Genomic DNA, 114,218 nt, shown 5'->3' on the forward strand with positions numbered 1-114,218 from the left:
CGTCCAGCGCAGCAGCCACCAGGCACGGGCCGCGGCCCAGCCCTGCCCGCCGTCGTACACGACCACCGGTGTCCCGGCCGAGACGCCCGCGCGGCGCATCGCGGCGCCGAAGACCTCGAGGTCGGGCAGCGGGTGGCGGCCGCGTTCGCCGGGTGCGGAGGCGAGCTCGGCGTCCAGGTCGACGTAGACGGCACCAGGGATGTGCCCGTCCGCGTAATCGGCCCGGCCGTCGAAGGGCGGCTCGCCGGCCGCCTTGGCCACGCTGAGCTGCCAGCGGACGTCGAGCAGCACGGGCGGGCGCTGTCCCGCGAGGTCGCCGGCGAGTTCGGAAGCGGAGATGATGGCGTTCATGGCCACCATCCTTGCGCACGGGGTGGCCGCTTCGTCCGTGTCCGGCTACTCTGCTCGGCCGGACAGGCCCGATCACGAGGCGTACGGGTTCGGGCACATGCTGTACAGCCGATCGACGTCCGTCGGCAATCGCACGGAAACGGACGGGAAACCGCACACCGGGCATCCTCCTCGCGTGCGGCGCGCCCGGAGCGCACGGCAGCACAGGGGGTGCGAGCATCGGCACGGGGATCCGAAGAGCGGAAGCGACGCGGCCACCACGAGGGGTCGAGGAGAGAGTGACGATGACCGAGGCACGGGGGTCGGCCGGCCCGAACGGCGAGACGCACGCTCGGCACGCGCCCGGCACGCCCTGCTGGGTGAGTCTGATGGTGCACGGTCTGGCCGCGACCCAGGAGTTCTACGGTTCGCTGTTCGGCTGGGACTTCGAGCCGGGCCCCCAGCAGCTCGGCCCGTATGTGCGGGCCCTGCTCGACGGATACGACGTGGCGGGCATCGGTCAGCTGCCGCCCGACCGCCATCTGCCCATCGCCTGGACGCCCTACCTCGCCTCGGACGACGTGGACCTGACCGCCGAGACGGTACGGCTGTGCGGCGGCACGATCGGGGTGGGGCCCCTGGACGCCGCCGAGGCGGGCCGCCTCGCCATCGGCTCGGACCCTTCCGGCGCGGTCTTCGGCATCTGGCAGACGGCGCAGCTGCGCGGCACGGCCATCACGGGCGTGCCCGGCACCCCCGCCTGGAACGAGCTCGTGACCTTCGAGTCGGCGAGCGTCGCCAAGTTCTACGAGACGGTCTTCGGTTACGAGGAGGAGCCGATGGTCTCCGCCGACTTCGACTACGTGACCCTGCACATCGAGGGCCGTCCGGTCGCCGGCATCCACGGCGTCGGCAGCGCCCTGCCCCGCGACCGGGGCCCGCACTGGATGACGTACTTCGAGGTCGCCGACACGGACGACGCGGTGACCCGCCTGGTCGACCTGGGCGGCCACGTCCTGAAGTCCCCACGCGACAGCGCGCACGGCCGGGTGGCCACGGTGTCGGATCCCGAAGGGGCCCGGTTCTCCCTGATCCAGAGCCCGCACTGAGACGGCTGGGCCGGCCGGGCCGCGGAAAGGTCTCTGCTACCTAGACCTGCGACACCGGCAGTACGTCCGGGGACAGCGCCGCCGCCCGGGCCGACGCCGCCGTCATGCGGCGGCGGTGATGGCGGCGGCACAGGACCTCGTAGCCGATGGCGTCCGCCTGGTTGACGTCGCCGACGACCACCTGGGCGCCCTCGACGACCATCGCGCCGCCTATCGTGCGTGCGTTGTGCGTGGCGCGGGCACCGCACCAGCACAGGGCCTCGACCTGCAACACCTCTACCCGGTCGGCGAGTTCGACCAGGCGCTGGGAGCCCGGGAAGAGCTTGGAGCGGAAGTCGGTCGTGATGCCGAAGGCGTAGACGTCCAGGCCCAGGTCGTCGACCACGCGCGCGAGTTGGTCGATCTGCTCCGGCGCCAGGAACTGCGCCTCGTCGGCGATGACGTAGTCCGCGCGGCCGCCCTGCGAGAGGTGGTCGACGAGGTAGACGTAGAGGTCCTGGCCGTCCTCGACCTCCACCGCGTCCGTCACCAGGCCGAGGCGGGAGGAGAGCTTCCCCTCGCCCGCGCGGTCGTCGCGCGTGAAGATCATGCCCGCCAGTCCGCGTGCCGAGCGGTTGTGCTCGATCTGGAGAGCCAGCGTGGACTTCCCGCAGTCCATCGTTCCGGAGAAGAACACCAGCTCGGGCATGGGGAGTTGAGCACCTTTCGGCAAGGAGTGGCTACGGGCGGGGCGTCAGGTACGGGCGGGCTTCAGGAGCGTACTTCGAGCAGGGGGACCAGCTGTTCGGCAGGGGTCATCGAACCGTGGTTGCCGACCATCGCCGACTCCTTCGGCTCCCGCTCGGAGGCGATGATCAGGACGTCGTCGCGCGCGGCCGCGATCACGTCGCCGAGGCGCGCGTACACCCGGTCGTCGATGTGCGGGCCGAACCAGCCCGCCGCGATCGCCTCGTCCCGCGAGGCCACCCAGAACTGCTCGCCGAGGACCTCGCGCCAGCAGATCAGTACGTCGCTCTCGGCGCCCGGCACCGCGTACACGTGGCGGGCACGGCCCTCGCCGCCGAGCAGAGCGACCCCGGCGCGCAGCTCCCAGTCCTCGTCGAAGTCGATGCGGTGCTGCTCGTCGAAGGGGACGTCGATCATGCCGTGGTCGGCGGTGACGTACAGCGCGGTGCGCGGCGGGAGTTGCTCGGCGAGGCGCTGGACGAGCCGGTCGACGTACATGAGCTGGCCGCGCCAGGTGTCGGAGGCGACGCCGAAGCGGTGGCCGGCACCGTCGAGCTCGGCGTAGTACGTGTAGACCAAGGAGCGGTCGCCGGCGGCCAGTTGCTCGGCCGCGAGGTCCATGCGGTCCTCGCCGGACAGCCGCCCGTAAAACGTTCCGCCACTGAGCGCGACCTTGGTCAGCGGGGTGTTCTCGAAGGTCGGCGACGACACCTGGGCGGCGTGCACACCCGCGTCATGGGCCAGTTGGAAGACGGTGGGATACGGCTGCCATGCGCGCGGCGAGGTCCACGGCTGCCAGCGCAGCTGGTTCATCAGCTCGCCGGTCTCCGGGTTGCGCGCGGTGTAGCCGGGCAGGCCGTGCGCGCCCGGCGGCAGGCCGGTGCCGACGGAGGCGAGGGAGGTCGCGGTCGTCGCCGGGTAGCCGGTGGTCAGCGGGCGGCCGGTGCCACCGCGCGAGCTGCTCATCAGGGCGTGCAGGAAGGGCGCCTCGTCCGGGTGCTCCTTCAGCTGTTCCCAGCCCAGGCCGTCGATCAGGAACACGCAGTTCCGGTCGGCGGGGGTCAGCTCGGTGATCGCCGCCGTCGTGCCGGGCACGCCCATGCCGGCGGCCAGGGTCGGCAGGAGGTCGGCGAGGGAGCCGCGGCCGTACTCGGGCAGCGGTGCGGAGTCGACGGCGAGGGGTTCGGGGTGGGCGTCCCAGGGGGCGGCGTGGACCATTATCGGGTGGTGTCCGCGGTCGCCTCGGAGAGCGACTGGGCGAAGGCGAGGGCCTGGCGCACCGTCTCCGGTCCGTCGCCGGCCTCGCTGACGCGCAGGCTGAGGTCGTCCGCCGTGGAGTTGCCCGTGTACCCGTGGTCGGCCTCGCAGTTGGGGTCGCCGCAGGCGGCGGGCTCGAGGTCGATGCGGGAGACGGCGCCCCAGCCGATGGTGAGGACGACCTCGCGGGGCAGCGTGCCCACCGTGTACTGCTCCGGGTTGGCGACCACGCGGCTGACCACGACCGACGAGATCCGGCCGAGCTTCACGGACTCCGTCGAGGTCGTGGCGTACGGCGTCGGGGAGGTGCTGTCGGCCGCCTGCTCGTCGGTGTGGCTGACGATGAAGCGGTTGCCGGTGAGGACGAGCACCGTGACGTGCCGCCGCACCTCGTTCTGGTCGAACGTCGTCTCCTGGTGGACCAGGTACGACCGGATGGAGTCGCCGCCCACGGCGGCCTCCACCGCCTCGGCCACGAGGGCCGGGTAGTAGCCGCTGCGCTCGATCGCCGCTCGCAGCCCCTGGGTCGTCGTACTGGTCTTGGCCATGACGTCCATCCTACGGTGGCCCGCTGACTGCGAGGCACCGCTCATGGCTGTCTCGGTACACGTCTCAGTAGACGGGAAGTGTGCGCGGGCCGAGGTCGTCGCGGGCGGGCGGGGGCGCGAGGCGCACGGAGGCGCCGAGAACGCTCAGACCGCGCGGTGCGACGACGACCGGCTCCAGGGTCACCGCCACGACCTCCGGGTGGTCGTCGACCAGGCGTGAGACGCGCAGCAGCAGCTCTTCCAGCGCAGGGGTGTCGACGGGTGTGGAGCCGCGCCAGCCGAACAGGAGCGGTGCCGTCCGGATCGACCGGATCAGGGAGGTCGCCTCCCGGTCGGTGACCGGGATCAGGCGGTGCGCCATGTCGCCGAGCAGCTGGGAGGCGGCTCCGGCGAGCCCGAAGGAGAGCACCGCGCCGGCGGCCGGATCGATCACGGCCCGTACGACGGTGTCGACGCCCCGCGGTGCCATCCCCTGCACGACCGGCCGCAGCTCCTCCGGCTTTCCGAACAGCTCGGTCAACTCGGCGTACGCCCGCCGCAGTTGCTCCTCGTCCGCGAGATCCAGTCGTACGCCGCCCAGGTCGGCGCGGTGGCGCAGGTGCGGGGCGGTGGCCTTGAGGGCGACGGGGTAGTCGAGGGTCTCGGCGGCCCGGACGGCGTCGTCGGGGGTGAACGCGGGGACCGCTCTGCGTACGGCGATGCCGTACCGCCCGAGCAGTTCGCAGGTCTCCTCGGTGCCGAGCGTGAGGCCCTGTCCGCGCGCGAGCATGCCGTCGATGAGCTGCGCGGCGCCCTTCTCGTCGATGTCCTCGTACTCGGGCACCTTGCCGGGGTCGGCGCTGTCGCGCCGCCACTGGGCGTACTTGACGGCTTCGGCGAGGGCGCGGACGGCGCGCTCGGCGGCGGGGTAGGCGGGAATGAGGCGGGACTCGGACGGGACGCTCTCGGCGCGGCCCGGCTGTGCCGCCGGTGTCGTGGGGGGCAGCATCTGCGAGGGGCGGAGCCGGGTGCCGGCGGGTGGGCCCGAACCGGCCTGGGGTGCGGTGCTCGCCGCGGCCGACAGTGCTTCCGCGAGCCCGCCGAGCTCCACGTGCACCACCAGGACGGGCTTGCCGGGGACGGCCTCCGCGGCCGACCTCAGGGCCTCCGCCAGCTCCGCGTCGCCGGGCGACACCTCACCGATCGCCGGGATCGCGGTGACGACCACCGCGTCGCACGAGTCGTCCCCGAGCGCCCGCAGCAGCGCGGCGTGGAAGTCCTCGGCCGAGGCCCCGGTCGTCAGGTCCAGCGGCCTGAGCGGCCTGAGCCCCTCGGAGAGACAGGCGTCGTACGTCAGCAGCCCCAGCGACTCGGAGTTCCCCAGGATCGCCACCCGGGGTCCCGTCGGCAGCGGCTGGCGGGCGAGCAGCAACCCCGCGTCGACCAGCTCGGTGATCGTGTCGACGCGGATCACCCCGGCCTGCCTGAGCAGCGCGGACACTGTCGCGTGCGGCAGCTGCGTCGCTCTTACGGCATGCCCCTGCGGGGCGGAGCCGGCGCCCTGGACCACGACCAGCGGCTTCGCGGCGGCCGTGCGTCGCGCGAGGCGGGTGAACTTGCGCGGGTTGCCGATGGACTCGAGGTACATGAGGACGACGTCGGTGTCCGGGTCGTCGTACCAGTACTGGATGAGGTCGTTGCCGGACACGTCCGCGCGGTTGCCGGACGACACGAAGGTGGAGACGCCCGTGACCCCGGTGACGCCGCCGCCGCGCCGGTGCAGCCGGGACAGCAGCGCGATGCCGATGGCACCGGACTGGGCGAACAGACCGATCCGCCCGGGGCGCGGCATCTCGGGGGCGAGGGAGGCGTTCAGCCGTACACCGGGGGATGTGTTGACGATCCCGAAGGCGTTCGGCCCGATGATCCGCATGCCGTACGTGCGCGCGTGCCGGACGAGTTCGCGCTGGCGCTCGCGCCCGTCGGGGCCGCTCTCGGCGTACCCCGCGGAGACGACGACGATGCCCTGCACGCCGTGCTCGCCGCACTCGGTGACGGCCTCGGGGACGTGCTCGGCCGGCACGGCGACGACCGCGAGGTCGACGGGGCCGTCGATGTCCCGCACCGAGCGGTACGCGGGAACCGAGTCGAGCTCCTTGACGTCCTCGGGGAGGGCCTTGTTCACGGCGTACAGCCGCCCGGTGAAGCCGGCGTCCCGGATGTTGTCGAGGATGCTGCGGCCCACTCCCCCGGGTGTCCGGCCGGTACCGACGACGGCGACCGAGCCGGGCACCAGCAGCCGCTGCACGGACCGCGCCTCGGCCCGTTGCTCGCGCGCGTACTGCACGGCGAGCGAGCGGTCGGTGGGTTCGAGGTCGAACTCCAGGCGTACGACGCCGTCCTCGAAGCTGCGCTTCTGGGTGTACCCGGCGTCCATGAACACCTTGATCATCTTGGTGTTGGCGGGCAGCACCTCGGCGGCGAAGCGGCGGATGCCGCGCTCCCGGGCGACCGCGCCGATGTGTTCGAGGAGGGCGGAGGCGACGCCGCGTCCCTGGTGGGCGTCCTGGACGAGGAAGGCGACCTCGGCCTCGTCGGCGGGCGACGACGCGGGCATGCCATCGGCGCCGATGCGGTCATAGCGTACGGTGGCGATGAACTCGCCGCCGATGGTGGCCGCGAGTCCCACCCGGTCCACAAAGTCGTGGTGCGTGAAGCGGTGGACGTCCTTTGCGGACAGACGCGGGTAGGGCGCGAAGAAGCGGTAGTACTTCGACTCGTCCGACACCTGCTCGTAGAAGCTGACCAGGCGCTCGGCGTCATCAACGGTGATGGGCCGGATGCGTGCAGTGCCGCCGTCGCGCAGCACCACGTCGGCCTCCCAGTGGGCGGGGTACTCGTGCCGGTCCGGCGAGGTCTGCATGGGCCCCAGAGTACGGCTCGCGTCCGACAACGGCGCGAGGCAGTCTGTGGAGAACGCACAGCAGTCCGTGGAGAACGCAAGAGGACGGGAGTCGGGCCGAGGCCGCGGTCCGACCACTCACTCCGGACGGTACGAAGGACCGCTCCGGGCATGCTTCACGTGTGGGAAACTGGTCTAGACAACCCTGAGACAGTGAAGGGCAGCATCACATGGCTGAGCGCCGCGTCAACGTCGGCTGGGCCGAGGGCCTCCACGCCCGCCCCGCTTCCATCTTCGTCCGGGCCGCCACGGCCGCAGGTATCCCGGTGACGATCGCCAAGGCCGACGGCAACCCCGTCAACGCGGCCTCCATGCTGGCGGTCCTGGGCCTGGGCGCCCAGGGCGGCGAGGAGATCGTCCTCGCCTCCGACGCCGAGGGTGCGGACGTCGCCCTCGACCGTCTGGCGAAGCTGGTCTCCGAAGGCCTTGAGGAGCTCCCCGAGACCGTCTGATCAAGGCATCACAGAAGGGCTCGTCCGAATTATCGGGCGAGCCCTTCGCATTTCCCGTGGCGGGACTGCAGAATTCTCGGTCGCGGGCAGCAGAAATAATCCCCCGCGAATTGTCTTCTCTTTGTATACGGCGCCCGTGTTAATGCCGCAGGCTCGACATGTTTACGGGATGTTGCGAGTTCCTCACACCGTTCGCGCGGTCCGGGCCGCCGAAGCGCAGCCGGTGCACCGCACTCGAGCGCTCGGTGTGCAGCGTCGTCACCGCCCGCGCGCGCTCACTGTCGCCGCGGGCCACGGCGTCGACGATCGCGCCGTGCTCCGCCCAGGACTCCACGGGGTTGGCGGGCGCCTCCACGGCGTACATCCAGGCGATCTTGTGCCGCAGCTGGGTCAGCATCGAGGTCAGGGCGGGGCTGCCGGAGGCCTGGGCGAGCGTCTCGTGGAACCAGCCCCCCAGGGAGCGCAGATCCTCGCTGTTGCCCCTCCTGGCCCGCTCCTGGCCCAGTCTGACCAGACCGCGCAGGACCTTCAGGTGGGCCTCGGTGCGCCGCTGGGCGGCCCGGGAGGCGCCCAGCGGCTCCAGCAGCATGCGCATCTCCAGCAGGTCGGCGGCCTCCTGCTCGGTCGGTTCCGCCACGCACGCGCCCGCGTGCCGCCGGGTCACCACGAAGCCCTCGGCCTCCAGGGTGCGCAGGGCCTCGCGCACGGGGACGCGCGAGACGCCGTAGCGGCGCGCGAGCAGTTCCTCGGTGAGCCGGCTGCCGCGCTCGTAGACACCGGCGACGATGTCGTCCCGGATCGCCGTGCACACCGAGTGCGCCGGAATACGCATGACCGACCTCCGACTTAATCCCCGTGAAACGTCGATGATTGACGTGTGTTCCGTGACTCTATTGCACGGAGCCGGAATTTCCGACGGCGGGCCGGAATCCATGGATATTTTTTGGACAGCAAGGCGACAGAAACGACGAAACCCCGGCTCGGGGAGCCGGGGTTTCAGGAGATCTTGCGGCCCGTCGTCAGACGTTCACGCCGTGCGAGCGCAGGTAGGCGACGGGGTCGATGTCCGAGCCGTACTCGGGGGTCGTACGGGCCTCGAAGTGCAGGTGCGGTCCGGTGACGTTGCCGGTCGCGCCGGAGAGGCCGATCTGCTGGCCCGGGGTGACCTGCTGGCCGACCGAGACACCGATGGACGACAGGTGGCCGTACTGGGTGTACGTGCCGTCGTTCATCTTGATCACGATCTGGTTGCCGTAGGACCCGCCCCAGCCGGTCTCGACGACGGTGCCGGAGCCCACCGCGTGGACGGTGGTGCCGCTCGCGGCGTGGAAGTCGATGCCCGTGTGGCTGCCGGAGGACCACAGGGAGCCGCCGGTCTTGTAGCCCGTCGAGACGTACGAGTTGGATATCGGCGCGACGAACGTGTTGAGGCGCTTGCGTTCGGCCTCGCGGGCGGCACGCTCCTTGGCCTCGCGCTCCTGCTTGGCCTTCGCGGCGGCCTTCTCGCGCGCGGCCTCCGCGGCCGCCTTCTTGAGCGCGGCCTCCTCGGCGGCCTGCTTCTGGGCATCGGCCTGGGCGTCGATCTTGTCGGCGAGCGTGTCGCCGATGGTGATGACGGGAGTGAGGCCGGTCTGCTCGACAGAGGTCTCGGCGGCGAGTGCGGGGGCGGCCAGGGCACCGACGACGCCGGTGGTGGCGAGGGCCGCGACGCCGGCGGCGCGCTTGGTGGTGCGGTGCGTCCGGCTGGGACGACGGTGCTTCCCGGTGGCGCGGGTGAACGCCATGTAGTGGCTTGTCCTTTCCTTCCTTCTCGCCTACCGGGTTAGCTGACGGGTTCGGAGCAGGAAGGTCTCCTACGGACCCCCTCGCTGCGCGCGCGGGCGTCCGATTCACCCCAGGGACTGCGATGGGTCCCCGGCTCCCCTGGCTCGCGCCGTACGGGGACTCGGCGATGGCTGTCCGGTGCCGCGGGTGCGGCGCGGTGCCTGACGGACAGCCCGGACGACGCTAAGCGGGGCCGCTTTCAATTCCCAAACGGATCAGGGTCTTTGTAGCGCATCCCACAGGGCAAACAGGAAGCTCTCCTTCAATTCTCTTTCAATTCGGACATAAGAGGGCCCTGGTGACTCATCAGTCACCAGGGCCCCCACGCGCGCGTGCAGCTGACTAGTGCTCTACTCGGCTGCCACGACGGTGACTTGGCCGATGCCGAGGGCCTCGACGGGCTCCTTGATCTGCGCCGCGTCACCGACGAGGACGGTCACCAGGCGGTCCACCGGGAAGGCGCTCACGGCGGCCGCGGTGGCCTCCACGGTGCCGGTCGCGGCGAGCTGCTGGTACAGCGTCGCCTGGTAGTCGTCGGGCAGGTGCTGCTCGACCTGGTCGGCCAGCGTGCTCGCGACGGCCGCCGCGGTCTCGTACTTCAGCGGCGCCACCCCGACGAGGTTCTGTACGGCGACGTCGCGCTCGGCGTCGGTGAGACCGCCCTCGGCGAGCGTGCGCAGCACCGTCCACAGGTCCTGAAGTGCCGGGCCGGTGTTGGGGGTGTCGACGGAGCCGCTGATGGCGAGCATCGAGGCGCCCGAGCCGTCCGGCGCGGACCTGAGGACCTGGCCGAACGCGCGCACACCGTAGGTGTAGCCCTTCTCCTCGCGCAGGACGCGGTCCAGGCGGGAGGTGAGGGTGCCGCCCAGGCAGTACGTGCCGAGGACCTGCGCAGGCCACACGCGGTCGTGCCGGTCGGGGCCGACGCGGCCGATGAGCAGCTGCGTCTGTACGGCGCCGGGACGGTCCACGATGATGACGCGCCCGTTGTCGTCGGCGGTCACCGGCGGGACGGGACGGGGTTCGGCCTTGGAGCCCGTCCACTCGCCGAGGGTCTCGCCGAGCAGCGCGTCCAGGTCGATGCCGGTGAGGTCGCCGACGACGACCGCGGTGGCCGTGGCGGGCCGGACGTGCCGGTCGTAGAAGGCCCGTACGGCCGCGGAGTCGATCTTCTCGACGGTCTCCTCGGTGCCCTGGCGCGGGCGGGACATGCGCGAGGTCGTCGGGAACAGCTCCTTGGAGAGCTCCTTGGCGGCGCGACGGGAGGGGTTGGCCAGCTCGTGCGGGATCTCGTCGAGGCGGTTGCGGACGAGCCGCTCGACCTCGCTGTCGGCGAACGCGGGCGCCCTGAGGGCGTCGGCGAGCAGTCCGAGCGCCTTGCCGAGGCGGGAGGCCGGCACTTCGAGGCTGATCCGGACGCCGGGGTGGTCGGCGTGCGAGTCGAGGGTGGCGCCGCAGCGCTCCAGCTCGGCGGCGAACTCCTCGGCGGAGTGCTTGTCGGTGCCTTCGGAGAAGGCGCGCGCCATGATCGTGGCGACGCCGTCGAAGCCGGCCGGTTCGGCGTCCAGGGGCGCGTCCAGGAGCACCTCCACGGCGACGACCTGCTGGCCGGGGCGGTGGCAGCGCAGCACGGTCAGGCCGTTGTCGAGCGCGCCGCGCTCGGGTGCCGGGAAGGCCCACGGCTTGGCCTCGCCCGCCTGGGGCTGCGGGTGGAACTGCATCGTGGCGAGCTCGGTCACTTGGCCGCCTCCTCGTTGTTGTCGCCGGCTTCGACCGTGGCCTCGGCCTCGGGGTCTTCGGGCGGGTCCGCGTCCTCGGCGATCTCTCCCGAGACCGGCTCGTAGACCAGCACCGCACGGTTGTCGGGCCGCAGGCGGGCCTTGGCAACCTCCTGGACCTCCTCCGGCGTCACCTCCAGGACGCGCTGTACGGCGGTCAGGGCGAGCTGCGGGTCGCCGAACAGGACGGCGAACCGGCACAGTTCGTCGGCGCGGCCCGCGACCGTGCCGAGCCGGTCCAGCCACTCGCGCTCCAACTGGGCCTGGGCGCGCTCCATTTCCTCGGCCGTGGGGCCCTCCTCGGCGAACCGGGCGAGCTCCTCGTCGATGGCGGTCTCGATGACCGGCACCTCGACGTCACCGGAGGTCTTCACGTCCAGCCAGCCCAGAGAGGGCGCTCCGGCCAGCCGCAGCAGGCCGAACCCGGCCGCGACGGCCGTACGGTCGCGCCGTACGAGCCGGTTGTAGAGGCGCGAGGACTCGCCGCCGCCGAGGACGGTGAGTGCGAGGTCGGCCGCGTCGCACGCGCGCGTGCCGTCGTGCGGAAGCCGGTAGGCCGCCATCAACGCGCGCGCGGGAACCTCCTCCTCGACGACCTCGCGCAGCTGCTCACCGATGACGTCCGGGAGGGAGCCGTCGCGGGGCGCGGGCTTCCCGTCGTGCGCGGCGATGGAGCCGAAGTACTTCTCGATCCAGGCGAGCGTCTGCTCCGGATCGATGTCGCCGACGACCGACAGGACGGCGTTGCCCGGCGCGTAGTACGTGCGGAAGAACGCGCGCGCGTCCTCCAGAGTCGCCGCGTCCAGGTCGGCCATCGAGCCGATCGGGGTGTGGTGGTAGGGGTGGCCCTCCGGGTAGGCGAGGGCGGTGAGCTTCTCGAACGCCGTGCCGTACGGCACGTTGTCGTAGCGCTGCCGGCGCTCGTTCTTCACGACGTCCCGCTGGTTCTCCATGGACTCGTCGTCGAGGGCGGCGAGCAGGGAGCCCATGCGGTCGGCCTCCAGCCAGAGGGCGAGCTCCAGCTGGTGCGTGGGCATGGTCTCGAAGTAGTTGGTGCGCTCGAAGCTGGTGGTGCCGTTGAGCGAACCGCCCGCGCCCTGGACCAGTTCGAAGTGCCCGTTGCCCTTGACCTGTCCCGAGCCCTGGAACATCAGGTGCTCGAAAAGGTGAGCCAGACCGGTGCGTCCCTTGACTTCGTGGCGCGAACCGACGTCGTACCAGAGGCACACCGCCGCGACCGGGGTCAGGTGGTCCTCGGAGAGCACCACGCGCAGGCCGTTGGCCAGGCGGTGCTCGGTCGCTGTCAGGCCTCCGGAGCCTGCCTGGTCTGTGGCCGTGTGACCCATGGGCATGTACGTCCCTTCGATCGCGGATGCGGTGGTTGAAACCGCGGTTTTCCTGCCGGTCCTGCCACTGTATGCAAGCGTGCGCGGCCTCGGCGAAGTTCCCGCAGGACGTACGCCCACAGCGGATCGCGTAGCCTTCGGCCACGCCGGGAACCGAGGCCGACACCAGGTCCTCGTCCGCGTTGTCAGTGCCGCGGTCCACAATGGTCGCGTCAGAACCCGTTCACGCTTCAGCAAGGAGCCGGCAGCGATGGCCCGCCGCAGCACGAAGACCCCGCCGCCCGACGACTCGTTCGAGGAGCGGATCCTCGACATCGACGTCGTCGACGAGATGCAGGGCTCCTTCCTCGAGTACGCGTACTCGGTCATCTACTCCCGAGCCCTGCCCGACGCCCGCGACGGCCTCAAGCCGGTGCACCGCCGCATCGTCTACCAGATGAACGAGATGGGGCTGCGCCCCGACCGCGGGTACGTGAAGTGCGCGCGCGTGGTCGGCGAGGTCATGGGTAAGTTGCACCCGCACGGCGACGCGTCGATCTACGACGCCCTGGTGCGCATGGCCCAGCCGTTCTCCATGCGCGTACCGCTCGTCGACGGGCACGGCAACTTCGGCTCGCTGGGCAACGACGACCCGCCGGCCGCCATGCGGTACACCGAGTGCCGCCAGGCCCAGGCGACGAGCCTGATGACGGAGTCGATCGACGAGGACACGGTCGACTTCGCGCCCAACTACGACGGCCAGGAGCAGGAGCCGGTGGCGCTGCCCGCCGCGTTCCCGAACCTGCTGGTGAACGGCTCCTCGGGCATCGCGGTCGGCATGGCGACGAACATGCCCCCGCACAACCTCTCCGAGGTCATCGCGGCCGCCCGCCACCTGATCCGCTACCCGAACGCGGATCTGGACACCCTGATGAAGCACGTCCCGGGCCCCGACCTGCCCACCGGCGGCCGGATCGTCGGCCTCTCCGGCATCAGGGACGCGTACGAGACGGGCCGCGGCACGTTCAAGATCCGGGCCACGGTCGAGGTCGAGACCGTCACCGCCCGCCGCAAGGGCCTGGTCATCACCGAACTGCCCTTCACGGTCGGCCCGGAGAAGGTGATCGCCAAGATCAAGGACCTGGTCGGCTCCAAGAAGATCCAGGGCATCGCCGACGTCAAGGACCTCACCGACCGCGCGCACGGCCTGCGCCTGGTCATCGAGATCAAGAACGGCTTCGTGCCCGAGGCCGTTCTGGAGCAGCTCTACAAGCTGACGCCGATGGAGGAGTCCTTCGGCATCAACAACGTGGCGCTGGTCGACGGCCAGCCGCTCACGCTCGGCCTCAAGGAGCTCCTCGAGGTCTACCTCGACCACCGCTTCGAGGTCGTGCGCCGCCGCAGCGAGTTCCGCCGCACCAAGCGCCGCGACCGGCTGCACCTGGTGGAGGGCCTGCTGACCGCGCTCGTCGACATCGACGAGGTCATCCGCCTGATCCGCTCCAGCGAGAACAGCGCGCAGGCTAAGGAGCGCCTGATGGAGCGCTTCTCCCTGTCGGAGATCCAGACCCAGTACATCCTCGACACGCCGCTGCGCCGTCTCACCAAGTACGACCGCATCGAGCTGGAGTCGGAGAAGGACAGGCTCAACGCGGAGATCGCGGAGCTGACCCGGATCCTCGAGTCGGACGCGGAGCTGCGCAAGCTGGTCTCCTCCGAACTGGCCGCGGTGGCAAAGAAGTTCGGCACCGAGCGGCGTACGGTCCTGCTGGAGGCGTCGGGCGCTCCCGCGGCCGCCGTACCGCTGCAGGTCGCGGACGACCCGTGCCGGGTCCTGCTGTCCTCCACGGGTCTGCTGGCCCGTACGGCCAACGGCGAGCCCTTCCCGGAGGACGCCCGCGCCAAGCGTGTGAAGCACGACGTGATCGTCTCGGCGGTCCCGGCGACGGCGCGCGGCGAGATCGGCGCGGTCACCTCGTCCGGCCGGCTGCTGCGGATCAACGTCGTCGACCTCCCGCAGCTGCCGGACACGGCATCGGCGCCGAACCTCTCGGGCGGTGCCCCCCTCTCGGAGTTCCTCTCCCTGGAGGACGACGAGACGGCGGTCTGCCTGATCACCCTCGACGAGTCCTCCCCCGGCCTCGCCCTCGGCACCGAACAGGGCGTCGTCAAGCGTGTGGTGCCCGACTACCCGTCCAACAAGGAGGAGCTGGAGGTCATCACGCTCAAGGAGGGCGACCGGATCGTCGGCGCGGTGGAGCTGCGCACCGGTGAGGAGGACCTCGTCTTCATCACGGACGACGCCCAACTGCTGCGCTACCAGGCCTCGCAGGTCCGTCCCCAGGGCCGTCCGGCGGGCGGCATGGCGGGCATCAAGCTCACCGAGGGCGCGAAGGTGATCTCCTTCACGGCGGTGGACCCGGCGGCCGAAGCGGTCGTGTTCACGGTCGCGGGCTCGCGCGGCACGCTCGACGACTCGGTCCAGACGACGGCCAAGCTGACCCCGTTCGACCAGTACCCGCGCAAGGGTCGCGCCACCGGCGGTGTGCGCTGCCAGCGGTTCCTGAAGGGCGAGGACTGCCTGTCCCTGGCCTGGGCGGGCGCCGTCCCGGCCAAGGCGGCGCAGAAGAACGGCACCCCGGCCGACCTCCCCGAGATCGACCCCCGCCGCGACGGCTCGGGCGTGTCCCTGGCGAAGACGGTGTCGGTGGTGGCCGGACCTGTCTAGGCGGGCTCCACGGGATCCTCGTCCGGATCCTGTACGTAGCGCAGGACGCCCCACATGCCGTGCTCGTCGACGGTGTGCGGGGCGTCGCTCTTGCACGCCTCCAGTTCCTTGCCGAGCGCGGGCGCATCGATGCCGGAGCCGATGAGGACAAGCTGGGTCAGGCGCGCGTCGCCGCCTGCCCAGGGCTCCGGATAGAACCGCAGGAAGCGCCCCACGGCATGCACGGCGTAGCGGTTGCGGACGTCGTGCGCCCCGAAGTCGACGTACCCCTTGATCCGGTACAGCCCCTCGGGTCGGCTGTCGAGGAACTCCATCAACCGGCGCGGATCCATGGGCGTTTCGGTGGCGAAGGAGAGGCTGTCGTACGCGGCGTGGAGGTGGCCGTCGTGGTCGTGCGCGCTGTCACTGTCGTGATCGTGGTCGTGCAGGTCGTCGAAGGACAGCTGCCCGATGCGCTCCTCGCTCGGCCTGCAGTCGAAGAGGAACTCGGGGTCGATACGGCCGTAGGAGGCGGGCACGACGGCGGCACGGTCGACGAGGGACCGCACCAGCCCGAGGACCCGCTCGCCGTCGCCGGCCCGGTCGAGCTTGTTGACGACGACCAGGTCGGCGAGGGCGAGATGCCGGTCGACCTCGGGATGCTTCGCGCGGGTGTCGTCGAACTCGGCGGCGTCGACCACCTCGACGAGGCCGCCGTACACGATCCCCGGATGTTCGCTGGCGAGCAGCATGCGGACGAGTTCCTGGGGTTCGGCCAGCCCGCTCGCCTCGATGACGATGACGTCGATGCCGGCGGCGGGCCGGGCGAGCCGTTCGAGATACAGATCGAGCTCGCTCGCGTCGACGGCACAGCACAGACAGCCGTTCCCGAGCGACACGGTGGAGTCGCCGAGCGCACCCGCGACGGCCATGGCATCGATCTCGATGGCACCGAAGTCATTGACGATGGCCCCGATACGGCTGCCTCCGCTGCGGTGGAGGAGGTGGTTGAGGAGGGTGGTCTTGCCGGAACCGAGAAAACCGGCGAGGACGACGACCGGGATCTGCCGAAGGCTGGGGCTCGGCTGGCTCAACGTGCGACCTCTCTGACACCGACGCGTGCACCGGATCGCGAGCCCGGCGCACGTACGAGGATTGAATGCCGAACCAGGATACGAGCCGGAAGAATCACTGCGAAGTGAACGATTGTTAGCTGCACTTGCGGGGCAGACGTTGGGCAAGGCGCCGGAGTGTGCGACCCTCGCATCCCTCCGTGCGCCTCCTCTCCGCCTCCCTGCCGATCAGAGCCGCTCGGCACCCTGGGAGACGGCAAGCGCCGCCCACCGCTCGCCGGTCCCCATCAGTCGACCCGCACCCCGACGACCGGCGGACGGACGCCTGATTCGGGGGTTGACATGGCCACACAGAAGCGCGGAGCACGTGGATGGGGGGCGATCGCCGCGGCAGGCTTGGGCCTGGCGTCGGGAGCGCTGGGAGCCTTGGCCGCGCAGCGACAGGTCATCGACTCGCTACGCGCACGTGTGGAGCATCTGGAGCAGTCTGCACAGGCCCAACGCGACGTCAACATCGCTCAGCAGCAGCGCCTGCACTGGGAACTACTGAGCAAGGCCATGGACGACCCCGAACTCGCCGAGGTGCTCGACACCTACGAGGAGCCGGTCTCCGCCAAGAAGCAGCGTCAGTTCCTCTTCGCCAACGCCCTTTACACCAACGCTCTCTGCTACTACCGCATCGGCAACATCAGCCGTGCTGAATTCTTCGGATTTGTCCGCGGCGCCCTGCAGAATCCAATCTTCAGGGAGTACTGGTACGCGACTCGACCTCATCGGGCCACACTGATCGACACATCCGAGGAAGCGGAACTTGGACAAATGGTTGACGATCTCCTGCAGCAACTCGAGGAGACGGACAGCGACGAGTGGTGGGTGGTCGGCGAACCCCCCGCCGACTAGGCCTGCCGGACGCACCATCGGGCGGCAAGTTCCGTCCCTCGATGCGCCATTCCGGATGCATCACACAGTCGGGCGATAACGAACTGGCAAATTCGCGCGTTTCCCCTGGTGCCAACAGGGTTGACTGCTCCGCGATCGCGTCAAGGGTCGACCCCCATTGAACCGTCGCTCCATGCCGCTCGGTCGTCGAGGCAACGGCCCCACAGGGTCGCATCGCACCGCGCAGCGCGCAGGCGCCCAGGCCTTGAGACCAAGGGGAATTTCAACAGTGAGTCAGATCATCCGTCGGCTAGGCGCTCCTCCGAAAGCTCGGGGAAGCGTGACCGGACAGAATTGCCCGGACATCTTCGAGTTGGCCGACGGCAACTTCGCCGTCATCGGAACCGATGCCACGAACGGACTGGATGCCCGACTTCCAGCCGGTACGCCCCTGACCAAGGACGACCGCATCGTCGTGGTCACGCGCGAAACCCTGATTCACGCTAAAACCGACATTCCCCTTGGCGTCGGAAGCTCTCGCATGTCCACGGCACGGCTCCGCGCCGGACTTGCACAGGCTGACGACGCCAGGCCAGCGCCCACACCTGTAAACAGGAGAGGCCAGGACCAGGTGGAACAGGTCGAAATCGTACGACGCCTCGGCACGCCGCCCCGGCAACGCCAGTCATCACCGAGCATGAGTGCAGGAACCTGCCCGGACATCTTCGAACTCAGTAACGGCGACTTCGCCGTCATCGGCGCAGAGGCCACCGAAGCGCTCGACGGGGAACTGCCCGCCGACGCTTCCCGCGCAGACTACGAGCGCATCGTCGTCATCAGCCGGGAAACCTTGATCGAGGCGAAGAAGGACATCCCCGACGCCTGATCACGTCCCCCGTCACGCCATCCTGGGCTCGGCACGAGACAGTGCCGAGCCCTTTTGCACGCCAGGCCCAGGACAGAGTCCTCAGAGTGCCCGGACCCCTGCACACTTCAGGCCATCGCCGGCACCGCCACCGGCGCCCCCGGCCCCACATACCGCGCCACCGGCCTGATGATCTTCGAATCCTCCGCCTGCTCCAGGATGTTCGCGCTCCAGCCCACCACCCGCGCCGCCGCGAACGTCGGGGTGAACATCTCTCGGGGCAGACCGCACAGTTCCATGACCACGCCGGCGTAGAACTCGACGTTCGTGTGCAGTTCGCGGCCGGGCTTCAGCTCCGTGAGGATCGACTCGACGTGGCGCTCGACCTCCACGGCGAACTCGACGCGCGGGCCGCCGAAGCTCTGCGCCAGCTCGCGGAGCATCCGTGAACGCGGGTCCTCCGTGCGGTAGATGGGATGACCGAAGCCCATGATGCGGTCGCCGGCGAGGACGCGTTCGCGGATCCAGGGGTCGATGCGGTCGCGCGTACCGATGGCGTCCAGCGTGTCCAGCGCGCGGCTGGGCGCACCGCCGTGCAGCGGACCCGAGAGCGCCCCCACGGCCCCGACGAGGCAGGCGGCCACGTCGGCTCCCGTCGACGTGATGACCCGCGCCGTGAATGTTGATGCATTGAAGCCGTGATCAATGGTTGAGATCAAGTACTGCTCGATCGCCCGGGCCCGCTTCGGGTCCGGCTCCGAACCCGTCAGCATGTAGAGGTAGTTGGCCGCGCAGGAGAGGTCGTCCCGGGGTTCCACCGGCTCGAGGCCCCGGCCCAGCCGGTGCAGTGCCGTGAGGAGTGTCGGTACGGCCGCGGCCGCCACGAGGGTGTCCCGGCGCCGGTCGGCCGCGCCGATGTCGTACACCGGCCGGAAGCCCTTCGCCGCGCCGAGCAGCGACAGTGCGGTGCGCATGCCCGCCAGCGGGCCGGACCGCCTGCTGGCCGCCGCGACGGCGGGCAGCGCCGCACGTACCTCGTCGGGCAGCCGCCGGAGGGCCGCCGTCTCGGCGACGAAGGCCGCCCGCTGCCCCGCGTCCGGCAGCTCGCCGTGGACCAGGAGGTACCAGACGTCCTCGAAGCTGCGGGTCTGCGCGAGTTCGACGGCCGAGTACTGACGGTAGTGGTAGAAGCCCTCGAGCCCTCGGACGTCCCCGATCTCGGTGTCGGTGACGACGACACCGGCGAGCCCCCGCGGTACGTCGAGGGTGACGGCTGCTGACCTGTTGATGGACATGATTCCTCCCTGGACTTGATTCGAATGTCCATGATTGACTCTGGCTCTGTCAATATTGATTAGATCAATGCATTCAATCCATACGTCTTACTGCCGATACGGTGATCCCATGCGCGATCAAGACGCCTCCGCCGACCACGCCGACCGGAGGCTGACCACCAAGGAAGCCGCCGAACTGCTGGGCGTGAAGCCCGAGACCGTGTACGCGTACGTGAGCCGCGGCCAGCTCGGCAGCCGACGTGTGCCCGGCGGCCGGGGCAGCACCTTCGACGCCAAGGAGGTGGAGGCACTCGCCCGGCGCAACAGGCGTGAGAGCAGCGGGAGTTCGACCTCGGGCGGCGAGTTGTCCGTGCGCACCCGCATCACCCTCATCGAGAAGGACCGCTACTACTTCCGGGGCGTCGACGCCACCGAACTGGCCACCCGGCACTCCTACGAAGAGGTCGCGGAGTGGCTGTGGACGGGCCGGCTGCGCCCCGGCATCGCCTTCACCGCACCGAAGGCCTCCGTCGCCGTGGCCCGCCGCGCGGTGGACGCACTGCCCGAACACACCGGCCCCACCGACCGGTTGCGCGTCGCGGCGATCGCGGCCGCGGTCGCGGACCCGCTGCGCTTCGACCTGTCCGAGGAAGCCGTGCTCGGTACCGCGCGCACCCTCATCCCCACCCTGGTCGTCGCCCTGCCGCAGAGGGGCCACCGCCGCAGCGACGAGGGCCCGCTGGCTCTCCGCCTGTGGACGCGGCTGAGCAGCCGGGACCCCGACGAGGCGTCGCTGCGTGCACTGGACACCGCGCTCGCGCTCCTCGTCGATCACGACCTGGCCGCCTCGACCCTCGCGGTGCGCGTCGCCGCGTCGGCCCGGGCGCACGCCTACGCGGCCGTCTCCGCCGGGCTCGGCGTGCTCGAGGGCCCGCTGCACGGAGCGGCCAGCGGGCTCGCCCACCGGCTGCTGCTCGACGTGCTGGACGAGGGCGACGCGGCCCCCGTGATCGCGGACGAACTGCGGGCCGGTCGTCGCATCCCGGGACTCGGCCACCGGCTCTACCCGGGCGAGGACCCACGCGCGCGTGTCCTGTTCGGCCTCCTGGAGGAGATCCCCCGCGCCGCGCCCGCCCTCGCCGCGGCCCGCGACATCGTCGCCACCACCGCCCGCCACACGCCGCTGCACGCGAACGTCGACCTTGCCCTGGCCGTGTTCACCGCGTCCGCCGGCATGCCCGCCACGGCAGGCGAGACGATCTTCGCCGTGGCCCGTACGGCGGGCTGGATCGCCCATGCGCTCGAGGAGTACGGGGAACGCCCGCTGCGCATGCGGCCGAGCGGACACTACGTCGGGCCCAAGCCGCCCCAGCCACTGCCGGAGTAGGACACCAGGGCGACCGGAAGTCGCGTCGAGCCAAGTCAGGTTAGGCTCACCTCTGTGAGTACGTGCTCAACTGTCTCCCAGGAGCTCGACGAGCCCCTTGCGGGAACCGCGGCCACCGCGCGGACCTGGCTGCTGCTGGAGCAGCCCGGCCCCTGGGGCGCCAGGGCGCTGACGTCGAGCCACCTGGATCCGGCACTCGGCCGCGCCCTGGAGGCGGCCGCCAAGGGCACGGGCGTACGCATCGCGCTCATCCGCCGCCCCGGACGGCACGCCGACTCCGGGGCGCCCACCGTGCGCCAGGTGTACGCGGCCCACACCATGCCCGGCAGGTCGTGGCTGCGCGCCGCCACGACCTGCGACCCCCGGCAACTGCTCGGCCTCGACTTCGCCGCGCTCGGCAGGGGCGAGCACCAGACCTTCGACTCGGCGCTCGGAGGACGAGCGCACACGGGAGATCCGCTCGCGCTCGTCTGCACCAACGGCAAGCGCGACCGCTGCTGCGCGCTGCTCGGCCGGCCGCTCGCGGCCGAGCTCGCCGCCTCCGGGGCGAAGGGCGTCTGGGAGGTCACCCATCTGGGTGGTCATCGCTTCTCGCCCACGCTGCTCGTCCTGCCGTTCGGATACGCGTATGGCCGCGCCGAGACCCACGCGGTCAAGGAGGTCCTGCACCGTGTCCAGGAGGGGCGGATCGTCGTGGAGGGCTGCCGCGGGAGCTCCGCCTGGGAGCGGCCCGGCCAGGCGGCCGAGCTGGCCGTGCGCGCCGCCACGCGCGAATACTCGGCGGAAGCCCTGAGTGTCGTACGGACGGACGGCGCGGCACCGCGCTGGGAGGTGACCGTCGCCCACGCGGACGGACGCCGATGGCGCGTCACGGTGGCACAGGCCACGGCGCTGCCGCCCCGTCCGGAGAGCTGCGGGACGTCGGTCCTGGGTTCCCCGGCGCGCATGGACGTGGTGGCGGTGCACGAGTCGAGGACGACCGCACTCGCGAGTTGACCCGGTCGATCAATGCACCGACCTGCGCACTCAGCATTGATCAAGAGATCCATGCCACACCCCCTACGGCAGTTCCGGCACGCCCACGTACCGTCGTGGGTATGAGCCCCACTCCCCCCGCACGCCGCCTGCGCCTCGGTCTGCCGAAGCGGGTGTTCTCGCAGGTGCTGCTGATGCAGGTGGTGATCGCCGCGGGAGTCGCGGTGCTCGCGACCGGGCTGTTCCTGGCACCGCTGAGCAAACAGCTCGACAACGAGGCGATGCGCCGGGCCCTGGCCATCGCGCAGACCACTGCGGAGCAGCCGCAGATCGCGAAGGACGTCCAGAACACCGCCCCGACCGTCGACGGACCGGTCCAGAAGGAGGCGGAGCGGATCCGCAAGGCCACGCATGCCGAGTACATCGTGGTGCTGGACTGGCGGGGCGTGCGCTGGTCGCACACGGACCCCTCGGAGATCGGCCGGAACGTCTCGACCGACCCCACGGAGGCCCTCGCCGGCAATCAGGTCATGGAGATCGACAGCGGCACCCTGGGCCGCTCGGCCCGCGGCAAGGTGCCGCTGCGCGACACCGAGGGCCAGATCATCGGGGCGGTCTCGGTCGGGATCAAGTACGACAGCGTCCGTGCCGAGCTGATCGGCGCGATCCCGGAACTGCTCGCGTACGCCGGCGGCGCGCTGGCCGTCGGTGCGCTGGCCGCCTGGGTCATCTCCCGGCGGGTCCAGCGACAGACCCGTGACCTGGCCTTCTCGGACATCTCGGCGCTGCTCGCAGAGCGCGAGGCAATGCTGCACGGCATCCGGGAGGGCGTCGTCGCCCTGGACCGCGCCGGCCGCATCCGCCTGCTGAACGACGAGGCGCACCGTCTGCTGGGCATCGACGACGAGGCCGTCGGCCGGTCCCCCGACGAGGCGCTCGGCGAGGGCCGTACGGCCGACATACTGGCCGGCCGCGTGACGGGCACCGATCTGCTCACGGTCCGCGGCCAGCGCGTCCTGGTCGCCAACCGCATGCCCACCGACGACGGCGGCGCCGTCGCCACGCTGCGCGACCGCACCGAGCTGGAGCAGCTCGGCCGGGAGCTCGACTCGACCCGCGGCCTGATCGACGCCCTGCGCGCCCAGGACCACGAGCACGCCAACCGTATGCACACCCTCCTGGGACTGCTCGAACTGGAGATGTACGACGACGCCGTGGACTTCGTCGGGGAGGTGGTCGGCGACCATCGGGCCACCGCGGAACAGGTCACCGAGAAGATCCAGGACCCGCTCCTCGCCGCGCTGCTGGTCGGCAAGGCGACGGTCGCGGCCGAGCGCGCCGTCGCCCTGTGGGTCTCGGACCGGACGCGGCTCCCGGACCGGTTGATCGACCCCAGGGGGCTCGTCACGGTCGTCGGGAACCTGGTGGACAACGCCCTCGACGCGGTCGCGGGCACGCCGCACGCGCGCGTGGAGGTCGAGTTGCACGCCGAAGGACGTACCGCTGTCCTCAGGGTGCGCGACACGGGGCCCGGAATCCCCCCGGAGCAGCGCGAGTTGGTCTTCACCGAGGGGTGGTCCACGAAGGAGCCGCCGGCGCACGGGAAGCGTGGCATCGGGCTCTCCCTGGTGCGCAGGCTCGCCGAACGGCAGGGCGGCAGCGCAACCGTGGGCGAAGCCGAGGGCGGCGGCGCGCAGTTCACCGTCGTCCTGCCCGAGGCACTGACCGAGTCGGCGCCGGAACCGGCCCTGACCGCAACCGGGGACACCCCCGTCAAGGAGGAGTCGCGATGATCGAGGTCCTGGTCGTGGACGACGACACCAGGGTCGCGCAGGTCAACGCCGCCTACGTGGAGAAGGTGCCGGGTTTCCACGTCGCGGGCGAGGCGCACAGCGCCGCCGAGGCGCTGCGTCAGGTGGAGACGCTGGCCCGCCTGGACCTCGTCCTGATGGACCACTATCTGCCCGACGAGACGGGCCTGGCGGTCGTTCAGGAGATGCGCCGCCGCGGCCACCAGACCGACGTGATCATGGTGACGGCGGCGCGTGACGTGTCGACGGTGCAGGCCGCGATGCGGCACGGCGCGCTGCAGTACCTGGTCAAGCCATTCGCGTTCGCGGGTCTGCGCAGCAAGCTGGAGGCGTATGCGGAGCTGCGCCGCAAGCTCGACGGCGGCGGCGAGGCGGAGCAGGCCGAGGTGGACCGCATCTTCGGTGCCCTGTCCGCCTCTTCGGAGCCGGGGCTGCCGAAGGGACACTCGCCCACCACCGCGGAGCTCGTACGCCAGTCCCTGATGAGTGCCGAAGGCCCGCTGTCGGCCCAGGAGATCGCCGACCGGACGGGGGTGAGCCGACAGACCGCCCAGCGCTATCTGAAACTCCTGGAGCGCACTGGCCGGGCCCGTCTCACCCTCAAATACGGCGACGCGGGCCGCCCTGAACACCGCTACGTGTGGGCGACCCGCGCCTGAGGGCACGGCCGGTGGGGGCGGGGGAAGGCCGTACCCCCTCATGGATACGGATTCAGCCCGCGGCCTTCTCCACGAACTCGGTGGTGAACGTCTTGCTCAGATCCACCTTGGCGTTCTTGATGTTGGGGTTGAACGCCTTGAGCACCTTCTCGACGGTCTCGGGGCCTTCCTTGGGCATGACGCCGTCCTTGGTGAACATCGGCAGTGTGCTCTCGATGGCCGCGGCGTAGAGGACCTTGTTGCCCTGGGAGTAGTCGGCAGGCATCTTGTCGGCGATCTCGGTGGAGCTGTGGGTGGACATCCAGTTGAGCGTCTTGACGAATGCATTGGCCAACTTCTGGACGGTGTCCTTGTGACTGTTGACCCAGTCCGTCTGCATGTACAGGCTTGACGACGGGTAAGGGCCGCCGAGCGCCTCCTGGGAACCCTCCGGAGTCCGCATGTCGAGCAGGACCTTGCCCGCCTTCTTGTCCAGGATCGTGGCGACGGTCGGGTCGGTCGTCATGCCGCCGTCGATGGCGCCCTTCTGGAGCGCCGAGATGAACGTCGGTCCCGCGCCGACGGCGACCGGCGTGAACTCGCTGACGTTCACCCCGTTCTTGACGGCGAGGTACTTGGTGAGGAAGTCGGTCGACGAACCGAGACCGGTGATGCCGAGCTTCTTGCCCTTGAAATCCTTGGGTGACGTGATGTCGCCCGCCGCCTTGGTGGAGACGATCTCCACCTCTCCGGGCGCCTGCGAGAACTGCACGACGGACTCCACGGCCTTGCCCTTGGTCTGCAGGTCGAGCGTGTGGTCGTAGAAGCCGACGGCTCCCTGGACCTGACCGGAGACCAGCGCGGTCTCGGCCTGGACGCCGGCGGGCTCGCTCAGCAGCTCCACGTCGAGGCCCTCGGCGTCGAAGTAACCGAGCCGCTGGGCGAGCATTGCGGGCAGGTAGATGACCTTGTCCAGGCCACCGACCATGATCTTGACCTTCGTACCCTTGCCGTCCCCCTTGCTGGTGGAGGCGGTGCTGGCCGCGTCATTGGCGCAGGCGGTGAGGGAGGAGAGGGCGAGCAGGCCGGCGGCGGCCAGGGTGGTGTATCTGGCGGACTTGCGCATGGCGGTTCACGTCCTTGTGAGAAGGCGGTGCGGGGAGATGAGCGGTGGATCGGCGGGGTTCAGCTGTCGGAACCGGCCGGTTTCCACCGGAAGATGCGGCGCTCGGCGAAGGTGAGCAGCCCCTCGGCGGTGAGTGCCACGACGGCGAGGATGACCATCGCCGCGTACACACCGGCCGTGTTGAAGGTGCCCTGCGACTGCGCGATGAGCAGGCCGACGCCCTTGGTGGCCCCGATGTACTCGCCGACGATGGCGCCGATGAGGGCGAAGCCGAAGCTGACGTGGAGGCTGGTGAAGATCCACGACGTTGCGGAGGGGATGACCACCTGAAGCGTCACCCTGCGGTCGCTCGCACCGAGGATCCGGGCGTTGGCGACGAGGTTGCGGTCGACCTCGCGGGCGCCTTGGAAGGCGTTGAAGAAGACCGGGAAGAAGACCAGGACGACCGCCGACGCCACCTTGGAGGCGGGGCCGAGTCCGAACCAGATCATGAAGATCGGAGCAAGGACGATCCTGGGTATCGAGTTGAGCACCTTGATGTATGGACCAAGGACATCGGCGAGAAAGGTGATCCGGCCAAGGGTGATGCCGAACACGACACCGGCGATCACACCGAAGACCCAGCCGAGCAGCGCCTCGTACAGCGTGTACCAGATCTGCTCGCCCAGGGAGCCGATGGCGGTCCCGTGTGTCACCCAGGTGTAGATCTGGTCCCAGATCTTCGAGGGCATCGAGAAGTTGAACGGATCGATGACCTTGGCCCGGGAGAGCGCCTCCCACATGCCGAGGACGGCGACCAGAAGCAGCACGCGGGCGGCCGAAACAACGATCTTGCGTCTACGGGCGGCACGCGCGCGTGAGTGGGCGCGGTCCGGCGCCTTGGCGGTGTCGACGACCGGCGTACTGAGGACCTCATGCGACATTGGCGGCACCCCTCTCACGGGTGATCCGGACCTCTTCGCCGAGGGACTCCCAGATCTCGCGGTAGATCTCGATGAACCGCGGCTCCAGGCGCACCGATTCGACCTTGCGCGGCCGCGGCAGGTCGATGTCGAAGACCTGCTTGACGGTGGCGGGCCCGGCCGTCATGACGACGACCTTGTCGGCCAGCGCGATCGACTCCTCCAGGTCGTGCGTGACGAACACGACGGAGGCGCCGGTACCTGCCCACAGCTCCAGCAGCTCGTCCGACATCAGCGCCCTGGTCTGCACGTCGAGCGCGGAGAACGGCTCGTCCATCAGCAGGATCTCGGGGTCGTTGACGAAGGTCGCGGCGAGCGCGACGCGCTTGCGCTGGCCGCCGGAGAGCTGGTGCGGATAGCGGTCCTCGAAGGCGGCGAGCCCGACGCGAGCCAGCCATTCACGCGCCTTCTGCTTCGCCTCAGCCTTGGGCACGCCCCGAAAGCGCGGGCCGGCCATGACATTGGACAGAACCGTGCGCCAAGGGAAGGTGGCGTCCTGCTGGAAGACGAAACCGACCTTGTCGCCGACGCCGCGGACCGGCTCCCCGGCGACCAGTACCTCGCCCTCGGTGGGCTCCTCCAACCCGCTGACCAGCGTCAACGTGGTCGACTTGCCGCAGCCGGTCGGCCCGACGACGGCCACGAACTCCCCGCGCCCGACCGTGAGGTCCAGCTCCCTGACGGCCGTGTGCAGACCCCCCGACGGGGTCTTGAAGATCTTGCTCGCGCCCCGCAGCTGGATGGCGGGGCTGGTGTCTGCGCTCATGGCCCGGGACGGTAGAAGTGGCGCGGGCCACAGCATCAGCCTTCTGGGCGCATGCCGTTCTTTTGCTTGCAACAGCCTTTTGTGCTCGTTTTGCTCGCGCTACAACAGCGGAGCCGAAACACGGGCTTAACGCCCGCCAGGCCTTGACAGGAAGAGGCCCGATGATTGACGTCCTGGTCGTGGACGACGACTTCCGCGTCGCCGAGATCAACGCCAAGTACGTGGGAAAGGTTCCCGGCTTCCGGGTCGCCGCCCGCGCGCACAGCGCCGCCCAGGCGCTGGCCAGTGTGCAGCGCGGGACCATCGACCTGGTCCTGCTCGACCACTACCTGCCCGACCAGACGGGCCTCGAACTCGTCCACCGCATGCGGGAACAGGGCCACGGCACCGACGTCATCATGATCACGGCGGCAAGCGACGTGGCGACCGTGCAGGCCGCGATGCGCCTCGGCGCGCTGCACTATCTGGTCAAGCCGTTCACCTTCGCCGCCCTGCGCACCCGCCTCGACTCCTACGCCGCCCTGCGGCGCACCGTCGACCGGGTCGGCGGCCGCGGCAACGCCGGCCAGGAGCAGGTCGACCGGATCTTCGGAGCGCTGCGGACCACCCCGGCGCCGTCGTCACCGGGCCTGCCCAGTGGTCACTCGGAACCGACGAGCGACCTCATCTGCCACGTACTGCACCACGCCGACCACCCCCTCTCGGCCCACGAGGTCGCCGCCGAGACGGGCCTGAGCCGCTCCACCGCCCAGCGCTACCTCCGCCACCTCGAACAGGCCGGCCGCCTCCGCCTCTCCCTGAAGTACGGCGACACGGGGCGTCCGGAGCACCTGTACGCGTGGGTGGCGCCGTAGCGACAAGGGACGCCTGCAGAGAGTCGTATCCGCCCGAGGGTGCGCCGACAAAACGGTTCTCCGGTGTCGTACGACGGTGAAGGCGCCGCCTCCTAGGCGGCCCCCGCGCCCGTGAGTGCCCGCACCTCGGTCTCCGCGTGCTTGGCCTCGTCCGGGATCTCCGCGGAGGTGACCGTGCCGAGCCAGCCGGCGAGGAAGCCCAGCGGGATCGACACGAGGCCGGGGTTCTGCAGCGGGAAGTACTGGAAGTCGACTCCCGGGAACAGCGATTCGGGGCTGCCCGAGACCACCGGTGACAGCACGACGAGTGCCAGTGCGGGGACCAGTCCGCCGTATACGGCCCACACGGCACCGCGGGTCGTGAAGCCACGCCAGAACAGCGAGTACATCAGCACCGGGAGGTTCGCGGACGCAGCGACGGCGAAGGCGAGGCCCACCAGGAAGGCGACGTTGAGGTCACGGGCCAGCAGCCCCAGGGCGATCGCGACCACGCCGATGCCGACCGAGGCGATGCGCGCCACGGCCACCTCGCTGCGCGGCTTGGCGCTTCGGCGCCTCAAGGACGCGTACAGGTCATGGGCCACGGACGCCGAGGAGGCGAGCGTGATCCCGGCGACCACCGCGAGGATCGTGGCGAAGGCGACGGCGGCGACGACCGCGAAGAGAACCGTTCCTCCTGTCGAGTTCGCACCGCCGCCCAGGTCGAGCGCCAGGAGCGGAACCGCCGTGTTCCCGGCCGCGTTCGACCCCCGTACCGCGTCGGGTCCCACGATTGCTGCCGCGCCGAAGCCGAGGAGGATCGTCATCAGGTAGTAGCCGCCGATGAGCCCGATGGACCAAAGCACCGAGCGGCGTGCAGCCCGGGCGGTGGGCACGGTGTAGAAGCGGGAGAGGATGTGCGGCAGCCCTGCCGTGCCGAGCACCAGGGCGAGCCCGAGACTGATGAAGTCGAAGCGGGCGGTCCAGTCTCCGCCGTACTTCAGCCCGGGCGCCAGGAACGCATCGCCGTGACCACTGCGCTCGGCCGCCGTCAGCAGCAGTCGGTCGAGGTCACCGTGGAACCGCAGCAGGACGAGCACGGTCAGCGCGACCGTACCGCCGAGCAGCAGAACCGCCTTGACGATCTGGATCCAGGTGGTGGCTCGCATCCCTCCCAACGACACATAGACGACCATCAGCGCGCCGACGCCGATCACGGTCCAGGCCCGCGCCGCCTGGCTCGTCCCCCCGAGCAGCAGCGCGACCAGGCTGCCCGCACCCACCATCTGCGCCACCAGATACAGAACGGACACGGTGACCGAGGAAGTTCCCGCCGCGATCCGGACGGGCCGCTCGCTCATCCGGGCCGCGACCACGTCGGCGAGCGTGAACCGCCCGCAGTTGCGCACCAGTTCGGCGACCAGAAACAGCACCAGCAGCCAGGCGACGAGGAAGCCGACGACGTACAGCAGTCCGTCGTATCCGTACAGCGCGATGAGTCCCGTGACGCCCAGGAAGGAGGCGGCTGACATGTAGTCGCCCGCGATGGCAAAACCATTCTCCATCGGTGAGAAGAGACGCCCGCCCGCGTAGAACTCCTCCGCCGAACCGCGCCGGTTGCGGCTCACCCACGTCGTGATCGCCAGCGTGACGGCGACGAAGGCACTGAACAGGAACAGCGCCAGCGTCTGGTGATCTCTGGTCACAACGCACCGCCTCGGACGCCTCGCGTCAGTTCCTGGGTGTCCCACCGCAGTTCGAGTGCCGCCCGGTCCCTGCGCAGCCGCGCATGCCGGGCGTAGGCCCAGGCGAACAGGAAGGTGGTGAGGAACTGCCCGAGCCCCGCGAGCATCGCCACGTTGAGCGCACCCGCGACGGGCCGCGCCATCAATTCGGGCGCGGTCGTGGCGGTCACGAGGTACCCCACATACCAGACGAGGAAGACGGCGACGCCCGGCACCACGAACCTCAGATACCGACTGCGCACTTCCTGGAACGCCGCACTGCGCTGCACCTCGAGGTAGACGTCGGCCGCGGCGGCCGTCTCCTCTTCGCTCTCCCGGTGCGCCGGCACGACCCCGGGCACAGGCGCGCCGACACTGTTCAACTCACCCCAGCCGGAGGCGAGTTCGTCGTACCACGGATCGTCGTACCTCACCCCCTCGAGCGCCTCGGCGCGGGTCTGGTCCTGACCCCCGCGGTGCTCGGCCGAATTCTCGGCGCCATCCCCGTCATCGCGGGCACGGCCGTTGCTTGACTGCATGCCCAAGGATGGACAGAACGGGAAGATCCCGACTCTGCTTCTTCGCGCTCTTCACCCCATCAGGTGATTCAGCCCGCCGGCGGCCGCACCAGCCCCTTCGCATACGCGTAACGCACCGCCTGGGCACGGTCCTTGAGCCCGGTCTTGGCGAAGAGGTTGTTGATGTGGGTCTTCACGGTCGCGGTGGAGACGTGCAGTCTGCGGCCGATCTCCTGATTGCTGAGGCCATCGGCGATCAGCAGCAGCACCTCGGTCTCCCGCGCGGTGAGCCCGTCCGGCGGCTCGACCGCGACCGTCGGCTGCGGCTCCGGCTCGGACAGCCGCTCCAGCAGCCGCCGTTGGATGCTCGGCGACAGCCCCGCGTCTCCGGACAGCACGCTTTCCACAGCCCGTACGATCTCGTCCCCTCCCGCGTCCTTGGTGAGATAGCCCCGCGCTCCCGCGCGCAGCGCCGGGAACAGGGACTCGTCGTCCGCGAACGTCGTGAGCACCACGACCTGCGTCCCGGGGTGCTCCGCGCGAATGCGCCGGGTCGCCTCCACACCGTCGCAGCGAGGCATGCGCAGATCCATCAGCACGATGTCCGGGGCCAGTTCGGCGACAAGCTTCACCGCCTCCTCCCCGTCCCCCGCGGCGCCGACGACCTCGATCCCGGGCAGCAGGCCCAGCAGCATCACGATGCCCTCCCGGACGACGGTCTGGTCGTCCGCGACCACCACCCGGGCCGGCTGCTTCTCCGCTCCTTCGGTCATACGGGCACCCTCAACGTCACCACGAACCCCTCCTCGTCCGGTCCGGCCTCCAGCGAGCCGCCCAGCAGCTCTGCACGCTCGCGCATGCCCAGCAGACCGTACCCGGCTCCCGCACCGGTGAGTTCTCCCGGCGAACCGCCCGAGTCCCGTACGACCAGGGCGACTTGGTGCTCGCCGAAATCCAGCCCCACCTGCACTTTGGCCCCGGGGGCGTGCTTGCGGACGTTCGTCAGGGCCTCCTGGGCGACCCTGCGCACGGCCTGTGACGCCTCGGCCGGCAGCGGTCTGCGTTCACCCGTGACGGTGACCTCGGCACCGGCGGACGCATCCACCAGCTGGGCGAGGAAGTCCTCCAGCGGCGTCAGGTCACCCCGCAGCGCCGAGAGCGCCTGCCGGGTCTCGTCGAGGCCGTCGCGGGCCATGCCCCGTGCCGCCACCACCCGCTCCAGGATCTGGTCCCGGTCGGCACCCCGTTCGATCAGCAGCCGAGCCGCCTCCAGGTGCACGAGCTGCGCCGAGAGGCTGTGCGCCAGCACGTCGTGGATCTCCCGCGCGATGCGGGCCCGCTCCGCCAGCGCCGCCGACTCCGCCTCGGCCGCCCGTGCGGCGCGCTCCTGGGCGAGCAGCCGCTGGGCGTTGCCACGTGCCTCGGCGTCCAGCCGCAGGACGTAGCCGGCGAGGGCGAGCCCCCCTGTGGTGGCCGCCGTGGTCAGCCACACGTCGTTGTTGACCGCGGCGTACGACGCCAGAGCGACGGAGGCCACCGGCAGGGCGACCGCCATGGGCAACCGCTCCAGCGCGCTGACCGCGCAGCCGCACCACAGGACGAGGGCGGGCTCCTGGAACCCCACGGCCTGGGCCCCGACGGCGAGCCCCAGCAGCAGAAGCATGATGCCCAGGGACGGCCACAACCTGTGCTGGAACGTGGTTCGGAAGAACGCCCACGCGAGTACGGCGGCCACGAGCACACCGACGCCACCCGCGACCAGGATCCAGCCGTGGACGTCGGTGGCGTGGTAGGCACCCCACAGCAGGAAGCCGAGGACCAGAATCCTCACGACCCAGGCGAGCATCCGCCGAGGCCGTGAGATCCCTTCGCGGGCGAGCGCCTCTCGGGAGGGCCAGCTCGTCCAGGCGCTCTCCGTCACACACGTTCCTTCCAGGCGGGCCGTGCCATGCCGTCACCGTACGCCGGGCCGTGCGCGGACGCGGGGGCCTGCGACTGTGCCCGCCAGACAAGGATCCCGGAGCGGACCAGGAGAGTGGCCGCGAGGGCGACGAGCAGGGCGGAGCTGTTCTGGTGAACACCGAGTGCCGCGCCGAGCGCGAAGAGACCGACGCGCAGGGCAATGCCGCCGATCCAGACGGTCACGCTCGCCTTGGTGCTCTTGCTCCACACGGTGCCGTCCGGTTCCGCCCATATTCGGGTGGTCCAGGCCCAGCCGGCTCCCATGGCGAGGCCGATGAGCAGTTCGGCGCCGAGCAGGACGATCGACTCCGTGCGGTGATGGGTGTCGACGATGCCGGGCTCGCGCAGCGCCACGACGCCCAGAATCACCGGGACGAGCCACCAGCGCCGGTCGCTGCCGATCCGCTGTGCGCGGAACTGTCGCACGATCACCAGGACGACTACGGCGGCGATCACCAGCGCGTTGACGAGCCCGGACATCAGAGCCTCCGTGAGCGAAGAAGGGGATGTCGACAGCGAGCGCTGCCAACGCCTTCGACGCTACGGAAATTCGCAGGTCAGGAGATCGGAGCAAGGATGGATCGTGGGTGGATCTCCGAGCGGGCGGAAATCCACCCACGGGTGGAGACCACTGAAGGATGAACCGACGGCCGCCGAGGGCGAGTACGCCCCACGGGGGCCACCCGCACCCGACAACGAAGGCCGCACGGTGCGGGTGGGAATCGACACCCCCAGGCGAAGGCGAAGCCGAGGCGGTCAACGCGGCCCAAGCCGAGCGCAGCGGCTACGCGTCGATGCGTGACCGGTCCAGCGTCGCCGCCGAGCTGGAGATGAACTCCTTGCGCGGGGCCACGTCGTTGCCCATGAGCAGATCGAAGACCGTCTCGGCCGCGTCCAGGTCGGAGAGGTTGATCCGGCGCAGGGTGCGGTGGCGCGGGTCCATCGTCGTCTCGGCCAGCTGGTCGGCGTCCATCTCACCGAGACCCTTGTAGCGCTGGATGGAGTCCTTGTACCGGATGCCCTTGCTCTGGAACTCCAGCAGCTTGTCGCGCAGTTCACGGTCCGAGTACGTGTAGACGTACTTGTCCTGGCCCTTCTTCGGCTGGACGATCTCGATGCGGTGCAGCGGCGGCACCGCGGCGAACACCCGCCCCGCCTCGACCATGGGCCGCATGTACCGGTGGAACAGCGTCAGCAGCAGGGTCCGGATGTGCGAACCGTCGACATCGGCATCGGTCATCATGATGATCTTGCCGTAGCGGGCCGCGTCGATGTCGAACGTCCGGCCCGAGCCCGCTCCTATGACCTGGATGATCGCGCCGCACTCGGCGTTCTTCAGCATGTCGGTCACGGACGACTTCTGGACGTTGAGGATCTTGCCGCGGATCGGCAGCAGCGCCTGGAACTCGGAGTTCCGGGCGAGCTTGGCGGTGCCGAGCGCGGAGTCCCCCTCGACGATGAACAGTTCGCTACGGTCCACGTCGTCGCTGCGGCAGTCGGCGAGCTTCGCGGGCAGCGACGAGGACTCCAGAGCCGTCTTGCGGCGCTGCGCGTCCTTGTGCTGGCGGGCCGCGATGCGCGTACGGGCGGCGGCGACGGCCTTCTCCATGACCACGCGGGCCTGCGCGGCCGCGTCCCGCTTCGTGGACGTCAGGAACGCCTTGAGTTCCCGGGCGATCACGGTGTTCACGATGCGGCGGGCCGCGGAGGTGCCGAGGACCTCCTTGGTCTGGCCCTCGAACTGCGGCTCGGCGAGGCGCACCGTGACGACCGCGGTGAGGCCCTCCAGGGCGTCGTCCTTGACGACGTCGTCCTCGGCGACGCGCAGCAGCTTCTTGGCCCGCAGCACCTCGTTGAGCGTGCTGGTCACGGCCGTCTCGAAGCCCGCGACGTGCGTGCCGCCCTTGGGGGTGGCGATGATGTTCACGAACGACTTCAGGGTCGTGTCGTATCCCGTGCCCCATCGCATCGCGACATCGACGTCGAGCTCACGGGTGACCTGGGTGGGAGTCATCTGGCCGTGCTCGTCCAGAACCGGGACGGTCTCCTTGAACGTGCCCTGGCCGGAGAGGCGGAGGACGTCGCAGACCGGCTTGTCGCTCGCCAGGTACTCGCAGAACTCGCTGATGCCGCCGTCGAAGCGGAAGGACTCCTCGCCCTTGGTGCCGCCGTCGCCCAGGCCGAACTCGTCGCGGACGACGATGGTCAGACCGGGTACCAGGAACGCCGTCTGGCGGGCGCGCTGGTGCAGGTTCTCCAGGGAGAGCTTGGCGTCCTTGAGGAAGATCTGGCGGTCGGCCCAGTAACGCACGCGCGTGCCGCTGCGCGTCCTGGGGATCTTCTTGGCCTTGCGCAGACCGCTCGTGGCCTCGAACTTGGCATCCGGGCCGGTCGCTGCGAAGGCGCCCGGCACACCGCGCCGGAAGCTGATGGCGTGCGTGTGGCCGCCGCGGTCCACCTCGACGTCCAGACGGGCCGAAAGGGCGTTCACCACGGAGGCGCCGACGCCGTGCAGACCGCCGGAGGCGGCGTACGAGCCACCGCCGAACTTGCCGCCGGCATGCAGCTTGGTCATGACGACCTCGACGCCGGACAGGCCCGTCTTGGGCTCGACGTCGACCGGGATGCCCCGGCCGTTGTCCCGGACCTCCACCGAGCCGTCGTCGTGGAGGATCACCTCGATGTGGTCGCAGTAGCCTCCGAGGGCCTCGTCGACAGAGTTGTCGATGATCTCCCACAGGCAGTGCATCAGACCGCGGCTGTCGGTCGACCCGATGTACATGCCCGGGCGCTTGCGCACGGCCTCGAGCCCCTCGAGGACGAGCAGGTGCCGCGCGGTGTAGTTGGAACCGTCCCGCTCTGCTCCTGCCAGCAGCGCTGTGGACGACACGGACGTTTCGGCGGTCACGCGGTTCGCTCCTCGCTGAATTTCAGGTAGTGCCCTGGTGGGTAAGGGCACGGCTTCGGTCGCCGTCAAGAGGGTACCGAGGCCTGGTAGAGCCGTTGTAACGCCACCCTCGTCTGTAGTTCAGACTAGTCCAGGGTCGCATGCATGTTCGATCCCTCGATGGAGTGAAGTACATATCACGTTCCCTTCGAGGCATGAACCATTTAGGCTCCGGGCACGTCCTCATGAACAACCGGCAACCCAGCCGGGAGGACAAGATGTTGACAGACTGCGCGAAACCGTAAGACACACAGACACGCAATACGGCACATTCGCCGCCAACCGGCAGCAGACAGCCGGCCTCGAAAGATTTTTTCGAGGGAAAGCCCCGGGCGGGAACGTTTTGGGGCTGGTTGGATGTTGACCCTGGTACGACAGCTCGTCGAGCTAGAGAAGAGGCGACGTGACTACTGTTCTGACCCCCGCGAGCCCCCTGACGGCCGCCGATCGCTGCGACCGCTGCGGAGCGCAGGCCTACGTGCGCGTTGTCCTGCTCAGCGGCGGCGAACTGCTCTTCTGCGCCCACCATGGCCGCAAGTTCGAGCCGGAACTCAAGAAGATCGCCGCTGAGATACAGGACGAGACGGAGCGGCTGACGTCCGTTCCGGCATCCGCCTCCGAAGAAGAGCGCTGACACCTCGCATCCACGACGAGCCAGCTCCGGCACAGGCCGGTGACGGGCGGCGCGGCCCCTGCTTCAGGGACCGCGCCGCCCGCGCTCGTACCGGTGATGCCTCTCAGGCGCCGTCGGCGGCGTTCTCGGCGCCCGCTCGCGCCGCCCGCCCCACCATTCGTGCGATCTTGGACACCCGCGTGTAGACGCCGGGACTTCCCGCACGACCGCAGCCGCTCCCCCAGGACACGAGCCCTATCAGCTTCCCCTGGGCGACGAGGGGCCCGCCGCTGTCCCCCTGGCAGGCGTCGTGGCCGCCTTTCGTCTCCCCGGCGCAGACCATGCTCTCGGCGACGTATGTGCCGTCGGCGCTGCCTGGATACGCCTCCTCGCACTGGGCGTCCGGCAGCACGTGCACGCGTGCCGCCCGCAGACTGCGCGTGTAGTCACCGCCGCCCGTGACATCACCCCAGCCGTAGACCATGGCGCTGGTGCCCGGTGCGTACAGAGAATCGCCGGCGCTCGCCATGGGGATCACCGAGCTGCGGGGCAGCGGCTCGGCGAGGGTGAGCACGGCGAAGTCTCCGTCGTTGCTGCCGCTGTCGTAGCGCGGGTTCACCCACACATTGCGTACCTGGATCTCTCGGCCCCCGTCCGAGAGCAGATCCGTACGGCCCGCGATGACCTTCAGGTCTTGTACGCGGTTGGGCGGAGTCCCCAGGACGTCCTCGCCCATGCAGTGGGCCGCGGTGAGCACCGTCTTGGGACCGACGACCGCACCGCCGCAGAACTGCCCGGCGCGCGTACCCCCGAACCGGTCACGGATGGACAGCGCCACCGCCCACGGACTGTCGGACACATCGACGGGGAAGCCGCCCACGACGACACTGTCGGCGGCCACGGCAGCGGTGGACACCATGGGTATGGCGGTCGCCGCGGCCGCAAGAACCAGCGGCCGGGTCAGCGCCCGGAGAATGGAACGACGCATGCAGGCTCCTCACTCTGGGGTGGTCCTGGGACACCCAGAGTGATCCAGCCCGACACACCACGCACCTGCGCGACAGCACAAGAAGGCCCGGTCCCCTCAAGGGGGACCGGGCCTTGTGTGTCGTACGACCGCGACCTAGTCGAGGTAGTCGCGCAGCACCTGCGAACGCGACGGGTGGCGCAGCTTCGACATGGTCTTGGACTCGATCTGGCGGATGCGCTCGCGCGTGACGCCGTACACCTTGCCGATCTCGTCGAGGGTCTTCGGCTGACCGTCGGTGAGACCGAAGCGCATCGAGACCACGCCGGCCTCGCGCTCGGACAGGGTGTCCAGCACGGAGTGCAGCTGCTCCTGCAGGAGGGTGAAGCTGACCGCGTCGGCCGGGACGACGGCCTCGGAGTCCTCGATGAGGTCACCGAACTCGCTGTCGCCGTCCTCGCCCAGCGGGGTGTGCAGGGAGATGGGCTCGCGACCGTACTTCTGGACCTCGATGACCTTCTCGGGGGTCATGTCGAGTTCCTTGGCCAGCTCCTCCGGGGTGGGCTCGCGGCCCAGGTCCTGGAGCATCTGGCGCTGCACGCGCGCGAGCTTGTTGATGACCTCGACCATGTGCACCGGGATACGGATGGTGCGGGCCTGGTCGGCCATGGCGCGGGTGATCGCCTGACGGATCCACCAGGTGGCGTACGTGGAGAACTTGTAGCCCTTGGTGTAGTCGAACTTCTCGACCGCGCGGATCAGACCGAGGTTGCCCTCCTGGATGAGGTCCAGGAAGAGCATGCCGCGGCCGGTGTAGCGCTTGGCCAGGGAGACCACCAGACGGAGGTTGGCCTCCAGAAGGTGGTTCTTGGCGCGGCGGCCGTCCTCGGCGATGATCTCCAGCTCGCGCTTGAGCTTGGGCGCCAGCTTGTCGGCGTTCGACAGCTTGTCCTCGGCGAACAGGCCTGCCTCGATGCGCTTGGCGAGCTCGACCTCCTGCTCGGCGTTGAGCAGGGGGACCTTGCCGATCTGCTTGAGGTAGTCCTTGACCGGGTCGGCGGTGGCGCCCGCTGCGGCGACCTGCTGGGCCGGCGCGTCGTCCTCGTCCTCGTCGGAAAGCACGAAGCCCGCGCTCTCGGCACCCTCGGGCTCGTCGGCGCCCTTGGGGGTGTCCTCGAGCACCTCTTCCTCGGGGACCTCGGCGTCGTCCTTCTTGGCACTGGTCTTCTTGGCCGCCGTCTTCTTGGCGACCGTCTTCTTGGCAGGGGCCGCCGTCTTCTTGGCGACCGTCTTCTTGGCGGCAGCGGCCTGGCTGGCGGTGGCGTCGTCCTCGGCCGGCGTGTCGGCGGCGGGCGCCGCCGGGGTGGCGGTGGCGGTGGCCTTCTTGGCGGTCACCGTCTTCGCCGCGACCGTCTTGGTGGCGGTGCGCTTGGCCGGACTCTTCGCTGCGACGCTCTTTCGGGTGCGCTTGGGCTCCGCGGCACTGACCATCAGCGTCACACCCTCTTCCTCGAGGATCTGGTTGAGGCTGCGCAGTACGTTCTTCCACTGAGTGGCCGGAATCTGGTCAGCTTCGAAGGCCCGACGCACATCGTCGCCGGCGATCTGCCCCTCAGCCTTTCCCCGCTCAATGAGAGCCATGACAGAGACGGACTCGGCGATCTCCGGCGGGAGCGTACGGGATGTGCTGGCCGACACGAACAACCTCTCGGAACGTTGGAAAACGGCTTCCGGCCCCGTCCATTACGGACAGGAGCCGACCGCCGGCTTGGGGATTGGGCCGACGGCGCGGGCGGGGGCCGGGAAGATGCACAGCGCCGTGACCGGCGTCCGTATTCCCTCCTCGGCTGTCACCTCTTAGGTCATCGCGCTGTCTCCCCGAGCGTTACGCCCAATCTGCGTGGCCCGAGTCACACCCCGTAAGCGCTCAAAAACGGTCAGACAAGGGCAGACAAGGTCACCTATGGCTCCTACCCGGGCTGTGCCCGGAGACACACACCCCCGTCGCGCCGTCGGACCCCGCAGGATCTCCGGGATCCTGCGGGGTCCGACGGGAGACGGTTGGTGGCCGAGCGATGCCACAGGAGGGGGGAGACATCTCGCGGCCGTGCCGCCCGCGGTGCGTGGTCAGTGTTCGCGCGGTGCGGGCACCACGCGCTCCACCTCGGGGTGGACGGTAAGCAGTTGGCGCATCGCTGTCTCGGCCGCCGTGCCGTCGCCGGTGGCGAGGGCGTCGACGATCCTGCCGTGGTGCGCCAGCGAGGTCTCGTTCGGACGGTCACAGCCGGTCACCGGGCCGCCGGAGACCTGGAGGGCCGCCGAGACGATCCCGGAGAGGTGCTCCAGCATGCGGTTGCCCGCGACCTGGATGAGCAGGGAGTGGAACTCGGCGTCGGCGCGGGAGAACGTGATGGCGTCGCCCTGCCCCATGGCGTGGCCCATGATCTCGACCATGTCGGCCAGCCGCTGCTGCACGTCCTCGCGCCCGTGCCCCGCGGCGAGGCGGGCGGCGAGCGGTTCGATGGTCCAGCGCAGCTCGCTCAGCTCGCGGCGCTGGTCGTCGCGCTGCGGTCCGAAGGCCCGCCATTCGATGATGTCGGGGTCGAGGAGGTTCCAGTCGCTTACGGGGCGCACGCGCGTGCCGACGTTCGGGCGGGCGCTGACCAGGCCCTTGGCCTCCAGAACGCGGAGCGACTCGCGGACGACGGTGCGGGAGACCTCGAAACGCTGGCCGATCTCCTCGGGTACCAGCGGACGGTCGGCGCCCAGATCGCCGGAGACGATCATCTGGCCGAGCTGCTGGACGAGTTGGCCGTGCAGCCCGCGGCCGCGGCTGCCCGCGGCGCGGCGGCCCACGCGGCCCAGCTCGGGGTCGGCGCTCTCCCAGGAAGGGGCTCCGACGCGGTCGACGGCAGAGGTCTCGGCGTAGGGGTAGCGGTCGAGTTCGCCCGGGCCGGCCAGGCCGGAGTCTGCGGAGCGGGCGGCGGTCATCATGGTGTGCGCAAGGGTACTCACGGATCCTTTGTCGGCGCCGTCCTCAACTCCCTTGAGGTCTTTGGTGAAAAGCACACGAAAGGGTGATCGCTCACCCCGTCGCAATTGACGCCTTATCGGAAAGAAATGGGCTTCCCCCCGGGGAGTTGTGCGCAGGGTGGGGCGGACGGGCACGGACGGTCGTCATCGGACCCTGCTGCGCAGGGTCGTGAGCAGATATGCGCAGAGCAGAGCGGTCAGCGACAACGTCAGGGCGCCACCCACAGGTTGGGCGATCACCCGTGCCACGCCGGACAGATACCGCTCTCCCCCGAAGGGCCACTGCAGCAGGAACACCTGGCGCAGCCGCAGCGGAAAGCCTGCCGCCGCCCGCACGGACGCACCCTCCAAGGCCTTTTGTACGAGGGGTACGACGAGGACCGGCACGGCGAGCACGGCGGCGAGTCCTGCCGTGGTGGACCGGAAGACGCCCGCGGCCAGCACCCCGGCCCAGGCGCACCCGACGACGAGCCCGATCCAACTCGCGCTCGTCGAAATCCAGTCCGCGGGAACTTGGGCGAGCTCCCGTCCGTAGACGAGGTAGAGCACTTCGGCGTCGCAGCCGACCGTGAGGAAGGCCAGCATCAGCGCGGTGGCGGCGGCGACGAGGAGTTTCGCGACAAGCAGCCCCAGCCGGCGGGGGACTGTGCCGCGGTCCGCCGCCAGCGCGGGGTGGCGGAACTCGTCGCCGAAGGCCAGGGCCCCGAGCAGCCCCGCACCGAGGGCGGCGGGCGGCAGCGGCAGCTCCCGCGGCCAGGCGGCCAGCAGGCGCGCCTGAGGGGTGTGTCCGACCCGGGCCAGAAGTACGGCGGTGAGCGCGGACACGACGAGCACGACGGCCCCTGTGACGAATCCCGTGCTGATCCCGGCGGCTCGGCGAATTTCGTAGCGCAGTGGGCGGAGCGGACTGGGAGCGGGGCGGACGGAGATGGGGGGTGGAAGGACGGACAGTGCGTCAGGGGTGCGGGTTTCGGCGGAGCGGGAGGTCTTCGCCGGGGGATCTGCCGCGGCGGTTGTTTCCCCGTCGGTGCGGGGCACCTCGGCCGGGGCGGAGGAATGCAGTTCGGCGTCCTCGCTCCGGGGCGTCTCGGCCGGAGCCGAGGGCTGCGGTGCGGTTTCGGGCTCCGGGTCGGCATCCGCGCTGCTCGGTTGGGCCGGTGCCTGCGGTGCGGCGGCGGTTTCCGGCTCTTCGACGGTGGTCGGCCCGGCTCCCGGTCCCATGTCCCCGGTCTCGTCGGCGAGTTGATGGACGAGAATGCCGTGGCGGAACGCGGCCTCGCCGACGTCGGCGCAGGTACTGCCGTACACGGAGAGGCGGTTGCCGCCCTCGCGCACGACCTCGACGGAGCGCTGCGCGGTGCGGGCCTCCTTGGTGAGCAGGGCGGCCAGGCGGGTGGCGTGCGGGCTACGGACTGCGACGCGGGGGCGCAGCCGGGTGCGGGCGAATTCGCCGGCCTTCTGGTCGGCGACGAGTCTGCCCTGCTCCAGCGTGACGACCCGGTCGGCGTTGCGTGCCGCCTCCTTGGGGTCGGAGGTGGTGAGCAGGACCGTGCCACCCTGTGAAGCGTGTGCGCGGAGCATGCCGTGCAGCCACTGGGCCTCGCGGGTGGAGAGCCCGCCGGCGGGATCGTCGAGCACGAGGGTGTGCGGATCGGACAGCAGGGCGCCGGCCAGGCCGAGGCGGCGGTCCATGCCGCGCGAGAGGGTGCCGAGGCGCTCGTCGCGCAGGCTGACGAGGCCGACCACCTCGAGGACCTCGTCGGCCCGGCGGACCGGGACGCCCGCGGCCGCGCATAGCATGCGCAGATGGCCGCGGACCGTGCGGGCCGGGTGTCCCGGTACGTCACCCAGGAGCACGCCCACTTCGCGCGAGGGATGGGGGATGCGGTTCAGCGGGCGGCCTCTGAAGTAGGCGATGCCACGGCCCTGTTGGAGTTCGAGCATGAGTCTGAGCGCGGTCGTCTTGCCCGCCCCCGGCAGGCCTAGCAGCGCGGTGACATGGCCTGCCCGCGCCTCGAAGGAGAGGTCGTCGACGGCGAGCGGAAGCTCCTTGCAGGGATTGCTGGTCAGTCCGAAGGCCTCGATCACCCGCAGCAAGATAGCGCGTCATGTCCGTTTTGGTGGTATAGCGCGGCCCGCTCCCCGGTCGGCAACCGGTCCGACGGGGACTCCGACCGCGGTTCGCTGCCGAGCCCGGTTCCGCATCGCGGTCCGGGTGTCCGCGTCACACTTCGGGGCGCAGCATCGGGGGGTTGAGGAGCGTTGCACCGCCGGCCCGGAACAGCTGGGCCGGGCGGCCGCCCTGGCGTGTGGTGGTCCCGCCGGTGGGGACGAGGAAGCCGGGTGTGCCCGTCACCTTGCGGTGGAAGTTGCGCGGGTCGAGGGCCACGCCCCACACCGCCTCGTAGACCCGCCGCAGCTCGCCGACGGTGAACTCGGTGGGGCAGAAAGCGGTGGCGAGAGACGAGTATTCGATCTTGGAGCGGGCTCGTTCGACGCCGTCGGAAAGGATCTGGGCGTGGTCGAAGGCCAGCGGCGCCACCGGTTCGCCGTCCCGGCCGTAACCACCCTGCTGCAGCAGTTCGTCGACCGGCGCCCAGCGCGCGTTGCTGGCGTCGCCACCCGCCCGGGGTGCGGGCAGATCGGGGGCGAGTGCCAGGTGGGCGACGCTGACCACGCGCATCCGGGGGTCCCGCTTGGGGTCGCCGTAGGTCGCGAGCTGCTCCAGGTGGGCACCGTTGTCCTGGACGGGGACCGCCGGGTCGTGGGCCCGCAGTCCGGTCTCCTCGGCCAGCTCCCGCGCTGCGGCCTGCGCCAGATCCTCGTCGGCCCGTACGAAGCCACCCGGGAGCGCCCAGCGCCCTTGAAACGGTGGCTCGCCCCTGCGGACCGCCAGCGCGCACAGGGCATGGCGGCGCACGGTCAGCACGACCAGGTCCACGGTGACGGCGAAGGGCGGAAAGGCTGACGGGTCGTAGGGCATGCGGCGATCATAGTCGTCTGCTTGACGATAAACACTCCCTTCGTCGGCCGCTTCGACGGCTGATCCACTTCGGTCCGGTATGGGCGTCATCTTCCGGTCCCGGCCGTGGTGCAGCGGTGCGTCATCCGAGGTCACACTCCCAATTGCAGTCCGTCGGCCGCCTCCTCGACCATCGCGAGGCCGAGTCGGCCGACCCGTACGGAGAAGGGCGCGCCCGCGACCCGTAGTCCGGTCAGGACGATCTCGCCCAGAGGCGCGCTGCGCACGGGGCGCAGCGTGACCGTCCCGGCGGGGGCGTCGGGGCGGATGCCCGCGAGGGTGGCCGGCAGCAGCACGCCTGCGGCTGCCGCGGTGGCCGCGGGGCGGCAGGCCGCCGGGTGCGGAACGGGAACGCTCCCGTCGGTGCGCTGCTCCCCCGCGTACATCTCGGGCAGGCGGTGGCCGAAGGCCTCGGCGGCCGCCAGCAGGCCCCGCAGCAGCGAGCTCGCCTCCTTCTCGTAGCCGGCGGCGGCCAGGCCCGCGACGGCGACTGCCGTCTCGTGGACCCGTACGGCACCGCTCCGATGGCCGAACGCGTTGTATCCGGTTTCTTTCGCACCCAGCCCGCGCAGCCCCCAGCCCGAGTCCATGGCCGGGCTGCCCAACAGCCGGGCGAGCTGTTCGGTCTGCACCTTGTCGAGCAGACCGGGGGCCAGTTCGCCGCCGCGCAGCAGGCCGGTGTCGAGGAGATGGGCGGCTGCCGCGCCCAGGTACGGCACCGGGCTTCCGTCCGGGGCGCGGGCGGCTGCCGGGCGTCCCCCGCCCAGGTCGTCGATCCAGAAGTCCTCCCGGAACGCCGTCCGCAACGCCTGCGCCCACTGCCGCAGTTCGGCGCCGCCCGGCCGTCCGCAGGCATCGAGCAGATCGGCGCCGAGCAGCGCCGCGCGGTGGGCGTGTGCCTGCGTCTCGCAGCGGACCGGGCCGCCGGGGTGCGGGTCGCGCACGTAGGTGCCCTCGCCCACGGTGGTCCGCAGCCAGGTCAGACAGCGCTCGGCGGCCGGCAGCAGTTCCTCCGTCTCGTGTTCGGGCAGCCCCCAGCGGTGGGCCTCCGCAAGGAGTGCGGGGAAGAGCAGCGTGGCTTGGGTGCCGCTACAGCCCGGCGGCAGATGCGCGCCCGCGTCCCGTCGCGGCCCGGGGATCATGCCGAACTGTGCCCCTGTGCCAGGGAGTTGGGTCCGGGCCAGGGCATGGAGCGTGCCCGCAGCGAGACGGGTACCGAGGGGCAGCGTCATCCGCGCCGCGGCAAGCGCCTCGGCCGGGGCCAGGCCGCAGCGCCAGGGTGCCCCCGCCGCGAGATGTGTGTCGGACGGGTGGGCGGGGTCGCGCAGCAGGAGGGCCTGCAGGTCCTCGACGCTCGTCCGAAGCAGCGCGTGGACTCTGGGGTCGTCGCCGGAAGCGCTCGCGGCGGCGAGAGGGCTCGTCGCCGCGCGGCCCACGGCCCGGACCGGCCCCGCTCCGTCCGGCCGCACCCGCAGCTCCACACTCCTGCTGCCGCCCGGCGGCAGCTCGAACTCCCAGCGCAGCAGACCGGCGGAGGCCAGCGCGTCGGCGGGCGGCGGATCTGCGGTGACCGCCGAGTTCCCGGTGGCGCAGGACCAGCGCAGGCCCGAGTCATGGACGCTGGCGGGCAGTTCGGGCCCCGCGGTGCCGGAGGCGATCGCACCCAGGTCCGCCAGGTCCGTCCCGAGAGCGACCTCGACCGGCACACGCAAGTGGCGCGGGGCCGCACTGTGCAGGGTGATCCGCTCGGTGCCGTCCGCGTGACGGATGCGCTCGACGACGACGTCCGGATCCGGGCCGGAGTGCGGGGAGGCACGCAGCGCACCGACGAAGCGGGCTCGGTCGGCGGAGGCCATTCGGGCCTGGACCGCCAGCGGTTCGCGTCCGGCCACACGGACCTGGCAACGGGAGAGCAGGCGTCGGCCGGCACGGTAGAAGCCCTCCAGGCCCTGGCCGGTCAACTGGCCCTGCTCCGTGGAAATGACGAGCCCCGGGAGGGCGACGCAGATCAGGGCCGTGTGGGTGGACGGCAGTTCGACGGAGCGGCGAAGTTGCGGAAGTGGGGCGGACGGCTGAGCGCCTCGGGGCGGATGGGCGACTCCCACGGGTGCTCCTGAGGGTGCTCCGGGGCGCGGGAAGTCGGGGGAGCGGCGCGCCTGGCCTGGGTCGACGGTCGGGGGCGGGGTGGGGCCTTGGCCCGTGTCGGGGGTCGGGCGTGGGGTACGGCCCTCGCCTGTGGGGAGCGATGGTGAGCGCTGTCGGCTCTTCGACGGGCCGAAGTACTGGGCCTGGCTCGCCGCCCGGGGCGGGAGTGGGCCGGAGTCGGTGGGCGAGGTTGGGTGTTGGTCCCTGCCCGGTGAAGGCGGAGCAGGGCGGGCCTGGTCGGCGGGGGCGGCAGGGGTGTGGAACTGGTGGCCGGGTGTGGCAGGGAAGCGCCCCGCGTCCGTCGGCCGGAGTGCGGGTCGACCCAGGTCGGTTGGGCGAACGGTGGTTGCGTACTGGTCGGCGGGGCTGTCGGGGAGTCGGTCCTGAACTGCCGCCCCGGCAGCGGGCCGTGGCCGGCCCGTCGACGAGGGCGAGCGCCGGTCCTGGCCGTTGGGCGGCGAGTTGAGCAAGGTGTCGCTCGCGAATCGTGTCTCGGGCCGGCCGGTACGGTCCGGGAGCGTCGGCAGGTCGGCACCCGCCCCGCGGGACGGCGTGGACCGGCCGACGCCGGAACGGTCGTCGGCGGCGGAAGGCGGAGTCGACTGATGCATGCGGTGGCTTCTTCTGCGCTCTGTGCACCTCGGGCATCTGCAGCGCCGAGTGGGGGATCCGGACGGCCGGGGGCTGTGCAGCGGCACGGCCCATCCGGCCGTTCCGCCACTCAGGTGAACGGAGCGGGGCTCCTCCGGGTCACGCCCACGGCCGGCCAACGCGACCGGACGGCGATGGCGACGGGGATCGCTCCCGGCGGCTTTCCGTTGCAGTCCGCGCCTGGTACGGCAGCTGCCGTCGACGTCGACATCACAACGCTCCCCGGCTGTTGCTCATATGTCCGGCCTACACATGTGTCTGGCCGTACTCATGCGTCCCGCTCACTGTCATCGCCTCCGGGACGCGCGCTTCCGGGACAGTCACGATGGCGCGCGGCTTCCTTCCCCGACGTACGCGCGCGCGTGCCGTTCGTCCGACCGCCGCCGGGACGGGTGCCGCCCGACGTCGACGTACGGGGACGAGGGACGGTTCCGCCGGTCCCCCGGCCGGTCGCCTTCGCCGAGCGGGCACGGCTGCCGGCCGAGCCGCCGGGGCGCGAGCGGCGTCGCGGTCGGGAGACGTCCTCCGACACCGGCGGCGTCGCCTCGGTGGGTCCCAGCACCGCTTGCCCTCCGGGGTCCTCTGCGCCGCCGAGCCCCGGGGCTGGTGCCGGTCCGCGGTCCTGGCGCTCCGCGCGCAGGCAGCGGCGGATCGACTCCGGGTCCAGGCCCTCGTTGCAGGCCTGGTGCAGCAGACGGGCGAAGAGATAGCCGGGGTCCGCGCCGAGTGCCATGGCGAGGGCTTCCCGGGCCTCGAGTTCATCGCCGGTGGACCAGGCGACCCAGCCGGCGAGAGTCAGGGGCGCCGCCGCGTGTTCGCCGTAGGACCCGACGCAGCGCCGGGCCAGGGCGCGCCAGAGGCGCAGGGCGGAGGCGGCCTCGTCGCCCTCCATCCATTCGGCCGCGCGGTCGCGGGTCGAGCGGTCCTGGAGGCCGAGAATCAGCGTCGCGGCCTCGTCGTGCCCGAGCAGTTCGTCGTCGCGGAGATCCGCCGTGAGCGTGCCGGAGACGGGCGGGGCCTCGGCCAGGCGGTCCATGATCCGCTCGGCCAACTCCAGTGTCTCCTCGGCCACCTCCGCGCGGCTCGACTCGTCGAGGATCCTGGGGACCAACGCCATGCTCGCGGTGTCCAGGGCGAGTTCCTGGTCCAGGGCGGCCGCGGTCTCCCAGGGCAGCAGCCTTGTCCGCAACTCGCGCAGCGTGCCCCGTACTTGAAGACCGGCGTAGGTGGCAGCGGCGGCCAGCACCGAGGTGCCGGGCAGGCCCATGGGGACGCCTTCGGGCGGGCAGCAGGCATCGTTCACGCAGCAGTACGACCAGAAGCGGCCCTCCGAGATGCACAGCGCCTCGATCACCGGCACGTCGAGGTGACCGCACTCGATCCGCAGTTTCTGGGCCAGCGGGCGCAACCGCTCCATGACCTGACGGCCCGACTCACCCCTCCCCGGTTCCTGGCAGAGGTAGGCCACCATCTGCTCCGGCCGGGCCCCTCTGCGCTCGCTGCCCGTCACCAGACCGTGAGCCAACTGCTGGGCCACGGACGTCCAGTCGTCCGCGCTCGCCGGAATGCCGAGCCGGGCACGGCCGCCGAACCGGCCGCGGCCGTCCCTGTCGTGCAGGGCGACCAGGACGATGCTGTCCTCGGGGCGGTACCCGAGCAGATAGGGCAGCGCGTCGGCCAGTTCGGCCGGAGTGCGCAGGGTGACCTGGTGCTCGGCGCCGTGGCCCTCGTACGCGGTGCAGTCGGGAGCGCCGATTCCGTCGTAGGGTCCGCGACCGTCGCGTCCGGCGGCCTTGCCGTTTTCGGGGGATCCAGTGGTTTCGCCGTGGTTCGTCATGCCCCGACGATCTCGCGGATCCCGAAGCTCCGCTTTGCCCTGTGGATAAGTCCGACCAGGGACACGCCAACTCGCCACTCGGCCACGACTGCTGTGGCCGCAGGCGCCCGTGTCCGAGCGAAAACGCCTGGGCGGCACCCAATCCTCCGGTGCCGCCCAGGCGTTTCGCATGGCTCACTCCGTACGCAACGCCCGCGCAGTCCCCGTACGTGCCGCCCAGCCCGCCGGGAGCAGGGCGCCCGCCGCCGCGATGGCCAGTCCGCCCAGGGCGAGCAGCGCCAGCGTGCCCGCACCGTAGACGTCCAGCTCGGCGGCCGGGATGTTGGCGCCGACAGACCGGCCCATCGCGGGCACCACGAAGTGGTGCAGTGCCACGCCGAGCGGTACGCCCATGACGCCGGCCACCAGCCCGGTGGCGGTAACCGAAGTGAGCACCATGGCGACCGTCTGCCGGGGGGTCATCCCGAGGGCCTTGAACACCCCCAGGTCGTGGACCCGTTCGCGGGTGTCGAGCACCACCGTGTTGAGGACGCACAGGCAGGCCACGACCACCAGCATCGTCGTCAGCATCGCGATCAGGGACTGCATCACCATGATGACGGTCGACTCGTTGCCCTCGTCGGCGCTCATGGCCACCCCACCGATGCTCTTCAGCTCGGCGTTCAGCCCGTCCAGATAGTGGGCCTTGTCCGTGCCCTTGGCGAGTTCGACGGTGAAGTCGTCCGGCTTCATGTCGGGCACCAACTTCGCCGCCGACGCCGCGTCGGTGCGCACCGCCATGCCCTGGTCACCGAGGTCGAAGATCTCGCCGACCAGCTTCAGCCGGACGCTGCGCCCCTGGTCCGTCAGCGTCACGGTGTCACCGACCTTGGCCCCGGTGGCCTGCAGGAAGCGGGACGGCGCCACCGCCTCGCCGGTCGCGGAGAACCAGCGCCCCGACACCATGTGCTGACCACCGCCGGAGGCGTCGCCGTCGTACACCACCAGGGGAGTGCCGCCCTTGACGCCCGCGACGCTCACGTATGTCTTCCCGGTGCCGAAGTACGACGCCGTGCCGGACTGCGCACGGATCGCCGCCGCCACCTCGTCCGGGTCCGCCGGCTTCGCCGGCTGCGGGGTGCCCGTCGGCGCCGCGCCCGGAGCTCCGCTTCGCTCCGACGCGGGCCGCCCCATGGTGCTGACCCTGACGTCGCCGAGCGAGTCCAGGTCGCCGTGCGTCTGGATGGCGACCAGCGAACTGCCCAGCCCCACCGCGAAGGTGACGGCAAGCGCGCCGAACCCCACGGCGGCCGCGGTGGTCGCCGCACGCGCCGGACGCGCGAACGGTCCCGCCAGGCCCAGGCTGACGGGCCGCGGCACCGGCAGCCGGCCCAGCAGCCGCCGTACGTACCGTCCTCGTCCCTCGTGCAGTGTGCGGCCGACGGCGATCGCCTCCGCGGTGCGCAGCCGGGCCGCGCGCATCGCCGGGCCCAGCGCGGCGGCCGCCACCAGGGCCAGCGCCGCCGCAGGCACCACCACGTCGATCCACAACGGGATGAGGATGCGTCCCGTGCCGTACGCGGTCTCGACCTCGTTCAGCATCGGCACCGCCAGCAGGTTGCCGACGAGCACGCCCAGCAGTGCACCCACCGAGGCCGGGATCAGGGCCTGTCCGACGTACGCCCGGCCCACCTGCGGCGGGGTGAAGCCGAGTGCCTTCAGGATGCCGATACGGCGGGTGGCCGCGGCGACCGCGCCGCTGACCACGACGGAGATGATGAGCACCGACATGGCCAGCCCGACGAGGGCGAACGCGGACACGAACGGGATGAACGCCGCGGTGTTGTTGTCCGCGATCTGCTTCACGTCCAGCCACGACTGCGCACCTAGCAGTGCACCCCCGGGCAGCCCCGCGGAGACGGCCTTCTTGCCGGCCGCAACCGCCGCCCGGCTGCCGGCGTCGTCGAAGCGGTACAGCATCTGGTAGTCCGCGCCGGATCCAGCGAGTTGGCGCAGTTCTGCGGGCAGCACCCAGGCGTCGGCGCTCTGGCCGACCGACTCGGCGATCCCCGTCACGGTCAGCTCGGCGGTGCCGCCCGCACCGGTGACCTGCAGTTTGCTGCCCAGCGTGACGTCAGGGACGAGTGTGCCGGTCTCCAGTACGACCTCGCCGGATTTCGTAGCCCACCTGCCCTTCACGAGGTCCACGTCGTCCACCGGCTGCGCCGCCTTGGCGCGGCCGACCACCGTCATCGGCGGCGGGGAGCCCGCGGGCCCTCCCGTCCCGTTGAGCCGCAGCGAGGCCACGGGGAACGGCCCGGCCGCCGCCACCACGCCCTCGGCGTCCGCGGTGGCCGCCAGCCGGCTCGGCGACACCTTCGCCCCGTCGAACTCCGCGGTGAGATGCGCCCCTTGCTGTTTGGCGAACGCGTGGTCGAACGGCGCCTGCGAGGCCACGAGCAGTCCGGCGCCGAGCACCGAGGCCGCCACCGCGAGCAGCGTCGTCAGCACCATCACCGCGGTCTGCACCCGGCGCCGGCCCACGCCCGCGCGCACCACCCGGCCGAGCGCACCGCCCTTGCCGGCCAGGCCGGTTCGGCGGTCCCGCCCTCCACCGCCCGGCGGGTACGCGGCCGTATCCGGCTCCGCCACTCGGATGCCCGCCCGTCCTGACGGACCGAGGGCGCTCATCGGGCCACCTTCGGCACGCGCGCGTGCGCCGTGTCCCGGGCCACCCGTCCGTCGACCAGCTCGATCGTGCGGGTCGCGCACGCCTCCGCCAACGACAGGTCGTGGGTGACGAGCACGATCGTCTGCCCGTCCTCGTTGAGGTCGCGCAACAGCGCCTGTACGTCCGCCCCCGACGCCGAGTCGAGCGCCCCGGTGGGCTCGTCGGCCAGCAGCAGCGCCGGACTGTTCATCAGCGCCCTGGCCACCGCGACCCGCTGCCGCTCGCCCCCGGACAACCGGCCGGGGTACGCGTGCGCGTGCCGGGCGATTCCGAGACGGCCGAGCAGCTCGTCGGCCCGGGCGGCGGCCCGCGCGCGGGGCATGCCGGCCAGCTGAGCCGGCAGCAAGACGTTGTCGGCGACGGTCAGGTCGTCCAGCAGGTTGAAGAACTGGAAGATCATGCCGATCCAGGCCCTGCGGTACTTGGCGGACCCGGCCTCGTTCAGCTCGTCCACCCGCACCCCGGCGACTCTCACGCCGCCCTCGGTCGGCCGGTCGAGTCCGGCGACCAGGTTCAGCAGCGTCGACTTGCCACTGCCGGACGGGCCCAGCACGGCGACCGCCTCGCCGGCCCGGACGTCCAGCGTCAACCCGGACAGCGCGGGCGGCCCCTCGTCGTACGCCTTGCTCACGTCGCGCAGCTCGATGAGCGGCTCGGTCAGGTCCCTCACGGCTCTCCTCCAGGTCGCTGGTCGCGTTCGTACCGGCGAAGCTAGGAGTGCCGGGTCCGGCCTGGCGTCGGCCGCGATGCCGAAGATCCCTACCGTGTACGGCGGATGCCCGACGGCCTCAACCCTGCGATGTAATCGAGAGGTTGAGACGGACCCCCGCTGAGACTGATCCCCGATGTCAGTCCCGCTTGCCACAATGAAGCGGTGAACGGATCGAGGCGGATCGTTCGATGGCCGGCCCCCGCAAGGAGGCTGTGTGCGGGCTACGTCCAGTCGTACCGCACACGCGGACGCTCGTTGCTGCGCGCCACCGGCGTGCCGCCGCGGCGCTCACGCTGGACCTGGATCGCCGATCTGCTGATCGCCGTGGTGCTCGCAGTGGGTACGGTCTCCGCCGACCTGGACCGGTCGTTCTACGAGGACCAGCCGCAGGTACCGCGAGTCTCGACCCCCTCGATCCCCTCGGCCCCCCGCCTCCCGGACCCGCCGCTGGCCCCGGGCACCCTGCCCTCGCCGCCGGTGGAGCAGCGCCTTCCCCCCGCCGAGCCGTGGGAGCTGACGCTCGCCGTGCTCTCCGCGGCCCCGCTGGCGCTGCGGCGGCGGTATCCGCTGGCCGTGCTCTGGACGGTGCTGGCCGCAACCTGGCTGTTCCACCTGGGCGTCATCACCGACGACTCGACCGTGTTCACCTTCGCGAGCGGGCTGATCGCGGCGTACAGCGCGGCGATGTACAGCCCGTACCGGGCGGCGGCGCTGGTGAGCGTGGCGTTGGGCGGCGTGGCGTTCGGCGCCCTGTCCCTGGTGCCGGAGATAAGCCGCGGCTTCATCCCGCTGCTGGTGCTGCTGCCCGTCGCGCTCGCCGCCAACGCGGTGCACGCCTGGCAGCAGCGGGGCCGCGCCCAGCAGGAGGCCACCCGGCGGGCGGTCGAGCGGGAACGCTCGCGCATCGCGCGCGAGTTGCACGATGTCGTCACCCACAACGTCAGCATGATGACGATCCAGGCCGGTGCCGCGCGCAAGACTCTCGACACCTCACCCGAGCAGGCGCGCGAGGCGCTCCGGGCCGTCGAGGCGGGCGGCCGGGCCGCGCTGGCGGAGCTGCGGCATGTCATGGGCCTGCTGACGATGGCCTCGGACGGACCATGGTCGGCCACGACCGCGGACCTGGCGCCGCAGCCGGGCCTCGGCCAGCTGGCGACTCTGACCGGACTGGTCCGTGACACGGGCGTGCCCGTCGAGCTGACCGTCACCGGCATTCCGGGCCCGCTCCCTGCGGGCGTGGACCTCGCGGCGTACCGGGTGGTGCAGGAAGGGCTCACCAACGCCGTCAAGCACGCCGCGGGCGCGGCAGTCACCGTGACCGTGGAACATGCACCGGGCGAGCTGCGGGTGGCGGTCGAGGACACCGGCGGGAAGCGCCTCTCTCGCTTCGGAGGCAGTGGCCGCGGCCTCATCGGACTGCGCGAACGGCTCGCCGTCTACGGCGGTACGCTGTCGGCCGGCAGCCGCCCGCAGGGGGGCTTCGCGGTCCAGGCGATCATCCCGGTGGAGGTCGAGTGAGCACCGAGGCAGGGCGCGCCGACGACGGCGCCGGGCCGCCCCAGGTGGTGATCGCCGACGACCAGGCACTCGTCCGCACCGGCTTCCGGATGATCCTGGCCGCGGACGGCATCGAGGTCGTCGCCGAGGCGGCCGACGGCGAGGAGGCCGTGGCGGCCGTCCGCCGCACGCTCCCCGATGTCGTCCTGATGGACATCCGCATGCCGGGCACGGACGGTCTGGAGGCCACCCGCCGCATCCTCGGCCCGGACGCACCGCCGACCCGGCCGCGCATCATCATCCTCACGACGTACGACCTCGATCAGTACGTCTACGGGGCGCTCGCCATGGGCGCCAGCGGCTTCCTGCTCAAGGACGTCACCCCGGAGCACCTGTCCGCCGCCGTACGCCTGGTCCGCTCCGGCGACGCGCTGCTCGCGCCGTCCATCACCCGCCGCCTCGTGGAGCGCTTCGCCACGCACACGGAGCACACGACCACGCTGCACCGCGACCTGTCCACGCTCACACGAAGAGAGCTGGAGGTCCTCGAGTCGCTGGCCCGCGGCCTGAGCAACGCGGAGCTGGCCGCCCGGCTCCACCTGAGCGAGGCGACGGTGAAGACGCACGTGACCCACATCCTCACCAAGCTCCAACTCCGAGACCGCGCCCAGGCCGTCATCGCCGCCTACGAGACGGGCCTGATCACCCCCGGCTCCGCGAGCTCGCCGTCGACGGGCTGACGGCCCGACGTCTTGTGGGGCGCCCTGCGGCCGAGCCCCGGCGGAACCTCAGCCGGCGGCAGCGAGGACCAGCGGAAGCACCTCTTCGCAGCCCGCCCGGCGCAGCAGGCGCGCGGCGACGGCGAGGGTCCAGCCGGAGTCGGTGCAGTCGTCCACGAGCAGCACGGGCCCCGGAGAGCTCGCCAGGGCACCGGCCAGCTCCTCGGAGACGGCGAAGGCGCCGGACAGCGACCTGAGGCGTTGCGCGGAGTTGCTACGACGGGCCGCGTGCGCGCCGCCCGGCCCGGTGTACGTCAGCGTGCCCAGGAAGGGCAGACGGCCGACGGTCGCGATGCCCTCGGCGAGGGAGCCGACCAGCTGCGGACGGGCCAGGGACGGTACGGCCACGACCCCCACGGGCCGGGCGACGGCGTCCGGGCCGTCCGTCGCCCAACCGCCCGGCGAGCGCGCCCAGTCGGCGAGGACCGCCACCGCGGCACGCAGGACGTCGTCGGGGACCGGACCGTCGGGCGCGCTCTCCGCCAGCAGCGGGCGCAGCCGGTTGCCCCAGCCGATGTCCGAGAGCCGCCCCAGAGCACGCCCGGTGGAGCACTGTTCCTTGGCGGGGATACGGCCCTTCAGCTCGATGCCCAGCGCGGGCATCCCCGTCGGCCACATCCGCCGGGGCTCGATCTCCACGCCCGGGCGGTCCAGTTCCTTCGCCGCCCCCGTCAGCGTCTCCTCCGAGACCGACGAGTCGACCCAGGCTCCCGCGCAGTTGTCGCACCGGCCGCAGGGGGCCGCCCCTTCGTCGTCCAGCTGCAGGCGCAGGAACTCCATCCGGCACCGGGACGTGCTCACGTAGTCCCGCATGGCCTGCTGCTCGGCCGCCCGCTGCCGCGCCACCCAGGCGTACCGCTCGGAGTCGTAGACCCACTGCTCGCCGGTGGAGATCCAGCCGCCCTTCACGCGCTTGACCGCACCGTCCACGTCGAGCACCTTCAGCATGGTCTCCAGCCGGGTGCGCCGCAGGTCGACCAGAGCCTCCAGGGCCGGCACGGACAGCGGCCGTCCCGCATCGGCGAGCGCGGCGAGGGTCTGGCGGACCTGTGCCTCGGGCGGAAAGGCCGTATCGGCGAAGTAGCGCCAGATCGCCTCGTCCTCCTTGCCCGGCAGCAACAGCACATCGGCATGCTCGACACCACGCCCCGCGCGCCCCACCTGCTGGTAGTAGGCGATCGGCGAGGACGGCGAACCGAGATGGACCACGAAGCCCAGGTCCGGCTTGTCGAAGCCCATGCCCAGCGCCGACGTGGCGACCAGCGCCTTGACCCGGTTCTCCTGCAGGTCGACCTCGGCCTGCAGCCGGTCGGCGTTCTCGGTCCTGCCCGTGTACGAGGCCACCTTGAAGCCCCGCTGCCGAAGGAAGGCGGTGGCCTCCTCGGCGGCGGCGACAGTGAGGGCGTAGACGATCCCGGAGCCCGGCAGCTCGTCCAGGTGCTCGGCGAGCCAGGCCAGCCGGTGCGCGGCGTCCGGCAGCCGGACCACGCCCAGCCGCAGGCTCTCCCTGTCCAGCGGACCACGCAGCACCACGGCCTCGCTGCCACCGGTGCCCAGCTGCTCGGCCACATCCGCGGTGACCCGGGCATTGGCCGTCGCCGTCGTGGCCAGCACCGGAACGCCGGGGGCGAGCTCGGCGAGCATCGCCCGCAGCCGGCGGTAGTCGGGCCGGAAGTCGTGCCCCCAGTCGGAGATGCAGTGCGCCTCGTCGACCACCAGCAGACCGGTGGTGGCCGCGAGCTTGGGCAGCATCTGGTCGCGGAAATCGACGGAGTTGAGGCGCTCCGGGCTGACGAGGAGCACATCCGTCTCGCCTCGCTCGACCTCCTCGTGGATGGCGTCCCACTCCTCCGGGTTCGCAGAGTTGATGGTGCGCGCACGGATACCGGCCCGCGCCGCCGCCTCGACCTGGTTGCGCATCAGCGCCAGCAGCGGCGAGACGATCACCGTCGGACCGGAGCCGCGCCGCCGCAGCAGAGCGGTCGCGACGAAGTACACCGCCGACTTGCCCCACCCGGTGCGCTGCACCACCAGCGCACGCCGCCGCTCCTCCACCAGAGCGGCCACCGCCCGCCACTGATCTCCCCGCAGCCGCGCCGAGCCCGGTGGGGCGCCGACGAGCTCGGCGAGGATCGCATCGGCTTCGGTCCGGAGCTCCATCTCGTCCATACCCCCATGCAACCCGACGCCACTGACAATCGGCCACTTCACCCTGTGCGACAGAGAGCTCACGCGTCCGTCGGGCGTGGTCAGCGGCGCCACGCGCACCCTGCTCGGCGCACGCCTCTGGACCACCTGTGGACCAACGGTGTACGAACACGAGGTGAATGGTCGCCTCACGCGTCGCGGCACTACGCACTGGGTAGGGATATAAACCGCAGACCATTAGATTCCGGTCAGTGGCCCCAATTGCTCGTTGCCGCATCCAAGTTCGACCGCAAGAATTGAACTCCGCTCCCCGCACGGCTCGCCCGTGGTCCGGTAGGGCTCTGCTGCGGTGCGCGCTCCCCCGAATCCGTCCCCGCCCGCAGTGTGGGCGCGTAGCCGAAGGGAGGACCGTGACCTTCGGATTCGCTCCGTCCTCGGCGGCATCCACGTCGACGTCTGCCGACCTGTCCGCCGCATCCGCCAACCCTCTCACCCGCATGCTCGAACCAGCGGAGTGGGCCGCGGCGGGAATCCCCCTGCTGCGCAACCCCCGCGAAGTCGTCAGCGGACTCCACTCCCGGCACAGCCCGAGGTCGGCAACCGCGATCGTCGCCGTGCTCGATCCGGACGAACGGCTGCTGGCGAGCGCCTCGTTCACCCGCCGCCAGGCACCGGCCGACGGCTGGATGTTCCGCAACGCGCTGCTCTCCCAGCTGCGCCGGGTCATCCCGCACGACCTGCGGCGCCGTACGCCGGTGCGCACCGCCGTGCTGCTCTACTGCCGTGACGGCGACGCGCGTTGGACCGAGGAGGACGGCGCGTGGATGTGGGGCCTGCGTGACGCCTGCACGCTGCACGGACTGCGCTGCGGGGCGTACATCACGCTGACCCGCGACGGCTGGCAGGTCCTCGGCGAGGGCCGGGGCGGCCGCCGCCCCAACGCCGACTCCCCGCCCGAGCCCTTCGGCATGTCCGAGGCACCGCCTCCGCTGCCACGCACCGGCGGTGCCGCCTCGGAGGTCCTGCGCCGCGCGGCGGCCCGCTGAGAGCACCTCAGCCGCGTCGGCCGGCACGCTCCCCTCGTACGCCTTCACGGCACACGCGAGGAGGATGCGCGCCAACGACGGTCAGGAGAGCGGCACTTCACCCGCCGTGCCGCGCGCTCCACGACTGCCCGCCCGAGAACGATCGGCCCGCCGTGCACGCGCCCGCGCACACGGCAGCCCATCGGGCCCACCCGCGGGAACTCCACGGCGACCTCGTGTCACACCATGGCGGCAGGCGAAAGCGCACACGCGCCGGGCAGGCCCGGAAGTCATCCGCGCACGCCGAAGCGCCCGCCGTACGAATGTCGCCGCTGTGGTGCCTTTGTCGCTCCGGCGTCCTCCGGGACGTACCGGAACGGACTCAGACGCCCGCGCCCAGCACCGAGTTGATCTGCTGCGGGTCGCCGCAGACGATCAGCAGGGCACCGGCCCGGGTCAGAGCCAGCGGCAGGGCGGTGGCGGCGGCCGCGTCGGGACCGCCGTTGACGGCGACCACGACCACGGGACGCGCGACGGCGCGACCGGCGACAGAGGCGTCCGTGTAGAAGACGTCGTCGCCCGCGTCGTGCTGCGCCCAGTAGGCGGTTTCACCGAAGGACAGCTCGTGGGCGGCCCACGGGTGCTGTTCGCCGGTGGTGATCACCAGGATGTCGCCGGGGGCACGGCCGGAGTCCAGCAGCAGGTCCACGGCTTCCTCGGCGGCGTCGAGCGCACCTTCCGCCGAAGCCGGGATCAGCTGGATCTGCGGGGTCGAAGCCGCGACCGGGGCAGCCGGGCCCGCGGGTCCGGGCTTGGCCGCGACCGTGTCGCGCGACGTACGTTGCACCGGCGGTGTGGGCCGGTGCGGACCAGGACGACCGGGACGCGGCGGAGCCGCGGGGCGGGGACCGGGTACGGGGCGAGGGGTCGGCGCGGTGCGGCCACTGGCCGGAGTGGCGCGGGGACCCTGGGCACTCTCGTGAATCTGAGGCTCCTCGGGAATGAGAGGCATGAGCTGATGTTTATCAAACGTTGGTGCGGCTCGCGTCGGCGGGTGGCACATGAGTGCGAGCGGAATCGTCAGAAGTCGAAGCCGAGCTGACCCTCGATCTCCGGAACGCTTCCGTCCGCCCAGCTGCGGACCTTCTTGAGATGCCGCCACTGGGGCAGCGCATCAAGATACGCCCACGACAACCGGTGGTACGGGGTGGGTCCCCGGACCTCCAGTGCGGCCTTGTGCACGGGCGACGGATACCCGGCATTGTCCGCAAAACCGAAGTCTGCATGGTCGATGCCCAGTTCGGCCATCATTTTGTCGCGCTGAACCTTGGCGATCACCGAAGCCGCCGCCACCGCGACGCACGACCGGTCGCCCTTGATGACCGTACGGACCTTCCAGGGTGTGCCGAGATAGTTGTGCTTCCCGTCGAGGATCACCGCGTCGGGCCGGACCGGCAGGGTCTCCAGGGCGCGCACCGCAGCCAGGCGCAGGGCCGCCGTCATGCCCAGGTCGTCGATCTCCTCCGGGGAGGCATGACCCAGGGCATACGAGGTCACCCACTGCTGCAGCACCTCGGCGAGAACCGTGCGCCGCTTGACGGTGAGCAGCTTGGAGTCGGTGAGGCCATCGGGAGGCCGACGCAGCCCGGTGACCGCGGCGCAGACGGTGACGGGGCCGGCCCAGGCGCCGCGCCCCACCTCGTCGACACCGGCAATGATCTTCGCTCCGGTCGTGGCGCGGAGGGAGCGCTCGACGGTGTGAGTCGGTGGTTCGTACGGCATGGCGCCTTTAGCGTACGCCTCGCCGATCACCCGGCGACACCCCGGCTTCCCAAAGTGCCGCCCGGGCCGCCGCACCCCGCGCTCAGCCCCCGCTCGACCGCAGCAGCGGAACCATCAACTGGTCGATCATCTCCTCGAGATCACGGTCCCCCCATTCACTTCCGCACATCTTGGAGCGGTACATCATCATGGCCGGAATGGCGTCGAACACGTAGCTGTTCGCGGCGTCGGGACGCACCTCGTTCCGCTCTATCCCTCGGGCGATGACCTCCCGGAGCAGCTTGACGGTGGGCTCCACGATCCCGTCGAAGATCACACTGTGGAAGCGCTCCGCCTGGGTCGGGTCGCATTCGTGAATCACAGCGCGGACGGCGAAACCGGGACGCGAGAACATCGCCTCGCGCGCCTGCCGGCACAGCTGAAGGAGGTCCTCGCGGACGCCGCCCAGATCGGGCGCCTTCTCGAAGCGCGGCAGTCCGGCCTGGAGTGCGTCGGCGACGAGATCTTCCTTGGACGGCCAGCGGCGGTAGACCGCAGCCTTGCCGGTCTGGGCGCCGGCGGCGACGCCCTCCATGGTGAGGCCGTTCCAGCCGACCGTACTGAGCTGCTCCAGGGCGGCATCGAGGATCGCGCGTTCGAGCACGGCGCCGCGCCGACGGAGGGAGGCCGCCTGAGCGGGGGCGGCCGTCCAGCGCGAGGTAACCATCTGAGTGTCTCCAGCGAGCAAAGGGAGCGGGGTTTTCCGGGGAGGGGACAAGTCGCGCGACAGCAACGGGGGATTCGCCGCACAACACCAATCTAAGTGAACGCTTGCGTTCACTATCCGGGACTCACTACGGTTGACGCGACAGTGAACGCGAGCGTTCACTAAGGCTCTTGTGGGGGACCCATAGTGACAACCTCTCAGTTGATCAAGGACCAGAAACCAGGTGCGGCTCGCCGGGACGGACATCCCGGTATCGCGCTCGCAGTCATCGCAGCCTGCCAACTCATGGTGGTACTCGACGCGACGATTGTGAACATCGCGCTCCCGCACATTCAAGACGCTCTGAAGTTCAGCACCACCGACCTCACCTGGGTCGTCAGCGCCTACACGCTCACCTTCGGCGGCCTGCTGCTTCTGGGCGGCCGGGCCGGTGACATCCTCGGCCGCCGCCGGGTCTTCATGACCGGCATTCTGCTGTTCACCGTGGCCTCGCTGCTCGGCGGACTCGCCCAGGAGCCATGGCAGTTGCTGGCGGCACGCGTCCTGCAGGGCATGGGTGGCGCGATCGCGTCGCCGACGGCGCTGGCGCTGATCACCACGACGTTCCCCGAAGGCCCCGAGCGCAACCGGGCGTTCGGCGTCTTCGCCGCGGTCTCCGCGGGTGGCGGCGCGATCGGGTTGCTCGCGGGCGGCATGCTCACCGAGTGGCTCGACTGGCGCTGGGTGTTCTTCGTCAACGTGCCGATCGGCCTCGTGATCATCCTGCTCGCCCCGATCTACATCAGCGAATCCGATCGGCACACCGGCCGCTTCGACATCGCAGGCGCCGTGACCTCGACGGCCGGCATGGCGGCCCTGGTCTACGGCTTCATCCGCGCGGCGGACGAGGGCTGGCGGGACAGCCTGACCATCGGGTCCTTCGGCGCCGCCGTCGTCCTGCTGGTGGCCTTCGCCCTGATCGAGTCCCGGGCCAAGGAGCCGATCACACCCCTGCGGATGTTCGCCGACCGCAACCGCTCGGGCACGTACGTGATCATGCTGAGCCTGGCCGCGGCCATGTTCGGGATGTTCTTCTACATCGTGCTCTTCGTGCAGAACGTACTGGGATACACCCCGATCCAGGCCGGCCTCGCCTTCCTGCCGGTGACGGTCGTGATCGCGCTCGGTGCGGGTCTGTCCCAGCGGTTCCTGCCGGTGCTCGGACCCAAGCCGTTCATGCTCACCGGCTCGGCCCTCGCGGTGATCGGACTGGCCTGGCAGACCCTCATCAGCTCCGACAGCTCGTACGCCGGCGGGGTGCTCGGTCCGATGCTGGTGTTCGGCTTCGGCATGGGCCTGAACTTCGTGACGCTGACGGTGACCGCGGTCTCCGGCGTCGCCCAGCACGAGGCGGGTGCAGCCTCCGGACTGCTCAACGCCACGCAGCAGGTGGGCGGTTCGCTCGGTCTGTCCATCCTCACGACCGTGTTCGGCTCGGCCAGCAAGGACGAGGCGGAGAAGCAACTGCCGAAGTTCCTCGCAAACGGTTCGGCCGAGCAGAAGGCAGAGTTCGCCAAGACGCACCAGCTGCCCGGCAGTTGGGGGCACGAGGTGCTCACTCAGGGCATCTCGACGGGCTTCGTCGCGGCCGCGGCCATGGCCGTTCTCGCCCTCGGCACGGCCTGGTTCGTCATCCGGGTCCGCAAGAGCGACCTGGAGGCGCTCGCCGGAACGGCGGGACCGGCGGTCGGCTGACCCGACCCCGCCCGCGCAAGGCTGCGGATGACCGGACCGGGTCCAGGGGACCGACGGCGAGGGCGCCGGTCCGGTCATCCGCACACTCCCGGCACTGCATGAAGACACGAACCGCATGGCCACCCACCCCCAGGACTCTGGCCCACCACTTGTGTGTGTCGACGCGCACGCAGCACGCCCGACACCACACACAACGGACGGGTGGTCACGCAGAGTTCCCGACGAACACAGAGAGTTTCCGATGATTGCGCTTCGGGCCCTCCGCGGGGTCGCAAGCCGCTCAGCCAGGCGTCACCCGGCTGTTGGGCGCCCACTCCGGCAGGGCCTCCGTCTGCTCCGCCCACTCGGTCGGCGGCATCCCCGCCTTCCCGGACGCGATCACTCCGCCCACGATGGCGCAGGTGGTGTCCACGTCACCGCCGACCTGCGCGGTCGTCCAGAACGCCTGCTCGTAGTCGCCGAGGGCCCGTGCGGCCGACCAGAGCGCGAAGGGCACGGTGTCATGGGCCGTCGTACGCCGTCCGCAGCCCAGCACGGCCGCAACGGTGCCGGCGTCGGCGTAGTCCAGCATGTCCCGGGCGCGCCGTAGGCCCGCGCCGACGGCGCTCTTGGGGACGAGTGCGACGACGCCGTCGAGGAGCGCCTCGGGGCTCGGCGGGCCGCCCGGGGCACCGGCCAGCGCGGCGGCCGCTGCGACGGCCATGGCGCCCACGACGGCCTCCCGGTGCTGGTGCGTGGGGTAGGCGGAGATCTCCGCCTGATGGGTCGCCTGCTCCGGGTCGTCCGCGTACCAGGCGCCCAGCGGGGCGATCCGCATCGCCGCGCCGTTGCCCCACGACCCCTGTCCGTTGAACAGCGCGGCGGCGAGCTCGCGCCAGTCGCCGCCCTCCCGGACCAGGCGCAGGAGGCGGTTGACCGCGGGGCCGTACCCCCGGTCGAAGTCATGGTGATGGGCGAAGGAGTGCGCGAGGGCGTCCTGGTCGATGCGGTCGTGGGCGGCCAGGACGGCGACCACGGAGCAGGCCATCTCCGTGTCGTCCGTCCACTGCCATGGTCCGGGCGGCAGCTCGCGGCGCTTCAGCAGCGGGTAGTTCGCCGGCACGAAGTACTGCGAGCCCAGCGCGTCACCCACCGCCAGTCCGCGCAGGCTGGCCAGGGCGCGCTCCAGGCGCCCGTCGGAAGAGGAGTCAGGGGTCATTGCTCTGCCACTCTATCGGGTGATCCCGTACGGTTCCGGATCTCGCCAGCGCTCGAAGGGCCGGTCGAGCGCGTACCTGCCGTCGTCCCCGAGAACGAGCATCCGCATCTCCGCGTTCCCCGGATTCGACAGGGACTCGAATTCCGCGACCGTCCAGTGGAACCAGCGCATGCAGAACAGCCGCATGGCCAGGCCATGGGTCACCAGCAGCACGTTCGGCGGATGGTCGGGGGCCTCGAAGCTGCGGAAGAGGCTCTCCAGGAAGCCGCCGACGCGGTCGTACACGTCGGCACCGGACTCGCCCTGGGCGAAGCGGTAGAAGAAGTGGCCGTACGCGTCCCGGTAGGCCTTCTGCAGGCGCACGTCGTCGCGGTCCTGCCAGTTCCCCCAGTCCTGCTCGCGCAGGCGCGGCTCCTCGCGCACCCGTATGAGCTCGGGGTCGAGGTGGAAGGCCTGCAGCGTCTCGTGCGTGCGGCGGTACGGGGACACGTACACGCTGACGCGTTCGCGGCCGAAGACCTCGCGGAGACGTTTGCCGGTCTCCTCGGCCTGCTCCCGGCCGCGCTCGGTCAGCGCGAGCGCGTGGTCGGGTTCACGCTCGTAGACGGTGTCATCAACATTGCCCGTTGACTCCCCGTGCCGGACAAGGACGATGCGCCGTGGTCGTGCCATGCCAAGACCCTAGATCGGGTGACGGCTGATCGAGCACTCGTATGCGCTCCATACGGCGTAGGTCACACACTTCCTGCACCACAGGCCACACCAGGGCGCACGGTCAACGCGTCCGGATTTCAAACCGTCCAGGTCGATTCCAGCTCGACGATGTCGCCCGTGAGGGCCGCGACGTCCGCCTCCGTCTGGGCCCGCAGAGCGAGTCGCTCCACGCGCTCCGTGCGGTACTTGCCGTGCTCGGCGGCCGACCGCCACATCGACAGCACCATGAACTCGTGCCCGGGCGCCTCGCCGAACAGCCCGCGGATCATGCCCGGCGAGCCCGCCATGGCGGGGTTCCAGACCTTCTCCTGCATGAGGGTGAAGTGCTCGGCCCGATCCTCGTGGACGCGGCAGAGGGCGACCCGCAGCAGGTCGGCGTCCGTGAAGCGCGGTTCGAAGCCGGTCTTCACGTCGAAGCGGTAGTCGAAGAGCTTGACCTGGGCGTCCTTGAACGTGCCGGACTGGGCCGCCGCCAGCCGATCGTGCGAGCGGGCCATGAAGGAGTCGTAGAAGGCACGGCTCTCCCAGAACGCGAAGATGTGTGCCACTCCTGGCCGTCCCCGGCTCCAGCCACCGCCTTGTCCCCGAAACCCCGGCTCCCCCAGAAGCCCCGCCCACTTTCGCTGCCCCCGCTCGAAGCCGCGGCGGTCCACCACGGTGCAGCGAATCCACTTGACCAGCACCGCGCCATGGTAAGGCCACGGAGCGTGGCGCCGGTCACTCTCCGCCGGACAGCTCCGCCGCACATGTACGCGCGCGCGTGGCAGGATGGACAACCGGCCTTGTCCGCCCGGCAGTTAGGGCCGCGCAAGAGGTACACGGGGAACGGGGAAGGGGAACTCTGGTGAACGGCCTCAACAAGGGGATCCGCAAGGTCGAAGTCGCACTGAAGTGGGACCCGAGTCCGGCGGGGCAGCCGCCCACCGATCTGGACATCGTGGCCGCCACCTACGTGGCGGGCGATCCGTACGGCGTTCCCGCCTTTGTGGTGCACTTCGACAGCCGCTCCCCCGACGGCACCATCTACCTCAACCGGGACAGCAAGGACGGCAAGGGGTTCGGCTGGGACGAGGTCATGACGCTGGAGCTCGACCGGCTCGGCGACCGGTACGCGCGCGTGGTGGTCGGCGTCGTCATCCAGCAGCGCTCGGCGCAACGGACGTTCGTCGGCGTCATCAACCCGGGGCTGCGCATCCGCGAGGGGTACACCGTCCTGGCCGAGGACGACTTCGGCGACGTCCTCGGGGCAACGGCGGCAACCGTGGGCGAGTTCGTGCGCGACGGGTCCGGCGGCTGGAACTTCCACCCCGGCATCCACGGCTTCGAGGACGACCCGGCGACGTTCACCAGGACCATGGGCCGGGCGCACCAGCCCTGAGGGGCGGCCCTACGGCGAGGAGGGGCGCCGACGCGTGGTCGGCGCCCCTCCTCAGGGACGGTTTGTCAGGCGGGGCGAGCCCCTGCCCGGGTCAGCTGCAGCCGCTGGTCGAGCCGCAACCCTCGCAGATGTAGCAGGAACCGGCCCGCTGCATCTTCGTACCGCAGGAGAAGCACAGCGGGGCGTCGGCCTGGATGCCCAGCTGCATCTCCACCAGCTCGGCGCTGGTGTGGGCCTGCTTCGGGGCGGGCTTGGCCGCCTCGACCTCGGCACGCGGCGTGGCGACCGCCTTCAACTCCTGGGCGCGCGGCGCCGACTGGGCCAGACCCTCGACGTCGACCTCGTCGTCGGACGGCTCGTACGAACCGGTCTCCAGGTGGCGCTGGCGCTCGTCGGCGGAGTGGATGCCGAGCGCGGAACGCGTCTCGAAGGGCAGGAAGTCGAGAGCCAGGCGGCGGAAGATGTAGTCGACGATCGACTGCGCCATCCGCACGTCCGGGTCGTCCGTCATGCCGGCCGGCTCGAAGCGCATGTTGGTGAACTTCGAGACGTACGTCTCCAGCGGCACGCCGTACTGGAGGCCGACGGAGACCGCGATCGAGAAGGCGTCCATCATGCCCGCGAGGGTGGAGCCCTGCTTGGACATCTTCAGGAAGACCTCGCCGAGACCGTCGTCCGGGTAGGAGTTGGCGGTCATGTAGCCCTCGGCACCGCCGACCGTGAAAGACGTCGTGATGCCGGGACGGCCCTTCGGGAGGCGCTTGCGGACCGGGCGGTACTCGATGACCTTCTCGACCGTCTCGCGGATGGTCGCCTCGGCCTTCTCCGTGACCTCGACCTTCTCCTTCTCCTTGGTCTTGGCGGAGAGCGGCTGGCCGACCTTGCAGTTGTCGCGGTAGATGGCGAGCGCCTTGACGCCCATCTTCCAGGCCTCGAAGTAGATCTCCTCGACCTCCTCGACGGTCGCCGACTCCGGCATGTTGACCGTCTTGGAGAGCGCACCGGAGATCCACGGCTGGATCGCGGCCATCATGCGGACGTGGCCCATCGCGGAGATGGAGCGCTCGCCCATGGCGCAGTCGAAGACCTCGTAGTGCTCGTGCTTGAGGCCCGGCGCGTTGACCACATTGCCGTGCTCGGCGATGTGGGCGACGATCGCCTCGATCTGCTCCTCCTGGTAGCCCAGGCGGCGCAAGGCCTGCGGCACGGTGCCGTTGACGATCTGCATCGAGCCGCCGCCGACGAGCTTCTTGAACTTGACCAGCGCGAGGTCGGGCTCGAGACCGGTGGTGTCGCAGGACATCGCCAGACCGATGGTGCCGGTCGGGGCGATGACGGACGCCTGGGAGTTACGGAAACCGTTCTTCTCACCGAGACGCAGCACGTCCTGCCAGGCCTCCGTGGCGGCGGCCCAGATCGGCGTGTCCAGGTCGTCCATGCGGACGGCCTTGGTGTTCTCGTCGGCGTGCTGCTTCATCACCCGCAGGTGCGGCTGCGAGTTGCGGGCGTAGCCGTCGTACGGGCCGACGACCGCGGCGAGTTCGGCGGAGCGCTTGTACGAGGTACCGGTCATCAGGGAGGTGATGGCACCGGCGAGGGCGCGGCCGCCGTCCGAGTCGTACGCGTGGCCCGTCGCCATCAGCAGGGCGCCGAGGTTGGCGTAGCCGATGCCGAGCTGGCGGAACGCGCGCGTGTTCTCGCCGATCTTCTGGGTCGGGAAGTCCGCGAAGCAGATGGAGATGTCCATCGCGGTGATGACGAGCTCGACGACCTTCGCGAAGCGCTCGACGTCGAAGGACTGGGTGCCCTTGCCGTCGTCCTTCAGGAACTTCATCAGGTTCAGCGAGGCGAGGTTGCAGGACGTGTTGTCCAGGTGCATGTACTCGCTGCAGGGGTTCGAGCCGTTGATACGGCCGGACTCCGGGCAGGTGTGCCAGTGGTTGATGGTGTCGTCGTACTGGATTCCCGGGTCGGCGCAGGCCCAGGCGGCCTCGGCCATCTTGCGGAACAGGGCCTTGGCGTCGACCTCTTCGATGACCTCGCCGGTCATGCGGGACGTCAGGCCGAACTTGCCGCCCGTCTCCACGGCCTTCATGAACGTGTCGTTCACACGGACCGAGTTGTTGGCGTTCTGGTACTGGACGGACGTGATGTCGTCGCCGCCCAGGTCCATGTCGAAGCCCGCGTCGCGCAGGGCGCGGATCTTCTCCTCTTCCTTCACCTTGGTCTCGATGAAGTCCTCGATGTCAGGGTGGTTGACGTCGAGGATGACCATCTTGGCGGCTCGGCGGGTGGCGCCACCGGACTTGATCGTTCCTGCGGAGGCGTCGGCGCCGCGCATGAACGAGACCGGACCGGAGGCGTTGCCGCCGGAGGACAGCAGCTCCTTGGAGGAGCGGATACGGGAGAGGTTCAGGCCGGCGCCCGAGCCGCCCTTGAAGATCATGCCCTCTTCCTTGTACCAGTCGAGGATCGACTCCATGGAGTCGTCGACGGCCAGGATGAAGCAGGCGGAGACCTGCTGGGGCTGCGGCGTACCGACGTTGAACCAGACGGGGCTGTTGAAGCTGAAGATCTGGTGCAGGAGGGCGTACGCCAGCTCGTGCTCGAAGATCTCGGCGTCGGCGGGCGAGGCGAAGTACTTGTAGTCCTCGCCGGCCTTCCGATACGTCTTCACGATCCGGTCGATCAGCTGCTTGAGGCCGGTCTCGCGCTGCGGGGTGCCGACGGCACCACGGAAGTACTTGCTGGTGACGATGTTGACCGCGTTCACCGACCAGAAGTCGGGGAACTCGACGCCACGCTGCTCGAAGTTGACCGAGCCGTCGCGCCAGTTGGTCATGACGACGTCACGACGCTCCCACTGGACCTCGTCGTACGGGTGCACGCCGGGGGTGGTGTGGATGCGCTCGATACGCAGTCCCTTGGTGGCCTTGGCACCCTTGGCCCGGGAACCTCGTGCCGGACCGCTCGCCGTCTCTGTCATGCCGCCTCCCTGTACGGGCTAAAACGCCCTGAAGTGCCCCGATGTTCCCGTGGCACAGTGATGTGTCGTGTGTTGCGGGCATCTCTCGCTGCCGCCCGCAACAGGTCTTCGGTCGCCGCCTCGCGGCCGGATCCGGGGTCTCCGCCCGGCTCCGGCCCGCCGGTCAGTCGGCGGCGTGGGCGGGCTCGGGAACCTGAGCAGTCCCCCCGGACCCGCGGTCGTCCTCCTGGCTCCCCGCGACAGCGTCCTCGCGATCGTCGTCGTCCGCGGCGGCGCGTCGCTCCCCCTCCCTGAGTTCCGCGATCGCGGCCTCGAAGTCCTCGAGCGAGTCGAACGCCCGGTAGACGGAGGCGAATCGCAGATACGCGACGAGGTCGAGCTCCTGCAACGGGCCGAGTATGGCCAGCCCCACGTCGTGGGTGGTCAGCTCGGCGCTTCCGGTGGCCCGCACCGCCTCCTCGACCCGCTGGCCGAGCTGGGCGAGTGCGTCCTCGGTGACAGGCCGCCCCTGGCATGCCTTGCGCACGCCATTGATGACCTTGGTACGGCTGAAAGGCTCGGTGACTCCGGACCGCTTGACCACCATGAGCGAACACGTCTCCACGGTCGTGAAACGACGGGAGCAGTCCGGACACTGGCGGCGCCTGCGGATCGACGTGCCGTCATCGGTCGTACGACTGTCGACGACACGGCTGTCGGGGTGCCTGCAGAAGGGGCAGTGCATGAACTCCCAACCCTCCTCACAGCAGACTCAATAGCCTCGCTGGGCCTCATGGGCCCCTCGAAGCAGCCCCAAGCATAGGCGATCGCCAGGAGCCTGAAGACCCGGGGGACCACAACTTCTGGGCTGCTGTTGAAATCCAACCACTAGATGTGGGGATTGGCCCATACATACACGCCGCCCGCGCGTGTCGCGCGCGTATTGGCATGTGCCACGTGTCCGCGCGGCAGCACGAATGCCCAGGTGCACAGCCGTACCGTTGCGGCACATGCGGAGATACCGTGGGCGCCACAGGGAGAGGACGTGGGGCTCCCGAAGAGATGGGAGCCGGTTCCCGGTTGACGGGATGCCGGATGGCAGACTGAGGCAGTAAACCCACGAGGTCACCACCCCGGCGGTGAAGAGTACAACAATGAGCGCTTTTGCCCGCCAGGGACCGCGTTAGCCATACACCCAGACACATGATCAAGTCAGGCGATCCGCGTTTTTTCACTCGAACGTGTGTTTGGCGCAACCTTTCGAAAGCAACTACCGTTGTCCAGCAGGGAGACCATCGAGAGGGGCCGACGTGACCACCACCGCAGACAGTGCCACCATCACTGCCCAGGACCGCTCCCAGGGCCGACTCGAGCCGGTGCATGCGATGAACGAAGCCGTGAATCCCGAGGGGCACAAGCGCTCCCTACCGGGCCGACCTCCAGGCATCCGGGCGGACAGCTCCGGACTCACCGACCGGCAGCGCCGGGTCATCGAGGTCATCCGGGACTCCGTGCAGCGGCGCGGCTACCCGCCGTCGATGCGCGAGATCGGCCAAGCGGTCGGCCTCTCCAGCACCTCCTCCGTCGCACACCAGCTGATGGCACTGGAGCGCAAGGGCTTCCTGCGCCGTGACCCGCACCGCCCGCGCGCGTACGAGGTGCGCGGCTCCGACCAGGGCGCCTCCGTGCAGCCCACGGACACCGCCGGCAAGCCCGCCGCGTCGTACGTCCCGCTGGTCGGCCGTATCGCCGCCGGTGGTCCGATCCTCGCCGAGGAGTCGGTCGAGGACGTCTTCCCTCTCCCCCGCCAACTGGTCGGTGACGGCGAGCTGTTCGTGCTGAAGGTCGTCGGTGACTCGATGATCGAGGCCGCGATCTGCGACGGCGACTGGGTCACGGTCCGCCGTCAGCCCGTCGCCGAGAACGGCGACATCGTCGCCGCGATGCTAGACGGCGAGGCCACCGTCAAGCGCTTCAAGCGCGAGGACGGCCATGTCTGGCTCCTCCCGCACAACTCGGCGTACGAGCCGATCCCCGGCGACGACGCGACCATCCTCGGCAAGGTGGTGGCGGTGCTGCGGCGCGTGTGACGGCTGCTGCGGGCGGTTCCTCGTGGGTACCGCCCCCTGACCGGGCCCCGGGACCCCTGCGCCGGTTCCGGGGCCCTGTGTTGTCCGGGCGCCGGTGGCGAGCGTTTTGAGGTCGGGGGCCGGCCTGACGCGGTGCCGCGTGAGGCCGGCCCCCGATCACTCGGCTTCCGCCTCCGCCTTCTTCGCCGCCGCGTCGATCGCGGCAAGCGACTTCCGGACCTGATTACGGTCCGTCGTGTACCAGAAGTCGGGCAGTGACGCCTTGAGATAACTTCCGTACCGGGCCGTGGCCAGCCGTTGATCGAGTACGGCGACCACACCTCGGTCCCCCGACGCACGTACGAGGCGACCGGCGCCCTGGGCCATGAGGAGCGCGGCGTGGGTGGCGGCGACCGCCATGAAGCCGTTGCCTCCCGCGTCCTCCACCGCCTTCTGACGGGCGCTCATCAGGGGGTCGTCGGGGCGCGGGAACGGGATCTTGTCCATGACGACCAGCTGACAGCTGGGGCCGGGGACGTCGACGCCCTGCCACAGCGACAGCGTGCCGAAGAGACACGTCCTCGGATCGGCCGCGAAGTTCTTGATCAGCTCGCCGAGCGTCTCCTCGCCCTGGAGGAGGATCGGGAACTCCGGGACACGGGAGCGCAGTTCCTCCGCGGCGAGCTGCGCGGCCCGCATGGAGGAGAACAGGCCGAGAGTGCGTCCGCCGGCCGCCTGGATCAGCTCCGTGAGCTCGTCCAGCATGTCCGCTCGGTCGCCGTCACGCGCGGGGCGCGACAGGTGCTTGGCGACGTAGAGGATGCCCTGCTTCGGGTAGTCGAAGGGCGAGCCGACGTCGACGCCCTTCCACTGCGGGAGGTCCTCGCCCTCGGTGCCCTCGGGGGCGAGTCCGAGGGAGGCGCCGACGCCGTTGAAGTCGCCGCCCAGCTTCAGCGTCGCCGAGGTCAGGACGACGGAGCGGTCCGCGAAGAGCTTCTCCCTCAGGAGGCCCGACACCGACATGGGGGCGACGCGCAGAGAGGCTCCGAAACGGTCGTGGCGCTCGTACCAGACGACATCCCATTCCGAGCCGTTCGTGATCCGCTCCGCCACGTCGTGCACCGACTCCACGGACGCCAGCGCCTGCTTGCGGACCGCGTCCTCGTCCTGGACGGACTTGTCGCGGGTCGCGCCGATCGCGGAGATCACCGTACGGCAGGCGTCGCGCAGCGCCATGAGCGCGTAGCCGAGGTCCTCCGGGATCTCCTCCAGGCGGCCCGGCAGGGCCAGCTCCATCAACCGCTCGAAGCCCTCGGCGGCGGTCTGGAGCTGGTCGGCGGCCTTCTCGTTCGCCAGCTTCGCGGCACGCCGCACCGCGCGGTTGACCTGGCCCGGCGTGAGTTCTCCGGTGGCAACCCCTGTGACCCGGGAGACCAGTTCGTGCGCCTCGTCGACGATCAGCACCTCGTGCTGCGGGAGGACCGGGGCTCCCTCGATGGCGTCGATCGCGAGCAGTGCGTGGTTGGTGACCACGACCTCGGAGAGCTTGGCGCGCTCGCGGGCCAGCTCGGCGAAACACTCGGCGCCGTACGCGCACTTCGACGCGCCCAGGCACTCACGGGACGAGACCGACACCTGCGCCCAGGCCCGGTCGGAAACGCCGGGGGTGAGGTCGTCGCGGTCACCCGACTCGGTCTCGTCCGCCCAGTCGCGCATCCGCAGCAGGTCCTGGCCCAGCTTGCTGGTGGGTGCGGCTGCCTCGAACTGGTCGAAGAGCCCCTCCTCCTCGTCCTGCGGGACCCCCTCGTGGAGGCGGTGCAGACACAGGTAGTTCGACCTGCCCTTGAGCATCGCGAACTCCGGGCGGCGGCGCAGCAAAGGGTGGAGCGCATCGACCGTGCGCGGCAGGTCCCGCTCCACGAGCTGACGCTGCAGGGCCAGGGTGGCGGTGGCCACGACGACTCTCTCCCCGTGCGCGAGCGCGGGCACGAGGTAGCCCAGCGACTTTCCGGTGCCGGTGCCGGCCTGGACGAGCAGATGGGAACCGTCGTCGATCGCCTCCGCGACGGATTCGGCCATGGTCACCTGGCCGGGGCGCTCCGTACCGCCGACGGCAGTGACGGCAGCATGCAGGAGTTCGGGGAGTGAGGGCTTCGTCATAGCGCGACCACCCTACGGCCCGGCACTGACAAACGGGTGATCAAAGCAGGTGAGGGGTGAGATCAAGACCGGGCGCTGCTCGGTCTTGACGGGTTCGGATCAGTTGGGATCGGTTGCGGCGGGGCTGAGCTGGTTCGGGCGGCGGACAAGAAGTCCGAAGCGGTTCGGCCGAGAGCTCCGAAACCGGTTTGGCGGAAGGCTCCAAAACCCGATTCGGCGGAGGTGGAAATTCCATTGGCGGTGATGGGGAACCGGATCGGCGCGAGCGGTGTACCAAAAGTGACGACGTTACGACAGGGCGTCACAGCAGATCGCGCAGGGATCGGTCTCGGACCATGAGGGCGGCCCGCTTGGCGGGCAGGTCGACCTCGGCGGAGAACCGGAAGCCGGCGCTCAGGAAGGCGGCTACGGAGGGGGTGTTGCGAAGGTCGGGTTCCGCGACGACGCGTGCGCAGGCAGGCCGTTTGTCGAGCGCGCGGTCAGCCACGGCTCTGAGGAGCGTGCTGCCGAGCCCACGCCCACGGTCGGCGACACCGCCGATGAGGAGGTGGATTCCGGTGTCATGAGGTCGAGCCGGATAGTGGCGGGCCAGTGGGTCGAGGTCCGCCCGGTAGATCTCCCAGTAGCTCATCGGCGTGCCCTCCAGCACCCCGAGGCACGGAACGCTGCGTCCGTCGCCGGTGAGCTGAGTCCGTAGGTGCTCCTCGGTCACGGTCTGGGGCCCGGCCAGTTCCCAGAACTCCGCGACTGCCGGGTCGTTCATCCAGCGGCTGATCAGCGGTAGGTCCCGCTCGATGTACACGGGGACGAGGTGGAGCACACCGACGGGGGTGACGACCGGTCCCCAGTCGCCGACGTGGTCGAGGAGGTCGTCGTCCGACACCTTGACGGAGAAGGGTGGGGTCGCGTCCTCCCGCCGGCTCCCGTCACCGCCGATGTCGGCCTCCTCGGCGAGGAGTGCGATCAGCTCGTCCGGCAGGCGCAGATCCAGTGTGTCCTCGCTGTCCGTGCCCGCTCCGGTACTGCTCTCGGCAGTACGGAGGCCCGGGTCCGCGCCGTTGTCGGTGCTGGGGGCGGTGGCGGCTGCGTGTGTGCCGGCGTCGGCGGGAGTCACGGCGACGCTCCTCTCTCATAAGGCGGGGTGGGGCATGTTCCTCGGGGATGAAGGGGGTTGGCGATGGTCGGCGATGGTGGTGGGAAAGGGCGTGTCAGGAATGGAGGGGGTTGGCGATGGTGACGTAGACGGACTGTGTGTCGACCGGGCCGACGAGTTCGTCGAGGCCGTGGAGTCGGGTGAGCAGGTTGGCCTTGCAGCGCAGGACGGGTGAGTCGAGCAAGTGGGCGGGCAGTGAGGTGCGCAGCTTGGCGGGGCCGGAGGCGACATCGCCGAGGAAGCGTCGGAAGGCGGCGAGCAGGAGCCGTTCGTCGACCAGGCGCTGGGAGCCGAACGCACCGATGAGGCCGAGCACGTTGTTGATCGCGAGGTAGTAGGCGAACCGCTCGTCGGTGACCTCGTCGGAGACGAAGGTGTCGCTGTGCCGGCCGATACCGGGCAGCCGGGCGTCGAGTTCCGCGCGCCGGGACTCGCGGAAGTAGTAGCCCTGGTTGTCTCGGTAGCGGCCGCCCGAGGGCCAGCCGTCGGCGTCCAGCAGGAGCAGTGTGTTCTGCTGGTGGGCCTCCAGGGCGACCCCGGCCTCGGCGTCCAGCCAGAGCACGGGACGGACGACGTGCTCGAGGTAGCGCAGGAACCACTCGGCGGCGACGGCGCCACGGGGGCGGCCGGTCCGGTCGGCGAGTCGCGTGACGATCTCGGCCAGCCGGGACCGCACGGCGAAGGTCCCTTGCTCCGGGCCGCGAGCCGAATCCGCAGAGGCGCCGGCTCGATCCGCAGAGGCCTCGGCTCGGGCCTGCGGGCGGGGCGAGACGAGTCCGGCGATGCAGGTGACGTCGTCCAACGGGCCGAACGGGTTGTGCCGGATCATCACGTCGAGTCCGGGCACGGGGTTGCCGTCGGGCGCATCGACGGCAAGCCATGCCGGGTCGCGGACGATGTCGAACGTCGGGTGCGCGGCCTGCCACTGCTTGGACAGGCCGCTGCGTAGCAGGCGGTGGACTTCGACGCCTCGGTGCAGTTCCTTACGGAGGTTCTCCCGACGGGAGTTGGTGATCCGCAGGCCGAGCGACAGCTTGAGCATGGCGGGGGCGCCGGACCGATGGACGGTGCGGACGGAGGAGGTGGGGTGCCAGGGGGAGCCGAGTGTGCCGAGGTCGCGGAGCAGCCCGGCGTCGAACAGGTCCGCGATCTCGGAACGCTGCCGGAGGTCACGCAGCTGCCAGGGGTGCAGCGGCAGGGCTGCGTAGCCGTCGGGCAGCGACAGCTCGGCTTCGGCGAGCCGTGCCGTGAGGTGGGCTGCGGGGACGGGGCGGCCTCGCTCGGTCCAGGCCGAGTCGGTGGCGAGTACTGAAGGGGCGACAGCCAGCCAGGGAAGTGGGAAGGAGCCGCGCAACTCCGGTGAATACAGGCGCGCTTCGGCCTCGGAGAGACTTTCGCGGCTCTTCGGGGTGGGGTGCAGCGGGTGCCCAAGCAGGAGTGACTGTTCGGCCGCGAGAAAGAGGTCGGATCCGTCGGCAGGGCGTTCCCGGCGCTCGCGGATGAAAGTGACGGTGCGGAGGAGGGAGTCGGCGACGCGGGCGACCAGGTCGGGGCCCGCGGTACGGGCGGTCGCGGGTGGGTTGGCGGTGTCGGTGCCCGTCCCGGTCCCGGTGCCGCCTGGCGTCTCCCGGGCGAGCAGTGCGGCGACCGTGACGGCGTCGGCCGGTGGGCAGGGTTCGGGGGCGTCGGCAAGGTACGGGAGGCCGAAGCGGTGCCATCCGCTCGGGGACCAGTAGCGCACCGGGGCGAGCAGGGCCGTACCGCTGGCGGGCAAGGGGATGCGCAGCATGCCGTCGTCGGGCGCCGGAAGGTTGGCCTCGCGTGCCCAGCAGCGCAGCACGTTCTCGACGGCTGCGATCTCGGCCGCGGTGTGCGGGTCCGGGTGCTCCAGGAGATCAGCGGTGTCGCGGTGTGGGCGCTGGGCAACGAGGGGGTTGCTCTGCTCCGGGGTGCGCTTGGGGTCCAGGGCCGTCTGGTCGGGGGCGAGCTTTTGGTCCTGGGTGCTCGGCACCGGGGCGCGAGTCTGAACCTGGGGCGTCTGATCCGGAGCGAGCTTTTGGTCCTGGGCGCTCGGCACCGGGGCGCGAGTCTGAACCTGGGGCGCCTGGTCCTGGGGCGTCTGATCCGGGGCTACGTTCCGGTCCTGGGGCGTCTGATCCGAGGCAGTCTGATCCGAGGCAGCCTTTTGGCCCTGGACAGTCTCCACCGGGGCGCACTTATGTTCCTGGGTTGTCTGCTCCGGGGGCCTCGTCTGGTCCTGGGCCGTCGATTGCAGGGCCCTCGTCTGCTCCTGAGCCCTGACCTGCCCCGATGCTTGAGCCCTTGCCTGCCCCTGAGCCCCTGGCTCCCCCAATGCTTGGGCACTCGCCTGACCCGATACCTGGGCCCTCGCCGACTCGGGTGCTTTCCCTTGCTCCGGAACCCTGTGCGCCTCCCGGTTCCCACCCTGCCCCGGAACCCAGTCTCCCTCTTGGGCCCCACCCTGCCCCGAGCCCAGTCCTCCCTCCGAACCCACCGCCTGGCCAGCCTCCGCTCCCGCTCCCGTGACGCCTCCCCCGCCCGAACCCCGCTCGCGCTCCCGCTCCGTATCCCGTTCCGAAGGCCGTCCCTGCTGACGCGGCACCGACGCGGTTGCCGGTTCGGGTGGCGTGAGGCCTGAGGCAGACGCCTCGGTCGAGACTTGCTCGGGAACCTGGGCGCCGACGTCGAATGCGGGGGTGGTGTTCAAGGTGTTCCTCGTGGGTGGTTCTGGCTCGGGGCGATGACGGACCTGGGTCCTACTGCGCTGTGCGCGCCGACAACAACTGCCCTGCTAGCCCGCCCGCTCGGCGCAGTCGCCCCGGCGTCTGTGTCGGGGATCGGGACCGTGAGGTCTGCCTGTGTAGTCGTGCGACGCTGCCTCCACCGCGTCGGCCAGTCGGTCGAGTACCGCGGACGCCTGCTCGTCGCTGATCGTCAGTGGTGGGAGGAGCCGTACGACACTGCTGTGGCGGCCGCCCAGTTCGACGATCAGGCCACGTCGCAGGCACTCCCGTTGGACGGCGGCGGCGAGTTCGGGGGCGGCCGGGCGGGGGCTGCTCGCCTCGGGATCCCTCATCGCTGCCGGGCTCAACCCACCGCTGAGACGCCGAAACCCCACCGAGGCATCGGGGCCACCGCCAACACCCGCAGGGTCCAGGCCGGCGAGCCCCCGAACCAGCGCGCCCGACTCTCGCCCCCGCGCGGACTCTCGAAGCAACGCGCCTGGACCTCGAACCAACGCGTCTGACCCGCGATCCAGCGCATCCGGCACATCCAGCCCCCGATGCAATGCATCAAGATCCCGATCCAGCGCATCAGGGCCCCAATACGTCTCACCAGTCCCCCGACCCGGCCCCGCCGAATCCCCCACCCCACCACCGAACCCCAGACCATCCCCCTCCACATCCACCAGCTCCACCCCGATCATCAACCCCCGCCCCCGCACATCCCCGATGCACGGCAACCCCCGCGCCAGAGCGCGGAGTTGGTCGAGCATGCGGGAGCCCAGGGCTGCGGCTCGTTCGGCGAGGCCGTTTTCGCGGACGTAGGCGAGGGTTGCCGTGCCCGCGGCCATGGCGAGTTGGTTGCCGCGGAACGTGCCTGCGTGGGCGCCGGGCTCCCAGACGTCGAGGTCGTCGCGGTAGACCACCACGGCGAGGGGAAGGCTGCCGCCGATGGCCTTGGAGAGCACCATCACGTCGGGGGTGATCCCGCTGTGCTCCACCGCCCAGAAGGCGCCCGTGCGGCCGACCCCCGTCTGGACCTCGTCGGCGATCAGCGGAATGGAGCGATCGGCGGTGATCTGCCGCATGCGGCGCATCCACGCGTCCGGCGCAGGGATCACCCCGCCCTCGCCCTCGACCGGTTCAAGGATCATCCCGGCGGGATGCGGCACCCCCGACTTGGGGTCGTCGAGGACGGACTCGCTCCAGCGCGCGGCGAGTTCGGCGCCGCGCGGGCCGCCGACGCCGAAGGGGCAGCGGTAGTCCTGCGGAAAGGGGAGGCGGGCGACCCGTACGTCGGAGGCGTCTCCGGATGCTTCGAGCGCTCCGGCGGTCATGCCGTGGTAAGCGCCGGTGAAGGCCAGGATTGAGCTGCGGCCGGTCGCCGCCCGAGCCAGCTTGAGCGCGGCCTCCACCGCATCGGTTCCGGCCGGCCCGCAGAACTGCACGCGTGCGCGGTCGGCGAGACCGGGCGGCAGGGTCTGGAACAGCTCGGTGATGAAGGCGTCCTTGACGGGTGTCGCCAGGTCGAGGACGTGCAGCGGTGCGCCCGAGTCCAGGACCTTGCGGATCGCGTCCAGGACGACGGGGTGGTTGTGGCCCAGGGCGAGCGTTCCGGCACCGGAGAGACAGTCGAGATACCGGCGGCCGTCGGCGCCCTCGATGGTCAGGCCGCGCGCCCGTACCGGCACGATCGGCAGGGCGCGCGCGTAGGTGCGCGCCGCCGACTCGCGCGCCGCCTGGCGCCGCAGGATCCCCTCGTGCGCCGCCCGCGCCGTGACCGACGCCTCACCGACAGCGCTCCGTCCGGCAGTTCCCTCGGACGTGCTCCCCCCGCGTGCAGACTCGACCACGGCTCCCTGTCCTCCCGCCGGGGGCCGCACACGGACAGCAGGCCCCCCATCGCTACCAACCACCCATCGCTCACCGGGTTACGGGTTGTCTCAAGATCCTTGCTGTAGCCGAACCGTTGCTGTTCCGTCGGGCGTCCCCCACAGCGAGCGCATAGTGTGTGATGCCGTTCCAAGGCACCGCAGCACCGATTTCAAGGCAGCGCAGCGCCCAGTTCGTTGAGTTCACCTCAGGGGGAGTCAGACCATGCGATCCACAAGGCCGTCGTTCAGCGTCCGCCGGGAAAGGGGGGCGCGCCGCAGAACCTCCCCCGTACTTGCCGCCGTTGCCCTCGCCTCCGCACTGGCGCTCACCGCCACCGCCTGCAACTCGGGCGACACCAAGGCGGACGGCCAGGCCTCCGCCGCCGCGACCGACACCGGGAGCGGCGGCGACGGCAAGATCAAGATCCCGGACGACATCAGGGACAAGCTCAAAGAGCACGGGATCGACATCGACAAGTGGAAGAACGGGGCCTGGAAGAACTGGGACAAGGACGACTGGCTGCGCGAGGCCGACGACTTCATCAACCCGATCATCAAGGGCCTGTGGAACCCGGACCGGATGCGGGACGCCGACGACCCGGACAAGGGCGTCGACGAGAACGACCTCTCGGGTGACCAGGGCGTGACCGACCCGACGCCGGCGGCGGTGGACGCGAAGGCCGTGGCGCCTACGTATCACGCCAACGCGGCGACGGCCGGCAAGGTGTTCTTCGACTCCCCCGAGGGCACGATGGTCTGTTCGGCGACGGTCGTGGAGGACCCGGCCCATCCGGGCAAGTCCAACCTGGTCTGGACGGCGGGCCACTGCGTGCACGCGGGCAAGGACGGCGGCTGGTACCGCAACATCGCGTTCGTGCCGTCGTACAACGACTCGGGCAAGACCGCCGCCCAGTTGCAGAACGCCACCAGGGAGGAGGCCGCTCCGTACGGCGTCTGGTGGGGTGACTGGGCGCAGACCTCGCAGCAGTGGATCGAGCAGGGCGGCGAGACGGGCGGCAACGGTGCCTCGTACGACTACGCCGTCATCCATGTGACGCCGGAGAAGGGCGGCAACGGCAAGTCGCTGGAGGAGACGGTCGGTTCGGCGCTGCCTGTGAACTTCAACGCCCCGGCCGTGCCGAAGGTTCCCAGCATCACCGCGACCGGGTACCCGGCGGCCGCGCCGTTCGACGGCCAGAAGCTCTACCAGTGCACGGACAAGCCGGGACGGCTGTCGATCAACGCCTCGGACCCGACGATGTACCGCATCGGCTGCACCATGACCGGCGGTTCGTCGGGCGGCGGCTGGGTCGCGACGGGCTCGGACGGCAAGCCGGCGCTGGTGTCCAACACCTCGATCGGCCCGGTGAGTTCGGGCTGGCTGGCCGGACCGCGACTGGGTGACGTGGCCAAGGGTGTGTACGACTCGGTGAGCAAGAAGTTCGCCGGCCAGTGACCGGCACGTAGACACAGGCGGGGACGGGGCGCCTCACAGAAACCTTCACCGTCCCGTCCCCGTTCACCCTCAACTCCACGGGCATAGTGGGGTGTCGCTTCCGGGCGCGTTCCGCACGGAAGCCACTCAACGCTGACAAGAACACGACATGCAACGCTTCAACGGGGGTCAACGCACCATGCGTTCCATACGTACGCCCGCAGCATCCCGGCGCGGGCGGCGCACCGCACTCGTCGCCACCGGCCTGGTCGCGGCCCTGGCGCTCACCGCCACCGCCTGCAACTCGGACGACACCAAGGCGAGTGCCGAGCCCGACACCACCACCTCCCAGGCCGCCGACACAGGCGACGGCAAGGTCAAGATCCCGGCCGACATCGCGAGCAAGCTCAAGGACCACGGCATCGATGTCGACAAGTGGGCGAGCGGCGGCTGGAAGGACTGGGACAAGGACAAGTGGCTCAGTGAGGCCAAGGACTTCGTCAACCCGGTGATCAAGGGCCTCTGGAAGCCGGAGCGGATGAAGTCCGCGAAGGAGGCCAACAAGACGGTCTCGACGAAGGACGCGGCCGCCGACCAGGGCGTCAGCGACCCGGATCCGGCCCCCGTCGAGGCGACGGCGGAGAAGACGCCGTACCACGACCACGCGGCCCCGGTCGGCAAGGTCTTCTTCGACTCCCCCGAGGGCTCGATGGTCTGCTCGGGCACGGTCATCAAGGACGTGAACCACCCGGGCAAGTCGAACCTGGTGTGGACGGCCGGACACTGCGTGCACGCCGGCCAGAACGGCGGCTGGTACCGCAACATCGCCTTCGTCCCGGCCTACAACGACCTCGGCAAGTCGGAGTCCCAGCTGAGCAGCGCGAGCCGCTCGCAGATCGCCCCGTACGGCCAGTGGTGGGCCAACTGGGCCTCGACCTCCAGCCAGTGGATCCAGGGCGGCTCGGAGACGGGCGGCGCGGGTGCCGCGTACGACTACGCCATCCTGCACGTGAAGCCGGAGCAGGGCTCCAAGTCCCTCGAGGAGACGGTCGGTGCGGCGCTCGACGTCGACTTCTCCGCCCCGTCCGCGACCGAGGTCGCCAAGATGGGCGCCTGGGGGTACCCGGCGGCTGCGCCGTACAACGGTCTGAAGATGTTCAAGTGCATCGACCGGCCCGGTCGGCTCTCGCTGAGCACCTCGCTGCCGACGATGTACCGCATCGGCTGCACCATGACCGGCGGTTCGTCCGGCGGCGGCTGGTTCCGCGTGGTCAACGGCAAGACCGAGCTGGTGTCGAACACCTCGATCGGCCCGTCCGACAACACCTGGCTCGCGGGCCCGCAGCTCGGCAGGAACGCCGAGGCGCTCTACGAGAACATGAGCAAGACGTACGGCGGTCAGTGATCCGTACCGATGCCGAAGGCCCGCTCCCTGCGACAGGGGGCGGGCCTTCGGCTTGTTCTACGACCGCTCGGTCCGGCTCAGGCGGCCGGCGCCGGAACGTACGGCGCGAGGTCCGCCGCCAGTTCCTCGTGCACCCGCACCTTGAGCAGGGTGCCCTCCGGGGTGTGCTCCTCGGAGATCACCTCGCCCTCGTCGTGAGCGCGGGCGACGAGCTTGCCGTGCGTGTACGGCACGAGCGCCTCGATCTCGACGGACGGCCTGGGCAGCTCGTTGTCGATGAGCGCGAGCAGTTCCGTGATGCCCTGGCCCGTGCGTGCCGAGACGGCGATGGAGCGCTTCTCGATCCGCATGAGCCGCTGCAGCGTCAGCGGGTCGGCCGCGTCCGCCTTGTTGATCACGACGATCTCGGGCACACCGGTGGCGCCGACGTCCCGGACCACCTCGCGCACGGCTGCCAGCTGCTCCTCCGGGTTCGGGTGCGAGCCGTCCACCACGTGCAGGATCAGGTCGGACTCGCCGACCTCCTCCATGGTGGAGCGGAACGCCTCGACCAGGTGGTGCGGCAGGTGCCGTACAAAACCGACCGTGTCGGCCAGCGTGTACAGGCGGCCGCTCGGGGTCTCCGCCCGGCGGACGGTCGGGTCCAGGGTCGCGAACAGGGCGTTCTCGACCAGGACACCGGCGCCGGTCAGGCGGTTGAGCAGGGAGGACTTGCCCGCGTTGGTGTAGCCCGCGATGGCGACGGACGGCACCTTGTTGCGCTTGCGCTCCTGGCGCTTGATCTCGCGGCCGGTCTTCATCTCCGCGATCTCCCGGCGCATCTTCGCCATCTTCTCGCGGATCCGACGCCGGTCCGTCTCGATCTTGGTCTCACCGGGACCACGGGTGGCGAGGCCGCCGCCCTTGCCGCCGCCCATCTGCCGGGACAGCGACTGACCCCAGCCACGCAGGCGCGGCAGCATGTACTGCATCTGCGCGAGTGCGACCTGCGCCTTGCCCTCCCGGGACTTGGCGTGCTGGGCGAAGATGTCGAGGATCAGGGCCGTACGGTCGATGACCTTGACCTTGACGACGTCTTCGAGGTGGATGAGCTGGCCCGGGCTGAGCTCACCGTCGCAGATCACGGTGTCGGCGCCGGTCTCCAGGACGATGTCCCGCAGTTCGTTCGCCTTGCCGGAGCCGATGTAGGTGGCCGCGTCGGGCTTGTCGCGGCGCTGGATCACGCCGTCGAGCACGACCGCGCCCGCGGTCTCCGCGAGGGCGGCGAGCTCCGCAAGGGAGTTCTCCGAGTCCTGCACGGTCCCCGAGGTCCAGACGCCGACGAGCACGACCCGCTCCAGGCGGAGCTGGCGGTACTCGACCTCGGTGACGTCCTCGAGCTCGGTGGAGAGGCCCGCCACACGGCGCAGGGCCGCGCGCTCGGAGCGGTCGAACTGGTCGCCGTCCCGCTCTCCGTCGATCTCGTGGCTCCAGGCGACGTCCTCTTCCATCAGGGCATCGGCCCGAAGACCTTCGGGGTAGGTGTGCGCGAAGCGCTGCGTGTCCTGGGAAGGGGATGAAGAGGAGGTCATTGGGTCCTTACGTCGTTGGGGATGCCGATTCGGCGCTCGTCACTCCGTTCAACGCACGAGCACCCCGGGAGATTCCCGTGTCCCGTGCCGCGCCGACCTCACGATGGTCGCACGGTACGGCCCGTCTCGTCACCGTCTTATTTACCGGCCTTCGCGGTCTTCGCAGCCTTGCCGGTCCTGGCGGCCTTGGTGTTCTTCGAAGGCTTGGCGTTCTTCCCGTGCTTCGCGTCCGGTGCCGTCGGCTTCCAGTCCGGGTGGCCGGGCATGGGCGGGGTCTTCTCGCCGTAGAGCCAGGCCTTGAAGAAGCCGCTCAGGTCGCGTCCGGAGATCTCGGAGGCGAGTCGTTCGAAGTCGGCGGTCGTGGCCGTGCCGTCGCGGTGGACGGTCACCCAGGCCCTCTCCAGGCGCTCGAAGGCGGGGCCGCCGATCTCCTGGCGCAGGGCGTAGAGCCCGAGCGCGGCACCGTCGTAGACGTTCGGCCGGAAGATGCTGATCTTCTGGCCGGGCGCGGGCGCCTTGGGCCTGGCCGGCGGTCCCCCGGCCGCACGCCAGCCGTCGGAGGCGCCGTACGCGGCCTTCATGCGCTTCTCCATGGGCTTGTTCGCCTTCTCCTCCGCGTACAGGGCCTCGTACCACGTGGCGTGCCCTTCGTTGAGCCACAGGTCGGACCAGGTGCGCGGGCTGACGCTGTCACCGAACCACTGGTGGGACAGCTCGTGGACCATGATCGACTCGACGTACCACTTGGGGTAGGCGGGTTCGGTGAACAGCCCTTTCTCGAAGAGGGAGAGCGTCTGCGTCTCGAGTTCGAAGCCGGTGGACGCCTCGGCCATGAGCACGCCGTACGTCTCGAAGGGGTACGGGCCGACCTTGCTCTCCATCCACGCGATCTGGTCGGGGGTCTTGGCGAGCCACGGTTCGAGCTCTTTGCGGTCCTTGGTGGGCACGACGTCGCGTACGTCCAGGCCGTGCGGCCCGTCGCGGTGCATCACGCTGGAGCGGCCGATGGACACCTGGGCGAGCTCGGTGGCCATGGGGTGCCGGGTGCGGTACGTCCAGGTGGTCGTTTTGCCGGCCCGTTCCTTGTCGGTCGGCACACCGTTGGCGACCACGGTGTAGCCGTTGGGGGCGGTGATCCGGATGGTGAACATCGCCTTGTCGGAGGGGTGGTCGTTGCACGGGAACACCAGGTGCGCGGCGTCGGCCTGGTTGGCCATGGCGAGGCCGTCGTCGGTGCGCACCCAGCCGCCGTCCTCTCCCTCGGCGGACTCGGGGTCGCTGGTGTGCCTCACGGTGATCCGCGTCCAACTGCCCGCCGTCAGCGGCTTGTCGGGCGTGACGACGAGATCCTCACCCGCGTCGGCGAACTTGGCCGGCTCTCCGTCGACGTCGACCGACTCGACCTTGCCGTGCGCGAAGTCGAGGTTGAGGTGGTCCAGGGCCGAGGTCGTCAAGGCGCGCATGGTGGTGACGGCCTGGAGCGGCTTGCTGTTGGTGCCGGGATAGGTGAACGAGAGGTCGTACGACTGCACGTCGTATCCGGGGTTGCCGAGATTCGGGAAGAGGCGGTCACCGACGCCCGCCGGGGCGACCGGGGCGCTTGCGGCGAGCAGGCAGACGGAGACGGCCGAGGCGAGGAGCGCGGTCGCTTTGAGACGGCGGGGGCGGTGAGAGCCGGTGCGTGTGGCCCGGGAGCGGGAGGTCTGCAGCATGGATCACGGCTATCAGCGCGCGCACGCAGCACAGCGACGACTCGCTTTCGGCCCACCCGAACGGGTCGTTGGGGTGGGGCCGGCGGGCTCCGTACGACTTCGGGCGCGCCCCGCGGCCCCCACTGCACCCCGTTCACGCCCCTGGCGTCTGCGCCCTGCTCACGTCGTACACACCCGGCACGTTCCGCATCGCCCGCATCAGGGCGGGCAGGTGGGCCGCGTCCGGGAGTTGGAGGGTGTAGGTGTGGCGGACGCGCTGCTGGGTCGGGGGTTCGACCGTCGCGGACACGATCTCGGCGCCTTCGAGGGCCATGGCCTCCGTCAGGTCCGCCAGCAGGTGAGGGCGGACGAACGATTCGGCGAGCAGCGTGACCCGGCACTCGGTGGTGTCGCCCCAGCGCACATCGACCTCCGCGCGCCCCCCGCTCTTCATGCGCTCCACGGCAGCGCACTCGACGCGGTGGACGGTGACCACACCGCCGCGGACGGCGAATCCGGTCACCTCGTCGGGCGGTACGGGGGTACAGCAGCCCGCGAGCCGTACGGTCGCCCCCGGCTGGTCGACGATGACGTCATTTGCCGGGCGGCTGGTCAACATTTCGGCGCCGGGCCGGAGCGGCGCCGAAATCTGGCCCTCGGTCGTCGGCGAACCCTCCTGGACCTCTGCCCCCTCCCGCTCTCCGGCCTGCGCCTCGTCCTGCGTCGGGTGGGCCGCGAGCCAGCGCTGGATGGCGATGCGGGCGGCGGGCGTGTGCGCGTGCTCCAGCCACTCCCTGGACGGCTCGGAGGCGGGGTCCTGGCCCATGAGGAGCTGGACGGTGTCGCCGTCCCTCAGGACCGTACTCAGCGTCGCCAGGCGACCGTTGACGCGGGCGCCGATGCACGCGTGCGCGTCCTCGCCGTACTGGGCGTACGCGGCGTCGACGCATGTGGCGCCCTCGGGCAGACCGAGCGTGCCGCCGTCGGGGCGGAAGACGGTGATCTCGCGGTCCTGGGCGAGATCCTCGCGGAGCGTGGACCAGAAGGTGTCCGGGTCGGGCGCGGCCTCCTGCCAGTCGAGGAGGCGGGAGAGCCAGCCGGGTCGGGTGGGGTCGACGCGCTCGCCGTCGGCCGCCGACTGCTCCTCCGAAGGAGGAGCGTAGGGATTGCCGAGCGCGATGACCCCGGCCTCGGCGACCTTGTGCATCTGGTGCGTACGGATGAGGACTTCGCCGACCTGGCCGTCCGCACGTGCGACCGCGGTGTGCAGCGACTGGTACAGGTTGAACTTGGGGACGGCGATGAAGTCCTTGAACTCCGAGACGACGGGCGTCATACAGGTGTGCAGTTCGCCGAGGACGCCGTAACAGTCCGCGTCCTCGTTCACCAGCACCAGCAGACGGCCGAAGTCTGAGCCGCGCAGCTGGCCGCGCTTGCGGGCGACGCGGTGGACGGAGACGAAGTGCCGTGGCCGGATGACGACTTCGGCCGGGATGTCGGCGTCGCGCAGGACCGTCCGCACCTCGTCGGCGATGTCGGCGAGGGGGTCGTCCGGGCGCGAGGCGTTGTCGACGATCAACTCCCGCGTGTGTTCGTACTCTTCGGGGTGGAGGATCGCGAAGACGAGGTCCTCCAGTTCGGTCTTGAGTGCCTGGACACCGAGCCGTTCGGCCAGCGGGATGAGGACGTCGCGGGTGACCTTGGCGATGCGTGCCTGTTTCTCGGGGCGCATGACGCCGAGGGTGCGCATGTTGTGGAGCCGGTCGGCGAGTTTGATCGACATCACGCGCACGTCCCGGCCGCTGGCGACGAGCATCTTGCGGAAGGTCTCGGGCTCGGCGGCGGCGCCGTAGTCGACCTTCTCCAGCTTCGTCACGCCGTCGACGAGATAGCTGACCTCCGCCCCGAACTCCTCGCCGACCTGATCGAGCGTCACGTCCGTGTCCTCGACCGTGTCGTGGAGCAGAGAGGCCGTCAATGTCGTGGTCTCGGCGCCGAGTTCGGCGAGGATCAAGGTCACGGCGAGCGGATGTGTGATGTACGGCTCACCGCTCTTGCGCATCTGACCGCGGTGCGAGGACTCGGCCAGCACGTAGGCACGGCGGAGGGTTTCGAGGTCGGCACTGGGGTAATGGGCCCGGTGCGCGTCGACGACATGGCTGATGGCACTGGGCAGCCGGTCACGGGTGGCGGGGCCGAGCAGGGCGGCACGGCCCAGGCGGCGCAGGTCGATCCGCGCCCGCCAGCGCGCGGCCGGGCCTGTTACCGGACCTGGGGTCGCGGGGTTAGTGGCCTCCGCACTCATGGGCACCTCCGGCTGCGTGGACCGGCGGACGGGGTGCCCCAGGGCGGACACGGCACAGGGGGATGGCAACGGTCCCCCGTCCGGGCCGGTGCTTGATGCTACCGAGCCCATCACGTGCGGCTGACCGCCTCTCGGCGAGCGTGAAACGGATCACCCATTCGAGCGAAGGTTTGTAGGTTTACGGTTTCACGCCACCCGACACGCCGTCACCCGTGGTTTCGAACCCGGCGTGGGCGTCCCGGAGTTCCCCTTGCGCACCATCCGTCACACGCGCCTCGGATCCCAAGCCGCCTCGGTGTTCAACGAACGAATGTTTCCAGCCACTCGTTTTCGATCTCGCCTTCGGCGACGATCACCGCGGGACCCGTCATCTCGATCTCGCCGTCGGGCCGTTCGGTGATCACCAGGGTTCCGCCGGGCACATCGACGGTGTACGTCGCCGGGGTTCCGGTCACGGCGGGGTCGGCACCGTCACGGCGGGCGGCGGCCACGGCGACGGCGCATGCGCCCGTGCCGCACGAGCGGGTCTCGCCGGAGCCGCGCTCGTGCACGCGCAGGGCGACGTGGCGGGGGCCACGGTCGACGACGAACTCCACGTTGACCCCGTCCGGGTAGGCGGAGGCCGGGCTGAAGGGCGGCGGGGAGTACAGGCTGCCGGCGTGCGCGAGGTCCTCCACGAAGGCCACCGCGTGCGGGTTGCCCATGTTCACGTTCCGCGCGGCCCAGCTGCGCTCGCCGACGCTCACCGTGACGTCCCCTTCGGGGAGCCGCGCCTTGCCCATGCCGACGGTGACATCGCCGCTCTTGGCGAGGTGAACGGTCTTCACGCCCCCGCGCGTGGCCACGGCGAGGTCGCCCTCGGTGATGTGCCCGGCGTGCTGGAGGTAGCGCGCGAAGACGCGTACGCCGTTGCCGCACATCTCCGCGATCGAGCCGTCGCCGTTGCGGTAGTCCATGAACCACTCCGCCTCGGCCGCCATGCCCTTCGCCTCGGGATGCGCGGCGGAGCGCACCACGTGCAGCAGACCGTCACCACCGATGCCCGCGCGACGGTCGCACAGGGCGGCGACGGCGGCCGGGGGCAGGTCGATGGCGTTCTCGGGGTCCGGGACGATCACGAAGTCGTTTTCCGTGCCGTGGCCCTTGAGGAAGGCGATCCGCGTGCTCATGCCTCGATCGTAAGGGGTGGGTACGACACCGAGCCGGGCGGAGGACGTGCGGCTGCGCACACGCGCGTGCACGTCGAGGAGTCCGCATCGGCTCCACGCGCGTGTGGACGTCAGCGCAACCGGGCCACGCGCCAGACGGCAAGTACGACCACCGCGGCCACCAGCACGACGTAGGCCACGACGACCCGCCAGTCCGCTCTGCGTCCGGAGCCCCGCTGCGGCAGGCCCGGCCAGGTGTAGCCGACCCTGCGGGCGGCCATCATGCCCCAGCCGGCCGCGCAGGAGCAGATCAGCAGCCCCAGCATGGCGATCACGGCCCCGCTGTCGCCGAAGTCGAAGGCGAGCGGGAAGGCGAACATCAGGGAGCCGACCGCGGCCAGGGCGACGATGGGGGCGAGCTGCCAGATGCGCAGCCGGCGCTGCGGGCGCAGCTCCACCTCGACCTCGGGCCCGCCCGCGAACATCTCCTCGGGCTCGGGACCGTCGGCGGTCACGCCGCCCTGCGTGTCGTCGGGCCCGTCGGGGCTCAGACGATCCCCGTCCTGCTCCGGTTCACCACTGTCCACGGTGACGGGCTCGGTGCCTTGTGCGGTGTCGCGAGGGCCGGCCTCCATCGCCACGCGCCCTCCCAACTAGGACTCCACTGGTCGATCGAAGCTCGATGATGGCACGGCGCCGGAGGCCCGGATGGCGGCCGGAGCGTCCCGATGCCATGACGTGATCAGGCTGTAACCGGTCGTTCGACCAACGCCAGTGCGAGGTGCGGAAGTTCTGTGAGATCCGCCGCAGCCCCACTGAGCCAGTGCACCCGCGGGTCCCGCCGGAACCAGGAATCCTGGCGGCGCGCGAAGCGCTTGGTGGCGCGTACGGTCTCGGCCCGCGCCTCGTCGAGCGTGCACTCCCCCGCGAGCGCCGCGAGCACCTGCTGGTACCCCAGCGCGCGGGATGCCGTACGCCCCTCACGCAGGCCCTGCGCCTCCAGTGCGCTCACCTCGTCCACGAGCCCCGCGTCCCACATCCGGTCCACGCGGCGTGCGATGCGCTCGTCGAGCTCGGGGCGCGCCACGTCGACGCCGATCTGGACGGTGTCGTAGACCGAGTCGTGGCCGGGGAGGTTGGCGGTGAAGGGCTTGCCGGTGATCTCGATCACTTCGAGGGCCCGGACGATACGGCGGCCGTTGCTGGGCAGGATCGCGAGCGCGGCCTCGGGGTCGGCGGCGGCCAGGCGCGCGTGCAGCGCACCGGAGCCGCGCAGGGTGAGCTCCTCCTCCAGCCGGGCCCTGACCTCGGGGTCGGTGCCGGGGAACTCCAGGTTGTCGACGGCTCCGCGGACGTACAGCCCCGAACCGCCGACCAGGATCGGCCAGCGGCCTTCGGCGAGGAGCGCGTCGATCCTGTCGCGCGCCAGCTTCTGGTACTCGGCGACGGATGCGGTGACGGTCACGTCCCAGATGTCCAGGAGGTGGTGCGGGACGCCGCCGCGCTCCTCGGGCGTCAGCTTGGCGGTGCCGATGTCCATCCCCCGGTAGAGCTGCATGGAGTCGGCGTTGACGACCTCGCCTCCGAGCTGCCGGGCGAGAAAGACGCCCAGATCGGACTTTCCTGCCGCGGTCGGTCCGACGACGGCGATGACTCGGGGGGCGGGGGGTGCGCTGCTCACCGCACCAGTCTCGCAAACCCCGGAGGCTCTCCTCGAACGAGTTACGTGACGAAGCGGGGGCGGGGTCGTTGCCCGTTGCGAGGTTCTCGCCGCCGGTTTTCGGGAGGCGGCGACCCGGTGCACGCAAACGGACGCACCGGACGACGCGGGAGTTCGCCCGCACGAGTAACGTATGGAGTGGATATGGGCGTTTTCGCACGACTTCTCCGGAGGTCGAAGGCTACGGAGGAGGCGTCAACCGCCGAGCCGCAGGCCGGTACACAGACGGCCGAATCCGAGGCGGATGAGGCGGCAGAGGCGAAGGGGTCGGCCGGGACCGAGGCCGATGACCGGGCCGAGACCGATTCGGCGGCCACGACGGAGGCCGTCGAGGGCGCCTCCGGCGAGGACGTCGAGATCCCCAAGCAGCAGTCCGCCGAGGAAGCGGCCGACACCGAGGCCGGCGAGGGCGCCCGCACGTGACCGCCCCGCGCGAGCGGGCCGAAAGGGCGCGCCCGCGCGCAACGGAAGGTGGACCATGGGTCTCCTGGACAATCTGAAGCACAAGCTCTCCCCGGCCAAGGACAAGGTCTCGGGCCTCGCGCAGCAGCACGGGGGCAAGATCACGCATGGTCTCGACAAGGCCGCGAAGGTCGTGGACGAGAAGACCAAGGGCAAGTACAGCAACAGGATCCAGACGGGGACCGGCAAGGCCAGGGACGCCATGGACCGACTCGCGCACAAGGGCGACACGGACGCGGGCGGCGGAAGGACGGTGCCGCGGGACACTCCGACGCCGCCGGCTTCCTGAACGCGACGGCACATCGACGGACGGCCGCGGGGCCAGAGGGCTCCCGGCCGTCCGTCGTTTCGCAGGCCCCGCCGGGTCTACGACGCCGGGTCCCCGGTCGGCGCTACGACCATGTCGCGATCACGTACCCCACGCCGTACGGCGCGTCCTCGTACAGCAGCGCGCCGGCTAGGTCCGCGCCCTCGGCCGCGCCCGCGAGGACCTGCCAGGGGGCTCGGCCCGATGCCTTCAGCTCGTACGCCAGCTCGGTGTCCAGCGCCTTGAGGGCCGCCACGTCCGCCGACCCCAGCGCACGCGCGACCTCCGCGTCGAAGGGTGCCGCGCGCTCGTCGAGGTAACCGGGAGCCTTGAGCGTGCGGCAGGCGCTGGCGTCGCCCATCACCAGCAGCGCCACCCGCTCGGCCCGGGCGGCGATTTCCCTTCCGACTTGGATACACCGCTCGGCCTCCAGCGGTTCCCCCACACCGAGTCCCTCGATCGGGGCGTCGGACCATCCGGTGCGCGCCAACAGCCACGCGGCCACGGCGAGGGACGGCGGAAGCTCACGCCCGGACGTCTCGCCCGTCGCTCCGCCCAGCCGTACGTCGACATCCACGCCGAAACCGCGGAAGGAACCCGGCGTGCCCTCCGGGTGCGTGCCGCGGCCGCTCTGCTCGGCGGGTCCGAGGACCACGAGCCGGTCGGGCCGGGCCGCGGCGAGCACACCCAGCGCGTCCGTGCAGGCGGCACGCGCGGTGTCCAGCTCGGGCGCGGCACCCGCGGCGACCTCGGGCACGAGGAGCGGCGGGCAGGGGCAGACGGCGGCGGCGACAAGCATGATCGGCAGCCTACTGCCGCGGTTCGGGCACGGGATCGGTGCTCCACGCGAGTTCGGCCAGCCGGTACAGCACACGAAGCGTGGACATCACGCCTTCGATGTTCGCGTAGTACGCGTCCCCGTCCCCGATCCGGTAGACCTGGCGGCGCTGCTGGCGCAGACCCATGCGCGGACGGTGGGTGCAGGCGATCTCGTACAGGCGGGCGCGGGCCTGCTCCGGAGTGCCGTCGAAGTGCGCCGCCTCGTCGACCTTGTACTGGTCTCCGTAACCGAACTGCACGACAACCACCCAACGCGCCATGTCCCGCCCCCGCCGTCCGATCGACGTGAGGAGTATGACGTGATCTCAGTGCGCGGCGCAGCCGCCCGTCGCGACCGGCAGCGGCTCCGGGACGCCGATCTTCGGCAGACCGAGCAGCACGCCCGCCGGCTTCGCCGCCTCGGCCGCGTTGCGCTTCTCCCAGGCGTCGCCCGCGCGCGTGCGGCGCACGTCGAGGACGGCACCCTCGGCGAGAAGGTGGTGCGGGGCGGCGTACGTGATCTCGACCGTGACGACGTCGCCGGGGCGCACCTCCTGCTCCGGCTTGGTGAAGTGGACCAGGCGGTTGTCGGGAGCGCGGCCCGAGAGGCGGTGGGTGGCACCGTCCTTGCGGCCCTCGCCCTCGGCGACCATGAGCTCCAGGGTGCGGCCGACCTGCTTCTTGTTCTCCTCCCAGGAGATCTCCTCCTGGAGGGCGACGAGACGCTCGTAGCGCGCCTGGACGACCTCCTTGGGGATCTGGTCCTCCATGGTGGCGGCCGGGGTGCCGGGCCGCTTGGAGTACTGGAAGGTGAACGCCTGGGCGAACCGGGCCTCGCGGACGACGTGCAGCGTCTGCTCGAAGTCCTCTTCGGTCTCGCCGGGGAAGCCCACGATGATGTCGGTGGTGATCGCCGCGTGCGGGATGGCGGCCCGCACCTTCTCGATGATCCCCAGATAGCGCTCCTGCCGGTAGGAGCGGCGCATCGCCTTCAGGACCGTGTCCGAGCCGGACTGCAGGGGCATGTGCAGCTGCGGCATCACGTTGGGGGTCTCGGCCATCGCCGCGATCACGTCGTCCGTGAAGTCGCGCGGGTGCGGGGAGGTGAAGCGGACGCGCTCCAGGCCCTCGATCGTGCCGCAGGCCCGCAGCAGCTTGCTGAAGGCCTCGCGGTCGCCGATGTCGGAGCCGTACGCGTTGACGTTCTGCCCGAGCAGCGTGATCTCGGAGACGCCCTCGCCGACCAGGGCCTCGATCTCGGCCAGGATGTCGCCGGTGCGGCGGTCCTTCTCCTTGCCGCGCAGGGCCGGGACGATGCAGAAGGTGCAGGTGTTGTTGCAGCCGACCGAGATCGACACCCACGCCGCGTACGCGCTCTCGCGCCGCGTCGGCAGGGTGGAGGGGAATGCCTCCAGGGACTCGGCGATCTCGACCTGGGCCTCTTCCTGCACGCGCGCGCGTTCCAACAGGACCGGCAGCTTGCCGATGTTGTGCGTGCCGAAGACGACGTCCACCCAGGGCGCCTTCTTCACGATGGTGTCCTGGTCCTTCTGCGCGAGACACCCACCGACCGCGATCTGCATGCCGGGGCGCTTCGTCTTCATCGGGGCGAGGCGGCCCAGGTTGCCGTACAGCCGGTTGTCGGCGTTCTCCCGGACGGCGCAGGTGTTGAAGACGACGACGTCCGCGTCCCCGTCCGACCCCTCGGGCGCGCGCACGTACCCGGCCTCTTCGAGCAGCCCGGACAATCGCTCGGAATCGTGGACGTTCATCTGGCACCCGTAGGTGCGAACTTCGTAGGTCTTCACGCCCACTGCCTGGCTCCGGTCGATGCTGCTCATGTGACAAGAGTAGGCGGTGCCGAAAGTGCCCCCGGTCGCCCTGTGGACAACCTGGGACTCACGCGCTGTCCGGCACCCATCCCTGGCGACGCAGCACCGCCGACACGTCCGGCGCCTCGTAGTGCTCGCCCTTGAGGACCTTGCCGTCGGCTCGGCGGGCGACCCGGCCGTCCGGGCCCAGCTTGGTCATGTTGGAGCGGTGGATCTCGGCGATCACGGCGTCCAGGTCTATGCCGTGGACGAGGGCCGTGCCGTATGCCACGTAGACGACGTCGGCCAGTTCGTGCGCGAGCCTGTCGAGGGGGCCGGTCACGGAGACCTCGGCGACCTCCGCGGCCTCCTCGGCGAGCAGCTCGCCCCGGTGGGCGGCCATGCGGGGAGAGACCTCGGTGGGCGTACTGCGGGCGTCGAGCCCCATGGCGAGGTGGAATTCGCGGACCAGGTCGGCGGGCGAAGAGCTCATGCGGCGACTCTAGCGATCACCACTGACAGTGCCGTCCGGTCCGGTCGTGATCCTCTTGTGATCCCTGCCCTGGTCAGCACCGCGCACCGGCTGGCAGGATCCCTGACATGTCCAAGGTGTTCCCCCGGATCAGCAGGCGCCGGGCTCTGCAGGGCGCGGCCGCCGGCTTCGTCGCCCTCGGGCTGTTGCTGTGGTGGCTGCTGCCCCTGGGCGAGAACCCGCCGAGCGGGACGATCACCTTCAGCACGGGCACGCCGGCCGGGGTGTACCAGCAGTACGGCAAGCTCCTGCGCAGCGCGCTCGACAAGGACATGCCGGACCTCAAGGTGAAGCTGCGAACCAGCGACGGCTCCCAGGAGAACGTCAGGCGCGTGGCGACCGGCGGGGCCGACTTCACGATCGCCGCGGCCGATGCGGTGGAGACGTACGAACTCGGGCCCAACAACCCCGGCGCCGGCCAACTGCGCGGGATCGCCCGGCTGTACGACGACTACGTGCAGCTCGTCGTCCCGCGCGACTCGGACATCGAGTCCGTCGCGGACCTCAAGGGCAAGCGGGTCGCCATAGGACGGCCGAGTTCGGGTGTGCGGCTGATCGCCGAACGGGTGCTCAAAGCGGCGGGCATCGACCCGAAGAAGGAGATCACGCCGTTCGCCGACGGCATCGACACCGGGCCGGACCAGCTGAAACGAGGGAAGATCGACGCCTTCTTCTGGTCGGGCGGACTGCCCACTCAGGGTCTGCAGAAACTCGCCGACAGCTTCACCTTCCGGTTCGTGCCGATCTCCGCTGGGCTCGTCGCCAAGCTGCACGACCAGGGCGGCGCCACCCGCTACTACCGCGCCACCAACATGCCGGAGTCGGCATACCCCAGCATTCAGAACGGCGTCGCCGTACCCACGCTGGCGGTGTCCAACCTGCTGATGACGCGTACGGACATGGACCCCCGGCTCACCGAGTGGATCACTCGCACCGTGATCAGGAGCCGTGACGGCATCGGCACGCAGGTCCACTCCGCACAGCTCGTCGACCTGCGCACGGCGATCTACACCGACCCGCTGGCGCTGCACGAGGGCGCCGGGCGCTACTACCGGTCCGTCAAGCCGTAGGGCAGTTCCGCGGCACCGACACCGTGACCGTCAGCCCGTGCGGCTCGTGGTGGCCGTACGAGATCGATCCGCCGCCCGCCGCGAGCAGGGTGCGGGAGATGGACAGACCGAGGCCGGAGCCCTTGATGTTCTGATGGCGGCCGCTGCGCCAGAAGCGGTCGCCGACGCGGGCGAGCTCCTCGTCGGTCAGACCGGGGCCGTTGTCGCTGACCACGACCGTCGAGATGTCGCCGTCGGCCGCGACCGTCACCTCCACGCACTCGTCCTTCGGCGTGAACTTGACCGCGTTGTCGATCACCGCGTCCAGGGCGCTGGAGAGGGTGACCGGGTCGGCCCAGGCGGTGGTCGGCGGGCAGTCGCCCACCAGCCGTACACCCTTGGCCTCCGCGGTCGGTGTCCAGGCGGCGACGCGCTCGGCGGTCAGCGCGCCGATGTCGGTGATCCGCAGGTCGGCCTCGGTGTGCTCGGCCAGGGCCAGGTCGAGCAGGTCGTCGAGGACCTCCGCGAGGCGCTTGCCCTCGGTGCGGACCGATGCGATCTCCTCATTGTCCTCCGGCAGTTCGAGCGCGAGCAGTTCAATGCGCAGCAGCAGCGCCGAGAGCGGGTTGCGCAGCTGGTGCGAGGCGTCGGCGACGAAGGCGCGCTGCTGCTCCAGGACGTCCTCGACGTTGTCCGCCATCTCGTTGAACGAGTGGGCCAGGCGCCTGAGTTCCGGGGGACCGCCGGCCGCCGCGACCCGGGACTTCAGCCGGCCGCTCGCGATCGCGTGGGTCGTGGCGTCCAGGACGCGTACGGGCTTGAGCACCCAGCCGGTCAGCCGGAGCGCCGCACCGACGGCCAGCAGCATCGCGGCGATCTCGCCCACGCCGATGACCAGCCAGCCGTGCAGGATCCGTGAACGCAGCGCCCCGGTGGGCGAGTCGGTGACGACGACCGCGACGACGTCGCCGTCCCGGATGACCGGTGAGGCCACGACGAGACGGCTGCGCTGCCAGGGCCACACCTGCTTCGGGTCGTGGCTGCGGCGGCTGAGCTTCGCCTCGGAGAACGCCTCGCGCACCACGCCCGAGTCGGGCAGGAAGAACGTCGACGGCGCCTGCGCCATGGGGATGTCGGTGCGGCAGAACACGCCCGCGCGGATGTCGTAGACGCCGTAGTAGCTGTTGAGTTCACTGCTGAGGGTCTCGAGGCGCTCGTCCGTGGACGTACGGGTGGAGCTGCACGCATCGGTGACGAACTGGGCGAGGGCGGCGAACCGCGCGGTGTCGTCGATCCGGTCGACGACCACCTTCTGCTGCTGGGCCGCGGCGACGCTCACGGCGAGCGGGATGCCGAGCGCGAGCAGCACGGCTGCCATCAGGACGATGAGCAGCGGAAGAAGTCGTGTACGCACCCGTGCACGCTACGAGGCCGGAGCGACGAGCCGGTAGCCGACGCCGCGTACGGTCTCGATCAGGGCCGGCATGCGCAACTTGGCGCGCAGGGAGGCGACATGCACCTCCAGGGTGCGTCCGGTCCCCTCCCAACTGGTGCGCCACACCTCGCTGATGATCTGTTCCCGGCGGAAGACGACTCCGGGTCGCTGCGCGAGCAGGGCGAGAAGGTCGAACTCCTTGCGGGTCAGTTGGACGACCGAACCGTCCACGCTGACCTGCCGGGTGGGCAGTTCGATGAGTACGGAGCCGAGGCGCAGCGCGCTCTCGCCGCCGGCGTCGGCATCCTCGTGGGCGGTGCGCCGGCTGACGGCGTGGATCCGGGCGAGCAGCTCCCCGGTGTCGTACGGCTTCACCACGTAGTCGTCGGCGCCCAGGTTGAGGCCGTGGATGCGGGAGCGGACGTCGGAGCGCGCGGTGACCATGATCACCGGGGTACTGGTGCGCTTGCGGATCTTGCCGCAGACCTCGTAGCCGTCCTGGTCGGGCAGGCCCAGGTCGAGCAGGACGACACCGAAGCCGTTGCCCTCGGGGACGAGCGCCTGGAGGGCCTCCTCGCCGCTACGCGCGTGCGTGACGTCGAAACCGTGCCGTGCCAGAACCGCTGAGAGAGCGGCGGCGACGTGGTTGTCGTCCTCGACGAGGAGCAGTCTCATCCGGGCCCCCTTCGGTTCATCGGCCGTATGATCAGGATGGATACAAAAACGCAAGTACGCGCGCGTGCATCAACGCAGTCACGCTGATGGACGACGACGGCGTCAAGTGGGTTCCGGTTGCGCGCCGCTTTAGTTACCCGGCCGATACGCGACCGCGCGCAACTGCTACGACACGTGTCCGATTGCTATCGGATCGTGATGCTCAGATTCCCCTCAGATGTAATGACGCTGGTGGAACGGGGTTACTACTGTCCTCCGAAACCGAGGAGGACGGAGCCCGATAGCGATGACCGAAGTATCGGTGGCCAAGGAAGATCTGGCCGCGACCGGCGAACTGGTCGTCCTGAAGAGCGTCAACAAGCACTTCGGCGCGTTGCACGTACTCCAGGACATCGATCTGACGATCGCCCGCGGCGAGGTCGTCGTGGTCATCGGGCCCTCCGGGTCCGGTAAGTCCACCCTGTGCCGCACCATCAACCGCCTGGAGACCGTCGACTCGGGTGCGATCTCGATCGACGGCAAGCCGCTGCCCCAGGAGGGCAAGGAGCTCGCCCGGCTGCGCGCCGACGTCGGAATGGTCTTCCAGTCCTTCAACCTCTTCGCGCACAAGACCGTGCTCGAGAACGTGATGCTGGGCCAGATCAAGGTCCGCAAGGCCGACAAGAAGCAGGCCGAGGAGAAGGCCCGCGCCCTGCTGGACCGCGTCGGCGTGGCCACTCAGGCGGACAAGTACCCCGCGCAGCTCTCCGGCGGCCAGCAGCAGCGCGTCGCCATCGCACGGGCCTTGGCCATGGACCCCAAGGTCATGCTCTTCGACGAGCCGACGTCGGCCCTCGACCCGGAGATGATCAACGAGGTTCTCGAGGTCATGCAGCAGCTCGCCCGAGACGGCATGACCATGATCGTCGTCACCCACGAGATGGGCTTCGCACGATCGGCTGCAAACCGCGTGGTGTTCATGGCAGACGGCCGAATCGTCGAGGAGGCTGCGCCCGACCAGTTCTTCAGCAATCCGCGCAGCGACCGCGCCAAGGACTTCCTCTCGAAGATCCTTCACCACTGACGTCGGCGCCGTCCGCCATTGCCGGTCCTCATCTCTTCATCAGCCAAAGGATGTTCATCATGAAGCTCCGCAAGGTCACCGCAGCCTCGGCCGCCGTACTCGCACTTGCCGTGGCCGCCACGGCGTGCGGTTCCAGCGACAACGACAAGGACAGCGGCTCGTCCTCCGGCGGCAGCAAGAAGATCACCGTCGGCATCAAGTTCGACCAGCCGGGCATCGGCCAGAAGACGCCGCAGGGCTACGCCGGCTTCGACGTCGACGTCGCCACGTACATCGCCAAGAAGCTCGGCTACAGCGCGAACCAGATCGAGTGGAAGGAAGCGAAGAGCGCCGACCGCGAGACCATGCTGCAGCGCGGTGACGTCGACTTCATCGCCGCCTCGTACTCGATCACGCCGGAGCGCGAGAAGTCGGTCGACTTCGCCGGTCCGTACCTGCTGGCCCACCAGGACGTTCTGCTCCGCGCCGACAACACGGACATCAAGTCGCCGGCGGACCTCAACAGCAAGAAGCTGTGCTCGGTGACCGGCTCGACCTCGGCGCAGAACGTCAAGGACAAGCTGGCCCCCAAGGCCCAGCTGCAGCAGTACCCGACCTACTCGGCGTGTCTGACCGGTCTGCAGAGCGGTGCCATCGACGCGCTCACCACGGACGACTCGATCCTCGCCGGTTATGCCTCCCAGGCCCAGTACAAGGGCAAGTTCAAGCTGGGCGGCTTCAAGATGACCAACGAGAACTACGGCATCGGCGTCAAGAAGGGCAGCGACCTCAAGGCCAAGATCAACAAGGCGCTCGAAGAGATGGTCTCCGACAAGTCCTGGGACGCGGCTGTGAAGAAGAACTTCGGCCCGGCGAACTACAAGAACGAGCCCGCGCCGACGATCGGCGACATCAAGAGCTGAAGCAACGCCTGACAGGTGCGCCGTCCTCCGCGGCGGCGCACCGGGGCATCCCTACACGCGGGAGCGCGGGAGATCGTGTTCGACTTTCTTGAAGGTTACGACCTGCTGGGGGCCTTCTGGACGACGGTGCAGCTGACACTGCTCGCCGCCGTCGGATCCCTGGTCTGGGGCACTCTGCTGGCCGCCATGCGCGTCGGCCCGGTACCTCTGATGCGCGGTTTCGGCACCGTCTATGTGAATACCGTACGGAACATTCCGCTGACCGTGATCATCCTGTTCACGTCGCTGGGCCTGAACAACACCCTGGGCATCGACCTCGGCTCGAACGGGATCGTCGACACGGCCAACTTCCGGCTCGCCGTCCTCGGCCTGGTCGCCTACACGTCGGCGTTCGTGTGCGAGGCGATCCGGTCCGGCATCAACACGGTGCCCGTCGGGCAGGCGGAGGCGGCCCGGGCGATCGGCCTCAGCTTCTCCCAGGTGCTCCGGCTGGTCGTACTGCCGCAGGCGTTCCGTTCCTCTGTGGGCCCGCTGACCAACGTCCTGATCGCGCTCACGAAGAACACCACGGTGGCCGCAGCGATCGGTGTCGCCGAGGCCGCGACCCTGATGAAGACGATGGTCGAGAAGGAGGCCCAACTCATCCCGATCGCCGCGGTCTTCGCCCTGGGCTTCGTGATCCTTACGCTGCCGACCGGCCTGATCCTCGGCTGGGTGGGCAAGAAGGTGGCGGTGAAGCGATGAGCTCCGTTCTCTACGACGCGCAGGGACCGCGCGCCAAGCGGCGCAACGTGCTCTTCACCGGCGTCTTCGTGGTCGCCTTCGCGGCAGTGGTGTGGTGGGTGTACACCAGCCTCGACGACAAGAACCAGCTCGAGTGGGCGCTGTGGAAGCCCTTCTTCTCCGGCACGGAAGCCTGGTCCACGTACATCTGGCCGGGCCTGAAGAACACGTTGAAGGCCGCGGCGCTGGCCATGGTCATCGCGCTGCCGCTCGGCGCCGTCCTGGGCATCGCCCGGCTCTCCGACCACGTCTGGGTCCGCGTGCCGGCCTCGATCGTGGTGGAGTTCTTCCGGGCGATCCCGGTGCTGGTCCTGATGATCTTCGGGCAGGCCCTGTACTCCAACTACACCAACGTCAGTTCGGACGACCGCCCGCTGTACGCGGTCGTCACCGGCCTCGTGCTGTACAACGCCGCGGTCCTCGCGGAGATCGTCCGGGCCGGCATCCTGGCCCTGCCCAAGGGCCAGGCCGAGGCGGCCGTCGCGATCGGTATGCGCAAGGGCCAGGTCATGCGGATCATCCTGCTGCCGCAGTCGGTCACCGCGATGCTCCCGGCCATCGTCAGCCAGCTCGTCGTGATCGTGAAGGACACCGCCCTGGGTGGCGCGGTCCTCACCTTCCCGGAGCTGCTCGCGTCGGCCAACACGATGATCGGCTACTACGGCAACACCATCGCCAGCTTCACGGTCGTCGCCGTGATCTTCATCGCGCTGAACTTCTCGCTCACGTCCTTCGCGAGCTGGCTGGAGGCCAGGCTCAGGCGCAGCAAGAAGAGCACGGGCGCCGTGGTCGGAGTGGACATGATCGAGGACCTCGAGACGGCTGGGCATGCCGCGCCCGGACAGGGAAGCGGCCTCAAGGAATAGGCCTCAGGGCAGAGCTTCGAGCGATACCGCATTCCGCACGAGGGGTGGCGCACATGATGGCGCCACCCCTCGCGGCTGTGTTGACGCGGCCGCTCAATGGAGGCAGATGCCGACGCGGAGGAGCAAGGTCAACGCCCCGGGGACCACGCCCCGGCCGCCACTGAGCCCGTCACTTGACGCAAGCACCGGCAATGGGTTGCATACGTTCTGTGATCGTGCACCCTGCTCCAACTTCCTGTTCACATACGTCCGTCAGGACACCGCCGCGGGCAGGGGGCGCCGCGCCGTGGACCCGGTGATCATCGTCGGAGCGGGGCCCGTCGGGCTCACGCTCGCCCTGGCGCTGGCGCGTCACGAAGTGCCCTCCGTCGTGCTGGACGAGGGCCCCGGCAAGGACGAACCACGTCTCGCGCGCACCGTCGTCCTGCGCGAGGACACCGCCGCCCTCATGGAGCGGCTCAGCGGCATGCCCCTGGCGCGGGAGGGTGCTCACTGGGCCGGATGGCGGGCACTGCGGCGCAAGCAGGTGATACGCGAGGTCACATTCGGCGACGACACCGAGCCCGCGCCCCTGCACATCGCGCAGCACGTCCTGACCGGCGCCCTGCGCGAGGCCCTGGCCGGCGAGCGGCTCGTCAAGGTCGCCGTCGACAGCCGCCTCGACACGATCGAGCAGGAGCCCTCCGGCGTCACCGCCCACACCCGCGGCCCCAACGGCACCTGGTGGCGTGGCAGTTACCTGGTCGGCTGCGACGGCCCGCGGTCGACCGTGCGCAAACTCCAGGACATTCGCTTTCCTGGTCGTACGGCTGTGGAGCGACACGCCGTGGCCTCGCTGCGCGCGGAACTTCCATGGACCGACGAAGCGTTGCTCCATCGGATGCCGCCGTGGCGGACGTCCGCGCCCTCGGCCGGGGAGGTGACCGCCCGCCCCCTCCCGGACGGCGTGTGGCGCGTGGACTGGCTGCTGCCGCCGGGCAAGGACCTGGTCACGCCAGAGCTGCTGCTGGCGCGCGTCCGGGAGACGCTCGCCGGCTGGACCGGCGGGCCGACACCGCCGTACGAACTCCTCGACACCGGAGTCCACACGGTCCACCACCGCCTGGCCCGCCGGTGGCGGGTCGGACGGGTCTTCCTCGCCGGGGACGCGGCGCACCTGCTCGGCGCGCTCGGCACACAGGGGCTCGACGAGGGACTCAGGGACGCCGAGAACCTCGCCTGGAAGCTGGCGCTGGCCTGGCATCACGGGCGGCACGAGGCGCTGCTCGACAGCTACCAGGCGGAGCGGCGCGCGGCGGTGGCCGCCCGGCTGCGCGCCGCCGACCAGGCGCTGCCGTTGCTGCGCGGCGGCGGCGGACTGCGCGCGTATGTGCCCGGTTCCGCCCGGGGCCACGATGCGCTGCTCACGGACGGTCACCTGGGGCGCGGAGTGCTCGGTACGCCGGGGGCGTACGCCCTCTCGCCGCTCGCGCCCCGGCACCTCGAGGGCGAGGTGCCGGTGAGTACCGAGCCCGGGGCGACGGTCAGCGATGTGCGGGTCACCGCCGAGGACGGCTCCTTCGTACGGCTGCGGGACCGGCTCGGGCGCGGTGCGCTGCTGGTGTTGCTGGTCGCGCCGGGCACTGGTGTGTGGGACCGCAAGCACTGGGCGACCGCCGGAATCATGCCCCGACTGGCGGCCGCGGTGGCGGCGCTGCCGCATCCAGCCGAGCTGCTGGTCGCGGAGAGTTACCCAGGCGCGGCCGCCCACACCGTGCTGCTGATCCGGCCGGACGGACACCTCGTCGCGGCCCTCGGCGGGGTGCGCCCGGCCGACCTGTACGCGGCGGCGGAGGCGGCGCTGGGTGGACCGGTGCAGGCCGAGGCCACAGCCGGCTCGGCCGCGAAGTGACCCTACTCACCGTCACTGTGCGGTCCACATAGTGACGGTGAGTTGACCCTTCTTCGCCCTCATGGTGTACTCCGGATCGTGACCGACACCTGTGTGCGCCTGTGGCGGAGGGTCCATATGGACCTCGTCCGCTATGCGGGCTGCGTGTGTCGCCCGTCCTGCTGAATTCGCATCTCTTTCTCACCCGCGCGCGCCGCCCTGTGCTGTCGCGCGCGCTCCGCGAACGCTCTTCAGGACGGTGCCCGTGTCTGTCTCTCCCTCTGTCTCCGCACCCGCCCAGGCTCCGACGCAGGCGGACCTTCTCGACTTCGTGCGGCGTACGGCCGCCGACGCCGAGCTGATCGCCTCGCTCCCGCTCGACCCCGAAGGCCGCACATGGGTGCGCCTCGAGGGACCCGGCGGCAGTGAAGCATGGCTGATCGGCTGGCCGCCCGGCACGGGCACCGGCTGGCACGACCACGCCGAGTCCGTCGGCGCCTTCCTGACAGCGGCCGGCGAGCTCAAGGAGTACTCGCTCGCCGTCCGGCTGCCCGCCGACGGCTGGAAGACCCTGGAACTCACCGACGACGTGGACCGGGAACGGCAGCTACCGGCCGGCAAGGGGCGCACCTTCGGCCGGCACCACGTCCACGAGGTGCTCAACGAGTCCACCGACCGGCACGCGATCTCCGTCCACGCCTACTATCCGCCGCTGCCGCAGATCCGCCGCTACAGCCGTGTCGGCCAGGTTCTGCGCCTGGAGCAGGTGGAGCGCCCGGAGGACTGGCAGTGAGCGGCCCCGGCGAACTGCCCGTCGGCATCGACGAGTTGCTGGAGCGGGTCCGCGCGGGCTATGAGCGGATCGAGCCGAAGGAGGCGTACGACGCCGTCCGGACCGGCGGGGCGCTGCTGGTGGACATCCGCTACGCCGCCCTGCGCGAACGGGACGGTCTGATCCCCGGCGCCCTCGTCGTCGAGCGCAACGAGCTGGAGTGGCGCCTCGACCCGCAGGGCAGCCACCGTGCGCCCGAGGCCACGAGCCATGACCTGCGGGTGGTGGTGATCTGCAACGAGGGCTACGCGTCGAGCCTCGCGGCAGCGTCCCTGCACCAGTTGGGGCTACGACGGGCGACTGACCTGGTCGGCGGGTTCCAGGCGTGGAAAGCTTCGGGGCTGCCGGTTACGTCGTAGGGATCTGCGAGCGGTTGACGGCCTTCTCTGTGTCCAGGCCGCGCAACAGGTCGACGGTGTTCTCCACGACCAGCCCGCCGTGCCTGCCGGCGAGTTGGCGTCCGTTGGCCGACAAGCGGCCGTCCCCGGGCGCGGTGTCGGTGACCGCGACGTCGGGTCCGACCGTCATGGCCCCATCGGGCACGACTCCAGGACCAACCACCCGCCGAGCCTCGCCGAACACGCCACGCATCCCGACGGTTGTTCCCCGAAGACACCCGCCGGTCCGTCAGAACCCCTCGTCCCCGAGGAACTCCGCGTCCTCGCCCTCCTCCTCCAGCGCCTGCCGAACCACCCGCAGGGCCATGCCCTCGGAGTAGCCCTTGCGGGCCAGCATGCCGGCGAGGCGGCGCAGGCGCTTGTCGCGGTCCAGGCCGCGTGTGGAGCGCAGCTTGCGGGCGACGAGCTCGCGCGCGGTCGCCTCTTCCTGTTCGGAGTCGAGCTGCGAGACGGCCTCGTCGATCAACGTGGAGTCGACGCCCTTGGTCCGCAGCTCCTGGGCGAGCGCCCGCCGGGCCAGGCCCCTGCCGTGGTGCCGGGACTCCACCCAGGCGTCCGCGAACGCGCTGTCGTTGATCAGCCCGACCTCCTCGAACCGCGACAGCACCTCCTCGGCGGCGTCGTCCGGGATCTCCCGCTTGCGCAGCGCGTCAGCGAGTTGCTTGCGCGTGCGCGGGGTCCCGGTGAGCAGGCGCAGACAGATCGCCCGCGCCCGCTCCACCGGATCCCCTGGGGGCTCCTCCTGCTCGGCCCTCGACGAGGAGGAGGAGCCCCCGTCCTCACCGAACGGCTCCCCGCGGCGCCGCTGCCGGCGCCCGCGGGAGCCGCCCGCACCACGGGCCCCGCCTCCACGGCGTGAGCCGCCACCGGACGCGCCGAAACCGTCCAGCGCCCCGTCGTCCGGCCACTCTGCGTCGCCCGGCCCGTCGCCGTACGATCCCCCGGTGCCGTACGAGCCCCTCGTGCCGCGCGACGTCGCACGGCCGTGTCCCCCGTCCGCGCCGTGCCCCGCATCGTCCTCGTACGCATCGCCGCCCGGCCCGGCAGAACCCCTGTCGCCTGCCCCGTCCCGCCCGCGCGGAGGGTCCGGGTAGGCGTACTCGGCCCAGTCGGTTCGCCGTGTCATGGGCTAGCTCTTGGCAGCCGGGGCCTTGGCCTTGGTCGCCTTGGCCGCCGGTGCGGGAACCGTCTTCGCTGCGTCGTCCGCGGAGACGGCGGCGGCGTCCTTGCCCGGCTCCGCGGTCGGCTCCTCCGGCCGCACACCGACGCCCAGCTTCTCCTTGATCTTCTTCTCGATCTCGTTGGCCAGGTCGGGGTTGTCCTTCAGGAAGTTGCGCGCGTTCTCCTTGCCCTGGCCGAGCTGGTCGCCCTCGTACGTGTACCAGGCGCCGGCCTTACGGACGAAGCCGTGCTCCACGCCCATGTCGATCAGGCCGCCCTCACGGCTGATGCCCTGGCCGTAGAGGATGTCGAACTCGGCCTGCTTGAAGGGCGGCGCGACCTTGTTCTTGACGACCTTGACCCGGGTGCGGTTGCCGACCGCGTCCGTGCCGTCCTTCAGGGTCTCGATGCGGCGGATGTCCATGCGCACCGAGGCGTAGAACTTCAGCGCCCGGCCACCGGTCGTGGTCTCCGGGGAGCCGAACATCACGCCGATCTTCTCGCGGAGCTGGTTGATGAAGATCGCGGTCGTCTTGGACTGGTTGAGCGCACTGGTGATCTTCCGCAGCGCCTGGCTCATCAGACGGGCCTGGAGACCGACGTGGCTGTCGCCCATCTCGCCCTCGATCTCCGCGCGCGGGACGAGCGCGGCGACGGAGTCGATGACGATCAGGTCGAGGGCTCCGGAGCGGACCAGCATGTCCACGATTTCCAGAGCCTGCTCGCCGTTGTCCGGCTGGGACAGGATCAGGTTGTCGACGTCGACGCCGAGCTTGCGCGCGTACTCGGGGTCGAGGGCGTGCTCCGCGTCCACGAAGGCCACCTGGCCTCCGGCCCGCTGCGCGTTCGCCACCGCGTGCAGCGTCAGGGTCGTCTTGCCGGAGGACTCCGGTCCGTACACCTCCACCACTCGGCCGCGCGGGATGCCGCCCACGCCGAGTGCGACGTCGAGTGCGGTCGACCCGGTGGGGATGACCTCGATGGGCTCGTTCGGCCGCTCGCCCATGCGCATGACCGCGCCCTTGCCGAATTGCCGTTCAATCTGTGCGAGCGCGGCGTCCAGGGCCTTCTCGCGGTCGGTTCCTGCCATGGGTTCCACCCGATTTGCTTGAGTCGATCGCTTCACGTCAAAGACGCTAACGCCTGCCACTGACAATGCGTCCCGACGCCCGTCCTGCCTGTGGATAACTCGGGTATCTATCCGTCAAAAACGGGTCGAATTACCCGTCGTGAGCCTCGCCGGAACCTCCATGAGAATGGATGTTCGATTTTGGTGTCAAGCGCACCACGCGGCACCTACGAGACTACGTCCGCCTCCTTCACGCGGCGTCCGCGCGCTGCCCACGGCTTCCACCTGCTTCCCACGTCGTACGACCGTTGCCTCCGGCCGTACGACGACGGGTGCGCGGTGTCCCCGCGATGCTCGGTCCATGGATGACGAGAGGAACGCTCGAGGCGGCCGCCGGCCTCCTCCCTTCCGAGCCGCGCTCAGCGAACCGTCGGTGGCGGCGGTGCCGACCGGGTCGACCGGTCGCACCGCGGCGCCCGGCCGTCCGCCGTCCCGCCCGGGTCCGGGAGTGGACCGACTCTGCCATGCGACCGGTCTCTTCCTCGTTCTCTCCGGCCTCGTGCATCTGGTGGTGTTCGCCGTCGACGGCGGCCCCTGGGACGGTCCCGTCTCCTGGCGCAAGCCCGTGACGTTCGGGCTGTCCTTCGGGGTGACGCTGATCGCGGTCACCTGGGTCACGTCGTATCTGCGCGTCAGTCCGCGGCTGCGCTCCCTGCTGCTCGCCGTGTTCGCCGCCGACTGTGTCGTGGAGGTCGGCGGCATCACGCTTCAGGCCTGGCGCCGGGTGCCCTCGCACCTCGACATGGAGACGCCCTTCGACACCGCGGTGTCCATGACGCTCGCGGTGGGCGGGGGCGTCCTCGTGGTGCTGCTCACCGTGTTCGCGGTCGCCTCGTTCCGGTACCGCCCTACGGGCCCGGCGGGGATGGCGCTCGCGGTGCGTTCAGGTTTCGCGATCCTGCTCGTCGCGCTCGCTTCGGGCGCCGCGATGATCGCGCGCGGTGTCGTGCTCACCCGTACCGGACACCAGGAGGCGGCGTACCACTCGACGGCCCCGCTCAAGCCCCTACACGGCGTCAGCCTGCATGCCGTGCTGGTTCTGCCCCTGTTGGCCTGGCTGCTGTCCCGCACGTCCTGGAGCGAGCCGGCCCGACGGCGCATCGTGCTCGCGGCGACCGGCTGCTACGTGGTCGCCGTCATCGGCGCCGGGGTGTGGGCCCTCCTCACGTACTGAGCCGTTCGCACCCGCTCGTCAGACCTCGACCCGCCCTTTACGGCTCCGCCGTCCCTCCGGAGGAGCCGTCCCCGGACTCCGGCTGCTCGGTCCGGTCTGCCGGTTCGGCCCCCGGCCGCCGTGCCCACAGCCCTCTCGCGCGCGTGAACAGGCCGCGCCCCGATCCTCTCCGGTGACCGTGGACACGGGGGTCGTCCGTGACCGCGTACCGCTTCACGTACGCGCCCAGGAAGGCCTGCAGCGTGGCGATCGCCGGAATGGCGATCAGCGCGCCGACGGCACCGAGGAGGGCTGTACCGGCGATGACCGAACCGAAGGCGACGGCGGGATGGATGTCGACGGTCTTCGCGGTCAGCTTGGGTTGCAGCATGTAGTTCTCGAACTGCTGGTAGACCACGACGAAGATCAGCACCCACAGCGCGTACCAGGGGTCGACGGTGAAGGCGATCAGCATGGGAAGCGCGCCCGCGAGATAGGTACCGATGGTCGGGATGAACTGGGAGACCAGGCCCACCCAGACGCCGAGCACGGGCGCATAGGGCACGCCCAGGATCTGCAGCAGGATGTAGTGCGCTATGCCGGAGATGAGCGCCATCAGGCCGCGCGAGTAGATGTAACCGCCGGTCTTGTTGACGGCGATCTCCCACGCGCGCAGCACCTCCGCCTGTCGCGCGGGCGGCAGTACGGAGCAGATCGCGCGGCGCAGTCGCGGGCCGTCCGCGGCGAAGTAGAACGAGAACAGCGTGATCGTCAACAGCTGGAAGAGGCCCCCGAGGACCTGGGCGGACACGTCCAGTACGCCGGTGGCGCTGTTCTGCACGTAGTTGCGCAGCCAGTCGGAGCGGAGCAGGCCCTCCTGGACGTCCACCCGCTTCAGGTCGGTGTGGAAGTGCGTGTTGATCCAGTTGATGACGGAGTCGAGGTAGTTCGGGAAATCCTCGACGATCTTGATGATCTGGCCCGCCAGCATGGAGCCGAGCAGCGTGACGAAACCCGCCGCAAGGATCATGACGGCGAGGAAGACGATGCCGGTGGCCAGACCCCTGCGCATCCCGCGCGAGGCCATCCAGCTCACCGCGGGCTCGATGGCGAGGGCCAGGAAGAACGCGATGAGGATGTTGACCAGCAGGCCGGTGAGCTGGTGGAAGGCCCAAGTGCCCAGCTGGAAGGCGGCATAGAGGCCGAGCACGAGCACCACGGCACGCGGCAGCCAGCGGGGCATGCGGGCGCCCCACGCGGCGGCGCCGTCGGCCGGGGGTCGGTCGGGCGGCGTCGTGCCGAACGGAGATGCCTGCTGGGCCGTCTGCCCGGTCTCGTCAGTGGGTGCCACGGATCAAGTCTCGCCCACTCGTCTGACAATCAACTACCGGCCTGCGATCTTCGTGACCGATCAGCGCTTCTCCCCCGGAACGTCCATGACTGTGCAGACCACGCGCCATACCTCCTTGGCGTCCCAGCCGGCCTGCAGTGCGCCGTGCACCGTGAGACCGCCGAGCTCCGCCATCACGTGGTCGCGCGCGAAGGTGTCGGCGTATCCGGAACCGAAGTGATCTGCCATCCGCTGCCAGAAGACCGTCAACCGCATGCATCCAGTATCCCGCTCCTGGGGGTGGGCCTGGGCCGGGGCCCCTTGCCGAGACCGCTTTCCGCCCTACGGTCTGACGCATGTCCGAAACAGGAGCTTCCCCACTCCCTGCCACGCCCCCGGCGCGCTCCCCGCTCTTCCGCGCCGAGCACTTCGTGTGGCTCACCGCGCGCGTGCTGGAGCAGCGCCTCTTCGCGCACCACTTCCTGAACGGGAGCGCCGACCCGGTGGAGACCGCGCTGGACGCCTACCGCAACGAGGACGGCGGGTACGGCCATGCGTTGGAGCCCGATCTGCGCGGCCCGGTCAGCCAGCCGCTGCACACCGGGCACGCGCTGCGCGTCCTCGACTCCATCGGGCGCTGCGGGGGACAGCGTGTGGAACGCGTGTGCCGCTATCTGACCGCCGTGTCCACGGCGGACGGCGCACTGCCGGCGATCCATCCCAGCCAGCGCGGCTATCCGGCGGCCCCGTTCATCCCGATCGTGGACGATCCGCCGAGCGAACTCCTCGCCACGGGGCCGGTGGTGGGCCTGCTGCACCGCAACGAGGTGTGGCACGCCTGGTTGTTCAGGGCGACGGATTTCTGCTGGCAGGCGGTGGAGTCCCTGGAGAAGTCGCATCCCTACGAGATCGAGGCCGCCGTGGCGTTCCTGGACTTCGCTCCCGACCGCCCGCGCGCGGAGGCCGCCGCCGATCGCCTCGGCCGCCTGGTACGCGCGCACCGGCTCGCGGCGCTGGACCCGGCCCACCTCGACGCGTATCCGGTCGCGCCCGGTTACGCGCCCGGCGAGCAGCACTTCCCGCACGACTACGCCAGGACGCCGAGCTCACTCGCGCGCGCGTGGTTCACGGACGACGAGATGACGCGCTCCCTGGACTTCCTCGCGGGCGCACAGCAGGAGGACGGCGGCTGGCCGATCCGCTGGCGCCAATGGGCACCGGGCATCGCCCTGGAGGCACGCCCCCTGGTGACCATCGAGGCACTGCGCACCCTCAGGGCGTACGGCCGCTCCATCGGCTGACCCCGGGTGCCGTCACCCACCCATGGCCCGCACCCCGGCGGTCACGATCACTGCCGCCGCCACGACGAGCAGGAACGGGGCGCGCAGAACCAGTGCAAGGGCCGCCGCGGCGAGCCCCGCAACCCGTGCGTCGAGCACCAGGGTGTGCCCGTCGGCGAAGGTCTGCTGGGCCGTGAGCGCGGCGAGAAGGGCCACCGGCAGGAGAGCGGCCAGACGCTTGACGAGCGGCCTCTCAAGGGCGCCCGCGGGCACGAGCAGGCCGACGAGCTTGACGGCGTAGCAGCCGAGGGCGGTCGCACCGATCGCGATCCAGGTGTTCAACGCGCTTCCTCTTCTGGGTCGTTGCGTGCTGTGCGCCCGCGGCGGCCCTGCAGGCACAGGACGGCAGGAGCGGCGAGCGCGGCAACCAGGACGGGCACACCGGCGGGCAGCACAGGCAGCAGACCGAGCCCCAGGACGACGGCCAGGCCCGCGACGACGCGCTCGGTGATGGTCTTCAGCATCGGCGCGAGCAGCGCCAGGAAGACGGCGGGCCCGGCGGCGTCGAGGCCCCAGGCATCCGTGTCCCCGATGGCCCTGGCGCCCAGTGCGCCGAGCAGCGTGGTGAGGTTCCACAGCACGTACAGGCTCAGCCCGGTGACGGCGAACCCGATCCGCGCACTGCGCCGCGTGGGCTGCGCCAGCGTGACCGCGGTCGTCTCGTCGATGACCCACTGGGCGGCGAACGGCCGCACCGCGCGCGGGAGGGCGAGCAACTGTGACAGCCGCAGCCCGTAGAAGGCGTTGCGCACGCCCAGGAAGAAGGCGCCGGCGGCCGCCGTGAGCGGGTTGCCCCCGGCCGCGAGCGCCCCCACGAGCGCGAACTGGGAGGCGCCGGTGAACACCAGGAGGCTGAGTGCGCAGGTCTGCAGCACCGTGAGCCCGCTGCCGGCCGAGGTCACCCCGAAGGCGAAGCCGGACAGTCCTACGGCGACGCCTACTCCGAGGGCGTCCCGGACGACGGCGGCGTCCGGTTTTCCTCCGCCTTCGGGACGTATGTCTGCGAGAGCTGTCTGTTCTGCCACGCCTCGGACAGTAGGAGCAGCCGCCCTCGCGCGTCTTGTACGTTCTTGCGCTCACGCCGGTACGCACCCGGGGGCACTCCGACGATCCGGGTGAAGTGCCGGTTCAGATGCGGCTGGTCGGTGAACCCGACGGCGACAGCGGCCTCCGCGGGCGCCGTACCGGCATCGAGCAGCCGCCGCGCATGCCGCACCCGGGCGTCCGTCAGCCAGGCGTGGGGCGGCATCCCATAGGCGTCCCGGAACGCCCGCAGCAACGCGAACGGACTGGTGCCGAGATCGGCCGCCAGCCTCTCCAGGGTCGGTGGCTCGGCCAGCCGCTCCTCCAGCACGGCACGCGCGCGTGCCGCGATCCGGGCACCCGCCGTCCGCACCTCCCGCTGCGGCAACGGCCCACCATTGAGCCGCAGCAGCCGAGTCACGGCGACCCGCAGCAGCGTATCGGCGGCCAGCGCATTGCCGTCGTCCGCGGCCCGCAGCACCTGATGCACCAGCCGGACCGTGTACGGATCATCGAGCACCGGACTGACGAAACCAGGCGTCCCACGAATGAGCGTGGTCTCGGCGGCGATCTCGCCGACCACCTCGGGCAACGGATACACGGCCCCGTACCGCCACCCCTCGGGCACGCCGGCCCGCCCCGTGTGGGGCGTATCGGGATTGACCAGAGCGAGCGCCCCGGCCCCCGCGTACACATCGGCCCCGCGATGGTGAAAGACCTCCACACCGTCGGCAATAGCGGCAATGACGAATTGCTCATGCGTATGCCGCACGAACGTCTTGTGGACGTATCGGGCCCGCAGCAGGTCGACCCCCGGCAGATCGGCGTACCGCCAGTGCCGCGCCAACTCCTTCCCCGAACCCGCCATGCCCCCCATTCTCCGCCAGGCCGATGCAAGGCAGCCTCGTCCCGCGCGCCCGGCACCCACCCGCAGCCCCCGACCCACGACGGACCCGAACGCGCCCGGCGCGAGCCCAGCGCAGCGAAACCGCAGTTCAGCACCATTGTCAGTGGGCGGGTGCAGGATGGACGCATGGTCAGCTCCGCACACCGAGCCCTGGACGGCTTCTCCCCCGCGACCCGCGGTTGGTTCACGGGGGCCTTCTCCGCGCCCACCGCGGCCCAGGCGGGCGCGTGGCAGGCCATCGGAGCAGGCTCCGACGTGCTGGTGGTCGCCCCCACCGGTTCCGGCAAGACGCTGGCCGCCTTCCTCGCCGCCCTGGACCAGCTGGCCTCGACACCGCCACCGGCCGACCCCAGGAAGCGCTGCCGCGTCCTGTACGTCTCACCGCTCAAGGCCCTGGCGGTCGACGTCGAGCGCAACCTCCGCAGCCCTCTGACCGGCATCCGCCAGGAATCCGTCCGGCTGGGCCTGCCCGAGCCCGAGGTCAAGGTCGGCATCCGCTCCGGCGACACCCCCGCGGCCGAGCGCCGCGCCCTGTCCACCCGGCCGCCGGACATCCTGATCACCACCCCGGAGTCCCTGTTCCTGATGCTGACGTCGGCCACGCGCGATGCGCTGACCGGCATCGGGACGGTGATCCTCGACGAGGTGCACGCGGTTGCGGGCACCAAGCGCGGCGCGCATCTCGCGCTCTCCCTGGAGCGGCTGGACGAGATCCTGCCGAAGCCGGCCCGCCGCATCGGCCTCTCGGCGACGGTCCGCCCGGTCGACGAGATCGCCCGCTACCTCTCGCCGCGCCGCAAGGTGGAGATCGTCCAGCCGAAGTCGGGCAAGGAGTTCGACCTCTCGGTCGTCGTCCCGGTCGAGGACCTGGGCGAGCTGGGCGGCTCCCCGGTCGCCGACGGCTCCGAGGGCACGGAGCGCCCGTCGATCTGGCCGCACGTGGAGGAGCGGATCGCCGATCTCGTCCAGGCCCACCGCTCGACGATCGTGTTCGCCAACTCCCGCCGCCTAGCGGAGCGTCTGTGCAACAGGCTCAACGAGATCGCGTACGAGCGGGCGACGGGCGAACCTCTGGACGAGCATCACGCCCCGGCCGAGCTCATGGGCGGCTCGGGCGCGGCCCAGGGCGCGCCGGCCGTCATCGCGCGTGCTCACCACGGCTCGGTCTCCAAGGAGCAGCGCGCCCTGGTCGAGGAGGACCTCAAGGCGGGCCGGCTGCCCGCCGTGGTCGCCACCTCCAGCCTCGAGCTGGGCATCGACATGGGCTCGGTCGATCTGGTCGTCCAGGTCGAGTCGCCGCCCTCCGTCGCCTCCGGCCTGCAGCGCGTCGGCCGCGCGGGACACCAGGTCGGCGCGGTCTCCACGGGCGTCGTCTTCCCGAAATACCGCGGCGACCTCGTCCAGGCGGCGGTGGTCACCGAGCGCATGCGCACCGGCTCCATCGAGTCCCTCAAAGTGCCCGCCAACCCCCTGGACGTCCTGGCCCAGCAGGTGGTCGCCATGACGGCCCTGGACACCTGGCAGGTCGACGACCTGTTGACCACGGTCCGCCGCGCGGCCCCCTTCGCGTCACTGCCCGAATCCGCCTTCACGGCCGTCCTGGACATGCTCGCCGGCCGCTACCCCTCCGACGCCTTCGCCGAGCTGCGGCCGCGCGTGGTCTGGGACCGCGTCGCCGGCACGGTCACCGGCCGCCCCGGCGCGCAGCGCCTCGCCGTCACTTCCGGGGGCACGATCCCCGACCGCGGTCTCTTCGGGGTCTTCCTCGCCGGGGCCGACCCCAAGAAGGGCGGCGGCCGGGTCGGCGAGCTCGACGAGGAGATGGTCTACGAGTCCCGCGTCGGCGACGTCTTCACGCTCGGCACCAGCTCCTGGCGCATCGAGGACATCACCCGCGACCGCGTCCTGGTCTCCCCCGCGCCGGGCGTCCCGGGCCGGCTCCCCTTCTGGAAGGGCGACCAGCTGGGCCGTCCGCTCGAACTGGGCCGCGCGGTGGGCCAGTTCCTGCGCGAGGTCGGCTCACTGCCGAAGGAGGACGCCCGCCTGCGCCTCCTCGCGGCGGGCCTGGACGCCTGGGCCGCGGACAACGTCCTGTCCTACCTCGACGAGCAGCGCGAGGCCTGCGGCCACGTCCCCGACGACCGCACGATCGTCGTGGAGCGCTTCCGCGACGAGCTCGGCGACTGGCGGGTCGTCGTCCACTCGCCCTTCGGCGCCCAGGTGCACGCCCCGTGGGCGCTGGCGCTCGGGGCCAAGCTCTCCGAGCGCTACGGCATGGACGCGCAGGTCATGCACGCCGACGACGGCATCGTGCTGCGCCTGCCGGATGCCGACCTCATGGGTCTGGATCTGCTCGACCAGGAGCCCATGAAGGCGGGCACGGAGTACGACGCCGACCAGGCACCCGTCGGCGCGGCGGACGTCGTCTTCGACAAGGGCGAGGTCGACCAGGTCGTCACCGACCAGGTCGGCAGCTCCGCCCTGTTCGCGTCCCGCTTCCGCGAGTGCGCCGCCCGTGCACTGCTGCTGCCGCGCCGCAATCCGGGCAAGCGCACCCCGCTGTGGCAGCAGCGCCAGCGCGCGTCCCAACTGCTCCAGGTGGCCAGCGAGTTCGGCTCGTTCCCGATCGTCCTGGAGGCGGTCCGCGAGTGCCTCCAGGACGTCTTCGACGTCCCCGGCCTCGTCGAGCTGATGGGCGACCTGGAATCCCGCAAGGTCCGCCTGGTCGAGGTCACCACCCCCGAGCCGTCCCCCTTCGCCCGCTCCCTCCTCTTCGGGTACGTCGCCCAGTTCCTGTACGAGGGAGACTCACCGCTCGCCGAGCGGCGCGCCGCCGCGCTGTCCCTGGACTCGCGGCTGCTGGCCGAGCTGCTGGGCCAGGCGGAGCTGCGCGAGCTGCTCGACGCCGAGGTGCTCACCGAGCTGGAGCGGGAGCTCCAGTGGCTCACCGAGGACCGGCGCGTCAAGGACGCCGAGGGCGTCGCGGACGTGCTGCGCCTGCTCGGCCCGCTCACCGACGCCGAGTTGGCCGAGCGGGGCGCCGAACCGCAGTGGGCCCAGGAGCTGGCCGGCGCCCGCCGCGTGATCCGGGTCCGTATCGCCGGCGCCGACTACTGGGCGGCGATCGAAGACGCGGGCCGCCTCCGCGACGCCCTCGGCACGGCCCTGCCGGTCGGCGTCCCGGAGGCCTTCACGGAACCGGTCAAGGACCCGCTCGGCGACCTGCTCGCCCGCTTCGCCCGCACCCACGGCCCCTTCACATCGGCGACGGCGGCGGCCCGCTTCGGCCTGGGCGTGGCGGTGACGGAGGGCGCGTTGCAGCGGCTCGCCGCGAACGGCCGTGTCGTACAAGGGGAGTTCCATCCGGCAGGCATCGGCCAGGAGTGGTGCGACGCGGCCGTACTGCGCCGTCTGCGCCGCCGTTCACTGGCCGCGCTGCGGCACGAGCTGGAGCCGGTTGCCCCGGCGGCACTCGCGCAGTTCCTCCCCCAGTGGCAGCACATCGGCAAGGGGCACGGACTGCGAGGCATCGACGGACTGGTGCGTGCCGTCGAGCAGTTGCAGGGCGCGTCCGTGCCCGCGTCGGCCCTGGAGAAGCTGGTCCTGCCGTCCCGCGTCGCGAACTACACGCCCGCGATGCTCGACGAACTCACCTCCGCCGGGGAGTTGGTGTGGGCCGGAGCGGGCGCGCTCCCCGGCAAGGACGGCTGGGTCTCGCTGTACCTCGCGGACGCGGCCCCCCTGCTCCTGCCCCCACCGCACCCCCTGGAGCTGACGGCGCTGCACCAGTCCGTCCTGGACGCCCTGTCGGGAGGCTACGGTCTGTTCTTCCGCCAGATCGCCGACCAGGTCCGCGCCACCACCCACCCCGAAGCCACCGATCCCCAACTGGCCGACGCAGTCTGGGACCTGGCCTGGTCCGGACATCTCACGAACGACACGCTGGCCCCCATGCGCTCCCTGCTCGGCTCGGGCCGCACGGCCGGCTCCACCGCCCACCGCGCCAAGCGCGCCGCCCCGCGCGGCCGCTACGGCTCCCTGACCGCCGCCGCCCGCCCCGCCTCCCGCAGCGGTCCGCCCACCGTCGCCGGCCGCTGGTCCCTGCTCCCGTCCCGCGAGGCCGACCCCACGGTGCGCGCACACGCCCTCGCCCGGACGCTCCTGGACCGGCACGGTGTGGTCACCCGGGGAGCCGTCGCCGCGGAAGGAGTCGAGGGCGGCTTCTCGGCGACGTACCGCATCCTGTCCGCCTTCGAGGAGAGCGGTCAGGCCCGGCGCGGCTACGTGGTGGAGGGACTCGGCGCGGCCCAGTTCGCGATGGACGGCGCCGTGGACCGCCTGCGCGCGGTGTCGAACGCCCGAGAGCGCGGCGAGACGCTGCCGCCCCAGTCCTTCGGCGACGGCACCCCCGACGGCTTCGCATCGCACCCCTTCGGCGACGGCACCCAGGACGGTTTTGCATCCTCCGGCTTCGGCTCACGCGGCGGCTTCGATCCGACCGCCGGGTCCACCCCCAGCACCCCGCCGGGAAGCCGCGCCCAGCAGAACAACTCCGAGTTCGACATCACCGGTTTCCACGAAGACTTCAGCTTCCCGGACACCCCCACCTCGCGCGACGAATACACATCGCCCCGCGACCTCGCTTCCCCGGGCGCAGGCGGCCCACGAGGCGGCGCGGGCTCCGCGTACGGCAGCGCATACGGATCCGCCTTCGCGAGCCGCCGCACCCAACCCACCCCCGAC

95 protein-coding genes, 1 pseudogene and 1 riboswitch (2 of these 97 only partly in view) are annotated in these 114,218 nt (G+C 70.6%); of the genes and pseudogenes, 34 read left to right on the forward strand and 62 right to left on the reverse strand.

All coding sequences use genetic code 11. The annotated features are described in order from the left end of the window. Positions 1–351 carry the 5' end (the start) of a sulfurtransferase gene (locus ACFY1L_RS16385; RefSeq protein WP_388823822.1) on the reverse strand. The gene continues 501 nt to the left of window position 1, outside the view, so only the first 351 of its 852 coding nucleotides appear in the window; it begins with the start codon at positions 349–351; the stop codon falls past the left edge of the window. A gap of 284 nt (positions 352–635) precedes the next feature. Between ACFY1L_RS16385 and ACFY1L_RS16390 the strand changes: the two genes are divergently transcribed. After that, positions 636–1,439: a VOC family protein gene (locus ACFY1L_RS16390; protein WP_388823824.1), complete on the forward strand. Its 804-nt coding sequence runs from the start codon at positions 636–638 to the stop codon at positions 1,437–1,439. Between the two features lie 40 nt (positions 1,440–1,479). Here ACFY1L_RS16390 and ACFY1L_RS16395 read toward each other — a convergent pair whose 3' ends face one another. The 4 genes from ACFY1L_RS16395 to ACFY1L_RS16410 form a co-directional block, all read right to left on the reverse strand. Then, positions 1,480–2,127 carry a thymidine kinase gene (locus tag ACFY1L_RS16395; RefSeq protein WP_361270284.1) on the reverse strand — a complete coding sequence of 216 codons (648 nt, stop codon included), beginning with the start codon at positions 2,125–2,127 and terminating at the stop codon, positions 1,480–1,482. Between the two features lie 62 nt (positions 2,128–2,189). After that, positions 2,190–3,383 (reverse strand): alkaline phosphatase family protein, encoded by a 1,194-nt coding sequence (locus ACFY1L_RS16400; protein ID WP_388823826.1) that lies wholly within the window; start codon positions 3,381–3,383, stop codon positions 2,190–2,192. Beyond that, on the reverse strand, positions 3,383–3,979 hold the full coding sequence (locus ACFY1L_RS16405) for a DUF5998 family protein (RefSeq protein ID WP_388824027.1): 597 nt from the start codon (positions 3,977–3,979) through the stop codon (positions 3,383–3,385). Before ACFY1L_RS16405 ends, ACFY1L_RS16400 begins: the two co-directional genes overlap by 1 nt. A 55-nt stretch (positions 3,980–4,034) precedes the next feature. Continuing rightward, a complete protein-coding gene (locus ACFY1L_RS16410; RefSeq protein WP_388823828.1) occupies positions 4,035–6,872 on the reverse strand; it encodes a GNAT family N-acetyltransferase in 2,838 nt (945 codons plus the stop codon). Between the two features lie 209 nt (positions 6,873–7,081). Here ACFY1L_RS16410 and ACFY1L_RS16415 point away from each other — a divergent pair, with 209 nt between their 5' ends. Then, positions 7,082–7,363 (forward strand): HPr family phosphocarrier protein, encoded by a 282-nt coding sequence (locus ACFY1L_RS16415; protein ID WP_067441040.1) that lies wholly within the window; start codon positions 7,082–7,084, stop codon positions 7,361–7,363. Between the two features lie 139 nt (positions 7,364–7,502). Here ACFY1L_RS16415 and ACFY1L_RS16420 read toward each other — a convergent pair whose 3' ends face one another. From ACFY1L_RS16420 to ACFY1L_RS16435, 4 genes are all read right to left on the reverse strand, one after another. Beyond that, entirely contained in the window at positions 7,503–8,195 is a 693-nt protein-coding gene (locus tag ACFY1L_RS16420; RefSeq protein WP_388823830.1) for a GntR family transcriptional regulator, read from the reverse strand. 187 nt (positions 8,196–8,382) lie between these two features. After that, positions 8,383–9,147, reverse strand: coding sequence for a M23 family metallopeptidase (locus tag ACFY1L_RS16425; protein WP_388823832.1), 765 nt, complete (start codon positions 9,145–9,147; stop codon positions 8,383–8,385). 13 nt (positions 9,148–9,160) lie between these two features. Next, positions 9,161–9,324, reverse strand: a riboswitch (cyclic di-AMP (ydaO/yuaA leader). Positions 9,325–9,537: 213 nt separating this feature from the next. Further along, a complete protein-coding gene (locus ACFY1L_RS16430; RefSeq protein WP_388823834.1) occupies positions 9,538–10,926 on the reverse strand; it encodes a M16 family metallopeptidase in 1,389 nt (462 codons plus the stop codon). Then, positions 10,923–12,317 carry a M16 family metallopeptidase gene (locus ACFY1L_RS16435; RefSeq protein WP_388823836.1) on the reverse strand — a complete coding sequence of 465 codons (1,395 nt, stop codon included), beginning with the start codon at positions 12,315–12,317 and terminating at the stop codon, positions 10,923–10,925. Before ACFY1L_RS16435 ends, ACFY1L_RS16430 begins: the two co-directional genes overlap by 4 nt. 244 nt (positions 12,318–12,561) lie before the next feature. On the opposite strand from ACFY1L_RS16435, the gene ACFY1L_RS16440 reads away from it, so the two are divergent. Continuing rightward, on the forward strand, positions 12,562–15,018 hold the full coding sequence (locus ACFY1L_RS16440) for a DNA topoisomerase (ATP-hydrolyzing) subunit A (RefSeq protein ID WP_388823838.1): 2,457 nt from the start codon (positions 12,562–12,564) through the stop codon (positions 15,016–15,018). On the opposite strand, the gene ACFY1L_RS16445 is transcribed toward ACFY1L_RS16440, so the two are convergent. Next, on the reverse strand, positions 15,015–16,091 hold the full coding sequence (locus ACFY1L_RS16445; protein WP_388823840.1) for a CobW family GTP-binding protein: 1,077 nt from the start codon (positions 16,089–16,091) through the stop codon (positions 15,015–15,017). The genes ACFY1L_RS16440 and ACFY1L_RS16445 overlap by 4 nt on opposite strands. Positions 16,092–16,412: 321 nt before the next feature. Here ACFY1L_RS16445 and ACFY1L_RS16450 point away from each other — a divergent pair, with 321 nt between their 5' ends. From ACFY1L_RS16450 to ACFY1L_RS16460, 3 genes and pseudogenes are all read left to right on the forward strand, one after another. Further along, on the forward strand, positions 16,413–16,970 hold the full coding sequence (locus tag ACFY1L_RS16450; RefSeq protein WP_388823842.1) for a DUF6082 family protein: 558 nt from the start codon (positions 16,413–16,415) through the stop codon (positions 16,968–16,970). A 268-nt stretch (positions 16,971–17,238) separates the two neighbouring features. Beyond that, positions 17,239–17,469 (forward strand): annotated as a pseudogene (locus tag ACFY1L_RS16455) (hypothetical protein); the annotation flags it as partial. A gap of 177 nt (positions 17,470–17,646) precedes the next feature. Continuing rightward, positions 17,647–17,835: a hypothetical protein gene (locus tag ACFY1L_RS16460; protein WP_388824029.1), complete on the forward strand. Its 189-nt coding sequence runs from the start codon at positions 17,647–17,649 to the stop codon at positions 17,833–17,835. Between the two features lie 107 nt (positions 17,836–17,942). Here ACFY1L_RS16460 and ACFY1L_RS16465 read toward each other — a convergent pair whose 3' ends face one another. Next, positions 17,943–19,109, reverse strand: coding sequence for a citrate synthase/methylcitrate synthase (locus tag ACFY1L_RS16465; protein WP_388823844.1), 1,167 nt, complete (start codon positions 19,107–19,109; stop codon positions 17,943–17,945). A gap of 109 nt (positions 19,110–19,218) precedes the next feature. Here ACFY1L_RS16465 and ACFY1L_RS16470 point away from each other — a divergent pair, with 109 nt between their 5' ends. The 4 genes from ACFY1L_RS16470 (at position 19,219) to ACFY1L_RS16485 (ending at position 23,920) form a co-directional block, all read left to right on the forward strand. Continuing rightward, on the forward strand, positions 19,219–20,475 hold the full coding sequence (locus ACFY1L_RS16470) for a citrate synthase (protein WP_388823846.1): 1,257 nt from the start codon (positions 19,219–19,221) through the stop codon (positions 20,473–20,475). A 54-nt stretch (positions 20,476–20,529) separates the two neighbouring features. Further along, positions 20,530–21,471 carry a sucrase ferredoxin gene (locus ACFY1L_RS16475; protein WP_388823848.1) on the forward strand — a complete coding sequence of 314 codons (942 nt, stop codon included), beginning with the start codon at positions 20,530–20,532 and terminating at the stop codon, positions 21,469–21,471. Between the two features lie 101 nt (positions 21,472–21,572). After that, complete coding sequence (locus tag ACFY1L_RS16480; protein ID WP_388823849.1) at positions 21,573–23,243, forward strand: ATP-binding protein; 1,671 nt, start codon at positions 21,573–21,575, stop codon at positions 23,241–23,243. Next, positions 23,240–23,920, forward strand: a complete 681-nt coding sequence (locus tag ACFY1L_RS16485; protein WP_388823851.1) for a response regulator — start codon at positions 23,240–23,242, stop codon at positions 23,918–23,920. The genes ACFY1L_RS16480 and ACFY1L_RS16485 overlap by 4 nt, the downstream gene beginning before the upstream one ends. Positions 23,921–23,972: 52 nt before the next feature. On the opposite strand, the gene ACFY1L_RS16490 is transcribed toward ACFY1L_RS16485, so the two are convergent. From ACFY1L_RS16490 to ACFY1L_RS16500, 3 genes are read right to left on the reverse strand one after another with little or no spacing between them, the layout of a single operon-like run. After that, positions 23,973–25,025, reverse strand: a complete 1,053-nt coding sequence (locus ACFY1L_RS16490; RefSeq protein ID WP_388823853.1) for an ABC transporter substrate-binding protein — start codon at positions 25,023–25,025, stop codon at positions 23,973–23,975. A gap of 59 nt (positions 25,026–25,084) precedes the next feature. Continuing rightward, on the reverse strand, positions 25,085–25,948 hold the full coding sequence (locus tag ACFY1L_RS16495; RefSeq protein ID WP_388823855.1) for an ABC transporter permease: 864 nt from the start codon (positions 25,946–25,948) through the stop codon (positions 25,085–25,087). Further along, a complete protein-coding gene (locus tag ACFY1L_RS16500) occupies positions 25,938–26,753 on the reverse strand; it encodes an ABC transporter ATP-binding protein (protein ID WP_388823857.1) in 816 nt (271 codons plus the stop codon). The genes ACFY1L_RS16495 and ACFY1L_RS16500 overlap by 11 nt, the downstream gene beginning before the upstream one ends. 161 nt (positions 26,754–26,914) lie before the next feature. Here ACFY1L_RS16500 and ACFY1L_RS16505 point away from each other — a divergent pair, with 161 nt between their 5' ends. Next, positions 26,915–27,607, forward strand: coding sequence for a response regulator (locus ACFY1L_RS16505; RefSeq protein WP_388823859.1), 693 nt, complete (start codon positions 26,915–26,917; stop codon positions 27,605–27,607). A 92-nt stretch (positions 27,608–27,699) separates the two neighbouring features. On the opposite strand, the gene ACFY1L_RS16510 is transcribed toward ACFY1L_RS16505, so the two are convergent. The 6 genes from ACFY1L_RS16510 to ACFY1L_RS16535 form a co-directional block, all read right to left on the reverse strand. After that, a complete protein-coding gene (locus ACFY1L_RS16510) occupies positions 27,700–29,292 on the reverse strand; it encodes a cation acetate symporter (protein ID WP_388823861.1) in 1,593 nt (530 codons plus the stop codon). Beyond that, positions 29,289–29,849: a DUF485 domain-containing protein gene (locus tag ACFY1L_RS16515; protein WP_388823863.1), complete on the reverse strand. Its 561-nt coding sequence runs from the start codon at positions 29,847–29,849 to the stop codon at positions 29,289–29,291. The genes ACFY1L_RS16510 and ACFY1L_RS16515 overlap by 4 nt, the downstream gene beginning before the upstream one ends. 68 nt (positions 29,850–29,917) lie before the next feature. Then, the gene (locus tag ACFY1L_RS16520; RefSeq protein ID WP_388823865.1) at positions 29,918–30,601 is read right to left on the reverse strand and encodes a response regulator; all 684 of its coding nucleotides are present in this window, start codon (positions 30,599–30,601) and stop codon (positions 29,918–29,920) included. Further along, positions 30,598–31,749 (reverse strand): sensor histidine kinase, encoded by a 1,152-nt coding sequence (locus ACFY1L_RS16525; protein WP_388823867.1) that lies wholly within the window; start codon positions 31,747–31,749, stop codon positions 30,598–30,600. Before ACFY1L_RS16525 ends, ACFY1L_RS16520 begins: the two co-directional genes overlap by 4 nt. Beyond that, positions 31,746–32,270, reverse strand: coding sequence for a DUF1453 domain-containing protein (locus ACFY1L_RS16530; protein ID WP_388823869.1), 525 nt, complete (start codon positions 32,268–32,270; stop codon positions 31,746–31,748). The genes ACFY1L_RS16525 and ACFY1L_RS16530 overlap by 4 nt, the downstream gene beginning before the upstream one ends. A gap of 304 nt (positions 32,271–32,574) precedes the next feature. Further along, a complete protein-coding gene (locus ACFY1L_RS16535; RefSeq protein ID WP_388823871.1) occupies positions 32,575–34,698 on the reverse strand; it encodes a type IIA DNA topoisomerase subunit B in 2,124 nt (707 codons plus the stop codon). 442 nt (positions 34,699–35,140) lie between these two features. Here ACFY1L_RS16535 and ACFY1L_RS16540 point away from each other — a divergent pair, with 442 nt between their 5' ends. Then, entirely contained in the window at positions 35,141–35,371 is a 231-nt protein-coding gene (locus ACFY1L_RS16540; RefSeq protein ID WP_030945102.1) for a hypothetical protein, read from the forward strand. 103 nt (positions 35,372–35,474) lie between these two features. On the opposite strand, the gene ACFY1L_RS16545 is transcribed toward ACFY1L_RS16540, so the two are convergent. The 9 genes from ACFY1L_RS16545 to ACFY1L_RS16585 all read right to left on the reverse strand — a co-directional run bounded on the left by ACFY1L_RS16545 (position 35,475) and on the right by ACFY1L_RS16585 (position 50,385). Beyond that, entirely contained in the window at positions 35,475–36,338 is an 864-nt protein-coding gene (locus ACFY1L_RS16545) for a serine protease (protein ID WP_351330630.1), read from the reverse strand. A 135-nt stretch (positions 36,339–36,473) separates the two neighbouring features. Further along, entirely contained in the window at positions 36,474–38,015 is a 1,542-nt protein-coding gene (locus ACFY1L_RS16550) for an RNA polymerase sigma factor (protein WP_388823873.1), read from the reverse strand. 429 nt (positions 38,016–38,444) lie between these two features. Continuing rightward, positions 38,445–39,332: a FadR/GntR family transcriptional regulator gene (locus ACFY1L_RS16555; protein WP_388823875.1), complete on the reverse strand. Its 888-nt coding sequence runs from the start codon at positions 39,330–39,332 to the stop codon at positions 38,445–38,447. 162 nt (positions 39,333–39,494) lie between these two features. Continuing rightward, positions 39,495–41,438: an ATP-binding cassette domain-containing protein gene (locus ACFY1L_RS16560; protein ID WP_388823877.1), complete on the reverse strand. Its 1,944-nt coding sequence runs from the start codon at positions 41,436–41,438 to the stop codon at positions 39,495–39,497. Positions 41,439–41,574: 136 nt separating this feature from the next. Further along, positions 41,575–42,333, reverse strand: a complete 759-nt coding sequence (locus tag ACFY1L_RS16565; protein ID WP_351186815.1) for an NUDIX hydrolase — start codon at positions 42,331–42,333, stop codon at positions 41,575–41,577. A 131-nt stretch (positions 42,334–42,464) separates the two neighbouring features. Then, entirely contained in the window at positions 42,465–44,381 is a 1,917-nt protein-coding gene (locus tag ACFY1L_RS16570) for a glycogen debranching N-terminal domain-containing protein (RefSeq protein WP_388824031.1), read from the reverse strand. Between the two features lie 1,055 nt (positions 44,382–45,436). Continuing rightward, a complete protein-coding gene (locus ACFY1L_RS16575; RefSeq protein WP_388823879.1) occupies positions 45,437–47,005 on the reverse strand; it encodes a DUF4192 domain-containing protein in 1,569 nt (522 codons plus the stop codon). Between the two features lie 174 nt (positions 47,006–47,179). Beyond that, a complete protein-coding gene (locus tag ACFY1L_RS16580; protein WP_388823881.1) occupies positions 47,180–49,675 on the reverse strand; it encodes an FtsX-like permease family protein in 2,496 nt (831 codons plus the stop codon). After that, complete coding sequence (locus tag ACFY1L_RS16585; RefSeq protein WP_388823883.1) at positions 49,672–50,385, reverse strand: ABC transporter ATP-binding protein; 714 nt, start codon at positions 50,383–50,385, stop codon at positions 49,672–49,674. Before ACFY1L_RS16585 ends, ACFY1L_RS16580 begins: the two co-directional genes overlap by 4 nt. A 204-nt stretch (positions 50,386–50,589) precedes the next feature. On the opposite strand from ACFY1L_RS16585, the gene ACFY1L_RS16590 reads away from it, so the two are divergent. Then, a complete protein-coding gene (locus ACFY1L_RS16590; protein ID WP_388823885.1) occupies positions 50,590–51,945 on the forward strand; it encodes a sensor histidine kinase in 1,356 nt (451 codons plus the stop codon). Continuing rightward, on the forward strand, positions 51,942–52,664 hold the full coding sequence (locus tag ACFY1L_RS16595; RefSeq protein WP_388823887.1) for a response regulator: 723 nt from the start codon (positions 51,942–51,944) through the stop codon (positions 52,662–52,664). The genes ACFY1L_RS16590 and ACFY1L_RS16595 overlap by 4 nt, the downstream gene beginning before the upstream one ends. A gap of 48 nt (positions 52,665–52,712) precedes the next feature. On the opposite strand, the gene ACFY1L_RS16600 is transcribed toward ACFY1L_RS16595, so the two are convergent. Then, positions 52,713–54,872, reverse strand: a complete 2,160-nt coding sequence (locus ACFY1L_RS16600; RefSeq protein ID WP_388823889.1) for a RecQ family ATP-dependent DNA helicase — start codon at positions 54,870–54,872, stop codon at positions 52,713–52,715. Positions 54,873–55,261: 389 nt separating this feature from the next. On the opposite strand from ACFY1L_RS16600, the gene ACFY1L_RS16605 reads away from it, so the two are divergent. Continuing rightward, on the forward strand, positions 55,262–55,897 hold the full coding sequence (locus tag ACFY1L_RS16605) for a hypothetical protein (RefSeq protein ID WP_388823891.1): 636 nt from the start codon (positions 55,262–55,264) through the stop codon (positions 55,895–55,897). A gap of 361 nt (positions 55,898–56,258) precedes the next feature. On the opposite strand, the gene ACFY1L_RS16610 is transcribed toward ACFY1L_RS16605, so the two are convergent. The 3 genes from ACFY1L_RS16610 to ACFY1L_RS16620 form a co-directional block, all read right to left on the reverse strand. Continuing rightward, positions 56,259–56,888: a hypothetical protein gene (locus tag ACFY1L_RS16610; protein WP_388823893.1), complete on the reverse strand. Its 630-nt coding sequence runs from the start codon at positions 56,886–56,888 to the stop codon at positions 56,259–56,261. Positions 56,889–56,956: 68 nt separating this feature from the next. Further along, complete coding sequence (locus ACFY1L_RS16615; RefSeq protein ID WP_388823895.1) at positions 56,957–57,658, reverse strand: ribonuclease HII; 702 nt, start codon at positions 57,656–57,658, stop codon at positions 56,957–56,959. A gap of 82 nt (positions 57,659–57,740) precedes the next feature. Then, positions 57,741–58,364 carry a TetR/AcrR family transcriptional regulator gene (locus ACFY1L_RS16620; RefSeq protein WP_388823897.1) on the reverse strand — a complete coding sequence of 208 codons (624 nt, stop codon included), beginning with the start codon at positions 58,362–58,364 and terminating at the stop codon, positions 57,741–57,743. Positions 58,365–58,550: 186 nt separating this feature from the next. On the opposite strand from ACFY1L_RS16620, the gene ACFY1L_RS16625 reads away from it, so the two are divergent. Continuing rightward, positions 58,551–60,098 carry an MFS transporter gene (locus tag ACFY1L_RS16625; RefSeq protein ID WP_388823899.1) on the forward strand — a complete coding sequence of 516 codons (1,548 nt, stop codon included), beginning with the start codon at positions 58,551–58,553 and terminating at the stop codon, positions 60,096–60,098. A 280-nt stretch (positions 60,099–60,378) separates the two neighbouring features. Here the strand turns inward: ACFY1L_RS16625 and ACFY1L_RS16630 are convergent, their stop codons facing one another. The 3 genes from ACFY1L_RS16630 to ACFY1L_RS16640 form a co-directional block, all read right to left on the reverse strand. Beyond that, positions 60,379–61,296 (reverse strand): ADP-ribosylglycohydrolase family protein, encoded by a 918-nt coding sequence (locus ACFY1L_RS16630; protein ID WP_388823901.1) that lies wholly within the window; start codon positions 61,294–61,296, stop codon positions 60,379–60,381. Positions 61,297–61,308: 12 nt separating this feature from the next. Further along, positions 61,309–61,968, reverse strand: a complete 660-nt coding sequence (locus ACFY1L_RS16635; protein WP_388823903.1) for a histidine phosphatase family protein — start codon at positions 61,966–61,968, stop codon at positions 61,309–61,311. A gap of 119 nt (positions 61,969–62,087) precedes the next feature. Continuing rightward, on the reverse strand, positions 62,088–62,693 hold the full coding sequence (locus tag ACFY1L_RS16640) for a YdbC family protein (RefSeq protein WP_388823905.1): 606 nt from the start codon (positions 62,691–62,693) through the stop codon (positions 62,088–62,090). A gap of 161 nt (positions 62,694–62,854) precedes the next feature. Between ACFY1L_RS16640 and ACFY1L_RS16645 the strand changes: the two genes are divergently transcribed. Next, the gene (locus ACFY1L_RS16645) at positions 62,855–63,388 is read left to right on the forward strand and encodes a TerD family protein (protein WP_388823907.1); all 534 of its coding nucleotides are present in this window, start codon (positions 62,855–62,857) and stop codon (positions 63,386–63,388) included. A 91-nt stretch (positions 63,389–63,479) separates the two neighbouring features. On the opposite strand, the gene ACFY1L_RS16650 is transcribed toward ACFY1L_RS16645, so the two are convergent. After that, positions 63,480–66,374, reverse strand: a complete 2,895-nt coding sequence (locus ACFY1L_RS16650) for a vitamin B12-dependent ribonucleotide reductase (protein ID WP_388823908.1) — start codon at positions 66,372–66,374, stop codon at positions 63,480–63,482. 163 nt (positions 66,375–66,537) lie between these two features. Beyond that, a complete protein-coding gene (nrdR, locus tag ACFY1L_RS16655) occupies positions 66,538–67,098 on the reverse strand; it encodes a transcriptional regulator NrdR (RefSeq protein ID WP_388823909.1) in 561 nt (186 codons plus the stop codon). 565 nt (positions 67,099–67,663) lie between these two features. On the opposite strand from nrdR, the gene lexA reads away from it, so the two are divergent. Then, complete coding sequence (gene lexA / locus ACFY1L_RS16660) at positions 67,664–68,443, forward strand: transcriptional repressor LexA (protein WP_352382363.1); 780 nt, start codon at positions 67,664–67,666, stop codon at positions 68,441–68,443. Positions 68,444–68,599: 156 nt separating this feature from the next. Here lexA and ACFY1L_RS16665 read toward each other — a convergent pair whose 3' ends face one another. The 4 genes from ACFY1L_RS16665 to ACFY1L_RS16680 form a co-directional block, all read right to left on the reverse strand. Next, on the reverse strand, positions 68,600–70,582 hold the full coding sequence (locus ACFY1L_RS16665; RefSeq protein WP_388823910.1) for an ATP-dependent DNA helicase: 1,983 nt from the start codon (positions 70,580–70,582) through the stop codon (positions 68,600–68,602). A gap of 301 nt (positions 70,583–70,883) precedes the next feature. Then, positions 70,884–71,696: a GNAT family N-acetyltransferase gene (locus tag ACFY1L_RS16670; protein ID WP_388823911.1), complete on the reverse strand. Its 813-nt coding sequence runs from the start codon at positions 71,694–71,696 to the stop codon at positions 70,884–70,886. Positions 71,697–71,790: 94 nt separating this feature from the next. Continuing rightward, positions 71,791–73,746: an IucA/IucC family protein gene (locus tag ACFY1L_RS16675; protein WP_388823913.1), complete on the reverse strand. Its 1,956-nt coding sequence runs from the start codon at positions 73,744–73,746 to the stop codon at positions 71,791–71,793. A gap of 801 nt (positions 73,747–74,547) precedes the next feature. Beyond that, complete coding sequence (locus ACFY1L_RS16680; protein ID WP_388823915.1) at positions 74,548–76,332, reverse strand: diaminobutyrate--2-oxoglutarate transaminase family protein; 1,785 nt, start codon at positions 76,330–76,332, stop codon at positions 74,548–74,550. A 244-nt stretch (positions 76,333–76,576) separates the two neighbouring features. Here ACFY1L_RS16680 and ACFY1L_RS16685 point away from each other — a divergent pair, with 244 nt between their 5' ends. Then, positions 76,577–77,809: a trypsin-like serine peptidase gene (locus ACFY1L_RS16685; RefSeq protein WP_388823917.1), complete on the forward strand. Its 1,233-nt coding sequence runs from the start codon at positions 76,577–76,579 to the stop codon at positions 77,807–77,809. Between the two features lie 178 nt (positions 77,810–77,987). After that, positions 77,988–79,193 (forward strand): trypsin-like serine peptidase, encoded by a 1,206-nt coding sequence (locus ACFY1L_RS16690; protein WP_388823919.1) that lies wholly within the window; start codon positions 77,988–77,990, stop codon positions 79,191–79,193. Positions 79,194–79,270: 77 nt separating this feature from the next. On the opposite strand, the gene hflX is transcribed toward ACFY1L_RS16690, so the two are convergent. From hflX to miaA, 6 genes are all read right to left on the reverse strand, one after another. Next, the gene (gene hflX, locus ACFY1L_RS16695; protein ID WP_388823921.1) at positions 79,271–80,764 is read right to left on the reverse strand and encodes a GTPase HflX; all 1,494 of its coding nucleotides are present in this window, start codon (positions 80,762–80,764) and stop codon (positions 79,271–79,273) included. A 137-nt stretch (positions 80,765–80,901) separates the two neighbouring features. After that, positions 80,902–82,476: a M1 family metallopeptidase gene (locus ACFY1L_RS16700; protein WP_388823923.1), complete on the reverse strand. Its 1,575-nt coding sequence runs from the start codon at positions 82,474–82,476 to the stop codon at positions 80,902–80,904. Between the two features lie 133 nt (positions 82,477–82,609). After that, complete coding sequence (locus ACFY1L_RS16705; RefSeq protein ID WP_388823925.1) at positions 82,610–84,760, reverse strand: RelA/SpoT family protein; 2,151 nt, start codon at positions 84,758–84,760, stop codon at positions 82,610–82,612. A 299-nt stretch (positions 84,761–85,059) separates the two neighbouring features. Then, positions 85,060–85,929 carry a diaminopimelate epimerase gene (gene dapF, locus ACFY1L_RS16710; protein ID WP_388823927.1) on the reverse strand — a complete coding sequence of 290 codons (870 nt, stop codon included), beginning with the start codon at positions 85,927–85,929 and terminating at the stop codon, positions 85,060–85,062. A 110-nt stretch (positions 85,930–86,039) separates the two neighbouring features. Beyond that, the gene (locus ACFY1L_RS16715) at positions 86,040–86,543 is read right to left on the reverse strand and encodes a hypothetical protein (protein ID WP_361270458.1); all 504 of its coding nucleotides are present in this window, start codon (positions 86,541–86,543) and stop codon (positions 86,040–86,042) included. A 107-nt stretch (positions 86,544–86,650) separates the two neighbouring features. Next, positions 86,651–87,589: a tRNA (adenosine(37)-N6)-dimethylallyltransferase MiaA gene (miaA, locus tag ACFY1L_RS16720; RefSeq protein ID WP_388823929.1), complete on the reverse strand. Its 939-nt coding sequence runs from the start codon at positions 87,587–87,589 to the stop codon at positions 86,651–86,653. A 183-nt stretch (positions 87,590–87,772) separates the two neighbouring features. Here miaA and ACFY1L_RS16725 point away from each other — a divergent pair, with 183 nt between their 5' ends. Together ACFY1L_RS16725 and ACFY1L_RS16730 are read left to right on the forward strand one after the other, a co-directional pair. Next, positions 87,773–88,051, forward strand: coding sequence for a hypothetical protein (locus ACFY1L_RS16725; protein WP_388823931.1), 279 nt, complete (start codon positions 87,773–87,775; stop codon positions 88,049–88,051). Between the two features lie 55 nt (positions 88,052–88,106). After that, positions 88,107–88,379, forward strand: a complete 273-nt coding sequence (locus tag ACFY1L_RS16730; protein WP_388823933.1) for an antitoxin — start codon at positions 88,107–88,109, stop codon at positions 88,377–88,379. A gap of 103 nt (positions 88,380–88,482) precedes the next feature. On the opposite strand, the gene ACFY1L_RS16735 is transcribed toward ACFY1L_RS16730, so the two are convergent. The 4 genes from ACFY1L_RS16735 to ACFY1L_RS16750 are packed head-to-tail and all read right to left on the reverse strand — an operon-like array spanning position 88,483 to position 91,520. After that, positions 88,483–89,196 (reverse strand): class III extradiol dioxygenase subunit B-like domain-containing protein, encoded by a 714-nt coding sequence (locus ACFY1L_RS16735; RefSeq protein WP_388823935.1) that lies wholly within the window; start codon positions 89,194–89,196, stop codon positions 88,483–88,485. Between the two features lie 10 nt (positions 89,197–89,206). Continuing rightward, a complete protein-coding gene (locus tag ACFY1L_RS16740) occupies positions 89,207–89,497 on the reverse strand; it encodes a hypothetical protein (RefSeq protein WP_388823937.1) in 291 nt (96 codons plus the stop codon). A 45-nt stretch (positions 89,498–89,542) separates the two neighbouring features. Continuing rightward, positions 89,543–91,057 carry a tRNA (N6-isopentenyl adenosine(37)-C2)-methylthiotransferase MiaB gene (miaB, locus tag ACFY1L_RS16745; RefSeq protein WP_388823939.1) on the reverse strand — a complete coding sequence of 505 codons (1,515 nt, stop codon included), beginning with the start codon at positions 91,055–91,057 and terminating at the stop codon, positions 89,543–89,545. A 58-nt stretch (positions 91,058–91,115) separates the two neighbouring features. Then, the gene (locus ACFY1L_RS16750) at positions 91,116–91,520 is read right to left on the reverse strand and encodes a MazG nucleotide pyrophosphohydrolase domain-containing protein (protein ID WP_388823941.1); all 405 of its coding nucleotides are present in this window, start codon (positions 91,518–91,520) and stop codon (positions 91,116–91,118) included. A 107-nt stretch (positions 91,521–91,627) separates the two neighbouring features. Between ACFY1L_RS16750 and ACFY1L_RS16755 the strand changes: the two genes are divergently transcribed. Further along, entirely contained in the window at positions 91,628–92,629 is a 1,002-nt protein-coding gene (locus ACFY1L_RS16755) for a TAXI family TRAP transporter solute-binding subunit (RefSeq protein WP_388823943.1), read from the forward strand. Here the strand turns inward: ACFY1L_RS16755 and ACFY1L_RS16760 are convergent. Together ACFY1L_RS16760 and ACFY1L_RS16765 are read right to left on the reverse strand one after the other, a co-directional pair. Continuing rightward, positions 92,619–94,022, reverse strand: a complete 1,404-nt coding sequence (locus tag ACFY1L_RS16760) for an ATP-binding protein (protein ID WP_388823945.1) — start codon at positions 94,020–94,022, stop codon at positions 92,619–92,621. The two genes, ACFY1L_RS16755 and ACFY1L_RS16760, sit on opposite strands and share 11 nt — an antisense overlap. Positions 94,023–94,031: 9 nt before the next feature. Next, complete coding sequence (locus ACFY1L_RS16765; RefSeq protein ID WP_388823947.1) at positions 94,032–94,718, reverse strand: response regulator transcription factor; 687 nt, start codon at positions 94,716–94,718, stop codon at positions 94,032–94,034. Positions 94,719–95,004: 286 nt separating this feature from the next. Here ACFY1L_RS16765 and ACFY1L_RS16770 point away from each other — a divergent pair, with 286 nt between their 5' ends. From ACFY1L_RS16770 to ACFY1L_RS16805, 8 genes are all read left to right on the forward strand, one after another. Then, positions 95,005–95,781, forward strand: a complete 777-nt coding sequence (locus tag ACFY1L_RS16770; RefSeq protein WP_388823949.1) for an amino acid ABC transporter ATP-binding protein — start codon at positions 95,005–95,007, stop codon at positions 95,779–95,781. 59 nt (positions 95,782–95,840) lie between these two features. Continuing rightward, a complete protein-coding gene (locus tag ACFY1L_RS16775) occupies positions 95,841–96,683 on the forward strand; it encodes a glutamate ABC transporter substrate-binding protein (RefSeq protein WP_388823951.1) in 843 nt (280 codons plus the stop codon). 75 nt (positions 96,684–96,758) lie between these two features. After that, entirely contained in the window at positions 96,759–97,427 is a 669-nt protein-coding gene (locus ACFY1L_RS16780) for an amino acid ABC transporter permease (RefSeq protein WP_388823953.1), read from the forward strand. Then, positions 97,424–98,332, forward strand: a complete 909-nt coding sequence (locus tag ACFY1L_RS16785; protein WP_388823955.1) for an amino acid ABC transporter permease — start codon at positions 97,424–97,426, stop codon at positions 98,330–98,332. Before ACFY1L_RS16780 ends, ACFY1L_RS16785 begins: the two co-directional genes overlap by 4 nt. Positions 98,333–98,618: 286 nt before the next feature. Next, positions 98,619–100,223 carry an FAD-dependent monooxygenase gene (locus ACFY1L_RS16790; protein WP_388823957.1) on the forward strand — a complete coding sequence of 535 codons (1,605 nt, stop codon included), beginning with the start codon at positions 98,619–98,621 and terminating at the stop codon, positions 100,221–100,223. A 93-nt stretch (positions 100,224–100,316) separates the two neighbouring features. Continuing rightward, entirely contained in the window at positions 100,317–100,388 is a 72-nt protein-coding gene (locus ACFY1L_RS16795; protein ID WP_309544753.1) for a putative leader peptide, read from the forward strand. Between the two features lie 79 nt (positions 100,389–100,467). Continuing rightward, positions 100,468–100,995: a cysteine dioxygenase gene (locus ACFY1L_RS16800; RefSeq protein ID WP_388823959.1), complete on the forward strand. Its 528-nt coding sequence runs from the start codon at positions 100,468–100,470 to the stop codon at positions 100,993–100,995. Further along, positions 100,992–101,393: a rhodanese-like domain-containing protein gene (locus ACFY1L_RS16805; protein ID WP_388823961.1), complete on the forward strand. Its 402-nt coding sequence runs from the start codon at positions 100,992–100,994 to the stop codon at positions 101,391–101,393. Before ACFY1L_RS16800 ends, ACFY1L_RS16805 begins: the two co-directional genes overlap by 4 nt. Here ACFY1L_RS16805 and ACFY1L_RS16810 read toward each other — a convergent pair. From ACFY1L_RS16810 to recA, 3 genes are all read right to left on the reverse strand, one after another. Then, positions 101,383–101,562 (reverse strand): hypothetical protein, encoded by a 180-nt coding sequence (locus ACFY1L_RS16810; RefSeq protein ID WP_388823963.1) that lies wholly within the window; start codon positions 101,560–101,562, stop codon positions 101,383–101,385. The two genes, ACFY1L_RS16805 and ACFY1L_RS16810, sit on opposite strands and share 11 nt — an antisense overlap. A 99-nt stretch (positions 101,563–101,661) precedes the next feature. Next, a complete protein-coding gene (recX, locus tag ACFY1L_RS16815) occupies positions 101,662–102,558 on the reverse strand; it encodes a recombination regulator RecX (protein ID WP_388823965.1) in 897 nt (298 codons plus the stop codon). A 3-nt stretch (positions 102,559–102,561) separates the two neighbouring features. Continuing rightward, positions 102,562–103,683, reverse strand: a complete 1,122-nt coding sequence (recA, locus tag ACFY1L_RS16820) for a recombinase RecA (RefSeq protein WP_388823967.1) — start codon at positions 103,681–103,683, stop codon at positions 102,562–102,564. Between the two features lie 340 nt (positions 103,684–104,023). On the opposite strand from recA, the gene ACFY1L_RS16825 reads away from it, so the two are divergent. Beyond that, positions 104,024–104,896 carry a hypothetical protein gene (locus tag ACFY1L_RS16825; protein ID WP_388823969.1) on the forward strand — a complete coding sequence of 291 codons (873 nt, stop codon included), beginning with the start codon at positions 104,024–104,026 and terminating at the stop codon, positions 104,894–104,896. A gap of 37 nt (positions 104,897–104,933) precedes the next feature. Here the strand turns inward: ACFY1L_RS16825 and ACFY1L_RS16830 are convergent, their stop codons facing one another. Together ACFY1L_RS16830 and ACFY1L_RS16835 are read right to left on the reverse strand one after the other, a co-directional pair. Then, positions 104,934–106,226, reverse strand: a complete 1,293-nt coding sequence (locus ACFY1L_RS16830) for an AI-2E family transporter (RefSeq protein WP_388823971.1) — start codon at positions 106,224–106,226, stop codon at positions 104,934–104,936. 60 nt (positions 106,227–106,286) lie between these two features. Then, on the reverse strand, positions 106,287–106,481 hold the full coding sequence (locus ACFY1L_RS16835) for a DUF3046 domain-containing protein (RefSeq protein ID WP_388823973.1): 195 nt from the start codon (positions 106,479–106,481) through the stop codon (positions 106,287–106,289). Between the two features lie 80 nt (positions 106,482–106,561). Here ACFY1L_RS16835 and ACFY1L_RS16840 point away from each other — a divergent pair, with 80 nt between their 5' ends. After that, positions 106,562–107,506, forward strand: a complete 945-nt coding sequence (locus ACFY1L_RS16840; protein WP_388823975.1) for a hypothetical protein — start codon at positions 106,562–106,564, stop codon at positions 107,504–107,506. A 12-nt stretch (positions 107,507–107,518) separates the two neighbouring features. Here the strand turns inward: ACFY1L_RS16840 and ACFY1L_RS16845 are convergent, their stop codons facing one another. From ACFY1L_RS16845 to ACFY1L_RS16855, 3 genes are read right to left on the reverse strand one after another with little or no spacing between them, the layout of a single operon-like run. Continuing rightward, positions 107,519–107,827: an AzlD domain-containing protein gene (locus ACFY1L_RS16845; protein WP_388823977.1), complete on the reverse strand. Its 309-nt coding sequence runs from the start codon at positions 107,825–107,827 to the stop codon at positions 107,519–107,521. After that, positions 107,824–108,570, reverse strand: a complete 747-nt coding sequence (locus ACFY1L_RS16850) for an AzlC family ABC transporter permease (RefSeq protein WP_388823979.1) — start codon at positions 108,568–108,570, stop codon at positions 107,824–107,826. Before ACFY1L_RS16850 ends, ACFY1L_RS16845 begins: the two co-directional genes overlap by 4 nt. Next, positions 108,483–109,436, reverse strand: coding sequence for an AraC family transcriptional regulator (locus tag ACFY1L_RS16855; protein ID WP_388823981.1), 954 nt, complete (start codon positions 109,434–109,436; stop codon positions 108,483–108,485). The genes ACFY1L_RS16850 and ACFY1L_RS16855 overlap by 88 nt, the downstream gene beginning before the upstream one ends. A gap of 165 nt (positions 109,437–109,601) precedes the next feature. Between ACFY1L_RS16855 and ACFY1L_RS16860 the strand changes: the two genes are divergently transcribed. After that, positions 109,602–114,218, forward strand: partial view of an ATP-dependent helicase gene (locus ACFY1L_RS16860; RefSeq protein ID WP_388823983.1) — the 5' portion only. It continues 390 nt past the right edge of the window; 4,617 of the gene's 5,007 nt are visible here — the first part of the coding sequence; it begins with the start codon at positions 109,602–109,604; its stop codon lies off the right edge, out of view.

This window comes from Streptomyces sp. NPDC001663 (assembly GCF_042893105.1).
Classification (GTDB): Bacteria; Actinomycetota; Actinomycetes; order Streptomycetales; family Streptomycetaceae; genus Streptomyces.

What these genes read in the sequence shown, in the direction of transcription:
- ACFY1L_RS16390 (WP_388823824.1), top strand. Translation starts at nt 636, where the DNA reads ATGACCGAGGCACGGGGGTCGGCCGGCCCGAACGGCGAGACGCACGCT.
- ACFY1L_RS16395 (WP_361270284.1), bottom strand. Translation starts at nt 2,127, where the DNA reads ATGCCCGAGCTGGTGTTCTTCTCCGGAACGATGGACTGCGGGAAGTCC.
- ACFY1L_RS16400 (WP_388823826.1), bottom strand. Translation starts at nt 3,383, where the DNA reads ATGGTCCACGCCGCCCCCTGGGACGCCCACCCCGAACCCCTCGCCGTC.
- ACFY1L_RS16405 (WP_388824027.1), bottom strand. Translation starts at nt 3,979, where the DNA reads ATGGACGTCATGGCCAAGACCAGTACGACGACCCAGGGGCTGCGAGCG.
- ACFY1L_RS16410 (WP_388823828.1), bottom strand. Translation starts at nt 6,872, where the DNA reads ATGCAGACCTCGCCGGACCGGCACGAGTACCCCGCCCACTGGGAGGCC.
- ACFY1L_RS16415 (WP_067441040.1), top strand. Translation starts at nt 7,082, where the DNA reads ATGGCTGAGCGCCGCGTCAACGTCGGCTGGGCCGAGGGCCTCCACGCC.
- ACFY1L_RS16420 (WP_388823830.1), bottom strand. Translation starts at nt 8,195, where the DNA reads ATGCGTATTCCGGCGCACTCGGTGTGCACGGCGATCCGGGACGACATC.
- ACFY1L_RS16425 (WP_388823832.1), bottom strand. Translation starts at nt 9,147, where the DNA reads ATGGCGTTCACCCGCGCCACCGGGAAGCACCGTCGTCCCAGCCGGACG.
- ACFY1L_RS16435 (WP_388823836.1), bottom strand. Translation starts at nt 12,317, where the DNA reads ATGCCCATGGGTCACACGGCCACAGACCAGGCAGGCTCCGGAGGCCTG.
- ACFY1L_RS16440 (WP_388823838.1), top strand. Translation starts at nt 12,562, where the DNA reads ATGGCCCGCCGCAGCACGAAGACCCCGCCGCCCGACGACTCGTTCGAG.
- ACFY1L_RS16450 (WP_388823842.1), top strand. Translation starts at nt 16,413, where the DNA reads ATGGCCACACAGAAGCGCGGAGCACGTGGATGGGGGGCGATCGCCGCG.
- ACFY1L_RS16460 (WP_388824029.1), top strand. Translation starts at nt 17,647, where the DNA reads ATGAGTGCAGGAACCTGCCCGGACATCTTCGAACTCAGTAACGGCGAC.
- ACFY1L_RS16465 (WP_388823844.1), bottom strand. Translation starts at nt 19,109, where the DNA reads ATGTCCATCAACAGGTCAGCAGCCGTCACCCTCGACGTACCGCGGGGG.
- ACFY1L_RS16470 (WP_388823846.1), top strand. Translation starts at nt 19,219, where the DNA reads ATGCGCGATCAAGACGCCTCCGCCGACCACGCCGACCGGAGGCTGACC.
- ACFY1L_RS16480 (WP_388823849.1), top strand. Translation starts at nt 21,573, where the DNA reads ATGAGCCCCACTCCCCCCGCACGCCGCCTGCGCCTCGGTCTGCCGAAG.
- ACFY1L_RS16485 (WP_388823851.1), top strand. Translation starts at nt 23,240, where the DNA reads ATGATCGAGGTCCTGGTCGTGGACGACGACACCAGGGTCGCGCAGGTC.
- ACFY1L_RS16490 (WP_388823853.1), bottom strand. Translation starts at nt 25,025, where the DNA reads ATGCGCAAGTCCGCCAGATACACCACCCTGGCCGCCGCCGGCCTGCTC.
- ACFY1L_RS16495 (WP_388823855.1), bottom strand. Translation starts at nt 25,948, where the DNA reads ATGTCGCATGAGGTCCTCAGTACGCCGGTCGTCGACACCGCCAAGGCG.
- ACFY1L_RS16500 (WP_388823857.1), bottom strand. Translation starts at nt 26,753, where the DNA reads ATGAGCGCAGACACCAGCCCCGCCATCCAGCTGCGGGGCGCGAGCAAG.
- ACFY1L_RS16505 (WP_388823859.1), top strand. Translation starts at nt 26,915, where the DNA reads ATGATTGACGTCCTGGTCGTGGACGACGACTTCCGCGTCGCCGAGATC.
- ACFY1L_RS16515 (WP_388823863.1), bottom strand. Translation starts at nt 29,849, where the DNA reads ATGCAGTCAAGCAACGGCCGTGCCCGCGATGACGGGGATGGCGCCGAG.
- ACFY1L_RS16520 (WP_388823865.1), bottom strand. Translation starts at nt 30,601, where the DNA reads ATGACCGAAGGAGCGGAGAAGCAGCCGGCCCGGGTGGTGGTCGCGGAC.
- ACFY1L_RS16530 (WP_388823869.1), bottom strand. Translation starts at nt 32,270, where the DNA reads ATGTCCGGGCTCGTCAACGCGCTGGTGATCGCCGCCGTAGTCGTCCTG.
- ACFY1L_RS16545 (WP_351330630.1), bottom strand. Translation starts at nt 36,338, where the DNA reads ATGCGTCGTTCCATTCTCCGGGCGCTGACCCGGCCGCTGGTTCTTGCG.
- ACFY1L_RS16565 (WP_351186815.1), bottom strand. Translation starts at nt 42,333, where the DNA reads ATGCCCTACGACCCGTCAGCCTTTCCGCCCTTCGCCGTCACCGTGGAC.
- ACFY1L_RS16575 (WP_388823879.1), bottom strand. Translation starts at nt 47,005, where the DNA reads ATGACGAACCACGGCGAAACCACTGGATCCCCCGAAAACGGCAAGGCC.
- ACFY1L_RS16580 (WP_388823881.1), bottom strand. Translation starts at nt 49,675, where the DNA reads ATGAGCGCCCTCGGTCCGTCAGGACGGGCGGGCATCCGAGTGGCGGAG.
- ACFY1L_RS16600 (WP_388823889.1), bottom strand. Translation starts at nt 54,872, where the DNA reads ATGGACGAGATGGAGCTCCGGACCGAAGCCGATGCGATCCTCGCCGAG.
- ACFY1L_RS16610 (WP_388823893.1), bottom strand. Translation starts at nt 56,888, where the DNA reads ATGCCTCTCATTCCCGAGGAGCCTCAGATTCACGAGAGTGCCCAGGGT.
- ACFY1L_RS16615 (WP_388823895.1), bottom strand. Translation starts at nt 57,658, where the DNA reads ATGCCGTACGAACCACCGACTCACACCGTCGAGCGCTCCCTCCGCGCC.
- ACFY1L_RS16620 (WP_388823897.1), bottom strand. Translation starts at nt 58,364, where the DNA reads ATGGTTACCTCGCGCTGGACGGCCGCCCCCGCTCAGGCGGCCTCCCTC.
- ACFY1L_RS16630 (WP_388823901.1), bottom strand. Translation starts at nt 61,296, where the DNA reads ATGACCCCTGACTCCTCTTCCGACGGGCGCCTGGAGCGCGCCCTGGCC.
- ACFY1L_RS16635 (WP_388823903.1), bottom strand. Translation starts at nt 61,968, where the DNA reads ATGGCACGACCACGGCGCATCGTCCTTGTCCGGCACGGGGAGTCAACG.
- ACFY1L_RS16650 (WP_388823908.1), bottom strand. Translation starts at nt 66,374, where the DNA reads ATGACAGAGACGGCGAGCGGTCCGGCACGAGGTTCCCGGGCCAAGGGT.
- nrdR (WP_388823909.1), bottom strand. Translation starts at nt 67,098, where the DNA reads ATGCACTGCCCCTTCTGCAGGCACCCCGACAGCCGTGTCGTCGACAGT.
- ACFY1L_RS16665 (WP_388823910.1), bottom strand. Translation starts at nt 70,582, where the DNA reads ATGACGAAGCCCTCACTCCCCGAACTCCTGCATGCTGCCGTCACTGCC.
- ACFY1L_RS16685 (WP_388823917.1), top strand. Translation starts at nt 76,577, where the DNA reads ATGCGATCCACAAGGCCGTCGTTCAGCGTCCGCCGGGAAAGGGGGGCG.
- ACFY1L_RS16690 (WP_388823919.1), top strand. Translation starts at nt 77,988, where the DNA reads ATGCGTTCCATACGTACGCCCGCAGCATCCCGGCGCGGGCGGCGCACC.
- hflX (WP_388823921.1), bottom strand. Translation starts at nt 80,764, where the DNA reads ATGACCTCCTCTTCATCCCCTTCCCAGGACACGCAGCGCTTCGCGCAC.
- ACFY1L_RS16700 (WP_388823923.1), bottom strand. Translation starts at nt 82,476, where the DNA reads ATGCTGCAGACCTCCCGCTCCCGGGCCACACGCACCGGCTCTCACCGC.
- ACFY1L_RS16705 (WP_388823925.1), bottom strand. Translation starts at nt 84,760, where the DNA reads ATGAGTGCGGAGGCCACTAACCCCGCGACCCCAGGTCCGGTAACAGGC.
- dapF (WP_388823927.1), bottom strand. Translation starts at nt 85,929, where the DNA reads ATGAGCACGCGGATCGCCTTCCTCAAGGGCCACGGCACGGAAAACGAC.
- ACFY1L_RS16715 (WP_361270458.1), bottom strand. Translation starts at nt 86,543, where the DNA reads ATGGAGGCCGGCCCTCGCGACACCGCACAAGGCACCGAGCCCGTCACC.
- ACFY1L_RS16725 (WP_388823931.1), top strand. Translation starts at nt 87,773, where the DNA reads ATGGGCGTTTTCGCACGACTTCTCCGGAGGTCGAAGGCTACGGAGGAG.
- ACFY1L_RS16730 (WP_388823933.1), top strand. Translation starts at nt 88,107, where the DNA reads ATGGGTCTCCTGGACAATCTGAAGCACAAGCTCTCCCCGGCCAAGGAC.
- ACFY1L_RS16735 (WP_388823935.1), bottom strand. Translation starts at nt 89,196, where the DNA reads ATGCTTGTCGCCGCCGCCGTCTGCCCCTGCCCGCCGCTCCTCGTGCCC.
- ACFY1L_RS16740 (WP_388823937.1), bottom strand. Translation starts at nt 89,497, where the DNA reads ATGGCGCGTTGGGTGGTTGTCGTGCAGTTCGGTTACGGAGACCAGTAC.
- miaB (WP_388823939.1), bottom strand. Translation starts at nt 91,057, where the DNA reads ATGAGCAGCATCGACCGGAGCCAGGCAGTGGGCGTGAAGACCTACGAA.
- ACFY1L_RS16750 (WP_388823941.1), bottom strand. Translation starts at nt 91,520, where the DNA reads ATGAGCTCTTCGCCCGCCGACCTGGTCCGCGAATTCCACCTCGCCATG.
- ACFY1L_RS16755 (WP_388823943.1), top strand. Translation starts at nt 91,628, where the DNA reads ATGTCCAAGGTGTTCCCCCGGATCAGCAGGCGCCGGGCTCTGCAGGGC.
- ACFY1L_RS16765 (WP_388823947.1), bottom strand. Translation starts at nt 94,718, where the DNA reads ATGAGACTGCTCCTCGTCGAGGACGACAACCACGTCGCCGCCGCTCTC.
- ACFY1L_RS16770 (WP_388823949.1), top strand. Translation starts at nt 95,005, where the DNA reads ATGACCGAAGTATCGGTGGCCAAGGAAGATCTGGCCGCGACCGGCGAA.
- ACFY1L_RS16775 (WP_388823951.1), top strand. Translation starts at nt 95,841, where the DNA reads ATGAAGCTCCGCAAGGTCACCGCAGCCTCGGCCGCCGTACTCGCACTT.
- ACFY1L_RS16785 (WP_388823955.1), top strand. Translation starts at nt 97,424, where the DNA reads ATGAGCTCCGTTCTCTACGACGCGCAGGGACCGCGCGCCAAGCGGCGC.
- ACFY1L_RS16810 (WP_388823963.1), bottom strand. Translation starts at nt 101,562, where the DNA reads ATGACGGTCGGACCCGACGTCGCGGTCACCGACACCGCGCCCGGGGAC.
- recX (WP_388823965.1), bottom strand. Translation starts at nt 102,558, where the DNA reads ATGACACGGCGAACCGACTGGGCCGAGTACGCCTACCCGGACCCTCCG.
- recA (WP_388823967.1), bottom strand. Translation starts at nt 103,683, where the DNA reads ATGGCAGGAACCGACCGCGAGAAGGCCCTGGACGCCGCGCTCGCACAG.
- ACFY1L_RS16825 (WP_388823969.1), top strand. Translation starts at nt 104,024, where the DNA reads ATGGATGACGAGAGGAACGCTCGAGGCGGCCGCCGGCCTCCTCCCTTC.
- ACFY1L_RS16835 (WP_388823973.1), bottom strand. Translation starts at nt 106,481, where the DNA reads ATGCGGTTGACGGTCTTCTGGCAGCGGATGGCAGATCACTTCGGTTCC.
- ACFY1L_RS16840 (WP_388823975.1), top strand. Translation starts at nt 106,562, where the DNA reads ATGTCCGAAACAGGAGCTTCCCCACTCCCTGCCACGCCCCCGGCGCGC.
- ACFY1L_RS16855 (WP_388823981.1), bottom strand. Translation starts at nt 109,436, where the DNA reads ATGGCGGGTTCGGGGAAGGAGTTGGCGCGGCACTGGCGGTACGCCGAT.